The organism is Streptomyces showdoensis (genome assembly GCF_039535475.1).
Lineage (GTDB): Bacteria > Actinomycetota > Actinomycetes > Streptomycetales > Streptomycetaceae > Streptomyces > Streptomyces showdoensis.
Genome location: NZ_BAAAXG010000026.1, coordinates 3,276,395 through 3,385,081, shown reverse-complemented (window position 1 = coordinate 3,385,081; position 108,687 = coordinate 3,276,395). Strand labels below are relative to the sequence as shown.

Here is a 108,687-nt window from a genome sequence, read left to right as displayed (position 1 = left end):
GCCGTGGACGGCGGCGGGGCCGGGGCGGGGGTGCCGGCGCCGCCTCCGCCGCCGCCTCCGCAGGCGGCCAGGAAGCCGGCCAGGGCCGCGCCCGACAGGCCGAGGGCGATCCGGCCGCGGGTTCGGCGGGTGCGCGGTGCGGGCGTGGTGCCGTTCGTGGTTCCGTTCATGGTTCGGTCCTCCGCAGGGGATACGGCCGGGCCCCGCGAAGGGATTGCGCGGGGCGGAGAATGGCGGCAGGCAATCCCTTCGGGGCCGCGAGACGTATCCATGGGTATGCGGCGCATGGGCCCGTCCCTCGGGCGGGTACCCGACGAGGCACTGCTCTCCGGTCTGACCACGGGCGACCAGGAGATCGCGGTGGCCTTCGTGCGCCGTTTCCAGCGGACCGTCTTCGGGGTGGCCCTCGCCGTCGTCGGCGACCCCCAGCTGGCCGAGGACATCGCCCAGCAGACCTTCGAGCGGGCCTGGCGGCACGCCCAGGTGTACGACCCGCGGCGCGGCTCGGTGCGGACCTGGCTGACGACCATCGCGCACAACCTGGCGATCGACGCCGTACGGGCCCGGCGGGCCAGTCCCGTCGCCCCCGAGGACCTGGAGGCGCTGCTCGGCGCCGTGACGGACACGCCCGAGCGGCACGCGGAGGCCGAGGAGGGCTCGGAACGGGTCCGCAGGGCGGTTTCGACGCTGCCGCGCGAGCAGGCGCGGGCGCTGGTGATGGCCGGGATCTACGGGATGACGGCGCGGGAGGTCGCCGCGTTCGAGTCCGTACCGCTGGGCACCGCCAAGACCCGGATCAGGGCGGGGACGGCGAAGCTGCGGGCGGTCCTGGAGCGGGAGGAGGAGCGGTGAGCGGCGCGGAGTGCGAGCGGCTGCGCGAGCTCGGTGCCGAGCTCGCGCTCGGGGTGCTCCCGGCCCGGGAGCGGGCCGAGGCGGTCGCCCACCTGGACCGCTGCCCGGAGTGCCGGGAGTACGTCGAGCAGCTGACGGCGGTCGGGGACGGGCTGCTCGGACTGCTGCCGGAGGCGGAGCCGCCGGTCGGCTTCGAGAGCCGGGTGGTGGCGGCGCTGGCGCCACCCGCTCCGGCGCCCGCGCCCGCCGCCCCGGCGGCGCGGTGGCGCGGGCGGCGGCACCGGCTGCGGCTGGCCGCGGCGGCGCTGGCGGCGGCCCTGGCCTGCGGGTTCGGAGGGTGGGCGGTGGGCACCGTCGTGGAGAGCGCGCCGGCGGTGCAGCCGGCGCACCCGGGGCTCTTCGAGGCGGCCCTGGTCGCGGCCGGCGGGCACGAGGTGGGCCGGGTCTTCGCGCACCCGGGGGAGCCGGGACGACCGGGCTGGGTGTACATGTCGGTCGACCTGGAGGGCGGGGGCCGAGGCCCGGTGCGGTGCGTGCTCGACGCGGCCGGCGGCGGCTCGGCGGTGCTGGGCTCGTTCCCGCTGCGGGACGGGTACGGCTACTGGGCCGCCCCGGCCGAGGTCGGCCCCGCGGCACCGGCCGGGGTCCGGCTGCTCGCCGCGGACGGGACCGTCCTGGCGACCGCGCGGTTCGCGGCGGGCGGGGCCTAGCCCGGCCCTGTCTCCGGATCGGACCGGATCAGGCCGGATCAGGCCGGATCAGGCCGGATCGGACCGGATCAGGCGCCGGATCGGGCCTGACCGGGCCTGACCGAACCGGACCGGGCCGCGTCGCGGGCCGGCCCGATCCGGAAGGCAGGGCCCGTGGCGTCCGGAGTCGCCGGTCCCGCGGCCCCCGCGGCCGCGCCACCGCGCCCCGGTCGTCCGGTCCGCGTCTAGCGGCCCTCGCCGGAGGAGTCGCCGCTGCCCTCGGAGCCGTCGGCGCCCTCCGTCCCCGGCTTGTCGTGCCAGCGGGGGTCGGTCTCCCACTCCAGGTTGCGTTCCCGTGCCGTCTCCATGGCGTGGGCGGCCTCCTCAGGGGTGGCGTAGGGGCCGAAGCGGTTCTTGGCCGGGCACTCGGGGCCCTCCTCGACCTTCTTGTGCTCCAGGCAGTAGTACCACTCGCCCGGCTTGCCCGCCGTGCGCTTCTTGAACAGGGCCATCGTCGGCTCCTTCCTCTGTCGCCATGCTGCCCCAGACGCGGTCGTTAGACTCGCTGACATGTCTGGCCAGTCGCTTCTCGTACCGGGGGAGCTCTCCCCCCACCGTTCCGTTCCGGGGTCCATCCGCCGCCCCGAGTACGTCGGAAAGCCCGCCCCGACCCCGTACTCCGGGCCCGAGGTGCAGGACTCCGACACCATCGAGCGGATGCGGATCGCCGGCCGCATCGCCGCCCAGGCTATGGAGGAGGCCGCCAAGCACATCGCTCCGGGGGTGACCACGGACGAGCTGGACCGGGTCGCGCACGAGTTCATGTGCGACCACGGGGCCTATCCGTCGACGCTGGGCTACCGCGGCTTCCCGAAGTCGCTGTGCTCGTCGGTCAACGAGGTCATCTGCCACGGCATCCCCGACTCGACCGTCCTGAAGGACGGCGACATCGTGAACCTGGACGTGACCGCGTACATCAACGGCGTCCACGGCGACAACAACGCCACCTACCTGTGCGGCGACGTCGACGAGGAGTCGCGGCTGCTCGTCGAGCGGACCCGCGAGTCCCTGAACCGGGCCATCAAGGCGGTCAAGCCGGGCCGCCAGGTCAACATCATCGGCCGGGTCATCGAGTCGTACGCCAAGCGCTTCGGCTACGGCGTCGTCCGCGACTTCACGGGGCACGGCATCAACTCGTCGTTCCATTCCGGGCTGATCATTCCGCACTACGACTCGCCGCACCACACCACGGTCATCCAGCCCGGCATGACGTTCACGATCGAGCCGATGCTCACCCTGGGCACCCACGACTACGACATGTGGGACGACGGCTGGACCGTGGTGACCAAGGACCGGAAGCGGACCGCCCAGTTCGAGCACACGCTCGTGGTGACCGAGAACGGGGCCGAGATCCTTACGTTGCCCTGACCCGATGGAGGGGTACGTTTTTTACCGACAGGACGTCGGGAACCAGTTGACTTAGGTAAGCCTAACTTGGCAAGATCTGCACTGTTCCCGACCCCCGACGGTCCCGGAGGCACGCCTTGGACACGCCCTTCTCGACGCTCATCCGCACCGCCTCGCACGAGCAGCACACGGAAGCCGAGTCGTCGACGTTCATGAGCGACCTCCTGGGCGGACGCCTGGCCGTGGACGCCTACACGCGCTACACGGAGCAGCTCTGGTTCGTGTACCGCGCCCTGGAGGAGGGCGCGGAGGCCCTGAAGGCCGATCCGGTCGCCGGGCCCTTCATACAGCCGGAGCTGTTCCGCACGGCCGCCCTGGAACAGGACCTCGCCCACCTGCGGGGTCCCGGCTGGCGCGCCGGGCTCACCGCGCTGCCGGCCACCGAGGCGTACGCGGCGCGGGTCGCGGAGTGCGCCCGCGACTGGCCCGCCGGCTACGTGGCGCACCACTACACCCGCTACCTGGGCGACCTGTCGGGCGGCCAGATCATCCGCGACAAGGCCGAGCGGACCTGGGGCTTCGCCCGCAAGGGCGACGGCGTGCGGTTCTACGTGTTCGACGCCATCGGCAACCCCGCCGCCTTCAAGCGGGGGTACCGGGAGCTGCTCGACGCCGTGAACGCGGACGACCTGGAGAAGCAGCGGATCGTCGACGAGTGCAAGCGCGCCTTCGACTTCAACGGGGCGGTGTTCCGCGAGCTGGCGGGCGAGTTCCCGCTCAGCGCCGCCTGACCGCGCCCGCGCACGGCGAAGACCCCGGGGCCGTCGGCGACCCCGGGGTGCGCGCGTTCCCCGCGTTCCTCAGAGGGTGAGCGTCCGTTCCAGGCGGACGCGTCCGCCCAGTTCCACGATGCCGTCCGGGCCGGGGGCGGTGAGCAGCTGCGAGCCCCGCCCCTGCGTGATGTTCAGCGCCCGGCCGAGCTCCGCGGTGAGCAGCAGCGCCGCCGCGCCCGTCGCCTCGTCCTCGTCGATGCCGTCGCCGCGCCCCGGGAAGGCCCGCGCGCGGATCCGCCCGGCGGCCTCGTCCTCCCAGGCCCATGCGTAGATCCACTCCCCCGGCTCCGGGACCTCCAGGGCGTCGACCTCGGCGGCCGAGGCGTACCGCTTCAGCGTGCGCGGCGGCGCCCATTCGGCGCGGGCCTCGATCCAGGTGAACTCGCCGTCGCCGCGCACCCACACCTCCCCGGCCGGCGGGTGGACGACCTCCAGGTCGAGCAGCCAGGCCGCGCCGACGAGCGGGTGCCCGGCGAAGGGCAGCCGCAGCCCCGGGGTGTAGATGTCCACGATGCCGCGCTCGGGGTCGTCCACGAACACGGTCTCGCTGAAGCCGAGTTCCTTGGCGAGTGCCTGCCGGGACGCCTCGTCGGGGTGGCCGCGCCCGTCCCGTACGACGCCGAGGGCGTTGCCGTGCCGGCCGTCGCCCGCACAGAAGACCCGCAGGACGTCGATGTCAGTGACCGTCGTGTTCATGGCGGAATTGAAGCATCCAGACGCCGGGTCGTGCCGGGGCACCGCGAAGAGGCCGCACTCCCGGGAGGGCGTGCGGCCTCTTCGCGCGGGGAGAGGCCCGCGCGGAGGGTCAGGATCCGGCCGCCCGGCGGCGGACGGCGATCACGACGCCCGCCCCGGCCGCGGCGGCGAGGCCGGCGGCGGCCAGGAGGGGGCCGGTGGGGGCGTCCGCGCCGGTCGCCGCGAGGGCGGCCGAACCGCCCACGGTGCCGCCCGTACCCCCCGTGCCGCCGCCCGCGCTGCCGCCGCCCGTCGTCGTCGGCAGGCCGGCGCCCTTGGCCGTGGCCAGGCTCACGGTGACCGGGTCGATGGCGGTGCCCGCGGTGTAGAAGGCCTCGCCGTTCGGGCCCGCGAAGGTGGCCGCGCCGTCCTTGGTCAGCTTGGCCGGGAGCGCGGCGAGGGTGACGACGCCGTTCTTCGCCCTCCAGTCCGCCCTGCTCAGGTCGAGTTCGGCGAAGGCCACGTCGTTCCGGGTGCCCTTGGCGGTGGTGACGTCGGCGACGAGGGTGCCCTTCGTGCCGTTCGCCTTCACCTTCACGTCGCCGACGGTCCAGTCGATGCCGTGCCCCGCGCAGGCGAAGCGGAGGCTGCCGCCGAAGGCCGCGTCGGCGGTGCGGGCCGTGGAGTCGAGGGTGGCCCGGCCGAAGGCGAAGGCGTAGGCGGAGCCGTTGGACGTGGCGCCCCCGGACGGGGTGACCGTGCCGCCGCAGGTGGTCGTGACGTACTTCCGCCAGGACTCCTTCACGCCCCAGCTGAGCCGCCCGCTCCGGACTCCGGCCGGGTCCGGGGCGGTGGTGGGGGTGACGGCCGGCTTCGTCGGCGTGGAGGTGGCCGTGGGCTTCGGGTCCGGCTTCGCCGGCGGGGTGGTGCCGGTGCCGGGCGTGGGGGTGGGCTGCTGGGTCGGGGGCTTGGTCGGGGTGGTCGGGGTGGTCGGGGTGGTCGGCCCGGTGCCGCCCGGCGTCACGGTGAGGGTGGCGGGGTCGAGGACCTCGCCCTCCTTGTAGAAGCCCGCGAAGGCGGCGGCACCCTCCTTGGTGAGCTTGGCCGGTATGCCCGTGAAGACCATGGCGCCGCCGGTGCCGCCGCCCGGCCGGACGCCGGTCATGTCGAGCGCGGCGAAGGGGATGTCGTCGCGGGTGGTGAAGGTGCCGTCCTTCTCCTTGGCGACGACGTCGGCGGTGATCTCGCCGGTCGGCGCGGCGGCGCCCTTGGTCGACAGGCGCACGTCCGAGATCCGGATGTCGAGGGCGCCGTCGTGGGCCTCGAAGCGGACGCCGCCCTTGAAGGAGTTGGCGGTGGCGTGGCTGCCGGTGTCGTACGTGCCGGAGCCGTCGACGAAGGTGAAGATCCCGTGGTCCGGGGCCTGCCGGGCGCCGCCGTCGACCGTGGTGCGGCCCTTGGCGAAGGGCTTGGCCAGGTAGGAGCGGAAGGACTCCTTGATGCCCCAGTCGAGGGTGCCGTTCTTCAGCGGGACGGGGGGCGCCGCGTCGGCCGCGACGGCGGGGAGGGCGAGGGCGCCGGTGCCGAGGGCCACGACGGTGGCGAGGGCGGCGGCCCTGGTGACGGTGCGGAGGCTCAGGGGGGTGGCCATGGCTGGGTGTCTCCTGGTGAAGGTGCGGGGCCGCGCCGGTGTGACGGCGGGCCGGTGGGGTGGCGTGACGGAGTGGCGGCACGCCCGCGTGAGGGCGTGACGGGGTGACGGCGCCTGTGCGTCGGCGTGCCGGTGCGATGGGTGGTGGGGTGGTGGGGTGGTGGGGTGGTGACCTTGGGGGCGTGGGGCCCTGGGGGCATGGGGCCCTGGGAGGCATGGAACCCTGGGGGGCGTGGGGCCCTGGGAGGCATGGAGCCCTGGGGACGTGGCACCCGTGGGGGCGTCGTGCCGCCGTGGCGTGACGGCAGGTCAGCCGACGGCGGGCCGGCCGGGGGTGTGACGGTAGGTCAGTCGGTGGTGCGGGGGCGGCGCTTGCGCAGGGCCGCGCCGAGGGCGACTGCGGCGGCGAGCACCACGCCCGCGCCGAGGGCGATCCAGACCGTGGGGGCCGGGGCGCTGTCGGAGGCCCTCGCCGGGGCCGGCGCCGGCGCGGAGGTCGACGCGGGGGCCGGGGACGCGGGTTTCGCGTCCTCCCCGAGGTCCGGCAGCGGCGGCAGCTCCGCGGTGGCGTCGACGGCGACGGCGAGCGAGACCGGGTCCATGGCGGTGCCCGCCCTGTACATCCCGCCGAACGCCCTGGCGCCGCCCTCGGTGAGGGTGGCCGGGGCCTCGGCGACGGTGGCGAGGCCGTTCTCGGGCCGGAGGCCGCCGGCGGCGAAGGTGACGAGCGGGACGGCCTTCTCGGGCGGTCTCCCGGCACTGGTGACATCGGCGCTGAGGGTGCCGCGGCCGTCGGCGACCTCGACGGTGACGGCGCCGAGCGTGAGGTCGAGGTGGGCGCCGGTGAAGCGGACGCTGCCCGCGAAGACGGCGTCGAGGGTGCGCTTCTCCGGGTCGTACGTGCCCCTGCCCGCCGGGAAGCGGAAGAGCGCGCCGCCGTCCTGGGCACCGCCGGTCAGCGCCCAGCGGCCCCGGGCGACGGCCCCGGTGACGTACTCGCGGAAGGTGCGGCGCACGCCCCAGTCGACGGCGGCCTCCCGGAAGCCGCCCGCGGGCCGTTCCGCCTCGGGCGCCCGGGTGGGGGCGGACGGGGCCGGCTTCGAGGCCTGTCCGCCGGCCGCCTCGAGGACGTCGACGGAGAGGGCGACCGGGTCGAGCGGGGTGCCCGCCGGGTAGTAGCCGGCGAAGGCGGTGGCGCCCTGCGCGGTGAGGGTGGCGGGCACGCCGGTGAGGGCGAGCGGGCTGCCGCCGCCGCGCATGTCGATGCCGGAGAGGTCGAGCGTGGCGAGCGGGACGCGGCTGCGGGTGGTCAGGACGCCACTGCCCTTGGCCTTGCTCGCCATGTCCGCGTAGAGGGTGCCCCGTCCGTCGCGGACGCGGACCCGGGGGCGGCTGACGGTGAGGTCGAGGGCGTTCCCGCCGCCGGCCTCGCGGTGGCCGAGGAAGCGCACCCCGCCGCTGAAGGCGGCCTCGAAGGCGCCGGTCGAGGGGTCGTAGGAACCCTGCGCGGAGTGGAAGCGGAACTGTCCGGAGCCGACCGTGGCGGCGCCGCCGGTGAGGCTCCAACTCCCTTGGGCCACGGGCCCGGTGACGTAACCCTGGAAGGAGGATTTGATGCCCCAGTCGAGCCGGCCGCCCTGCACGGTCCGGCTGTCCGCGCGGGCGGCGGCGGCCGGGAGGAGGACGGCGAGCAGCGTCGCGACGAGCGTCACGGCGGATGCGCGGCCGGGTCTGGAGAACGGCGGCATGGAACCCCTCCGAGTCGAGGAAACTAAGGTAAGGCTAACCTAAGCTACGACCCGGTCAAGACGTCCACGCCCCCGAGAGACAGGAACGCCCCCGGTGCGCAGACCCCGCCGCACACGCCCGCCCCGCCCCCTCCGCAGGGCCGGAACGCTCGTCGCGCTGCTCGCCCTCGCCCTCACGGCGAGCGGCTGCGGCCCGGCGTCGCCCGAGGGCCGGCCCGCCGTCGGCACCGCCGGCCGGAGCGGCCCGAGCGCCGGGAGCGAGGGGCCCGACCGCGTCGAGCCGCCGGCCGCCCCGGTGCAGCCCCGACTTCCCGTCACCGTCGCCTCGGCGGACGGGCGCAGGGTGACCGTGACCTCCACCGAGCGGATCGTCCCGCTCAGCGGCTCCCTCTCCGAGCTCGTCTTCACCCTCGGCCTCGGCCCCCGGGTGGTCGCCCGCGATGTCACGACCACCTTCGAACAGGCCGCGGAACTCCCGGTGGTGACCCGCGCCCACGACGTCTCCGCCGAGAGCGTGCTCTCCCTGCGGCCCACCCTGGTGCTCGCCGAGAGCACCACCGGACCGGCCGAGGCCGTCGCCCGGATCCGCGAGGCCGGCGTCCCGCTGGTCGTCGTCGCGCCCGCCAAGCGCCTCGCGGACGTCTCCGCGCGGATCGGCGCGGTCTCCGCCGCCCTCGGCGTCCCCGACTCCGGCACCGCCCTCGAACAGCGCACCGGGGACCGGCTCGACGCCGTACGGAAGACGGTCCCCGCCCGCGCGAAGAAGCCCCGGGTCGCCTTCCTCTACGTGCGCGGCTCGGCCGCCGTCTATCTGCTCGGCGGCGCCGACTCGGGCGCGAGCTCCCTCCTGGAGGCGGCCGGCGCCGTCGACGCGGGCAAGGAGTCCGGGCTCACCAAGGACTTCACCCCGCTGACCAGCGAGGCCCTGGCCAAGGCCGCGCCCGACGCGATCCTCGTGATGAGCAAGGGACTCGACTCGGTCGGCGGCGTCGACGGCCTCGTCCGGCTCCCGGGCGTCGCCGAGACCCCGGCCGGGCAGGACCGCCGGATCGTCTCCGTCGACGACGGGGTGCTCCTCTCCTACGGGCCGCGCACCGACCGGGTGCTGAAGTCCCTGGTCGACCAGCTGTACGGGGAGCCGAAGTGACGGCCGTACGGGAGGCGGCCCCGGTCGCCGTCGCCCGGACCCGCCCCGGCCGGACCCTCACCCTGACCGCGTGCCTGCTGGGCGCGCTCCTGCTGCTCGCCCTGCTGTCCGCCGGGCTCGGGGCGTACGAGATCCCGCTCGGCGACGTCCTCGCCTCCGTGCGGCACCGGGTGGGCCTCGGCGGGCATCCGCTCGACCGGTCCGCGGAGAGCGTGCTGTGGAACATCCGCTTCCCGCGGGTCGTCCTCGCCCTCCTGGTCGGCGCCTCGCTCGGCTGCGCGGGCGCCCTGATGCAGGGCGTGTTCGGCAATCCGCTCGCCGAGCCCGGCGTGATCGGCATCTCGGCGGGCGCGGCCGTCGGCGCGGTCGGGGCCATCGCGCTCGGCCTCTCCTTCCTGGGCGGCTGGACCGTGACGGCCTGCGCGTTCGCGGCGGGCCTGCTGACGGTGGGCCTGGTGTACGCGCTGTCGCGGTCCGGCGGGCGTACGGAGGTGGTGACCCTGATCCTGACCGGCATCGCCGTCAACGCCTTCGCGGGCGCGCTCATCGGCCTCTTCGTCTTCTTCGCGGACAACGCGCAGATCACCCAGATCACCTTCTGGCAGCTGGGCTCGCTGGCCCAGGCGACCTGGCCGAAGGTGCTCGCCGTGCTGCCCTGCGCGCTGCTCGGTCTGGCCGTCGCCCCGCTGTACGCCCGCCGCCTCGACCTGCTCGCGCTCGGCGAGCGGCCGGCCCGGCACCTGGGCGTGGACGTCGAGCGGCTGCGGGCGGCGCTGGTCCTGGTGGTGGCGCTGCTCACCGCGGCGGCGGTCGCGGTGGCCGGGATCATCACCTTCGTGGGCCTGCTCGTCCCGCACCTGCTGCGCATGGCGCACGGTCCGGGCCACCGCTTCCTGGTGCCGGGCAGCGCGCTCGGCGGGGCGGTGGTGCTGATGGCCGGCGACCTCGCGGCCCGCACGGTCGCGGCCCCGGCCGAACTCCCCCTGGGCGTCCTCACCGCCCTCATCGGCAGCCCGTTCTTCTTCTGGCTGCTGCGCAGGACCCGTCGCAGGCACGGTGGTTGGGCATGATCCTGGGCATTCCGAAGTTCCCCGGGCGCCGCACCCGCGCGCTCCCCTCCCCCGTCCCGCCCGGCGGGACCGTCGCCGAGGCGGTGGGCCTGCGGGTCGCGCTCGGGCGGCGGACCGTCCTGGACGGCGTCGACCTGACCGTACGGGCCGGGGAGGTGCTGGCCCTGGTCGGGCCCAACGGGGCCGGGAAGTCGACGCTGCTCGCGGCGCTCGCCGGGGACCTGGCACCGGCCGCCGGCGAGGTGCGGATCGCGGGGCGGCCCGCGGGCGCGTGGGCCGCCGCCGAACTGGCCCTGCGACGGGCGGTGCTGCCGCAGGACGCGGCGCTCTCGTTCCCCTTCCCGGTCGCCGAGGTGGTGTCGATGGGCCGGGCGCCCTGGGCCGGGACGGTCCGGGAGGCGGAGGACGGGGCGGCGGTAGCGGAGGCGCTGGCGCTGACGGAGACGGCGGAGTTCGCCGGGCGCCCGTTCCCCGCGCTGTCGGGCGGCGAGCGGGCCCGGGTGGCGCTGGCCCGGGTGCTGGCCCAGCGCACCGGGCTGCTGCTGCTCGACGAGCCGACCGCCGCGCTCGACCTGCGCCACCAGGAACTGGTCCTGGGGGTGTGCCGGGAGCGGGCGGCGGCCGGGGCCGCGGTGGTCGTGGTCCTGCACGACCTGGGCCTGGCCGCCGCGCACGCGGACCGGGTGGCGGTGCTGCACGGGGGCCGGGTCGCGGCGGCCGGGCCACCGGCGGAGGTGCTCGGCGGGGAGCTGCTGAGCCGGGTCTACCGGCAGCCGGTGGAGGTGTTCCCGCATCCGCGGACGGGCACCCCCGTCGTCCTACCCGCACGTAACCCGAATCCGGACAATCCGCCCCACTTGACCGGCCCTTGACCAAGCCCTGAAGTCCCCATGAGCCAGCCGTGACCGGGCCGTGTCCGGGGCGTCGGTCCTGAGAGCTGAATCACTGGACGGGTGGGTATGGCTGAGGTAAGCCTCGGTTAAGTTAGGTCCGCCTCACCCCGTCCCCAGCGCCGTGTCCCCGAGTGGAGCCCTCATGCGAGCCGTCCGTCTCACCGTCGTCACCGCCGCCGCCACAGCGGCGACCCTGGCCGCCGTCACGGGCTGCACGCAGAAGAGCGACGCGAAGTCGGAGGACGGCGCGGTCCAGGTGATCGCGAAGGACGACTCCTGCGAGGTCTCGAAGAAGGACTTCCCCGCGGGTCACCTGAAGCTGAACGTGGAGAACCGCGGCTCCAAGGTCACCGAGGTCTACGTCCTGTACCCGGACGACCGGATCGTGGCCGAGCGCGAGAACATCGGCCCCGGCACCAAGGCCTCCATCACCGCCGAGATCAAGGCCGGTGACTACGAGATCGCCTGCAAGCCCGGCATGAAGGGCGACGGCATCCGGCAGAAGGTCACCGCGACCGGTGCCGGTGCCGCCGCCGTCAAGCGCTCCCCCGAGATGGACGCCGCCGTCGCCGCCTACCGCCAGTACGTGCAGGCGCAGGCCGACGCGACCCTCCCCAAGGTGAAGGTGTTCACCGACGCCGTCCGCGCCGGGAACGTCGAGGCCGCCAAGAAGGCCTACGCCGACTCCCGCATCGGCTGGGAGCGCACCGAGCCGGTCGCCGAGTCCTTCGGCGACATCGACCCCAAGGTCGACGTCCGCGAGGACGGCCTGGAGGCCGGCCAGGACCCGGCGAAGGACTGGACCGGCTGGCACCGCCTGGAGAAGGCGCTGTGGCAGGACAAGAAGATCGGCGACCGCGAGAAGCAGCTCGCCGACCTCCTCGACAAGGACCTGGCCGACTGGGTCAAGCGGGTCGGCAAGGCCGACATCACGCCCACCTCCATGGCCAACGGCGCCAAGGAGCTCCTGGACGAGGTCGCCACCGGCAAGGTCACCGGCGAGGAGGAGCGTTACTCCCACACCGACCTGGTCGACTTCAAGGCCAACGTCGAGGGCGCCCAGAAGTCCTTCGAGCTGCTCAAGCCGGTCGCCTCCAAGAACGACCCCCAGCTGGTCGCCGAGCTCGACAAGCAGTTCGCCGCCCTGAACACGCTGCTCGACAAGTACCGCACGGACAAGACCAGCTACGTCTTCACCTCGTACGAGAAGGTCGGCAAGGAGCAGCGCAAGGAGCTCTCGGACGGCGTCAACGCGCTCGCCGAGCCGCTCTCCAAGCTGGCCGCCGCGGTTGTGAAGTAAGGGGGAACGGTCCGATGAGCGAGCAGTCGAGCGAGAACTCCGCGCAGAGCACCGAGCGGACCGGTGCCGGGCAGACCGGTGCCGGGCAGGGCGCCGCGCCCTCCCGCCGCAGCGTCATCGGCTGGGGCGGGGCCGGGCTCGCGCTCGGCGCCGTCGCGGCCGGCGGCACCGTCGCCCTGACCCGGGGCGGCGACGCCACCGTCCCCGTCGCGGAGAGCGGCGCGGCCGTCCCCTTCCACGGCGCCCACCAGGCCGGCATCGCCACCGCCGTCCAGGACCGGCTGCACTTCGCGGCCTTCGACGTGAAGACGAAGGACCGCGCCGAGCTCGTCCAGCTCCTGAAGGACTGGACCCGGGCCGCCGAGCGCATGACGGCCGGCCACGAGGTCGGCGAGGGCGCCTACGGCGGCCTCCCGGAGGCCCCGCCGGACGACACCGGCGAGGCGCTCGGCCTCAAGCCCTCCCGGCTCACCCTCACCATCGGCTTCGGCCCCTCGCTCTTCGACGGGCGCTTCGGGCTGGCCGGCAAGCGGCCCGGGGCCCTGGTGGACCTGCCCAAGTTCCCGGGCGACAACCTGGACCCGGCCCGCAGCGGCGGCGACCTGTGCGTCCAGGCCTGCGCGGACGACCCGCAGGTCGCCGTGCACGCCATCCGCAACCTGGCCCGCATCGGCTTCGGCAAGGTCGCGGTGCGCTGGTCGCAGCTGGGCTTCGGCAAGACGTCCTCGACGACCCCGGACGCCCAGACCCCGCGCAACCTGTTCGGTTTCAAGGACGGCACCCGCAACATCGCCGGCACCGAGACGGACCGCCTCGCGAAGCACGTGTGGGTCGCGGGCAAGGGCGCCGAGGGCCCGGCGGCCTGGATGGACGGCGGCTCCTACCTGGTGGCCCGCCGGATCCGGATGAACGTCGAGACCTGGGACCGCACCCCGCTGGCCGAGCAGGAGGACATCTTCGGCCGCGACAAGAAGGAGGGCGCGCCCGTCGGCAAGGCCAAGGAGCACGACGAGCCGTTCCTGAAGGCCATGAAGCCGGACTCGCACGTGCGCCTGGCGCACCCCGACACCAACGGCGGGGCGACCATCCTGCGCCGCGGCTACTCCTTCACCGACGGCACGGACGGCCTCGGCCGTCTGGACGCGGGCCTGTTCTTCCTCGCGTACCAGCGGGACGTCCGTACCGGCTTCATCCCGGTGCAGACCTCGCTGTCGCGGTCCGACGCGCTCAACGAGTACACCCAGCACGTGGGTTCGGCACTGTTCGCGATCCCTCCGGGCGTCCGGGACAAGGACGACTGGTGGGGCCGGGCGCTGTTCGCCTGAGGTCGCGTACAACCCCGTCATCCAAGAAGGGACCGACGTGTTCGGCAACTATCTGATCGGCCTGCGCGAGGGGCTCGAGGCCAGCCTGGTCGTCTGCATCCTCATCGCCTACCTGGTGAAGACCGGGCGCAGGGACGCCCTGCGGCCGATCTGGATCGGCATCGGCGTCGCCGTCGCGCTCGCGCTGGCCTTCGGCGCCGGCCTCACGTTCGGCTCGCAGGAGCTGACCTTCGAGGCGCAGGAGCTGCTCGGCGGTTCGCTGTCGATCCTCGCCGTGGTCCTGGTGACCTGGATGGTCTTCTGGATGCGACGCACCGCGCGGCACCTGAAGACCGAGCTGCACGGCAAGCTGGACGCGGCGCTGGAGATGGGCACGGGCGCGCTGGTCGCGACCGCGTTCCTTGCGGTGGGCCGGGAGGGCCTGGAGACGGCGCTGTTCGTGTGGGCGTCGGTGCGGGCCTCCTCGGACGGCACGCACGCGCCGCTGGTCGGCGTGGTCCTGGGGCTGCTGACGGCCGTGTTCCTGGGCTGGCTGTTCTACCGGGGCGCGCTGAAGATCAACCTGGCGAAGTTCTTCACCTGGACCGGCGGCATGCTGGTCGTGGTCGCCGCCGGCGTCCTCGCGTACGGCGTGCACGACCTGCAGGAGGCGGACTTCCTCGGCGGCCTGGCGAACAAGGCCTTCGACGTCTCCGCGACGATCCCCCCGGACAGCTGGTACGGCACGCTCCTCAAGGGCGTGTTCAACTTCCAGCCCGACCCGACGGTGCTTCAGGTCACGGTGTGGGCCGCTTATCTGATCCCGACGCTCGCCGTGTTCCTGGCCCCGGTAGGGTCGGGTCCGTCCAAGCGGGTGGCGAAGCAGAAGGCGACCGAGACCGATGAGAAGGCTGAGGCGACCGGCGTCGAGGCGACCGGCTGACACGCTCCTCGCGGCGGCGACGGCTTCCGTCCTCGCCCTGACCGCGAGCGGCTGTGTGACGGTGCACGGCGAGCGGGAGCTGATGCCCGCCGCGACGAAGGCCGAGGCCGAACAGGCCCTCAAGGACTTCACCGAGGCCTACAACAAGGCCGACAAGGCCTACGACCCGGCCCTCGACGCGGGCCGGGTCACCGGCCCGATGGGCGAGATCAACCAGGCGGGTCTGACCTCCCGCCAGAAGTCCAGCCCCGGCGGCAACCCGGACCACCGGCCGCTGGAGCTCACGGACGCGAAGTTCTCCATACCCCGGAAGGCCGGCTGGCCGCGCTTCTTCGTCGCGGACACCGACTCCAACCGGGACACCGACCAGGGGCCCGGCGACAACCGCTGGCTCCTGGTCTTCGTGCGTGGCGGCGCCCAGCAGCTGTGGGAGGTCGCCTACCTGTCGATCCTGAGCCCCGGCGACGTCCCCGCGTTCACGAGCGAGGCGGGGTACGCGGTGCCCGTCGGCACCGGCACCCAGGGCCTCGCGGTCGCGCCGCAGGAGCTGGGCGAGCGGTACGTGTCCTTCCTCAAGGAGGGCGCCGCCGGCGGGCCGGGGCCGTTCGCGGCCGGGCCGCACACCACCGAGTGGCGGGCCGAGCGGGAGAAGGACGCCAAGCGGCCCGGGCTGGTCACGCAGTACGTCGACCGGGCCGACAGCGCCGGGTCCTTCGCGCCGCTGGGGCTCGCGACGGAGGACGGCGGGGCGCTGGTCTTCTTCGCCACCCGCTACTTCGAGCGCCAGACGGCGGCGCGGGGCTACCGGCCGAAGGTCGGCAAGGACGTGAAGGCGCTGCTGACCGGCGAGGTCAAGAACACGGTCACCAAGCGGTGGGTGTCGAGCCAGACGGTGCTGGTGAAGCCGGCGGGCACGGAACGCGACGCGGTCGCGGTCGTGGGCCGGCTCCAGGGCGTGACGGCGGCGGAGGGGTCGTAGCCCCTCGCCGGCCGGGTCCGTCGTGGTGACGGCGGGTCGGCCCGCGCCGCCGCCGCGCTGAGGGCCTCGGGGCCTCGGGCCTTGAACCTCGGGCCTCGGGCCTCGGGAAGCCTCAGCGGCTGAGCGGCCAGGCCGGCTCGTGGTCCGCGGGCTCCCCCTGCTCGGCCTGGGCGGCCGCGTGGCGGGCGCAGGCGTCGGTGAGGGCCTCCAGGAGGTTCAGCGGCTCGGGCAGGGGGTGCTCGGGTCCGCGGACCCAGGAGAGGACCGGCTGGCTGCCCTCGTCACCGGGGAGCCGGGACGGCGGTACGAGGACGTAGCTGCCGCGGCAGTGCCAGCGGAGCCCCGGGTGCTCGTCCATGGTCTCGGGGTGGCAGTCCAGCTCGCAGGGCCACCACTCGTCCTCGTCCTCGGGGGTGCCGCGGGTGGCGGTGAAGAAGAGCATCCGGCCGTCGTCCGCGCGGTCCTCGGCGGCGCCGGACACGACCACGGGGCCGACCTCGACCTCCTCGGCGAGCAGCCGGTCCAGGGCAGCCCGGCCGGCGGCGTAGGGGACGTCGAGGACGTCGTGGACCATGCCGGTGGCGGTGACGAAGTTCGCCTCGGGCTGGTTGCGGGCCCAGCGCTCGATCTGGGCGCGGTCGGTGGTCGACTGGGTCTGCCAGGCGAAGGAGACGGGGTGCCGGGCGGGGGTCGGACAGCCGATCCGCTCACAGGAACACCGGTAGCCGACGGGGTACGCGGCGGGGGCCAGCGGCATCCCCGCGGCGGCGACGGCCAGGAGCGCGTTCTCGCGGTCGTTCTCGACGTCGGCCGCGCTCCGCTTGGGGCGCCTGCGCAGCCACTGTGCGAGTTTGCTCTCCGTGCCGCGGTAGCGGCCGATGCCGTCGCCCATCTATCCCCTCACACCTCGTGCTCGCCCGTTCGGTACCACGGGCTCTCCATGGTCCCACCATCCTGCGCCCCGGGTGACCGGAGTCGGGAACCGGGGGGCGGGCCGGTTCTCACGGACGGGTGCCGAGGCCGCGCAGCGCGTAGTCGACGAGGGTGTCCGCGTAGGCGTGGGTGAGCGGCAGGGTGCGGTGCAGCCAGCGGTGGTGCAGCGGTCCGACGAGGAGTTCGAGGGCGATGCGCGGGTCCACGGCGGGGTCGACGTCACCGGCGGCCTGGGCGGCCTCGATGCGGCGCACGTACTGCTGGAGCTGGGGTTCGAGGAGCCTGGCGGTGAACTCGGCGCCGAGGGCGGGGTCGACGACGCCCTCGGCGGCGAGCGCGCGGGTGGGGCGGTCGAAGGCCGGGTCGTTGAGCTCGTCGACGGTGGCCCGCAGGACGAGCTTGAGGTCGGCGGCGAGGTCACCGGTGTCGGGGATCTCACTTCCGGCGTCGCCGCCGAGGGCCTCGTTCGCCTGCTCGGCCAGGTCGAGGAAGGCCTCCATGAGGACGGCGGGCTTGGAGTTCACCGGCCACCAGCGGTAGATGGTCTGCTTGCCGACGCCCGCGCGGGAGGCGATGCCCTCGACGGTGGTCCTGGCATAGCCGTTCTCGGAGACGAGGTCGAGGGCGGCGGCGTAGATGGCACGGCGGGAGCGCTCGCTGCGGCGGGAGGAGTCGGGGGCCTTGGGGGGGCGCCTCGGAGCCGGGGGCCTTGCCGGGGGCTTCGGAGTCGGTCATGCGTCAAACCTAGCAGTGCCGAGACGCATCGTCTCGGCACTCCCCCGGCCACCGGATCGTCATCCGAACCACCCGAACGGTCCACTGCGCGCGGCCCCCGGAAAGCGGACCATGGGCTCAACGCTCAGCGACCGTAGAGGAGCCCTCTTTGCGCCACACTCCGCGCGAGGCCTCGCCCCGCCGTTATCTGATGTGCCCACCCACGCACTTCAAGGTGACGTACTCCATCAACCCCTGGATGGACCCGACGAAACCGGTCGACCTGCCGCTGGCCCTCGCGCAGTGGGAGGATCTGCGCGACCGCTACCGCGCGCTCGGCCACACCGTGGAACTTCTCGATCCGGTTCCCGGCCTGCCGGACATGGTCTTCGCCGCGAACGGCGCCACCGTGGTGGACGGCCGCGTGCTGGGCGCGAGGTTCGCCCACCCGGAGCGCTCGGACGAGGCGGCGGCGCACCTGGACTGGTTCCGCAGGAACGGTTACCCGGACGCCGACGTGCGGGTGCCGGAGCACGTGAACGAGGGCGAGGGCGACTTCGCCGTGACCGACGCGTGGATCCTGGCCGGCCGGGGCTTCCGCTCCAGCCCGCTCTCGCACGACGAGGCCCAGGAGTTCTTCGGGCGCCCGGTGATCGGCCTGGAGCTGGTGGACCCGCGCTACTACCACCTGGACACCGCGCTGTGCGTCCTGGACGACGCCCGGGACGAGGTCATGTACTACCCGGGCGCCTTCTCCCCCGGCAGCCGCTCCGTCCTGGAACGGCTCTTCCCGGACGCCCTGATCGCCACCGCCGAGGACGCCGCCGCGCTCGGACTGAACGCGGTGAGCGACGGCCGGCACGTGCTGCTCCCGCAGGCGGCGGTGGGCCTGTTCGGCCCGCTGCGGGAGCGCGGCTTCGAACCGGTCGGCATGGACCTGGGCGAGCTGCTCAAGGGCGGCGGCAGCGTGAAGTGCTGCACCCAGGAGCTGCGGCCCTAGGAGCCCTCCTCCGGCGGCCAGGAGTCGCCCCACTCGGCGTCACGGGCCTGCTTGTACAGGGGCCCGTGCCGCTTGGTGACCGTCTCGCGGGCGAGCCCGTCCGGCCCGCAGAGCTCCAGCAGGACCTGCCCCTTGCGGATCTGCGGGCGGCGGGTGATGCGGGAGGCGGCGGGGTCCGTCGGGAACCGCGCGGCGGCGACGTACGCGTACTTCTCGTCCTCGTACGGCAGCGAACCGCCCTTCACCTTGCGGTGCAGGGAGGAGCGGCTGACCCGGGCCGAGAAGTGGCACCAGTCGGTGCCCGGCACGATCGGGCAGGCCCCGCTGTGCGGGCAGGGCGCGGCGACGGTGAAGCCGGCGTCGACGAGGGCGGACCGGGCGGCGATGATCCGCTCGTACCCGTCGGGGGTGCCCGGCTCCACGACCACGACGGCCTGCGCGACGCGGGCGGCCTCGGCGACGAGCGCGGCCCGGTCCTGCTCGGTCAGCTCCTTGAGCACGTACGACACGGTCACGAGGTCCGCCTCGTCGAGGCGCAGCGCGGTGCCGACGCGCTCGCGCCGCCAGTCGGCGTCGAGGACCCCGGAGGCCAGCTCGCGCCCGAGGACGAGCGCGGGCTCGGCCCAGTCGAGGACGCGGGTGCGGGGCGCGGACCCGTCCCACAGGTCGGCGACGGCCCAGGTGGCGGCGCCGGTCCCGCCGCCGACGTCGGTGTGGGTGGCGGGCACCCAGTCCGGCGCGGCGTCGCGCAGCGCGGCGAGGGCGCCCCGGGCTGCCTCGAAGGTGGCGGGCATCCGGTAGGCGGCGTACGCGACCACGTCGGACCGGTCGCGCAGCACGGGCGCGTCGGTCGGGGTCGTCCCCCGGTAGTGCGCGATCAGGCGCTCGACGGCCCGGGCGGCCTGCGAGGACGGCAGCCCGTCGACGACCCCGGCGAGGGCGGCGCGCAGGGACTCGGCGGAGGCGGGGGATCCATTCACCGCACGATTCTAGGCGCCGGTACGGGCTCGGGCCCGCCGCGGGCCCTGCGGCCGCGGGCCCGGCGTCAGTGGGGCTTCGGCCGTGCCGCGCCGGATCCGGTGGAGCGGTCGGAGGGCGCCTCGGCCCACCAGACGTGCGTGACCCCCGGGGGTTGCGACCCGTCCCGGAAATTCCTCGTGCGATCAGGCGGCCGGCTGCTCCGGTGCCACGCGCCAGGGGCGGCACAGCAGCAGGAAGCAGGCGATGGCGGCGACCGCGCAGCTGACCTGGACGACCGCCATGGGGACGGCGGTGGTCTCGCCCGCGATGCCGACGAGCGGGGAGGCGACGGCGCCGATGAGGAAGGAGGAGGTGCCCAGCAGGGCGGAGGCGGAGCCGGCCGCGTGCGGGGTGCGCATGAGGGCCTGGGCCTGGGTGTTGGGCAGGGCGAGGCCCATCGCCGACATCAGCACGAAGAGTCCGGCGGCGACGGCCGCGAGGCCGGGCTCGCCGAAGACACCGGTGGTCATCAGGAGCAGGGCGACGGAGGCGAGCAGGATGATGCCGAGGCCCCAGCCGAGCACCTTGTCGAGGCTGACCCGGCCGACGAGCAGCCGGCCGTTGATCTGGCCGACGGCGACGAGTCCGACGGAGTTGAGCCCGAAGAGCAGGCTGAAGGTCTGCGGGGAGGCCCCGTAGATCTCCTGGACGACGAAGGGCGAGGCGGAGATGTAGGCGAAGAGCACGGCGAAGGCGAGTCCGCCGGCCAGCATGTAGCCGGCGAAGACCCGGTCGGCGAGCAGCCCGCGCATGGTGCGCAGGGCCACGCCGACGCCGCCCGCGTGGCGGCGCTCGGGCGGCAGGCTCTCGTGGAGGAAGCGCCAGACGACCAGGGTGAGGACGATTCCGACTCCGGTGAGGACGTGGAAGACGCCCCGCCAGTCGGTGATCCGCAGGATCTGTCCGCCGATGAGCGGGGCGACGACCGGGGCGACGCCGGAGATCAGCATCAGGGTGGAGAAGAACCGGGCCATCTCGACGCCGTCGTACAGGTCGCGGACGACCGCGCGGGCGATCACGATGCCGGCCGCGCCCGCGAGGCCCTGGAGCAGCCGGAAACCGATGAGGAGTCCGGCGGAGGGGGCGAGGGCGCAGACGGCGGTGGCGAGGACGTACACGACCATGCCGACGAGCAGCGGCCGACGGCGGCCCCACTTGTCGCTCATGGGGCCGACGACGAGCTGGCCGAGCGCCATGCCGGCGAGGCAGGCGGTCAGGGTGAGCTGGACGGTGGCGGCGGGTGCGCGGAGCACCTCGGTGACCTCCGGCAGGGCCGGCAGGTACATGTCCATGGAGAGCGGCGGGAGGGCGGTGAGACCGCCGAGCACGAGGGTCACGAGCAGCCCGGCCCTGCGGGCGGTGGCGGCCGGTGCGCCGGCTATGTGGGGTTTGGTGGTGGTCCGGCCGCTCTCCGGCATCGCTGCTCCGTTTCGTTGAATCCTTCCCTATGTTAGGCGGGGGTGAGTCCGGGGTCGCCCGCCTCGGTGACGAAGGACGCGGCGGTGGCGACCGGCGCGCCGGGGGTGGTCACGGCGGAGACCGTGCGGAAGTCGGCCCGCGCGCTGTCCCGCCCGAGCGCGACCGTCACGTAGCCGCGGCGCCCGTCGTAGAACTTCAGGTGCGGGTTGGCGCGGGTGAGGTCGGCGTGGTTGGACGGCCGCTGCGTCCCGTTCTTCCCGCTGCTGATCGAGGTGGTGACGATCTCGGTGCCGAGGGTCCGGGAGCCGGGGTCGCGGAAGTCGGCCTTGATGTCGAGGCCGTACGCGACGTGGACGTCGCCGGTGAGCACCATCAGGTTCTCCACCCCGGCCGCCTGCGCCCCGGCGAGGACGCGCTGCCGGGAGGCGGGGTAGCCGTCCCAGGAGTCCATGGACAGCTTGAAGGCGGAGGTGGGGACGTTGCGGCGCTCGGAGAGGACGACCTGCTGCGGCAGGACGTTCCACAGGGCGCGCGAGTCCCGCCAGCCGTCGATCAGCCAGCGCTCCTGGGCGGCGCCGGTCAGGGTGCGCGCCGGGTCCTCCGACTCCGGGCCCGGGACCTGCCAGCCGTCGCCGTACGCCTGGTCCGAGCGGTACTGGCGGGTGTCGAGGACGTCGAACTGCGCGAGCCGCCCGAAGCGCAGCCGCCGGTACAGCCGCATGTCCGGGCCCCGGGGGCGCTGGGGGCGGCGCAGCGGCTGGTTCTCCCAGTAGGCGCGGTAGGCGGCGGCGCGGCGGATCAGGAACTCCTCCGGCGGCACGTCGTTCTCGGGGGTGTCGCCCGCGTAGTTGTTCTCGGTCTCGTGGTCGTCCCAGGTGACGACGAAGGGGTGGGCGGCGTGCGCGGCGATCAGGTCCGGGTCGGACTTGTAGAGGGCGTAGCGCAGCCGGTAGTCGTCCAGGGTCGTGGTCTCCCGGTCGAACACGCCCGGCAGGACCCGGTCCGTGTAGGCCCGCGCGCCGCCGACCGCGTTCACGGCGTACTCGTACAGGTAGTCGCCGAGGTGGAAGACGACGTCGAGGTCCTCGTCGGCGAGGTGCCGGTAGGCCGTGAAGTAGCCGTCGTGGTACGCCTGGCAGGAGACGGCGGCGAGCTTCAGACGGGTGTTGTCCGCGCCGGGCGCGGGGGCGGTGAGGGTGCGGCCGACCGGGCTGGTCCAGGCCCCGGCGCGGAAGCGGTAGAAGTAGACGCGGCCGGGGGCGAGGTGGTCGACCTCGACGTGCACGGTGTGGTCGAACTCGGGGTGGGCGAGCGCGGTGCCGCGCCGGACCCCCCGCCGGAAGCGCTCGTCGTGGGCGAGCTCCCACTGGACGGTGACCCGACCGCCGGCGGGCAGGCCGCCGCCGGTCTCGTACGGGCGCGGGGCGAGCCGCGTCCACAGCAGCACCGAACCGGGCAGCGGGTCGCCGGAGGCCACCCCGAGGGTGAACGGGTCGTCGGTGATGCGGCGGGCGTCGAGCTCGGCGGCGGCGGCCGTGCCGGCGGCGGGCAGGTTCACCGCGAAGGCGAGCGCGGCGGCGGCACCGGTGGCCGTGAGGAAGCGGCGGCGTCCTAAGTGGCGCGCGACGGCGCGGAGTTCGTCGGCGTGGGTCTGCGTGGCGGTCATGTACCCCTCCCCTGACGGATGTTGTCCTTCCGTTTTATTGCAGGGGTACGGGACGACCTCACGTTGTCGGGTACAGAACATCCACGTGTCGGACGGATGAGTTCATGGGGCACGGGTCTGCCGTACGCTGCGCGCCCATGAGCATCGCAGTGGTGACGGGAGCGGGATCGGGCATCGGCCGGAGCGTGGCGCGGGCCCTGGCGGCGGCCGGCTGGTCGGTGGCGCTGGCGGGCCGCCGCCTGGCCCCCCTGGAGGAGACGGCGGCCGCCCTCCCCTCCGCCGAGGTGCTGTGCGTCCCCACCGACGTGACCTCGCCCGAGCAGGTGGCGTCCCTCTTCGAGGCCGTGCGGGACCGGTTCGGCCGGGTCGACCTGCTCTTCAACAACGCGGGTACGTTCGCGGGCGGCGGCGTCCCCGTGGAGGAGCTGGACCCCGAGACCTGGCGCGCGGTGGTGGACGTCAACCTGACGGGCGCGTTCCTGTGCGCGCAGGCCGCGTTCCGCGCGATGAAGGACCAGTCGCCGCAGGGCGGCCGGATCATCAACAACGGCTCCATCTCGGCGCACGTGCCGCGCCCCCACTCCATCGCGTACACGGCGACGAAGCACGCGATGACGGGCCTGACGAAGTCCCTGTCGCTGGACGGGCGTCCGTACCGGATCGCCTGCGGTCAGCTCGACATCGGCAACGCGGCGACGGAGATGACCGCCCGCATGCAGACCGGCATCCTCCAGGCCAACGGCGAGCTGGCGGCGGAGCCGGTCATGGACGCGGCGGACGTGGCGGCGACGCTGGTGCACATGGCGGGACTGCCGCTGGAGGCGAACGTGCAGTTCGCGACGGTGATGGCGACGACGATGCCGTACATCGGGCGGGGCTGAGCCCCGCCCGGGACCTCGTCAGGCCTGCCCGGTCTCGAACCGCGCGATCTGCCCGCCGTCGACGGTGAACCGCCAGGCGGTCCGCATCGCCCCCCAGGTGTCATTGGTGTACGTGGCCACCAGCGCCCGACCGCCGTCCGCCTCCGCCTCGACCTCCATGCGCCCGCCCGAGGAGAAGATCTCCCGCTCGGTCCAGTCGTTCACGTCCCGGTCCGACCCGTCGTCGGACATGGTGGCGCCGGGAGCGAGGACGGCGGCGAAGGCCTGCCGGTCATGGGCGTTGAGCGCGGTGACGAAGGCCCGCACGGTGGGATCACTGAGCTGTTCCACGGGAATGGTCATGCCCCACCGGTACACCGGGCACGGGCCCGCCCCCCGGACCGACACCACGACGGCCCCCACCCGGACCAACGGGCCGAGGCCCCCGTCGGAACGGGGGCCTCGCTCGCGTGTGAGGGGCAGACGAGTCGGGCTGTACGCCGGGTTCTGTACCCCGGGACCTCGCGGTCGTCGGGGTGACGGCCATCCATCTAGGACCGGCGTTGCCGCCGGCCTCGTGCGGTCTACCCGCGGACTCGGGCGGGCAGCCCTCGAACGTCCGCGCAGGAACACCGAGGCGTTCCCTTTTGACCTTGCTCCTGGTGGGGTTTACCGAGCCGCCTGAGTCACCTCAGGCGCTGGTGGTCTCTTACACCACCGTTTCACCCTTACCGAGGACCGAGGTCCCCGGCGGTCTGTTTTCTGTGGCACTGTCCCGCGGGTCACCCCGGGTGGCCGTTAGCCACCACCTTGCCCTGTGGAGCCCGGACGTTCCTCGGGAAGACCCGAAGGTCTCCACGCGGCCGCCCGCCCGGCTCGTCTGCCGTGCCGACCATGCTACCTGCCGATTCGGACGAAGTCGGCCGTCTCCAGGTCGAAGCCGAAGGGGTCGGGGGGAGCGAGGGCCTTGCCGAACGGCACGCGGTGCCGCTCGCGGTGGCCGCCGAGGAGAGGACGGGGGACGGTGATCCGGGACGGGCCGGGGAGGGCGGCTTGACCTTGTCGCAGCGTCAAGGTTTCTACTGGGGCCATGGGCAAGGGCATGCGTATCGGCGAGATCGCCGCACTCGTCGGGGTCACCCCGCGGGCCGTGCGGCACTATCACCACCTCGGGCTGCTGCCCGAGCCCGAGCGGCGGGCGAACGGGTACCGGGAGTACGGGGTCCGGGACGCCGTGGTGCTCGCGCGGATCCGGCGGCTGACCGAGCTGGGGCTCGGGCTCGACGAGGTGCGGGACGTGCTCGCGGACCAGGCCGGGCGGGAGCTGGTGGAGATCCTGGAGGAGCTGGACGGGGACCTGGCGCGCCAGGAGGGGGTGATCCGGGAGCGGCGGGCGCGGCTCGCGGAGCTGCTCGGGCAGGCGCGGGCGGGGCGGCTGGCGGCGGACGGGCCGGTGTCGGCGGAGCTGGCGGAGCTGCTCGCCGAACTGGGTGACGCGCCCGGACTGGCCGCGTCGCCGATGGCCGTGAAGGACCGGGAGCTGCTGACCCTGCTCGACACCGTGGTCCCGGCCGAGGAGCGGGCCCGGCTGATGGAGCTGATGCGGAAGGCGTCCGGGCACGCGCCCGCGGTGTACGCGCGGCTCGACGCCCTCGCCGACGCGGCGCCCGGCGACCCCCGGGTCGCGGAGGCGGCCGCGGAGCTCGCCGCCTGCCTGCCGGACGAGGCCGGGCTCGAGCTGCCCGAGAGCGGGCTCGCCGACGTCTTCTTCGGCGACCTCTCCCCGGCCCAGGCCGCCGCCGTGCGCCAGGGGCTGCGTCTGGTGTGGGAGCGGACGCGATGAGGTACGCCGCCTACGCCCTCCTCCCCGCCGAGCTGGTCCTCGTGGTCTGTCTCGTCGCCGGGGTACGGGTCCCCACGCCCGTCCTCGCCGTCGCCGAGGCGGCCGTGGCCCTGCTGCTGACCGTCGAGGCCGTCGCCTTCCTGCGGCTGCGGCGGCGCGGCCTGTCCGCCCGGGCCGCGCTCGAACGGCTCGTGCCGGAGCCGGTGCTGCGGCTGGTCGGGCACGAGCTGCGGCTGCTCGCGAGCCTGGCCCGCTGGGTGGCCCGGCGCCCGCACGGGGCCGGGCCGGGCACCACGGCGTTCCCGCACGCGCGGGACCAGGCGGCCCTCATGTACGGCTTCGCCTTCGTGTGCGTCGTGGAGACGGTCGGCATGTCGTACCTGCTGGCCGACTGGCCCGCGGTGCACGCCGTCGTCCTGGTGCTCGACGTGTACACCGTGCTCTTCGTGCTCGGGCTGCACGCCGCCTCCGCGACCCGGCCGCACCTCCTGACCGGGGACGCGCTGCGGGTGCGGCAGGCGGCCCACGTGGACCTGCGCATCCCGCTGGAGCGGATCGCCGCCGTCCGCCACGAGTCGCTGTTCTCGCACGAGAAGGCGGAGGGCGAGCTGAACCTGGCGGTGGGTTCGCAGACCTCCCTCACGCTGGAGCTCACCGCACCCGTGCCCGCGCCCCGGCTGTTCGGCGCGCCCCGGCCCGTGCACACCGTCCGGCTCCACGCGGACGACGCCCGGGCGCTCGTACGGGCGCTGCGCGGGGCGCTCGACCCGGCTACGCGGGCGCGAACAGCACCTTCGCCCGTCCAGGATCCGCCTTCGTCAGCCTGACCCGCAGCGGGTCGCCGAGCGGCAGCGGCGCCCCGTCGGCCTCGACCCGGCCGATCACCGCCGGGTCCGGCAGGTGCACGGTGCCGACGTCGGGCTCGTGTTCCTGGACGTCGATGACGACGGAGTCGAAGGTCTCGCCGATCCGGTGGCTCATCAGGGCCGCCTCGACGATGTCGACGCTCTCCCGCTCGGCCTTGTTGGCGAGCTTCGTCCCCCTCGCCATGTCCTGGGGCAGCGTGTCGAGCGCGCTCAGCACCCACTCGGGCGGCGCCGTGCCGGCGGCCGCGGCGAGGCTCAGCTCGCCGGTGTAGCGGTCGATGAGCCGGCGCAGCGGGGCCGTGCAGTGGGTGTACTCGTCGGCGACGGCCGCGTGGACCGCCGGGGTGGGGACGTGTCCGCCGGTGAAGGGGGTGTAGTCGGAGCCGCGCAGCAGGCTGGTGGCGTCCTGGAGGAAGGCGGCGTGCCGGGGGTTGTCCGGGTCGAGGGAGCGGATGAGCTCCGCGTACGAGACGTGGTGCGGCCAGTCGATCCCGAGGGCCTTGGCGGAGAGCCGCAGCCTGGCGACGGCCCCGTCGGGGGCGGGCGGCAGGGTGCGCAGCACGCCGGTGCCCGCGGCGATCATCAGGTCGGCGGCGGCCATTCCGGTGAGCAGGGAGATCTGGGCGTTCCAGCCGTCGACGGGCAGCGGGGCGCGGTAGTGGAGCGTGTAGGTGCCGCCGGTCTCGACGACCTCCTGTTCGGGGACGTTGAGGGAGACGCCGCCGCGTTCGATCTCCAGCTGCTCGCGCAGCGGTCCGATGTGCGCGAGGAGGGCGAGCGGCTCCTCGGCGGTGCCCGCGTCGATCAGGGCCTGCGCGCCCGCGTAGTCCAGCTTGGTGCGGCTGCGGACGAGGGCGCGGCGCACGTCGACGGCGACCTGCCGGCCGTCGGCGTCGAGGTCGATGCGCCAGAGGAGGGCGGGGGCGGTGTTGCCGGGGAGGAGGCTGGCCGCGCCCTCGGAGAGCACGGCGGGGTGCAGCGGCACCTTGCCGTCGGGGAGGTAGAGGGTGGTGACCCGCTTGTGCGCCTCGGCGTCGATCGCGCCGCCCGGGGCGACGAAGGCGGCGACGTCGGCGATGGCGTAGTGGACGCGGTAGCCGCCCTCGGGGCGGCGGGCCAGGTGCATGGCCTGGTCCAGGTCCCGGGAGGTCGGCGGGTCGATGGTGAAGAAGGGGATGTCCGTGGCGTCGTAGCCGGGCAGGTGCGGCGCCGCGGCGGCGGCTTCCGCCTCGGCGAGGACCACCGGCGAGAAGGCCTCGGGCAGACCCAGATCGGTACGGAGGGCACGCAGGGCGGCCGACAGCGGAGCGTCCGCTGCGGCGGTCACGTGGAGGTGTCGGCGGGGCATGGACCGAGCGTAGGACGGGGGGGTGGGGGGCGGCACCTCGTCGCGGGCGGCGGCGCCGCGGCCCCTTCGCCACCTCGTACCCTGGGGCCCGGGGCCGCACCCCCACCCCCCGTACGTACGAAGGAGAACCGCCGTGCTCGTCCTGTTGCCGCCCTCCGAAGGCAAGGCCCCCTCGGGGAGCGGGGCGCCGCTCAAGCCGGAGTCGCTCTCGCTGCCGGGGCTCGCGGAGGCGCGGGCCGCGGTCCTCGACGAGCTGGTCGAGCTGTGCGCCGCCGACGAGGAGAAGGCGCGCGAGGTGCTGGGGCTGAGCGAGGGCCTGCGCGGCGAGATCGCGAAGAACACGGAGCTGCGGACGGCCGGCGCGCGGCCCGCGGGCGAGGTCTATACGGGGGTCCTGTACGACGCGCTGGGCCTGGCGACGCTGGACGCGGCGGCCCGGCGACGGGCGGAGCGCTCGCTGCTGGTCTTCTCGGGGCTGTGGGGCGCCGTTCGGGTGGGCGACCGGATCCCGTCGTACCGCTGCTCCATGGGCGTGAAGCTGCCGGGTCTCGGCGCCCTGGGGGCGCACTGGCGCGGGGCGATGGCCTCGGTCCTGCCGGAGGAGGCCGGGGACGGCCTGGTGCTCGACCTGCGCTCCTCGGCGTACGCGTCGGCGTGGAAGCCGAAGGGCGAGGTGGCGGGGCGTACGGCGACGGTGCGGGTGCTGCACGCGCCGACCCGGAAGGTGGTCAGCCACTTCAACAAGGCGACGAAGGGGCGGATCGTGCGGAGCCTCCTGGAGTCGGGCGCGGCGCCCGCGGGCCGGGAAGAGCTGACGGAGGCGCTGCGCGACCTGGGGTACGTGGTGGAGGAGGGCGCCAAGGCGGGCGTGCTGGACGTGCTGGTGGACGAGATCCACTAGCCGCGCGCCGTCCGGATCCTCGGGGGCGGCGGATTCTCGGGGCGCCGGGTCCTCGGACCTCGGGGCGCCGGGTTCTCGGACCTCGGGGTGCCGGGTTCTCCCGGTCTCCCGGTCTCCGGGTCTCCCGGCCTCCGAACTCCCTACCGTTGCAACATACGCAACGCTCGTTGCACAGCCCGCTCACCGTCGGCAGGATGGGGCCATGACGAGCGTGCTTGACCTTGCCCCCGCCGCCCCCGTCGTCCCGGTCGTCGTGATCGAGGACGCCGCCGACGCCGTACCGCTGGCCCGCGCCCTGGTGGCCGGCGGGCTGCCCGCGATCGAGGTGACCCTGCGCACCCCGGCCGCCCTCGACGCGATCCGGGCGATCGCGGCGGAGGTCCCGGAGGCGGTCGTCGGCGCGGGCACGGTCGTGTCGCCCGCGAACGCGGCGGACGCGGTCGGCGCGGGGGCGCGCTTCCTGGTGAGCCCCGGGTGGACGGACGCCCTCCTGGCGGCGATGCGCGGCTCGGGCGTGCCGTTCCTGCCCGGTGTCTCGACGACCTCGGAGGTCGTGGCGCTGCTCGAACGCGGAGTGACGGACATGAAGTTCTTCCCGGCGGAGGCGGCGGGCGGGGTGCCGTACCTGAAGTCCCTCGCGGGCCCCCTCCCCCAGGCCCGCTTCTGCCCGACGGGCGGCATCTCCCTCGCCTCGGCCCCGTCCTACCTCGCCCTGCCCAACGTCGGCTGCGTCGGCGGCACCTGGATGCTCCCCACGGACGCCCTCGCGGCCCGCGACTGGGGCCGAATCGAGACCCTGGCCCGCGAGGCGGCGGGCCTGCCCCGCGCGGACGCGCGTCAGGCCCAAGCGACGGCGCTGCGGTCGCCGAGCGGCCGGTAACCGAGCCGCTGGTAGAGCGCGTTGCCGGTGGGGTTCGCCAGGTCGGTGAGGGGCAGCACCTCCCCGGCACCCGCGTCGGGGGCGGCACGGCTGACGGCGACGGTGACGGCGCCTCCGGAGCCGCGGGCGCGGTATCGGGGGGGCCGGGTCCAGCGATTTCCCGGGCCCCGCCCACCGGCTCACGGCCGTCGGCTCACGGCCGCCGGCTCACAGCAGTCGGCTCACCTCAGGTGCGAGGTGTCGTTCAGGAGCCGTACCGACGCGTTGCCGTCCGCGTAGTAGGCGACCGCCGAGATCGATGCCGCCGAGAGTTCCATGCGGAACAGGGACTCCGGCGGGGCGCCGAGGGCGAGGCGGATCAGGGTCTTGATGGGGGTCACGTGGGTGACGAGCAGGACCGTGCGGCCCGCGTAGGCGGCGGTCAGGCGGTCGCGGGTGGCGGCGACCCGGCGGGCGACGGTCGCGAAGCTCTCGCCGCCGCCGGTCGGGGCGGCCTTCGGGGAGGCGAGCCAGGCGTCGAGGTCGTCCTTGTACCGCTCGCGGGCCTCGGCGAAGGTGAGGCCCTCCCAGGCGCCGAAGTCGGTCTCGCGCAGCCCGTTCTCGATCCGCACGTCCAGGCCGAGGCGGGCGGCGACGGCCTCGGCGGTCTGGCGGCAACGGGTGAGGGGCGAGCTGACGATCTCCTGGATCGTGCCGCGCGCGGCGAGCGCGGCGGCCACGGCCTCGGCCTGGCGGCGGCCGGCCGGGGACAGCTCGGGGTCGCCGCCGCCGCTGCCGGAGAAGCGCTTCTCGGGGGTGAGGGCCGTCTCGCCGTGCCGCAGCAGCACGAAGGTCGCCGGGGCGCCCATGTCGGGGGCCGCCCAGCCCGGGGCGGCCGGGGCGGCGGGGGGCCTGCGCGTGGGCCGCCTCCGCCTCGAAGTCGCCCGTCGCCGCCTCGCGGTCCGCCGCCGCGGCGGCGCTCAGGGAGGCGCGGGCCTGGGCGGCCACGGCCTCGTCGGGGGCGAAGAGGCCCTCGTCCGGGGTGACGGCCCCGAAGGCGGGGGCGGCCGAGTCGCCGGCGGGGGAGGTCGGACGACCGGACGCCGAACCACCGGACGCGGCACCGCCCGGCGCCGAACCACCGGACGCCGAACCGCCGGACGCCGAACCGCCCGCGGCACCCGCGCCCGCCAGGGCCGCCCGCGCCCTGGCCGCGCCGGCCGTCGCGTCGCCCGCCGCCTTGCGGGCGGCGGCCAGGTCGGCCGTCAGGTCCAGGGCGGCGGTCGACGCGGCGGGGCTCCACTGCTCGCCCCGGCGCCCCGCGTCCATCGCCTCGTTGGCCAGCCGGTCCGCGTGCTTGTTGCGCTCGCGGGGGATCCACTCGTAGCGGACCCGGCCCGGCGGGAAGGCGCGGGCGGCCTCGGCCGCCAGCGGCTTCATGTCGGGGTGCTTGATCTTCCAGCGGCCGGACATCTGCTCGACCACCAGCTTGGAGTCCATGCGGACGTGGACCGTGCAGTCCGGGAACAGCTCCCGGGCGGCCGTCAGACCGGCCACCAGGCCCTTGTACTCGGCGACGTTGTTCGTCGCGACGCCGATGAACTCGGCCCGCTCCGCCAGGGTCTCCCCCGTCACCGGGTCCAGGACCACCGCCCCGTAACCGGCGGGTCCCGGGTTGCCCCGGGAACCCCCGTCGGCCTCGACGATCAGCTCCCTCGACTGCGTCATGACGGACGGTCCCTACAGGCCGGACTCGGACGTACGGACCAGGATCCGGCGGCAGTTCTCGCAGCGCACCACGGTGTCGGCGGCGGCCGCGCGGACCTCGTTGAGCTCGGTGATGTTGAGCTCGATGTGGCAGCCCTCGCACTTGCGCTGGTACAGCCGGGCCGCGCCGACGCCGCCCTGCTGCTCGCGCAGCTTCTCGTAGAGCTTCATCAGGTCGGCCGGGACGGAGCCGGCCACGAGCTCGCGCTCCTTGGCGACGGAGGCGCTCTCGGCGTCCAGCTCGGTCTGCGCGGTGTCGCGGCGGGTGGTGGCGTCGTCGGCCTTGGCCTGCACGGCGGCGACCCGCTCGTTCAGCTCGGCCACGCGCTCCTGGGCGGACTCGCGGCGCTCCATGACCTCCAGGACGATCTCCTCGAGGTCGCCCTGGCGCTTGGCGAGCGAGACGATCTCGCGCTGCAGGCTCTCCAGGTCCTTCGGGGAGGAGACGGCACCGGAGTCGAGCCGCTGCTGGTCGCGCGCGGCGCGCTGGCGCACCTGGTCGACGTCCTGCTCCGCCTTGGTCTGCTCGCGGGCGCAGTCGCTCTCCTCGGTCTGCGCGGCGACGAGCAGGTCGCGCAGCTGGGTGAGGTCCTTGTTCAGCGACTCGATCTCGGCGTGCTCCGGCAGCGACCTGCGCTTGTGCGCGAGCTGCTGGAGGCGCACGTCCAGGGCCTGGACGTCGAGGAGTCGGATCTGGTCGGCGGGCGCGGCGTTCAGTTGGGGGCTCCAGGAGAGGTGGGTTCGGAAGGGGCGCTCGGAGCGCTCCCGGGGAAGGCGTCGGCCGGGCCGACGTGGGCCGACCAGGGGTCCGTGACCGTCTTGGAGACGTGCACGCGCAGGTCCCAGCCGTGGCGGTCGGAGATCGTGTCGAGCTGGGCGGCGGCCTGCTCGCACCAGGGCCATTCGGTGGCCCAGTGGGCGGCGTCGACGAGCCCCAGCGGGGAGTGCTGGGTGGCCTCGGAGACGGGGTGGTGGCGCAGGTCCGCGGTGAGGAAGGCGTCCACGCCCGCGGCTCGCACGGCGTCGAAGAGGCTGTCGCCGGAGCCGCCGCTGACGGCGACCCGGCGCAGCACCATGTCGGGGTCGCCGGCGACGCGGATGCCCTGCGCGGTGGCGGGCAGCCGCTTGGCGGCGCGGGCGGCGAACTCGGCGAGGGTCTCGGGGTGGTCCAGCTCGCAGATCCGGCCGAGGTTGTTCTCGGGGACGAGCGGTCCGGTGACCCGGAGGTCGAGCGCGCCGGCGAGGGCGTCGGAGACGCCGGGGTCGGCGGTGTCGGCGTTGGTGTGGGCCACGTGGAGGGCGATGTCGTGCTTGATCAGGGTGTGCACGACCCGGCCCTTGAAGTGGGAGGCCGCGACGGTCGTCGTACCGCGCAGATAGAGCGGGTGGTGGGTGACGACGAGGTCGGCGCCGAGGGCGATGGCCTCGGCGGCGACCTCCCGTACGGGGTCGACGGCGAAGAGCACGCGGGAGACCTCGGCGTCGGGGTCGCCGCAGACGGTGCCGACGGCGTCCCACTGCTCGGCCCGCTCGGGCGGCCAGAGGGCGTCGAGCTCGGCGATGACTTCAGACAGACGGGGCACGGAGCAAAGGCTACCTGTCCTCCGTGCCCCGCCGTCCTGACCTGTGGACAACCCTGCCCGGCCGTGGCACCCGGCGGCCCTACTTCGTGACGAGGTCCCCGCGCAGGTCGTCCAGGACGCTGTTCGCGGCGGTGACGCCGAGGCCGAGGTACCAGGTCTCGTCCGGGACGTCCTTGGCCTGACCGGCCTTGACCGCCTTCAGGTTCTTCCACAGCGGGTTGGCCTGGGCGGTGTCCCGCTTGGTGGCCTTGGGGTCGCCGTAGACGCCGGTGAAGATCCAGTCGCCGTCGGCCTGGTCGATCTTCTCGGGGCTGACCTCGACGGCGAGGTCGTTCACCTGCTGGTTGGCGGGCCGGGGCACGCCGACGTCCTCCAGGATGGTGCCGATGAAGGAGGCCTTGGCGTAGAGGCGGATCTTGCCCGGCAGGTAGCGGACCATGGAGACGGTCGGCTTGTCGGGGCCGAGGTCCGTGCCGAGCCGCTCCGCCTTGGCCTCGTAGGCCGCCAGCTTCTCCTTCGCCTCGGCGCTCTTGTCCAGGGCGGCGGCGTTGAGCAGGTAGTTCTCCTTCCAGGTGAAGCCCGGGCGGATGGAGAACACGGTGGGGGCGATCTTCGAGAGCTCGTCGTACTTGTCCGCGGCGCGCAGCCGGCTGCCGAGGATGAGGTCGGGCTGGAGGTTGGCGATCGCCTCCAGGTTGAGGTTGTTGATGGTGCCGACGGACTTGGGGCTGCCGGCGTCCTTCTTGAGGTAGCCGGGGATGCCGTCGTCGCCCTCGGAGGGGGCGTAGCCGACGGGCTTGACGCCCAGGGAGACGACGTTGTCGAGCTCGCCGACGTCGAGGACGACCACGCGCTTGGGCGCGGCGGGGATCTCGGTCTTCCCGAGGGCGTGGGTGAGGGTGCGCGGGAACTGCCCCGGCTTCGCGTCCGTCCCCATGGCGGCGGTCTTGGCGGCCGCGTCGCCGAAGTCCTTGCCGCCGACGGCGACGTCCTTCTTCTTGCCGCCCTCGTCCTTCTTGGCCCCGTCCGATGAGCCGTCACCGCCTCCGCAGGCCGCGAGGGTGAGCGCGGCGGCGAGGCTGAGGGCGGCGGCAGCGGTGCCACGACGGCGGAGGGACATGAGGGATCTCCTGTACGCATGCGGGGACGGCTCGCGACCCTCACAGCGGAGCGCCAGATTCCACTTAGGGTCGCCTTACCTTACCTACCCTGCGCCCCACCAGCACAACCCGCCCCCTCCGCTCAGCGGAACCCGAGGACCGCCACCCTTTGGGGTGAAGTGGGGTGGCTCGCGTTGTTCGGCTGGAAGTGCGAAAACTAGCTTCGTGGCCGGAGGTGACGAGTCGATGACAGTCTGTGCCATCGAGGCGGCGGCCGGGGACGGCGGCCCGACGTGGTCCACGCCCCCCGGCCACGGGGCGTTCACGATCACCGCGAACGGGGCCTACGCGGCCCGGCTCGCGGGATCCGGGGACGCGCTGTACGTCGAGCGGTGGACGCTCGACGGCCCGGAGCCGTACGCCGTGCCGCTGCCGCTCGCCCAGCCCGAGGAACGCGGCACCCCGCTGCTCCCGCTGGCCGACGGGCGGGTCCTGGTGGGCCGGCGGGCGGACGGGCGCCGCCGCACGTTCTCGCTGCTGTACCCGACCGGCCCCGGCACCGGCGAGCTGGTGCTCGGCGCCGTGGAGGCACCCGGCTCCGAGGACCTGGTGCTGCTCCCGCCGTCGCCGGACGGCATCTGCGCGTACGCCCTGTGCGTCGGCCCGGACACGAGCACGCTGTGGCTGGTGGCGGGCGGCGCCTTCGGGCCCGAGCAGGTCGCCGAGGTGAAGGGCCGCTGCTCGGGCGGCGTCTGGCTGGACCGTACGGGCCGGATGCTGGCCCTCGACCGGAGCCTGGACGGCGGCCCGGTGAAGGCGGTGGCGGTCGACCTGGAGCGCGGCGGCGAGGTGACCCCGCTGCTGCAGATCACCGAGGACAGCCACGACCGGCTGCTGCTCGCGGACCCGGACAGCGGGCTGCTGCTGATCCGCTCGGACGCGCCCTCCCCGGGCCACGACCGGCTCGGCTGGGGGGGTCCTGGGGAGCCTGCTGCCGGTGCGGTTCCCGGACTGCCTGCGCCTCGACGACGCGGCCGTGACGCCGTTCGCCGTGCAGCCGGGGCAGGCGCTCCTGCCGGAGGGCTGCGGGGTGGCGCTGCGGATCGACGCCGCCGCGGGCAGCTGGGTGGGCATGTGGCGGCCCTCCGCGCGCCGGATGCACCAGCTGGCCGTCCCCGCGGGCTGGCTGGCCGGAGCGGGCCTGTGGACGCCCGAGGGAGTGCTGCGGCTCCCGTACGCGACGCCCGGAACGCCCTGCGGGCTCGCCGCCCTGGAGGAGCCCGACGACCCTCCCGTACCGGAACCGGGGCCGGCCGGGGCGGGGACCGCGGCGGGGACCGGGGCGGGGACAGGGACCGGGGCCTTCAAGGTCTGCCGCCCTGTGCCGTTGCAGCAGGCTCCGCTGACGGACCGCAGGCCCGCTCGTTAGAATCACGGGTCGCAGAGCAAGTAGCGATATCTACGGGGTGAGTTCCACCATGAGCAACACGGACGCGCAGGAGTCGAACGGCTCGGGCAAGCACCGGGGCGACGCCGCGCCTTCGGAGGAGCAGGCGTCGTCGGCGTCCCAGCCGCACGGCCGCCACCGCCGGGACGACGGGCAGTAGCGGCCGGACCGGCACGACCGAGCACGGCAGCAGGAAAGCAGTGGCACGTACGCGGCACGCGGCAACCGCCGCGTGAGCGCGCGACGGCCCCCGGGATCCCTCCCGGGGGCCGTCCGCGTTCCCCGACCACACACCCCCGCGCGGTCAGCCCTTCTTGAGGCCCAGCACCTCCGCCGCCGCGAAGGTCTCCCCCGCCGGACGCGCCGCGTAGTGCGGGGTGAGCAGCCCGTCGAGCTCCTCGTAGGTGAAGGCGTCCTTCGCCGTGTCGAACTTCGCGGCCACCTTCGGGCGGTCCACGATGGCCACCATCCCGCCGTGGACGACGAGCAGCTGGCCGTTGACCCCGGCCGCGGCCGGGGAGGCGAGGTAGCCGACGAGCGGCGCCACGTGCTCCGGCGACAGCGGGTCGAGCTGGTCCTCGGCGGTCGGCTCGGCGAAGCCGGCGAAGACGTCCTCGGTCATGCGGGTGCGCGCCCGCGGGCAGATCGCGTTCGCCGTGACGCCGTACTTGGCGAGGGCGAGCGCGGTGGACGTGGTCAGGCCGACGATCCCGCCCTTGGCCGCCGCGTAGTTGGGCTGTCCCGCCGAACCGGCGAGGAAGGCCTCGGACGAGGTGTTGACGATCCGCCCGTAGACGCCGCTCTCACCCGCCTTCGCCCGGCCGCGCCAGTGCACGGCAGCGTGGTGCGTGGTGTTGAAGTGGCCCTTGAGGTGGACCCGGATCACCGAGTCCCACTCCGCCTCGCTCATCGAGAAGACCATCCGGTCGCGCAGGATGCCCGCGTTGTTGACCAGGACGTCCAGCTTCCCGAACTCGTTCACGGCCAGGTCGACCAGGCCGCGGGCGGTCTCGAAGTCGGCGATGTCGCCGAGGTGGGCGACGGCCCGGCCGCCCGCCGCGCGGATCTCGGCGGCGACCTCCTCCGCGGGGGCCGCCGACGCCTCGCCGGAGCCGTCCCGTCCGGGCTGGCCGAAGTCGTTGACGACGACGGCCGCGCCGAGCCGGGCCAGTTCGAGCGCCTCGGCCCGGCCGAGCCCGCGGCCGGCGCCGGTGACGATCGCGCTCAGTCCCTCAAGAGGGAGTGACATGGGGCAGGTCCTCTCAGGTGTGGGTGCCGGGTTCCGGGGTCCGCGGAACGTCTCCCCGGTCCGCGGAACGATTCCGGGGTCGGCGTGGCGTTTCCCGGGTCCGCGGATCGTTTCCGGAGTCCGCGGATCGTTTCCGGGGCGGCGTACCGTTTCCCGGGGCGGCGTACCGTTTCCCGGGGCGGCGTACCGTTTCCCGGATCGGCGTACCGTTTCCCGGGTCGGCGGATCGCTTCCCGGTCAGATCTCGATGCAGGTGCGCAGCGCGACGCCCGTCCGCATCTGCTCCAGCGCCTCGTTGATCCCGGCCAGCGGCACCCGGTGGGTGATCAGGGACTCCAGGTCGATGCGGCCGGCCCGCCAGAGCGCGATGGCCCGTTCGTACGAGCGGAGCACGTCCCCGCCCCCGTACATCGACGGCAGGATCCGCTTCTCGTCGAAGAACAGCTCGAACATGTTGAGCTGGAGGTGGTCGTCGAGGGCGCCCGCGCCGACGACGCAGAGGGTGCCGCCGCGGCGGGTGGTCTCGTAGGCGGTGCGGGCCGTGGCGGACTTGCCGACGACCTCGAAGACGTAGTCGAAGCCCTCGCCGCCGGTGATCCGCTGCTTGGCGTCGGCGAGGGCGTCGGGGGCGACGGCCTCGGTGGCGCCGAAGCGGAGGGCGGCCTCGCGCCGGGACTCGACGGGGTCGACGGCGACGATCTCGGCCGCGCCCTGGAGCTTGGCGCCCTGGATCGCGGAGATGCCGACGCCGCCGCAGCCGATCACGGCGACCGACGAACCGGCCTCCACCTTCGCCGTGTTGATGGCGGCGCCGAGCCCGGTGGTGACGCCGCAGCCGATGAGCGCGGCGATGTCGAAGGGCACGTCGTCCGGGATCGGGACGGCGCAGCCCGCGTCGACGACGACCTCCTCGGCGAAGGTTCCGGTGCCGGCGAAGCCGAAGACGTCGCCGCCGGGGCGCTTGAAGTTGGGGATCCCGGCGTTCATGAAGCCGGCCAGGCAGAGCTGGGTCTGGCCGCGCTTGCAGGCCGGACAGCTGCCGCAGGCGGGCAGCCAGCAGAGCAGCACGCGCTGCCCCTCGCTCAGCCCGGTGACCCCGTCGCCGATGTCGATGATCTCGCCCGCGCCCTCGTGCCCGGGGATGAAGGGCGCGGGCTGCGGGAGCACGCCGCTCATGGCGGAGACGTCGGAGTGGCACAGGCCGGTGGCCCGGACCCGGATCTTCACCCGGCCGGGGCCGAAGCCCACGGCCTCGACGTCGTCGAGCACTTCGAGCTTGTCCTGGCCTATCTCGTGCAGTACGGCTGCGCGCATGGTGCGGCTCCCCTCGGGGGTGGTGTCAGGAGTGGTCCACGACGGTGTCGGCGAGTACGGGCGCGTCGTCCCGCTCGGCGGCGGTGACCGTGATCTGGATCCGGCCGCCCTCCTGGCGCCACATCCGGATCCGCAGGGTCTCGCCCGGGAAGACGATCCCGGCGAAGCGGGTGCGGTAGGCGCGGACGCGGGTGACGTCGCCGTCGAGGAGGGTGTCCACCGCCGCCTTGAGGGTCATTCCGTACGAGCAGAGGCCGTGCAGGATCGGCCGGTCGAAGCCCGCCAGCTTGGCGAACTCGGGGTCGGCGTGGAGCGGGTTCCAGTCGCCGGAGAGGCGGTAGAGCAGCGCCTGCTCCTCGCGGATGGGCCGCTCGACGGTGGCGTCGGGCGCGCGGTCGGGGAGTTCGAGGCGCTCGGAGGGCCCGCGGTCGCCGCCCCAGCCGCCCTCTCCGCGGACGAAGATCTGGGCGTCGCTGGTCCACAGCGGGCCGTCCGCGTCGGCGGCCTCGGAGCGGAGCACCAGGACGGCGGCCTTGCCCTTGTCGTAGACGGCGGCGACGCGGGAGGTGGAGACGGCCCGGCCGGAGACGGGCAGCGGGCGGTGCAGGGTGATCGACTGCCCGCCGTGCAGGACGGCGGCCAGGTCGATGTCGATGCCGGGGGCGGAGAGCCCTCCGACGACCCCCATGCCGGCGCCGGCGACGGTCGCGAAGCTGGGCAGCACGTGCAGCCGGGATTCCAGGGTGTAGCGCAGCTCGTCGGGGTCGGTCGCGGGGACGCCCGCGCCCAGGCCGAGGTGGTAGAGCTGGACGTCCTTGTGGTCCCAGCCGATCTCCGCGCTGCGGGGCTCGGCGGCGACGGCCTTGGCGGCGTCAATGGGCATCGGCTTGCTGCTCCTTGGGATCCATGGTGAACCGTGGAGTGGAAGACCTCGGTGCGGTCGTCCGCACCGTCGACCGCACCGAGGCCGTGCGGGGACCGATTCCGGAACGGAAGCCCCAGAAGCTAGAACCTGTTCCAGTTCGGTGACCCCCATGTATAGCGGGTGGGTGTGCCGTTGGGAACCCTCCTGACGGCATGTCAGATCCAGTCGCCTCCAGGGATCGTCCCCCACCCGGGACATTTGTCACGGCCAGGTCCGTACATGCGCTCCTGCCGGGACCCGCCCCCCGCTCCGTAGCGTCGTGGTCATGACGAAAGAGCCGACGAAAGAGCCGACGGACGAGCCGATCGACGAGCCGATCGACGAGCCGATCGACGAGGCGGTGAACGAGCCCGCGGTCGTCTTCGAGGCGGCCGCCAAGAGCTACGGCCCGGTCCGCGCCGTGGACGGGATCGACCTCACCATCCACCGCGGCGAGACGGTCGCCCTGCTCGGCCGCAACGGCGCCGGGAAGTCCACCACCATCAACCTCCTCCTCGGCCTCGACGCCCCCGACAGCGGCCGGGTCCGCCTCTTCGGCGGCACGCCGGCGAGCGCGGTCGAGGCGGGCCGGGTCGGCGCCATGCTGCAGGACTCCCGCCCGGTCGCCCGGGTCACCGTCCGCGAGCTGGTCTCCTTCGTCGCCCGCACCTACCCCTCGCCCATGCCGGTCGCGGAGGCCTTGGAGCTGGCGGGCCTGACCGAGTTCGCGGACCGCCGGGCCGACCGGCTCTCCGGCGGCCAGGCGCAGCGGGTCCGCTTCGCCGTGGCCCTGGCCGGCAACCCCGAGCTGATCGTCCTGGACGAGCCGACCGCCGCCCTGGACGTCGAGGCCCGGCAGGTCTTCTGGGACGCGATGCGCGCCTACGCGGGGCGGGGCAACACGGTGCTGTTCTCCACCCACTACCTGGAGGAGGCCGACACCAGCGCCGACCGGATCGTGGTCGTCGACTCGGGCCGGGTGCTCGCCGACGGCACGGCCGAGCAGCTGAAGCGGCGGGTCGGCGGGACGCTGGTCTCCTTCGACCTGGCCGGCGGCCCGACGGACGGGCTGAGCCTGCTGCCCGGCGTGACCTCGGTCGAGGTCCGCGGCGACCGCGCGCACCTGCGCAGCGACGACTCCGACGAGACCGTCCTCGCGCTGGCGGCGCTGCACGCGGTCCGGGGCCTGGAGGTCGCACCGGTCTCCCTGAACGACGCGTTCCTGGCCCTGACCTCAGGAAACGCCCCCTTCGCAACCGCTCCCCCCGGAGTCACCCCCCTCGACGTCCACCAGACGATGGAGACGGCCCGATGATCACCGCCTATGTCCGCCTCGAAGTCCGCCGCACCCTGCGGGACGTCGGCTTCGCGATCTCCTCGGTCGCCGTGCCGGTGATGATGTACCTGCTCTTCACCAACCTCGGCGGGCGGGACGGCTCCGACTTCAGGGCCTCCGCCATGGTCGGCATGGCCGCGTACGGAGCGCTGGGCGCCGCCCTGTCGCTGGGCACCGGCGTCGCCGAGGACAAGTCCTCCGGCTGGCTGCGCCAGCTGCGGATCACCCCGATGACCCCGCGCCAGGTGGTCACGGGCCGCGCCCTGACCGGCACGGTCGTGGTGCTGCCGGCGATCGCCGCGGTGCTGCTCGCGGGGGCGCTCGTCAACGGCGTACGGCTGGACGCCTGGCAGTGGGCGGCGGTCGCCCTCGCCCTGTGGGCCGGCTCGCTCCCCTTCACCCTGCTCGGCCTGGGCAACGGCTACCGGCTGTCCGCGCAGACGACCGGCGTGGTCAACGTGGCCTGCAACCTGGGGCTCGCGGTGGTCGGCGGCCTGTGGTTCCCGGTGAGCCTGTTCCCGCACTGGCTGGCGACGATCTCCTCGTACACGCCGACCAACCGCTTCGCCGAGCTGGGCCGGGCGCTGACGGAGGGCACGATGCCGGGGGCGGCGACGCTGATGATCCTCGTGGCGTGGGCGGTGCTGTTCGGAGCGTACGCGGCGGTCTCGTACCGTCGTTCGGCACGGACGGTCTGAGGGATCCGAAGGAAGGGCTGGAGGAGGAGTCGACATGCGCAAGCGACGCGGGGACCGTTCCCCGGAGGAGATGGGCCCGCCGAACGGCTTCGCCCTGCTGCCCTGGCTGCTGATGGGCATGGGAGCGCTGTCCAACCTGATCCGGGGCGAGACCCCCAACCCGTGGATCGGCGCCCTCGGCCTGCTGGCCTTCAACTCCCTCTACGTCACGATCGTCTTCCGCGCCTTCGACCGCACCAGGCGGGAGGCCCCGGCGACCTGGTGGCTGCTGGCCGCGATCACCGCGGTCACCCTGGCCCTGGCCATCGCCTACGGCGGCCCGTACCTGCTCTTCTTCCCCCTCCTGGGCCTCGCCGTGGGCTCGGTCGTGCGCGGCCGGATGCTGGGCCGGGTCGTGCTCCCGCTGTGCGTGGTCGCGGGCACGGTGTCCGGGCTGCGGGACGGGTGGGCCGCGATCAACGTGGCGTACGGGACGTTCATCTCGGCCATGGTGACGGCGGCGGTGCTCACGCTCTCGGAGACGGTGAAGGAGCTGCGGGCCACCCGCGAGCAGCTGGCCCGCACGGCCGTGGAGAAGGAGCGGCTGCGCTTCTCCCGGGACCTGCACGACCTGCTCGGCCACACCCTGTCGGTGATCGTGGTGAAGTCGGAGGCGGCCCGCCGCCTGGCGCCGCGCGACCTGGACGCGGCGCTCTCCCAGATCACGGACATCGAGTCGGTCGGCCGCCAGGCCCTGACCGAGATCCGCGAGGCGGTCACCGGCTACCGCGAGGTCCCGCTCGCCGCGGAGCTGGACCGGGCGCGGGACGCCCTCTCCTCCGCCGGCATCGAACCGGTGGTCCGCCGCTCGGGCCCGCCGCTGGAGCCGCAGACGGAGGCCCTGCTGGGCTGGGTGGTCCGGGAGTGCGCGACCAACGCGGTGCGCCACAGCCGCGCGACCCGCTGCGAGATCGAGCTCGGGGGCACCCCGGAGCGCGTCCGCCTGACCGTCACGGACAACGGCCGCGGCGCGGGCGAGGGCACCCCCGGCAGCGGCCTGAAGGGCCTGCGCGAGCGCGTGGAGGCGGCGGGCGGCACCCTGGAGTCCGGCCCGGGCCCGCGCGGCGGGTACCGGGTGACGGCGGAACTGCCGGTGGAGGCGACCACCACCGAGCTGGCGGGGGGCGCCGCCGGGGCTCTGGGCCTGTAGAACTCCGGACTCCGGGACTCCGGACTCCGGACTCCGGGACTCCAGGGCTCCGCAACTCCCGGACTCCGGGACTCCCGGACTCCAGGACGGGCACCTCAGATGATGTGCCCGGTGTTCACGCCCTCCACGGCCACGAGCGGCTGGCGGAGGACCAGCTCGCCGACCCCCTTGTTGACGTCGCCGCCGACACCTTCCGAAGTGACGTCGGCATGGTCGCCACGGCTCACCAGACCGCTGCCGCCCGGTCCGTCCGCGTACGAGGTGCCGGCTGTCGAGAGAGCGGCCCCCGCGAGGGCCACGACGGCGAGAGTGCGCTGTGCGATCTTCATGCACGGCACAACGAGTGCGGCCGCACACGGATGCGCGGCCCGCTCGCATCGGCCGTCCCGTCGACGGTGCGGCTTCTCGTGGACCTCCGGGGCGTCCACCCGTAGGCGCGGTCGACTGCCGTCGGAGGTGGTGGCGTACTCGCCGACGACGCCGTCGCCGCGGCTGGAGACGCCGGTGGAGCTGCCGTGGCCAGCGGCCGTAGGCCGGCCCCTCGCCGCCCCTCCCCGGGGTCGGCTCCCGGGACTAGCTCCCGATGCTCTGCTCGGAGGCGTTCCCCCCGACGACGGCGTTCTGGGCGTCGCCGCTGACGGGGGTCGCCTTGTCGTGCTGCGCCTTGTCGTGCTGCGGCGCCCCCAGCACGTCGGTGAGGCCGCCGACGGGAGCCGGGAGGGGAAGGGGGGGCGGCGTGCGCGGAACCGGACAGCCCGAGGGCCGTACCGGCGGCGAGGAGGAAGGAGGCGGCGAGGGCCCGCTGGGGGCCGCGGAGGTTGCTCATGCGCTGCCAACGAGGACGGCCGGGCCGGGGATGCGGCGCTTCCCCAGCTCGCGGACCGCGGCATGAGGTGACGGGCGGGCACGTCCAGCGCCTCCGCCACCTCCGTCAGGCGCTGCGGGTCGTCGGAGCCGGGCGCTGCGGCGAGGGACGCGCCCCAACAGGCCACCCGCCCTACCCTGTTCCTCGTGAACGAGATGCCGCAGGACCATCGGCCGCTGTCCCGTACGAGAGTCCTCCTCGCCGAGGACCAGGGCATGATGCGCGGCGCGCTCGCGCTGCTGCTGGGCATGGAGCCCGACATCGAGGTCGTCGCGCAGGTCGGGCGCGGGGACGAGATCGTGGACGCGGCGCTGCTGTCGCGGCCCGAGGTGGCGCTGCTGGACATCGAGCTGCCGGGGCGGTCCGGGCTCGACGCGGCCGGGGACCTGCGGGACCAGGTGCCGGACTGCCGGGTGCTGATCCTGACGACGTTCGGGCGGCCCGGGTACCTGCGGCGGGCGATGGAGGCGGGGGCGGCCGGCTTCCTGGTCAAGGACGGGCCCGTCGAGGACCTGGCGGAGGCGATCCGCAAGGTGCTGCGCGGCGAGACCGTCATCGACCCGGCCCTCGCCGCCGCCGCGCTCAGCGCGGGCCCGAACCCGCTGACCGCCCGCGAACGGGACGCCCTCGGCGCCTCGGTGGACGGCGCCACGATCTCCGACATCGCGGAGGCCCTGCACCTCTCCGAGTCGACGGTGCGGAACTACCTGTCGTCCGCGATCGGGAAGACGGGCACCCGGAACCGGATGGAGGCGGTACGGGCGGCGCGTCAGCAGGGGTGGCTGTGACCCCGGGGGGAGTAGAAGGCGAGTTCGCCGACGGCAGCCCGCCGTACACCGATCGGCGGGCTGCCGTGCGAGCGGTCGGGTGCGGGGGTGTCAGCCCAGCGGGAGTTCCAGTCGGGCCTCGCTGCCGGTCGCGGAGCCGACCGTGGTGGTGGTGAGGGCGGGGAGGTCCGAGCCCGCGTAGGAGTAGAGCGGGTCTCGGCCGTTGACGACCAGGGCGAGGCGGTGCCCGGCCGGCAGGTCGTAGGAGGCGGCCTGGAGGCGCCAGGCGAGGGTGGTGTCGGTGTTCGGGGTGAGGCCGGTGGCCGTGTACGGCTCGTGGGTGATGATGCGGGCCGTGCCGTCCGGGGCGACGTCGTACAGGTAGGCGATCACGGTGGCGGCGTCGACGCTGCTGCGCACGGTGAGCCGCACGCCGGCGGCGCCCCGGATCCGGCGGGCCACCTCACCGGGGCCGGTCAGCGGGTCGGTCGACCAGACGAGCAGGTGGTCGCGCTCGAACTCCGCGAGCTTGTACGGATCGGGGTTGCCGAACCACTCCCGCTGCCCGGCCTTGAGCAATTCGCCGGCCAGGGAGGAGGTCAGGGCGCCGGCCTGGAACTCCCGCGACCATCCGGCGGCCGGCTTGTCGGTCAGCGAGCCGTCGGCGGTGGCACCGGCGCCGGTGAGGTACCAGGTCTCGCGGCCCGTGGTGGCCTCGTCCCAGGACGCGTACGTCTCGCGGCGCGCCGGGACGGTGATCCGCCTGGTGCCGCCCGGGACGGCTGCCGTCTCGTAGGTGAACATGCTCTGGCTCTTCACCGGCTGCCAGTCCGGCACGTCGTTGGCGACGCCGAGCAGGTGGTGGTCCAGCCACTCGTAGGCCTCCCGCGTCGGCTCCGCCAGTCCGGGGAACGGCACCCCGAGCACCAGCCCGGCCAGGCCGGGGCCCTCGGGGGCGCCGTGGTCGCCGATCCACAGGTTCAGCCGCTTCGGGACGGTGAGCCGCTCGAAGAGGTCGAGCACCGGGTTGACCGGGAACAGCGTCTCGTGCCAGGTGTTCGAGAAGAACGTCGGGATGCCCCGCGCGTTCGTCTGGTCGACGTAGGTCTCCGGGGAGCGCTCGGTGCCCCACGCGACGACCTCGTCGAGGTTCCGGCCGCTCAGGAAGTCCTTGAGGAGCTGCTGGGCCCCGTCGTCGAACTTCTCCTCCAGCGGGCCGCCGGTGAAGGCGATCAGCGCCTGGACGGCCTCCAGGTGCCGGGTGCCGTTGTCGTACAGGCTGGTGGCGAGGTTGCCCCAGGTGCTCAGCGCGACCACGGCGTCGACCCGGGCGGCCGGGTCGTGCGCGGCGACCAGCTGGCTGATCCCGGAGCCGTAGGACTCGCCGAGGAAGCCGACCCGGCTGGGCTCGAAGGACTCCTGCGCGTAGTCGATCACGGACGAGCCGTCGGCCCAGTCGTTGGGCCCGGCCACGTCGACGAAGCCCTCGGAGGTCGACGGCCAGCCCTTGATGCCGATGCCGCGCGGCGAGTAGGCGAGCACGTGGTAGCCGCGCTGCGCCAGCTTGAGGTACGCGTGGAGGAAGGGCAGCCAGCCGTACGGGTTCCAGCCGGCGGGCACGATCACCACGGGGCGCGGGGCGTCGCCCTTCAGCTTGATGCTGAAGGCGGACAGGCGGATGCCGTCGGACGCGGTGATGCGCGGGAGGCCGGTCGTTCCGATCCGCCGCACCTCCGCCACCAGCTCCGAGAGCTCCGGCGGGAGTTCGACGCCCTCCTCGCCCTGAAGGGAGGCGAGCAGCGCCCGGGACACGTCGACGACGGCCGGGCTGATGCTGTGGCCCGGGCCCCAGATGCCGTGGGTGGCGATGTCGGTGAGCGTCGCTTCGGTGACCGACGGAGTCTGGTCACTGGTCATTCGGAACCACCTTCTCTGTGAACGGATGCCCCGAGCGGCATCATGATCAGAGGAGGAGGAACCAAACTGAGACGTCGTCACGTTCGCCGGATCCGGTGACGTCGCTGCGACATGCACGCAAGTGCACCCCGTCTGCGCTACGGAACGTGCGCGTGCCGCACCGGCGCTTTCAGGCCGCCTTCCGCTCCCGCCCCGGCAGCCAGAGCGCCATCAGCACCGCCGTGCCCAGCAGCACGCACGCGCCCACCCGGAACGCCGCCGCGTAGCCCTCCGTCAGCGAGGCGGGGGTCGGGGTGCCGGTGGTCGTGAAGGCCGCCGCGACGGTGGAGAGGATCGCGAGGCCCAGGGCTCCGCCCATCGTGCGGGAGGTGTTGATGAGTCCCGAGGCCAGGCCCGCCTCCGAGGGCGGGGCGCCGGTGGTGGCGAGGATGGCCAGGGGGGTCGAGCCGATGCCTATGCCGAACATGATCAGGACGCCGGGGATCAGGATCGACGGCACGTACGAGCCGTCCGGGGTCATCGTCGACTGCCAGGCGAAGCCCGCCGCGCCCAGCAGGATTCCGGCCACCGCGACCGCGCGGGCGCCGAAGCGGGGCAGCAGGCGGGGCGCGAGTTTGGAGCCGGCGATGACGCTGACCGAGCTGGGGACCAGGGCGAGGCCGGCCTGGAGCGGGGTGTAGCCGAGGACGTTCTGGGCGTAGACCGTCATGAAGAACCACGAGCCGAAGGTGGTCGACGCGCAGAGCGCCATCGTCGCGTTGGCCGCCGACACCGCGCGGGTGCGGAAGATGCGGAGGGGCATCAGGGGGGCCGGGGCCTTGGTCTCCCAGGCCACGAAGGCGGCCAGCAGGAGCAGGCCCGCCGTCAGGGGCACGAGGGTCTCCGGGGCTCCCCAGCCCGACTCCTCCGTCTGCACGATGCCGTACGCGAGGGTCGCCAGGCCGCCCGTCACCAGGACCGCGCCGGGCAGGTCCAGGCGGTGGCGGCCGTCCGTGACCCGGCTCTCGGTCAGCCACAGGCAGGCGCAGGCCAGGACGAGGGCGCCGATCGGGACGTTGATGAGGAGGACCCAGCGCCAGGAGAGGAGGTCGACCAGCGCGCCGCCCACGAAGCCGCCGGCCGCGCCGCCCGCCGCGCCCACCGCCGTCCAGGTGCCGACCGCCCGGGTGCGGGCCGGGCCCACCGGGGCGGCGGCGGTGAGCAGGGTGAGCGTGGACGGGGACAGGATCGCCGCGCCCAGGCCCTGCACGGCGCGGGCCGCCAAGAGCTGCCAGCCCTCCTGGGCCAGCCCGCCCGCGACCGAGGCCAGCGTGAACAGGCCGAGCCCCAGGACGAACATGCGCTTGCGGCCGAACAGGTCCGCCGCCCGGCCGCCCAGCAGCATGAAGCCCGCGAACGCGATCGAGTACGCGTTGACCACCCACTGGAGACCCGAGGCCGTCAGCCCCAGGTCCGTCCGCATCGACGGCAGCGCCACGTTCACCACCGACACGTCCAGCACCACCAGGAACTGGCCCGCGCAGGCGATCAGGACCACCAGCCAGAGCCGGGAGGGCGGGGGTGACGAGGGTATGGACGGGTCTGCGGTGGGGGTGGCTTTACCCGTGTCGGTTCGCGGCATGGGCGTCATGGTCGCAGACCCGGCCCGACCCGTACATCGACTAGGCGCGGCGCAGCAGCGTCACCACCGCCGCCCCGCCGAGGCCGATGTTGTGCGCCAGGCCCACGTCCGCCCCCGGCACCTGCCGGGGGCCCGCCTCTCCGCGCAGCTGCCAGACCAGTTCCGTCGCCTGCGCCAGGCCCGTCGCGCCCAGCGGGTGGCCCTTGGAGATGAGGCCGCCGGACGGGTTGACCACCCACCTGCCGCCGTAGGTCGTCGCGCCCGACTCGACGAGCTTGCCGGAGGCGCCCTCCTCGCACATGCCCAGGGCCTCGTAGGTCAGCAGCTCGTTGACCGAGAAGCAGTCGTGGAGTTCGATCACGTCGACGTCCTCGATGCCCAGGCCGGAGGCCTCGTAGACCTGCCGCGCCGCCGCCCGGGACATCGGGCGCCCGACCACGTCGATGCAGCTGCCCGAGGCGAAGGACTCCTCGGTGTCGGTGGTCATGGCCTGGGCGGCGATCTCCACCGCCCGGTCCCGCAGGCCGTGCTCCGTCACGAAGCGCTCGGAGACGACCACGGCCGCCGCCGCGCCGTCCGAGGTCGGCGAGCACTGGAGCTTGGTCAGCGGGCGGTGGATGGTCTTGGCCGCGAGGATCTCCTCGACCGTGTACACGTCCTGGAACTGGGCGTTGGGGTTCTGGGACGAGTGCCGGTGGTTCTTGGCGGCCACCGCGGCGAGCTGGGCCTCGGTCGTGCCGTAGCGGTCCATGTGCTCGCGGGCCGCGTTGCCGAAGATCTGGGCGGTGGGCGGGGACATCTCGAAGCCGTGCCCGGCCGCCATGATCCCGTAGTGCCGGGCGACCGGCGAGGTCTTGAAGTCGCCGCCGTCCGAGCCGCCGCCGAGCGCGCCGCGCGCCATCTTCTCGAAGCCCAGCGCGAGGACGCAGTCGGCGATGCCGCCCTCCACCAGCTGCCGCGCCATCATCAGGGCGGACGAGCCGGTCGCGCAGTTGTTGTTGACGTTGTAGACGGGGACCCCGGTCAGGCCCAGTTCGTAGACCGCGCGCTGGCCGGCCGTGGAGGCCTGGAAGCAGTAGCCGACCGGGACCTGTTCGACGAGCCCGTACGGGATGCCGGCGTCGGTCAGGGCGGCGGTGCCGGCCTCCTTCGCCATGTCCCAGTACTGCCAGTCCCGGGTCTCCGGCTTCTCGAACTTCGTCATGCCCACACCGACGATGTACGACTTCATCGAAGCCTCTCCCTCAGTCTCTCGGCAGGCCGAGCAGGCGCTCGGCCACGACGTTCAGCTGCACTTGGGTGGTGCCGCCCGCGATGGTCAGGCAGCGCGACATCAGCAGTCCGTGCACCGCCCGCTCCCCCGCCCCCTCCCGCAGCGCGCCCTGCGCGCCCAGGAGTTCGACGGTGAGCTCGGCGAGCTTCTGCTGGTGGACGGTCTGGACGAGCTTGCGGACGCTCGCCCCCGGTCCGGGTTCGAGGCCGGACACCTGGAGCAGGGTGGTGCGCAGCCCGATGCAGGCGAGGGCGTGGGCCTCGGCGACGAGGGCGCCGATCCGGGCCCGTACGGCCCCGTCCTCGCCGACCGAGGCCTCGATGAGCGCTTCGAGGCCGGTGTCGAAGGCGACCTGGTCGGCCATGTGGACGCGCTCGTTGCCGAGGGTGTTGCGGGCGACCCGCCAGCCGCCGCCGACCTCGCCGACGACCGCGTCGGCGGGCAGCAGGGCGTCGTCGAACCAGACCTCGTTGAAGAGCGACTCCCCGGTGATCTCCTTCAGCGGCCGGATGTCGATGCCGGGGGTGTTCTTCATGTCGACGACGAAGTAGGTGAGCCCCTTGTGCTTGGGCGCGTCGGGGTCGGTGCGGGCGAGGAGGATGCCGTAGTCGGCCCACTGGGCCGCGCTCGTCCACACCTTCTGTCCGGTGATCCGCCAGCCCGTGCCGTCGTCCGTCCGCTCGGCCCGGGTGCGGAGGGAGGCCAGGTCCGAGCCGGCCTCGGGCTCGGAGAAGAGCTGGCACCACTGCTGTTCGCCGCGCAGGGTGGGCGCGAGGTGCCGTTCCTGCTGTTCCGGCGTCCCGTACGCGAGGAGCGAGGGGACCACCCAGGTGGCGATGGAGAGCGGGCTCAGCACGACCCCCGCCGCCTCCATCTCGCGCTGTACGGCGAGCTGTCGCACCGGCCCCGCGCCGAGCCCGTACGGTGCCGGGAGGTGCGGCGCCGCGTAGCCGGTGCCGGCGAGGACGCGGCGGGCGGCGCGCGGGTCGAGCCCGACGGCGGGCGCCAGCGCCTCCCGGGCCTCGGCGCGGAACGCCTGGGCCTCCTCGGGGAGTTCGAGGCGCAGCTCGCGCCGGATCCCGGTGGCGGCGTGCCGCACGGCGGCGAGCCGGTGGGTGTCGCCGGAGCCGAGGAGCTGGCGGGCGACGAGCGCGCGGCGCAGGTACAGGTGCGCGTCGTGCTCCCAGGTGAAGCCGATGCCGCCGAGGATCTGGATGCAGTCCTTGGCCAGGCCGTACGCGGTGTCGAGCGCGGCCCCCGCCGCGAGGGAGGCGGTCAGCGAGCGCACCTCGGCGGCGTCCTCCCGGGCCGCGCGGGCGGCGTCCCAGGTCAGCGCCCTGGCCTGTTCCAGCCGGACCAGCATGTCGGCGCAGAGGTGCTTGACCCCCTGGAACTGTCCGATGGGCCTCCCGAACTGCACCCGCGTGCGGGCGTGTTCGGCGGCGATGTCGAGGACCCGGGCGGCGGTCCCGCAGGCGTCGGCGGCGAAGAGCACGGCGGCCAGGTCGGCGACGAGCGCCGCGTCCACCGCCCCGACCACCCGGCTCGCGGGCACGAGCACCCCGTCGGCGGCGACCTCGGCGGTCGGCCGGGTGGGGTCGGCGCTCTCGTGCGGGCGCACGGAGAGGGTGTCGGCGTCGACGGCGAGCCACACGGTGCCGTGCAGGGCGCGCGCGGGGAGGATCAGCAGCTCGGCCTGCGCCCCGCCGAGCACCGGCGGGGCGACCCCGTCGAGCACGAATCCGTCGGAGGCGAGGGCGGGCGCGGCGGTCAGCGTGCCCGGCCCGAGGGCGACGGCCCCGATGCGCTCCCCCGTGGCGAGCGCGCCGGCGTCCTCCCCCCGCCCGGCGCGGTGCAGCAGCTCGGCGGCGAGGACCGTGGGGAGGTACGGGCCCGGCAGCAGCGCCCGCCCCGCCTCCTCCAGGACCACGGCCAGGTCGACGAGACTGCCGCCGCCCCCGCCCTCGCACCCCTCGGGGAGGTGGATGCCGAGCAGCCCCTGCGCGGCGGCCCCGTCCCAGTACGCGGGCCGTCCGGCCGCGCCGCCGGGCGCGTCGAGGTGTTTGCGTACGTCCTCGGGGGGCGCGGCGCGCGCCAGCCACCCGTGGACGGACCTGGCCAACTCCCGCTGTTCGTGCGTGATGGCGATGCCCATGGCACGGCAGACTAGAACACGTTCCAATCTGACGGAAGGTCAGAAACGGTGTCGGTTGCCGCGGGGTGCGGCCGGGCGCGCGGCCGGGCGGACTCGGAGGACCGGACGGATCCCGAGCCGGGAGGCAGGGGCATCCACCGAAGGCGCAGGCCGCCGATGGCCGGCGGGAGGCGCGGCGCGAGAGGATGCCCGCCATGGCCGCTGACCAGACCTTCACCCCACCGCGCTCGACGCGCTCGATACCCCTGACGTTCTGCGCGGGGGCGGCGATCGGCGTCCTGGGCGGGATGATCGGCCTGGGCGGTGCGGAGTTCCGCCTGCCCCTGCTGATCGGACTGTTCGGGTTCGCCGCGCTCTCCGCCGTCATCCTCAACAAGGCCATGAGCCTGGTGGTGGTCCTGACCGCGCTGCCCGCCCGCATGGCGGCCGTGTCCGCCGCCGACCTCGCCGCCCATTGGCCCGTCGCGGTCAACCTGCTGGCCGGGAGCCTGCTGGGCGCCTGGGCCGGAGCGTCGTGGGTGGTGCGGATGCGCTCGGACACCCTGTACAGGGTGCTGGCCGGCCTGATGGTGCTGATGGCGGCGGCCCTGCTGTTCACGCACTTCGCGACGCTGGACGCCCTCGGCCTGGTTCCGTGGGCCCAGGTGGCGCTCGGGGCCGCCGCGGGGTTCGGGATCGGGGTGGTCGCGGCCGTCATGGGCGTGGCCGGCGGCGAGCTGCTGATTCCGACGATCGTGTTGCTCTTCGGGCAGGACATCAAGACGGCGGGAAGTCTGTCCCTGCTGGTGTCGCTGCCGACGATGCTGGTGGCCTTCGCCCGCTACAGCCGCGACGGCAGCTTCGCGGTGCTGGGCGCCAACCGCCGCTTCGCCCTGGTCATGGTCGCGGGCTCGGTCGCCGGAGCGGTGCTCGGCGGGCTTCTGCTCGGCGTGTTCCCGGACGTGGTCCTCATCCCCGCGCTGAGCGTGGTCCTGCTCGTCTCCGCCGTCAAGCTCGCCCGTCACGAGTGATCCCGCGCGCGGGGGCCGCACCGCGAACCGACCGCTCCGGCCGAAGCCGCGGCGTTGTCAGTGGCGGGTGCCAGCATGAGGAACAGCAGTCGGGCACCACCGGCCCGGCACCGAGCGAGTGAGCGAGTGAGCGAGCTGACCATGGGCACCTGGGACATCGGCCCCTTCGACAACGACTCCGCCGCCGACTTCTCCTACCAGATCGACCAGGCCGCCGGCGCCGACGACAAGGCGGCGGTGTTCCTCGCCGCCTTCCGCGACGTCGCCGAGACCGGCGAGGACGCGTTCCTGGATTCGTACTACTCCGTCAAGGCCGTGGCCTCCGCTGCCCTCCTCGCCGCGCAGTGCCCCGGCGGCGAGCCCGTCACCACCTCGTACGCCCCGAAGGACGCCATACCGGTCCTCCCTGCCACCCTCCGCCCGCTCGCCGTCGCCGCCCTCGACCGCGTGCTCGGCCCCGACTCCGAACTCCTGGAGCTCTGGGAGGAGTCGTCCGAGAGCGAGGAGTGGAAGGCGGGCGTCCTGCGGCTACGCGCCGTGCTCGCGGGCGCGGACGCGTAGCACCACGGCGGCGCCCGCCGCCACGACCGCCGTCACCGCGAGGGCGAGCAGCGTCGGGTTCAGCCAGCCCGGGACGACCTCCTCGCCCGCGCACACCAGGCTCACCGGCAGCATCCCCGAGGAGTCCGGCGAGACCTTGATCCCGGCGTTGAACCAACACGCGTCCTCGGGGAAGAGATACGGCAGGTACGACAGCCCGTACGCGTGCACGGCCGCGCCCGCGACCAGCGCGAGTACGGCGACCCAGGCGGCCGGCTTGGCGGGCGAGGGCGCGGTACGGACCCTCCGGCCCCGCCCACCCCGCCGGGCCCACCCCACGACGGCGATCCCCGCCCAGGTCAGCAGCGCCAGGGCGAGGATCACCATGCCCAAGCGGTCCATGACCGGTCAGCGCCCGAAGCGACCCTCGGCGGCGGCCGTCACGAAGGCCGCGAACGCGGCCGGGGCGGCCAGGAAGACGGGGCCGGCGGGGTTCTTGGAGTCCCGGACGGCGACGTGGGCGGTGAGGTCGGCGACCTCGATGCATTCGCCGCCGGTGTCGGAGCTGTAGGAGGCCTTGCGCCAGGCGGCGGGGCCGAGGGGGGGCGCACTCGACGCACTCTCCCCCGGTGTCACCGCTGTAGGAGGACTTACGCCATTCAGCGCCCGTCAGGTTCAGGTTGGTCCCCATACTGTTCCTCCATCACACGGGCGATCAGTGCGGCCGATTCCTCCACCGAGAGGGCAGCAGCCCTCAAGTGATCGTAACGGAGGGACCCTTCCCTGAAGGCGGCCGCATCGGCGGTCATGTGCCCGCGAACGAAGTCCTCGGTGTAGACCAGATCGGGGTCGTCATCGAAGCGCAAGAGGGTGAACGAGCCCGGCAGTCCCGCATGCGCACCCGCCTTGAACGGCAGGATCTGGATCTTCACCCACTCCCGCTCCTGCATGGCCAGCAGGTGAGCGAGTTGCTCCCGCATGACCTCGCGCCCGCCGATCTCCTGCCGCAGCACCGCCTCGGACAGCACCACCCACAGCAGGGGAGGCGTCTCGCGGTCCAGGATGCGCTGGCGTTCCATTCGGGCCGCGACCTTGCCCTCGACGTCCGCTTCCGTCCTCGCGCCCAGAACCGCCCGGGCGTAGGCCGGGGTCTGAAGCAACCCGTAGACCAGTTGGGACTGGTACGTCGAGATGTACGTCGCCTTCGCTTCCATCTCCGCGTACGGCTGGAACCAGTTCGGCAGCTGGCTCTTCAGGACCAGGCCGATCAGGCGCGTGAACAGACCGCCCGTCATCAGCGCCGCGTCCAGCCGCTCCGAGAACTGTCTCGTCGGCAGCTTCTTCGCGGTCTCGATCTGACCGACGAGCGAGCCCGTGCAGAAGAGGATGTCGCCCAGCTGGTCCTGGCTGAGCTTCGCCTCCTCCCTCAACCGGCGTAATTCCGAGCCGTAGTAGTCCAGCGGCGAGGCGCTGGGATCGAGGTTACGGATGTTGGCCACGGCGAGGTCACCCCCAAACTCACGCTCTCAGGCGTTGAATCCAGTCCGTAGCCGAGCGTAGCGATGCCGCTCCAACCTGGAGGCATGAATCAGGCAACAGACCTCTACCCTGCGGAACTTGAAGCGAGCTACCGGATGGGCTTCACCGTGGGTGAGCACTCCGCCGGTCACATGCGCCGCATCCTCCGCATGTTCCTCGCGCGGTGGGGGCTCGACCGGCTGGCCGACGCCGCCGGGCTCGCGCTCACCGAGCTCGTCGCGAACGTGGTCCGGCACGTGCCGGGGCGCCGGTGCACGGTGCTGATCCTGCGCGAGCCGTACGGGCTGAGGGTGGAGGTGTCCGACCGGGTGCCGGGGCCGCTCGTGGCGAAGGCGGCGGGCCCGCTGGACGAGGGCGGGCGCGGGCTGGCACTGGTGGAGGCCGTGACGGACCGGTGGGGGGTGCGGGAAGGAGGCGACGGGAAGACGGTGTGGTTCGAGTGCGACGGGTAGGGCAGCATGGGCGCCCGTAAGCGCGTACCCGCCAGTAGGAGGAGCCGACCATGGTCGCCACCGAGCCCACCCCCGAGATCCTCGCCGCCTTCGAGGCCGCGAAGGGCTTCATGCCGGTCAAGGAAGGGCTCGCGCTGTACGCGGCGGCTGCCGAGGCGGCGGAGCTGGGGCTGCCGCTGCTGGAGGTCGGCACGTACTGCGGGCGCTCGACGATCCTGCTCGCGGACGTCGCGCGGGCGGCCGGGACGGTCGCGGTGACCGTGGACCACCACCGGGGCAGCGAGGAGCAGCAGCCGGGCTGGGAGTACCACGACCCGAGCGTGGTGGACCCCGAGGTCGGCGCGATGGACACGCTGCCGACCTTCCGCCGGACGCTGCACAAGGCGGGTCTGGAGGAGTACGTGATCGCGGTGGTCGGGCGCTCGCCGCAGGTGGCGAAGGTGTGGGCGGGGCAGCTCGGCTTCGTCTTCGTGGACGGCGGGCACACGGACGAGCACGCGACCAACGACTACGAGGGCTGGGCCCCGAAGGTCGCGCCCGGCGGCATCCTCGTCATCCACGACGTGTTCCCGAACCCGGAGGACGGCGGCCAGGCGCCGTACCGGATCTATCTGCGGGCGATCGAGTCGGGCGAGTTCGAGGAGATCTCGGTCACCGACTCGCTGCGGGTGCTGCGCCGGCGGGGCTGACGCGGCGGGGCCGGAGGGGGCCGGAAACCGCCCCCGATTCCCGTACGGGCGAATGCGCCGAAAACGCCTTCGCGCGGCCTCTTCCGCTGCGAGGATGGCGGCCCTCGGTCGACCGGCCATCACAGTGGCCCCGTGCGCGTAAGAGGTCCCCAGGTGCAGTTACTCGACGACCCGGTCATTCACTCGGCACTGTGGGCGGGCGGCGTCACGTACGTGGTGGCGTGCCTCGTGGCGGCCGCGGGCGGGACCCGGGCGGAGGCCCGGGAGATGTCCGGTCAGCTGCCCGTCGACGGTCCACGCAGGATCCGTGACCACTTCTCCGAGCAGTCGAGAAGGCTCAGCACCAGCTTCGGCCAGGGAGCCACCAACCTGGCGCTGGCGGTCGCCTGCTGCGTGATGGCGCTCAGCGGTCCGGCCGGCACCATCGGGCACTGGCTGCCCATGATCTTCACCGATCGCCAGGCCACGCTGAACAGCCTCGCCGAACGCCTGTCGAACGGATCGCTGATCCTCCAGCTCACCACCATGGCCGTCGGCGTGACCGTGCTGATGCGGCACATCAGCTTCCTGCGCACGCTCTTCGGACACGACGGCAGCACGGCGGAGCTCTGGAAGAAGCTGCGCCAGCTCCTCATCACCAACGCCCAGGGCGGCGTCTTCCTCGCCGCCCTCACCATCATGTGGCTGCTCAGGGGGCACGGGCTCGACGGCCTCTGGATGACGACGCTTGCCTACGTGTTCGCGTTCTTCATCGACGACTGGATCATCATCAGCGAATACAGCATCCGCTTGGACGTCCCGTCTCTGACCTTCCATCGATGGCGGCTCCGGCTCGCCTACCTGTGCCTGCTGGTGCCCAGCGTCGGCCTCGCCTGGGACGCCTTCGGAGGGTGGGGCGTCGGGGTCATGGTCTGGTACGCCGCGTCACTGTTCACCGTGGCCCGGTCGCACCGCCGCGGCCCCGAGCGTCGGCGCCCGAAGGTGCCCCTCCCCGGCCAGCGCCGGCAGGAGGACCCGGAGGCTACCCGCCCACGTTCCCGGCCATCCTCATGACCCAGCGGCGCGAGGCGTCGTTGTCGCAGCTGAACTGGACGAGCCCCACGTTGTTGTCGGTCGACCGGCCGCCCGCGACCGTCGCGCACAGGCCCGTCCGGACGTTGACGAGCTGGTAGGAGTTGCCGTTCCAGTTGGCCACCCGCCAGCGGCGCGAGGGGTGGTCGTCGCAGTCGAACTGGACGAGCGGCTTGTTGTTGCCGCCGCTGCCGCCCGCGACCGTGGCGCACTTGCCGGTCTGCCGGTTGACGAGCTGGTAGGACTCGCCGTTCCAGTTGGTGACCCGCCAGCGGCGCGAGGGGTGGGTGTCGCAGTCGAACTGGACGAGTTCGACGTTGTTGTCGGTGGACTCGCCGCCGGCGAGCGTCATGCACTTGCCGGTCTGGAGGTTCCGGACCTGGAACGAGGCGCCCGAGATCCGCGCCTCGGCGGAGGTCGAGGAGCCGGTGTCCGCCGCGGGGTGGGCGACCGCGGGGACGGGGAGGAGCATGACGCCCCCCGCCATCAGAATCGTCGACGTCGTCACGAGGCGACGCGACCGCGTGTCCTTGCGCATACGCATGGGAACGCTCCTCTCTAGCGCAGGAGCGGTGCAGGAGGAGGAAGAGGAGGGGGCCACGACACCCCTCGGTCCTCACTATCCGCGCGTGGGCCGGGCCCCGCAAACGCAGGGCCCGGCCGTGGACACGCTCGGTGACCTTTCCGGGAGTTTCAGAACCCTGAGGTCACATAGAGGCAGTTGGTGTAGCTGTAGCCCGACTCGATCTTGGCGTTGCTCGGCTTCTTCATGCCGGCCGAGGTGCCGGTGCCCTCCCGCTTCTGGAGCATCTGGTAGCTGCCCGGGGGCAGTGTCAGGGTCCGCTTCGGGTACTTGGAGGAGGGGCCGGAGCAGGGCTTGACCTTCTCCCCGACGGGCAGCAGGAGGGTCGGGTAGCTCTTGCAGCTCGCGCAGGACGGGATGGTGAGGCGGCCGGTGACCGGGCCGGTGTAGAGGAGTTCGACCTCGCCAGGGCCGTCGTTGCTGATGACCATGACCTGGCCCGAGCCGTCGACCGTGGCACCCGAGGGCACCTTGTTGCCGGCCGCCGGGGTCTCCTCGGCGATCTCGGCGGCGATGGCGATGTTGCGCGCCTGGGCGGCCTGCGGGCTGTCCGGGTAGGTCTTGGCGTAGTCGGTCATCGCCGTGGCCGCCTCGCTGAACTCCTTCTTCTTGAAGCGGTCGAGGCCGCAGCCGAACTCGCCGCGCTGGATGACCCGCTTGGTGTCCGTGCCGAGGCTCGCGTAGGTCTCGCTCGGCAGCATGCCGACCGTGGTCCGGAAGCGGCCGATCTCCGCGAGGCCGTCGCAGGGGGCGACGCCCAGGGCCTTCTCGCGGGTGCGCAGGCCCTCGCGGAGGGTGGGCTCGATCTTCGGCGTGAAGGGGGACTGCGGGAAGGTCTTGGTGAGGTCGTTGAGGTAGTCGCCCGAGGTCTTCTCCTGGCCGGCCGAACCGATCGTGGTGGTGCCGCACTGGAACCAGGACTCGGCCAGCGGCTCGTCGGCCTTGCCGACCAGGCTGCCGAGCAGTCCGCGGTCGACCTTGCCGGGCAGCGCGCGCAGGTGCTTGAGGCCCGGGACGGCCGCGCAGTAGTCCTTCTTCGTGTACGGGAGGGAGACCGAGGTGTAGTAGGCGGCGAGCCGGGCGGGGACCAGCTTCCCGGCGCGCGAGCCGGCGTGCTCGGTGCCGATCCTCTGGTAGGTCGCGAGGACCGAGTTGTAGGTCACCTCGACGCTGGTGAAGGACTGGCCCTCGGCCTGCTTCACCAGCCCGTCGGCGGCGGTCAGGGTGTCCATGAGCTGCTGCTCGATCGCCTCGTCGCGGGCCGCGCCGTAGGCGAACGTGCCGCCCGCCGGGACGACGAGCAGGAGCGCGAGGGCGACGGGCAGGACCAGCTTGCGGCGGCCGGGGGGCTCCAGGGCGGCGGGGGTGGCGCGCAGTCCGCGCCGGTAGCCGTCGGCGGCGACGGCCAGGAGGAAGACGCCGTACGCGACGAGGACGCCGAGGGGGATGCCGTCCGGGTCGGCCGGCAGGGCGACGACGAGCAGGGCGACGGTGGCGGCCCAGCAGAGGGCCGCGGACTTCCAGTGCCTGAGCAGGACGTAGCCGAGGCCGAGGCAGGAGAGGTTCAGGAGGGCGACGGCGGCGGCCTGTGCCGGGTTGGGCGGGCCGGGCGGCGGTCCGGGCGGCGGCGGTGGCGTCGCGACCATCACCGGCGGCTGGTCGGGGGGCACGGGCGGCTGCCCGTACGGTCCCGGCTGCGGCTGCGGCGGTAAGCCGGAGTCCGCGTACGGGTTCGGGCCGGGCTGGACGCGGGGGTCCGGCGGTCCGGCCGCCGCTCCCGGCCGCTGCGGCGGGCCGGGCGGCTGCTGCGCCCCGGGTCCCGTCCATTCCCAGGGCGACGGCTGCCGGCCCCGGTCGTCGTCTGCGCTGTTGCGGTCTTCCCCCGCCACAGGTTCCCCCTCTGTGGTCGCTGCTGCAGTGCCCCCCACATACCCTTCACCCTCTCCCCACACACGTCCAGCGATACGGGCAATCCGGCGCCGGAACGCCTACAGTCGCGGGGTGCCGTACGACCGGAAACTCCTCGCCCTCCCCCTGGCCCTGACCGCCTGCGCCGCCCTCGCGGGCTGCGGGGGCTCCGCCGAGTCGGCGACGCAGGCCCCCCGTACCGCCGGAGCCGAGCGGACCGGCGCCCCGTCGGGCGCCCAGGCGAACGCCCAGGCCACCGGCCCCGGCAGCGGGGCGATCCCGGCCGGGCCGCCGCGGAAGGTGCTGCCGCTCGCCGGGCGGACCCTCGTGATCGACCCCGGGCATAATCCCGGCAATTTCCGCCATACCGCGGAAATCAACAAGAAGGTGAACATCGGGACGAACCGCAAGGAGTGCGACACCACCGGCACGTCCACGAACGCGGGGTACACCGAGGCCGCGTTCACCCTCGACGTCTCGCACCGCCTGCGCGACCTCCTCGCGGCGCAGGGCGCCAAGGTCGTCCTGGTGCACGACGCCGACCGCGCCTTCGGCCCCTGCATCGACGAGCGGGCCCGGATCGGGAACGCCGCGAAGGCCGACGCCGTCGTCTCCGTCCACGCGGACGGCTCCGCGGTCGGGAACCGGGGGTTCCACGTGATCCTGCCCGCGCGGGTGCAGGAGGGCGGCGCCGACACCACGAAGATCGTCGGGCCCTCCCGGAGCCTGGGCGAGAAGCTGGTCGCGCGGTTCGGGCGCGCGACCGGCACCCACCCCGCCAACTACATCGGTTCCGGTACCGGGTTGGATGTGCGGAAGGATCTGGGGGGCCTCAACCTCTCGACCGTCCCCAAAGTCTTCATCGAATGCGGCAACATGCGTGATCCGAAGGATGCCAAGCTGCTGACCGAGGCCGCGTGGCGACAGAAGGCCGCGCAGGGCATCGCCGACGGCATCGGGGCCTACCTCAAGGGGTAGGGCCCGGCGTCCCGGGGAACGGACGATAGATTCGCTCCGTACGATGCTCCGTACGATGGGGCCGCCCCCGTGATCCGCGCCACCCCGACGAGACGACCCGACGAAGGATTCTTACGTGAATATCCGCTCCCTCACCCGAGGCGATGGCGTGCTGATCGGCGCAGCGGTGGTGCTGTTCATCGCCTCGTTCCTCAGCATCTCCGGGTGTGACGCCAGCGCCGCGATCTGCGACAAGGTCGACCTGCCGAACTCGTGGGAGGTGTCCCCGCTCGGCTGGGGCTCCTTCTTCCTCGGCATCGCCGGCGCCGCGCTCGTGGTCCTCTCGCGCGCGCTGCCGCAGGCGCAGCCGCGCAAGGTGGCCGGTCTGGAGTTCGGCCAGGTCGGTGCCGCGTTCGGCATCGCGTCCGCCTGGACCCTGCTGATGTGGGTCTTCGAGTCGGAGAACGCCGGCGCGGGCCTCATCCTCGGCCTGATCGCCTCGCTCGTGCTGGCCGGCGCGGCCGTCGCGGCCCCGCTGGTCCCGGCCCTCGGCGGCCCGCTCCTCGGCGCCCCGAAGCCGCAGACCCCGCAGCCGTACGGCATGCAGCCGGGCCAGCAGGGCGTCCCCGGCGGCTACGGCTACCCGGGCGCCCAGCAGCAGCCGCAGCCGTACGGCGGCCAGCCGGACCCGTCGCACGGTGCCGGCCAGCCCTTCGGCGCGCAGCCGCAGGCCCAGCAGCACCAGGCCCCGCAGCCGCAGGCCCCGCAGCCCCAGCCGCAGCAGTCCGCCGCTCCGGCGCCCGCCGCGGACTTCGCCCCGTTCTGGTTCGCCGTCCCGGTGGCCCGTCCGCTGTACGCGGAGGACGGCTCCCAGGCGCCCATCGCCGAGCTGGCGCCGGGCACCTGGTACCTCGCGGTCGAGCAGCGCGGCCAGGCCCTGGTCGCGCAGACACAGGACGGCCGCCGCGGCGTCCTCCAGGACACCACCGGCATCCAGCGCGGCTGACCCGCCCCGCCGGCAGGCCCTCAGCGGCCCCTCGCCCTTCCGGGCGGGGGGCCGTTGTCGTACAGTCCAGGCCGACCCACAGATCTGACGCTTCGTCAGGAAGGCTGGCCGTCATGCGCCTTGGACTCGCCCTCGGCTACTGGGGCCGCGGCCCCTCCGCCACCCACCTCGAACTCGCCCGCGAGGCCGAGCGGCTCGGCTACGACTCGGTGTGGACCGCCGAGGCGTGGGGCTCCGACGCCTTCACCGCGCTCACCTGGATCGCCGCGCACACCAGCCGCATCCGGCTGGGCACCGCCGTCGCGCAGATGGCCGCCCGCACCCCCACCGCCACCGCCATGCACGCGCTCACCCTCGACCACCTCTCCGGCGGCCGGATGATGCTCGGGCTCGGGCTCTCCGGGCCGCAGGTCGTCGAGGGCTGGTACGGGCGCCCCTTCCCGCGCTCGCCGCTCACCGCGACCCGCGAGTACGTGGACGTGATCCGACAGGTGCTGCGGCGCGAGGGGCCGGTGACGCTCGACGGGCGCCACCACTCCCACCCGTACACCGGCGCCGACGGCACCGGGCTCGGCAAGCCGCTGAAGCCGATCACCCACCCGCTCCGGGCCGACCTGCCGGTCCTGCTGGGCGCCGAGGGCCCGAAGAACATCGCCCAGACCGTCGAGATCGCCGACGGCTGGCTGCCGCTCTACTGGTCGCCCGGGCGCTGGGCCGAGGTCTACGCCCTGCCCGAGCGGCTCCGCGAGGGCTTCCTGGTCGCCCCGATGGTCCGCGCCCAGCTCTGCGACGACGTCGCCGAGGGCCTGCTGCCGGTCAAGGCCATGCTCGGCTTCTACATCGGCGGCATGGGGCACGCGGCCCGCAACTTCCACGCCGACCTCATGGGGCGCATGGGGTACGAGGCGGAGGCGCGGCACATCCAGGAGCTGTTCGCGGCCGGGCGGCGCCAGGAGGCCGTGCTCGCCGTGCCGGACGCCTTCGCCGACGAGATCTCGCTGGTCGGCCCGCGCGAGCGGATCGCCGAACGGCTCGCCGCATGGCGCAAGGGCCCGGTCACCGACCTGCTGGTCACGGCGCCGGACCCCGCCACGCTCCGGGTCCTCGCGGAGCTCAACTCCTGACCCGGCCGGTCAGCCGCCGCTCAGCTGGGACGTGCTGGGCACCTTGTCGACGACCTCGGCGCCCGCGCTCTTCCCGGCCTCCTTCACCTGGTTGATGATGCTGTCGAAGGAGCCGATGTCGGCGTCGGACGCCTCGCCCTTGCGCAGTTTCGTCCCGAGCTCCTTCAGCGACTCGATGCCGGCGGTGAGCGGTACCACCGCCTTGGAGAGCAACGGGTCGCCCTTGGCGTTGTTCACGGCCGCCTTGAGCCGGTTGTAGGTGAAGGCGCCCGCCAGGCCCGCCTTCACGAGAGCGAAGGTGCGCCCGTCCGCGCCCTTCTTGAACTTGCCCTCGCGGTAGGGCTTCACGATCCACTGGTACGTGGCACCCGCCGCGAGACCCGCGTTGGCGACGAACCGGGTCTTGGCCAGCCGCTGCTGCTCGAAGCTCGCCGAGCCGCTCGGGGTCGCGTCGGAGCTCGTGGTCATCGACTGCGAGCCGTCGCCGCCGCAGGCCGCGGTCGTGGTGAGCAGCGCGCCGGACAGGAGGAGAGCGACGACGGCGCGCCGCGCGCGGACGAGGCTGGGCACGAGGGACCTCCGTGGGGGCTGTGGCGCCGGGCCTTGATCCGCCGGGCAGGCCCCAGCCTCACCCGGGGCACCGGGGTGCGCCACCGGGGTGACTCCGTACGGGTTCCGCCGGTGCTCAAATCCGCGCTCCTCCATCCCTTCCTCCGGTCATCCCCGCAGGTCAGAGCCGTGGGACGTCCCACCGTGTCCCTGGGACGCCGTCGCCCCTGGCCCGCCCCGCGGGCCGGTCGGAGAGTGGATCACCGGCCCGGGACGGTTCCGGGCAGGGGAGGTACGGGACTTCGATGGTGAGACGCCGCGTGTGTACGGGGGGCGGACGGTGTCAGTGGTTCTACGGGGCGCCGGACGCCCGGCTGGGACGGGGGATCGGCACGTACCGGGGGTTCCGGTCGGCGGCGGGGGTGCCGCAGGAACGGCTGGTGGTGCCGAGCGGGCGGGTGTCGCTGCTCATCGGCTTCGGCGGCGAGCTGCGGATCCGGGACGCGGGACGGCACACGTCCCTGGTCTCGGGGCTGCACACCCGGGCGCGGGTGCTGGGGCACGGCGGGGACGTCCAGGGCGTGGAGCTGGCGCTGGCCCCGTGGGCGGCGCGCCGCTTCTTCGGCGGCACCGCGCTCACGGAGCTGACGGACACGCTGGCCGACCCGGCGGACGTCATGGGCGCCCGGACCCGCGACCTGGCCGAGGCGCTGGCGGAGGCCCCGGGCTGGCCGGAGCGGTTCGCGCTGCTCGACGAGACGCTGCTGCGCTGGTCGGCGGAGGCGGAGGCGGCCGGGGACACGGGGCCCGCGCCGGCCGTCCTGGAGGCCTGGCGGCTCCTGGAGCGGTCCGCGGGGGCGCTGCAGATCCGCGAGGTGGCGGCGGCCACGGGGTGGAGCCAGCGGCACCTGGAGACCCGGTTCCGCGAGCAGATCGGGCTCGGTCCGAAGCGGCTGGCCCGGATCCTGCGGCTGAACCGGGCGATCCGGCTGCTGACCGAGGGCGACCGGCCCGCCGAGACGGCCGCCCGCTGCGGCTACTACGACCAGGCGCACCTCAGCCGCGACTTCACGGCCCTGACCGGCCTGCCGCCGGGCCGCTTCCTCGCGGACCGGGGGACGTCCAGCGCCTGGATCGCGGGCTGAGCGGCAACGTTCCGACCCGGCGGTTTTTTCCAATACGGCACCGGGCGCCGGGTGCGAGCCTGACGTCCGCGTGCGGTTGCGTACGCAATGCCGAACAGAAGGATCGACTTTCATGCGCATGACCACGGGGCTCCGCAGGAAGGCCGCGGCCGTCGCGGCGACCACCGCCCTCCTCGTCGGCGGCGGCATCGCCACCGCGAGCCAGGCGTCCGCCGGCTACATGTGCGGCGCCGGCTACCACTGCGTCTACTGGGGCAACCTGGGCGACAGCGCCGCGCACGACTTCTACAACAGCGACCGGAACTTCACGGACGACTGGTTCAACAAGAACCCGGGCACGGGCGGCTACGGCACCAACGTGAACGACGCCCTCTGGTCGGCGAGCAACTCCAGCACGGGCGGCTACGAGAGCCACTACTACCGGGACATCGACTACAAGGGCGGCCTGCTCTTCTGCGTGAACCCGGGCAGCGAGGTCTTCGGTTCGCAGCTCAACGACTCGCAGCGCAACGCGGCCAGCTCGCTGGAGCTGCGCCCGTCGACGACGATCCGCTGCTTCTGACCCTCACGCCCCGCGCGTGAGCGGGGGCCCGGTGCTACAGGGGTGCACCGGGCCCCACCCACGCCGACCGCGTACCGACGAAAGGCACCCGCCACCATGCACCGGCCGAGCCGCCGCGTCCTGCTCGCCCTCACCGCCGTCCTCGCGGGCGGAGCCGCCGTCGCCGGGGGGACGATGCTGACCTCGGCCTCCGAGGCGGCGCCGGCCCCGTCCGACGGGACCCTCGCCTCGGCGGAGGCCCTGGAGCGTCTGCACCGGCTGCCGCCCGTCACCGACCGCGTCTTCGCCTGGACCGACGCGCACTACCGCGGCGCCGAGGCGCAGCGCCGGTACGCCATCGACTGCATGGCCCGGCAGGGCTTCCGTTACGCCCCGCCCGCCACTCCGGCGGCCTCGGACGAGGACGAGGACCAGCGGCCCCGCCCCTTCGGCCTGGAGACCGCCCCGTCCGCGGCACCGCCCGCCCAGGCGCCGCCCGGCGAGAAGCCGCCGAAGCCCGGCAGCCCGGAGGCCTCCCCCGCGTTCGCCAAGGCGCTCTTCGGCGACCAGGGCAAGCGGGTCACCGCCGTCGGCGCGAAGGGGATGAAGGTGTCCAGGCCCGGCAACGGCTGCCTCGCCGACGCGGAGAAGCGGGTCCTGGGCGACGGCCGGATGCGCTGGCTCCAGGTGCGGATCATGCTCTTCGAGGCGCAGGAGCAGGCGCGCACGGACGTGGAGAAGGACCCGGCGTTCCGGAACGCCACCGGGCGCTGGCAGCAGTGCATGGAGCGGGCCGGATTCCCGGGGCTGCGCGATCCGCTGGCGCTGCCCAAGGCCCCGTCCGGGGCCGTGCTGAAGGCCGATCTGCGCTGCAAGAGCGAGACCGGCTATCTGACCACCGCGTACACCCGGCTCGCCGCCGTCCAGCAGCGCTGGCTGGACGCCAATCCGGCCGTGGTGAAGGACTGGACGGCGCTGCTGGCCCGGCAGGACACGAGCTCGCGCGAGGTGCTCGCGGGCACGGCGTGAGCGAGTGGAGCGCCCTCAGGGCTGGTGCGACTCCGCGCTCGGGATGAAGCGGCCGGTGCAGGTCGGCACGCTGTCCTTGCCGTTCTTCTTCGGCAGGGCGGCGCAGACCCAGACCGAGCCGTCGTCGGGGGCGGCGATCAGCGGGGTGTAGACGTCGCGGTCGTAGTGGACGACGTCGGCCTGGGCGGCGCCGTCGGAGTTGTTGACGACGACGGTGGCGCCGACCTCGGCGAAGGAGATGCGGCCCCAGGCGGCCTTGCAGGCGCGGCTGTAACGGAGCTCGATGACGAGGTCCTTGGGGATCGAGCCGGTGCGGACGGTGACCGCGTCGGCGCCGCAGTTCATCTTCTTCGGGTCCTTGCCCTCGCACTTCGTGAGGGTGCAGCCGGTGGCCGGGCCGGCGACCTTCACCGGGGGCTTGGGCTTGGCCTGCGGTTCGCCGGAGCCGGAGAGGGCGACGGCGGCGTAGGTGGCCGCGCCCGCGACCAGGAGGACGGCGAGGACGAGCGAGACCCAGAGGGTGCGGCGGCCGCGGGCCGGGGCGGCGTCCTCGGCCGCGGCCTCCGTCCCGTCCGGGTCGGCCTCGGGCGCGGCGCGCCGGGCCTCCTCCTCGTCCCAGAGGGCCAGCAGCGGCGCCGGGTCGGTCCCGCAGAGCTTCGCGAGGCTCTCGACCGCGTCGCGCGGCGGGAACTGCTTGCCGTTGACCCACCGTTCCCACGACGACTTGGCGTAGTGGGTCTTCTCGCTGAGCTGGGCGAAGCTCGACCCCGACGCCTTCTTCAGCGCGAGCAGTTCGCCAGCAAGGTCTGTGACCGACCCCGCACGGTCCATTGTGTCCGATTCTCCCTGATATGCATGTCCATGCCAGTCATGGACGTGGACATACTAGAGCCGCTCGAACGACCGCTTTTACGTGCATCGCGCACGGATCAAGGGGCGTTCAGGCGCAGCAGTCGGGGTCGAGTCCGCGCGGCAGCCGCTCGCCGCCGAAGACCGCGACCGTCGCCTCGTCGCCGCCGAGCGCCGCCACCGCGAGCAGCAGCGAACCGGAGGTCCAGGTGGTCTGCTCCTCGGGCCAGAACGCCTGCTCGCCCTCGAAGACGTACCCCGTCCAGTAGGTCCCGTCGGCGGCCCGCAGGTGCCGGATGGACTGGAGGATCTCCAGGGCCCGGTCCGACTCCCCCATCGCCCACAGGGTGAGCGCCAGTTCGCAGCTCTCGCCGCCGGTGACCCAGGGGTTGGGCACCACGCAGCGCACGCCGAGGCCGGGGACGACGAACTCGTCCCAGCGCCCGTCGATCCGAGCCGTGGCCTGCGCCCCGGTCACCGCGCCGCCGAGGACCGGGTAGTACCAGTCCATCGAGTAGCGGGACTTGTCGAGGAAGCGCTCGGGGTGGCTGCGGATCGCGTGACCGAGCGCCCCGGCCGCCAGCTCCCAGTCGGGCTGCGGCTCCTCGCGCTCCTCGGCGATCGCCAGGGCGCAGCGCAGCGCCTGGTGGATCGAGGAACTCCCGGTCAGCAGCGCCTCGTCCACCGGGGTGCCGTCGGCCTCGCGCTTCCAGCCGATCTCGCCGCCGGGCTGCTGCAGCCGCAGGACGAACTCGACGGCCGCGTAGACCACCGGCCACATGCGGTCGAGGAAGGCGTCGTCGCCGGTCGACAGGTAGTGGTGCCAGACGCCGACCGCGATGTACGCGACGAAGTTGGACTCCAGGCCGCGGTCGGTGACGTCCTCGGGGTCGCCGTCCCGGTAGGCCGCGTACCAGGAGCCGTCGGCGTTCTGGTGCCGGGCCAGCCACGCGTACGCGCGGGCCGCGGCCTCGTGCTCGCCGGCGGTGTCGAGGGCCATGGCGGCCTCGGTGTGGTCCCACGGGTCCAGGTGGTGCCCGCGGAACCACGGTATGGCGCCGTCCTCGCGCTGCACGGCGAGGATGCCGGCCACGGTCTCGGCGGCCTGTTCGGCGGTCAGCACGCCCGGCAGGACGAGGTGCTCGGCCATCCGCTCGGGAGAGGTCACTGGGCGGCGTCCACGGGCTGGGGGTGTCCCCCGCGGAGCGAGGGGGAGTGGGGCTTGGTCGCGTAGGCCACGAAGCTCTTGCCGACGACCGGGTTGAGCAGCTGCTCGGCGATCCGGGTCACGGCGGGCTTCTTCATGATGTCCCAGACCAGGAGCTTGTGGTACGCCTTCACCGGCAGCGCCTTGTCGTTGTCGACGCCGAAGGCGCACTTCAGCCACCAGTACGGGGCGTGCAGCGCGTGCGCGTGGTGGGTGCCGTACGGCTTGAGGCCGGCCTGGCGCATCTTGGCGAGCAGCTCGTCGGCCTTGTAGATGCGGATGTGGCCGCCCTCGACCTCGTGGTACTCGTCGGAGAGCGCCCAGCAGACCTTCTCGGGGCCGTAGCGCGGGACGGTGACGGCGATCCGGCCGCCCGGCTTGAGCACCCGGACCATCTCGGCGAGCACGCCCTTGTCGTCCGGGATGTGCTCCATGACCTCGGAGATGATGACGACGTCGAAGGACTCGTCGGGGAAGGGCAGGTTGAGCGCGTCGCCCTCCATGGCGGTGGCGGTGGCGCCGGCCGGGGCCTCGCCCGCCTCCTTCATCGCCGCGAACCACTTGGCGACCTCGCGGATCTCCTCGGCGTTCTGGTCGAGGGCCACCACCTGTGCGCCGCGCTTGTAGCACTCGAAGGCGTGCCGACCCCCGCCGCAGCCCAGGTCGAGCACGCGGTCGCCGGGGGCGAGCGGGAAGCGGGTGAAGTCGACGGTCAGCACGGGTTCCTGCTTTCGCGGTGGAGGGAGGCCTGCGCGCCCTGCGCGGCGATCGCGGCACGGTACAGCTCGGCGGTGCCCTGGGCGGCCCGCGCCCAGGTGAAGCGCTCCAGGACCCGCTCGCGTCCGGCCGCGCCGAGCCGCGCGCCGAGCGCGGGATCGCCGAGCACCCGCCCGAGGGCCGCGGCCAGCGCGCCGGCGTCGCCCGGGGGGACGGCCAGACAGGTCTCGCCGTCGGCGCCCGCGACCTCGGGGATCGCGCCGCCGGTGGTGGCGACCAGGGGGGTGCCGGTGGCCATGGCCTCGGCGGCGGGCAGCGAGAAGCCCTCGTACAGGGAGGGGACGCAGGCGACCCGGGCGGACCGGTAGAGGTCGACGAGCTCGGCGTCGGTGACGCCCTTCACGAACTCGACGGCGCGCTCCAGCCCGTACCGCTCGATGGCCTGGGCGACCGGCCCGTCCTCGGCGCGCTTGCCGACGACGACGAGGTGGGCGTCCGGGTGCTCGGTGCGCAGCTTGGCGAGCGCCTCGATCAGGTGGACCAGGCCCTTGAGCGGGACGTCGGCGCTGGAGGTGGTGACGATCCGGCCGGGGACCTCGGCGACGGAGGGGTCGGGCGACCACAGGTCGGTGTCGGCGCCGATGTGGACCACGCCGATGCGGTCCGCGCGGACGCCGAGGTGCTCGACGATCTCCTGACGGGAGGTGCCGGAGACGGTGAGGACGGAGGGCAGCCGGCGGGCGACCCGCTTCTGCATGCGGGTGAAGGCGTACCAGCGGCGGACGGAGGCGCGGCGCTTCCAGTCGGCGGCGGCGTCCAGCTCCAGCTGCCGGTCGACGGTGATCGGGTGGTGGATCGTGGTGACGAGCGGGGCGCCGAGGGCGCGCGGGCCGCCGAGGAGTCCGTAGCCGAGGGTCTGGTTGTCGTGGATGACGTCGAAGTCGCCGCGGCGGGCGGCGAGGGCGCGGCGGGCGCGCAGCGAGAAGGTCAGCGGCTCGGGGAAGCCGCCGGTCCACATGGTGGCGACCTCCAGACCGTCGATCCAGTCCCGGTACTCCTCGCGCTTCGGGGTGCGGAACGGGTCGGGCTGGCGGTAGAGGTCGAGGCTGGCGATCTCGGTGAGCGGGACGCCCTCGTCGAGGGTCGGGTACGGCTGGGAGCCGAGGACCTCGACGCTGTGCCCGAGGCGGGCGAGCTCGCGGGAGAGGTGGCGGACATAGACGCCCTGACCGCCGCAGAACGGGTTCCCCTTGTACGTGAGGAGAGCGATCCGCAACGGACGGTCACCGCCCGGCCCGACACCCTGCCGGGGGCTTGCCTCTATGGCCTCCGCGGTCATGTGCGACCCCCTTCGAGCGTGTATTTCGCGGGAGCGTAACCGCCCGCGCTAATCTAGAACAAGTTACAGACTTGATCGTTCATGATCTTCTGGCTTGATCTTCTTGATCCTTCAAGGAGCACAGAATCTACCGGCAGGTAGCTCCGGCGCGAGAAGCCGGATCGGGTGATTCGCGCCACGGCCGGAGCCCCGCGATACTGTCGCTCCTCCACCGCACGGAACGGGGCCTCATGACCGTGGAAGACAGACCGGCGTCGCCGCCTCTGACGGAGCGCCAGGAGGCGCGCCGACGGCGCATCCTGACGGCGAGCGCGCAGCTCGCCGGGCGGGGCGGGTTCGAGGCCGTGCAGATGCGGGAGGTGGCGGAGGCGGCCGGGGTCGCGCTCGGCACCCTCTACCGCTACTTCCCCTCCAAGATCCATCTGCTGGTGGCCACCATGCAGGACCAGCTGCAGCACCTGCACACCACGCTCCGCAAGCGTCCGCCGGCCGGCACGGACCCGGCCGGGCGGGTGGCCGAGACGCTCATGCGGGCCTTCCGGGCGCTCCAGCGCGAACCGCAGCTCGCGGACGCGATGGTCCGCGCGCTGACCTTCGCGGACCGCAGCGTGAGCCCCGAGGTGGACACGGTGTCGCGGCTGACCACGGCGATCATCCTGGACGCGATGGGCACCGAGCACCCGACGCCGGCGCAGCTTTCGGTGGTGCGGGTGATCGAGCACACCTGGCACTCGGCGCTGATCACCTGGCTGTCGGGACGGGCCTCGATCGCACAGGTGAAGATCGACATCGAGACGGTCTGCCGGCTGATCGACCTGACCGCGCCGGGGGCCGGCGAGACCCCCGGACGCGGCTGAAGCCCTCGGGATCAGGACTTCTTGTTCTTGGCCTTCTCCTTCTCCAGGTCGGCCTTGAACAGCTCCTCGCACGCGGGCGTGGTGTCGCTGGCGATGAAGAGCACCATCTTGAACTCGCCCATGGTGTGCTCGCTGGCCTTCAGCTTCCACTGGCTCTTGGTGAGGGGCACGAACCTCGACTCGCCCTGGTCGACACCCTGCCCCTCCTTCCAGCCGCCCTTGCCGAGCGCGTCGAGCGTGTCCGTGTAGGACTTCTTGGGGTTGACGGCCTTCTCGGTGTCGGGCGTCCAGGAGACCATGCAGTTCTCCAGCCCGGCCGGCACCGCGTCGCCGGTGGCGTCCTGGGTGAACCCCGCGGCGGTGGCGGCGGTCTCGATCTCCTTCTTCACGGCGGCGGCCGAAAGCCCGCCGCCCCCGGCCGCGCCGCCGCCCTTCCCGGGAGCCGCCTCGTGCGGCGCCCCGCCCTCCGAACCAGCACTGCACCCCGCGACCAACAGCACCGCACCGGCGGCCACGGCCACCCAACTCGCCTTGCGCACAACACTCCTGCTTCCCCGTGCACGAGGGCACGTCGCCCTCGCGATCAAGGGAGTAGTTTTGCACGCGGGAACGGGTGCGCGAGCCAGGGCCGCCGCCTACTCCTCGGGAGGGAATACCGTCTCCCCGCCGTCCACCAGGGTGATCGAGATGGCCTCCACCGGACACCCCTCCGCCGCCGCCAGGACCCGTTCGTTGGCGTCGAGTTCGGCCTCGTGCGGGTGGGACTGGCGGGCGGTGTCGAGGCGGAAGCCCTGGGGGGCGTGGTTGACGCACATGCCGGAGCCGATGCAGACGGTGCGGTCGACCTCGACGTGCCAGCGGTCGCCCATCACGCGCCACCCGGCCCCTCGTACCCCGCCGGCAGGTGGATCATCTTGTGCTCCAGGTACTCGCCCAGGCCCTCGGGGCCGAACTCGCGGCCGACGCCGGAGTTCTTGTAGCCGCCGAAGGGGCCGAGCATGTCGAGGCTGAAGGTGTTGACGTTGAAGGTGCCGGTGCGGACCCGGCGGGCGAAGTCGACGCCGTGCTCGGCGTCACCGGTCCACACGCTGCCGGACAGACCGTAGTCGGAGTCGTTCGCCACCCGCAGGGCCTCGTCCTCGTCCCCGTACGGCAGGAGGCAGATGACCGGGCCGAAGATCTCCTCGCGGGCGATCCGCATGGAGTTGTCGACGCCTCCGAAGAGGGTCGGCTCGACGTACCAGCCGCGCTCCAGGCCGGCCGGACGCCCGCCGCCGGTGAGGACCTTGGCGCCCTCGGCCTGGCCGATGGAGATGTAGTCGAGCGAGCGCTGCTGCTGGCGGCGGGCGACGAGCGGGCCGACCTGCGTCGCCGGGTCCAGCGGGTCGCCGACCACGAGCGCGCCGGCCGCCGCGGCGAAGGCCTCGGCGATCTCCTCGTAGCGGGAGCGCGGGGCGAGGATGCGGGTCTGGGCCACGCAGGCCTGCCCGTTGTTCATCCAGGCGGCGGGGACGATCCCGGCGACGGCCGCGTCGAGGTCGGCGTCGGGCAGGATCACGGCGGCGGACTTGCCGCCCAGTTCGAGGGTGACCCGGGTGAGGTTGCGGGCGGCGACCTCCATCACGCGCTTGCCGGCCGCGACCGAACCGGTGAAGGAGACCTTGTCGACGCCGGGGTGCCCCACCAGGTACTCGCTGACCTCGCGGTCGGCCGGCAGGATCGAGAGCACGCCCTCCGGCAGCCCGGCCTCGGCCGCGATCTCGCCCAGGATGTACGAGTCGAGGGGCGACTCCGGCGAGGGCTTGAGGATCACCGTGCAGCCGGCCAGCAGCGCGGGGCCGAGCTTGGCCGCGGCGGTGAACTGCGGCACGTTCCAGGGCACCACCGCCGCGACGACCCCGACCGGCTCGCGCCGCACCAGCAGCGGTCCGAGGACCCCGGCGCGCCGCTCCTCGTACGCGTAGCCGCGGGCCACGGTGATCGCCGAGTCCCAGACCATCATCGCGCCGAGCGCCTGGGCGAGGACGGACCAGGAGTACGGGGAGCCGTTCTGCGCGCTGATCGAGCGGGCGATCTCCTCGTGCCGGACCGCGATCGCGTCCTTGATCCGCCCGACGACCTCGATCCGCTCCTCCAGCGTCATCCGCGGCCAGGGACCCTCGTCGAAGGCCCGGCGGGCGGCGGCGACGGCCCGGTCGACATCGGCTTCGGCGGCGTGCGGGACGCGGCCGATGACCTCCTCCGTGTGGGGGGAGATCACCTCGATGACCTCGCTGCCGAGCGGGTCGGTCAACTCGCCGCCGATGAACAGTTTTCCGTGCTCCACAAGCTCGGTCATGACCGACTGCCTCCCGGAACCACGCGCCGATGCCGATATCTGGACGTCGATATCTGACTGTGTTTCAGAACTGATACCAGTTCTAGTTCTGCTTGGCCAGACTCGGGACCGGCAGGCGTGACGGAGCCCGCTGTTCTAGACTTCGAGGAGGAGCGGGAAGAACCCGCGGCCCGCGCGCGCACCCCGGCCGCCGATGTCACCGCTCCCCCACGCCCTGAGGAGCAGCCATGCGTACCCTCGCGCGCTCTCATCCGCACCGGGCCCGCCGCGCGACCGCCGTCGCGCTGGCGTCCGTCGCCTCGGTCGCCCTGATCGTGCCGGCCGCCGCGGCGGCCCCCGCGCCGGCCACGCCGGTCGCACCCGAGACCCTCTCCGTCGTCACGAAGGCGCCCGACCCCTTCCTGTTCCAGTACACCTTCAACCACCATCTGAAGATCGGCGGCGGCAACTTCACCGTCGGCGGCCGGGTCACCCTCCTGGTGAAGCTCAACAACGGCACCGTCGTGTTCCGCCAGACGGTCATCGCGCAGACGCACTCGATCACCCCCGGCGGCGCGATCTACGTGGAGACCACGGTCAGTTCGCCCTGCGCCCCCGGCAACAACGGCTACGCCCGCGCGTACGACCACACGACGGAGACGTGGTCGCCGCGGCTGCCCGTGCCGGTCTGCCAGCGGATCGACTGATCGGATCGACTGATCGGATCTCCCGAAGTCGATCCCGTCAAGCCGTTCTGACGCTACGTCAGTTCTCGTTATAGTGCTGCGACGGCCGTACCCGTACGCAGAGACGAGGGCGCTCATGACGCAGCCGACCGACCAGGTGACCGAGCACGGCGGCGGCGTCTGGTCGCTGCGGGTGCCCATCCCCGACAACCCCCTGGGCCACACCCTCGTCCACGTCCTGGACACCGACCGCGGCCCCGTCCTGATCGACACCGGCTGGGACGACCCCGCCTCCTGGAACGAACTCACCTCCGGGCTCGCGGTGCTGGGCCTCGACGTCCGAGAGGTCCACGGCGTCGTCGTCACCCACCACCACCCCGACCACCACGGCCTGTCCGGACGGGTCCGGGAGGAGTCCGGGGCGTGGATCGCCATGCACGCCGCCGACATCGCCGTCGTCCGGCGCACCGGCAGCGCCGAACCCGGCCGCTGGCTGGACTACCTGGCCCGCAAGCTGGCCGCCGTCGGGGCCCCCGAGGAACACACCGCCCCGCTGCTCGCCGCCCGCGCCGCCGGCCGGATGCGGACCCTGCCCGGCCTGTCCTCCGCGCTCCCCGACCGGGAGATCGTCCCCGGCGAGCTGCTCGACCTGGCCGGCCGCCGGCTGCGCGCCGTCTGGACCCCCGGCCACACCCCCGGCCACGTCTGCCTCCACCTGGAGGAGGCCCACCCGGCCGGGCTGCCCGGCCACGGCCGGCTCTTCTCCGGCGACCACCTGCTCCCCGAGATCAGCCCGCACATCGGCCTGTACGAGGACCCCGACGAGACCACCACCGCCGCCGACCCCCTCGGCGACTACCTCGACTCGCTCGAACGCATCGGCCGGCTCGGCGTCGCCGAGGTGCTCCCCGCCCACCAGTACGCCTTCCCCGACGCCGCCCGCCGGGTCCGCGAGCTCCTCGACCACCACGAGGAACGCCTCGCCGGACTGCTCGCCCTCCTCGCCGTCCCGCTCACCCCCTGGCAGCTCGCCGAGCGCATGGAGTGGAACCGCCCCTGGGAACTGATCCCGCACGGCTCCCGCAACATCGCCGTCAGCGAGGCCGAGGCCCACCTCCGCCGCCTGGTGAAACAGGGCCGCGCCGAGCCGCTCGCCGGCACCGACCCGGTCGCCTATCAGGCGGTCTGAGGGCCCCCGGCCCCGCCCCGGTGTGACGCACGGCGCCCCGGCCGGGCCGGTCGCGGCCGGTAGAGTGGGCGGTCGTCGTCATGCCCGTACAGGGGGAAGCCGGTGGGAATCCGGCACTGACCCGCAGCCGTGAGCCACCCGCGGGTGGCAAGTCGGAATGCCCGGTACGGGACGTGAGCGCCGGCACCGTCGAGGAATACGGCGCCGGAGGCTGGCTCCCCGGGTGCCGGTGTCCGGTGCCCGCAGGAGAGGGACCCATGATCAGCGTTCGCCGTGTCGCCGCCGCACTCGCGGCCGGTGCCGTGCTCAGCACCACCGCCGCCGGAGTGGCCGCCGCCGCACCGTCGCCGACCCCCTCCCCCGCGAAGATCCCGGCCGGTCTCTACGGCACGAAGGACCCGACCTACGACGGCGTCTGGCGCCAGTCGCTCGCCTTCCTCGCCCAGCGCACCTCCGGCATCCAGCCCGCCGACCAGGCCGTGGACTGGCTGCTCGGCCAGCAGTGCGACTCCGGCGCCTTCGCCTCGTACCGCCCCGACCCGGCGAAGCCCTGCGCCGCCACGACCATGCTCGACAGCAACGCCACCGCCGCCGCCGTGCAGGCGCTCGCCGCGGTCCAGCGCCAGTCCGCCGCCCCCGAGAAGGCCGCGAAGGCCGCCAAGGCGGGCGCCGCCTGGCTCAAGAGCGTGCAGAACAAGGACGGCGGCTGGAGCTACGTCCCCGGCGGCCCCAGCGACGCCAACTCCACCTCGATCGTCGTCAGCGCCTTCGTCGCCGCCGGCGAGCGCCCCGGCGACGTGAAGTCCGCCGACGGCAAGAGCCCGTACGACGCCCTGCTCACCTTCGCCCTGCCCTGCACGGACAAGGACGGCGCGGGCGCCTTCGCCTACCAGCCCGACAAGACCGGCAAGCTCTTCGCCAACGCCGACGCCACCGCCGCCGCCACCCTCGGCGCGCTCGGCAAGGGCATCACCGCCCGCGGCGCCCAGCCCGAGCAGCCCCCGGTCTGCAAGGACCTGCCGAAGCAGACCGCCGACCGGGCCGCCCTCAACGGCGCCGCCTACCTCGCCGCCCAGCTCGCGAAGACCGGCCACCTCACCGCCCCGCCGATGCCCGGCGCCGCCGAGACCGCCGAGCTCCCCGACTACGGCAACACCGCCGACGCCGTCGTCGCGCTCGCCGCGGCCGGCGCGAAGAAGGAGGCCGCCGGCGCCCTGGCCTGGCTGGAGAAGAACTCCGCCAAGTGGGCCGAGGAGAGCGGCCCCGCCGCCTACGCCCAGCTGGTCTTCGCCGCGCACGCCATGGACACCGACCCGCGCAGCTTCGGCAGCGCCGACCTCCTGGAGCAGCTGAACGCCACCGGCCCCGCCCCCAAGGCGCCGGACAACTCCCAGGCCTCCACCACCGCCGAGGACGACGAGTCCGGCTTCGACATCTGGTGGGTCATCGGCATCGGCACCGTCGTCGGCGTCGGCATCGGCTTCCTCCTGAGCGGCCGCAAGAAGTGAAGGCCCGCACCGGCCTGGCCGGCGCCGCCGCCGGCCTGCTGATGCTGCTCGCCGCCGCGCCCGCCCAGGCCGCCGGCTACCGCTACTGGTCCTTCTGGGAGGGCGAGGGCAAGGGCGGCGGCTGGGCCTACGCCACCCAGGGCCCGGCCACCGCCCGGCCCGCCGACGGCGGCGTCATCGGCTTCCGCTTCGCGGTCAGCAAGGACTCCGCCGACGCCTCCAAGCCCTCCGCCACGCCCGACTTCGGGCAGATCTGCGCGGGCGTGGAGAAGCAGGACGGCACCAAGCGGATCGCGGTCGTCGTCGACTTCGGCGGCCCCGAAGACGCCCCGCCCGGCGAGACCCCGCCGGCGAAGGGGCTCAGGACCGGCTGCCCGCAGGTCCGCGAGGACGCCACCGCCGCCGAGGCGCTGGCGGCGGTCGCCAAGCCGCTGCGGTACGACGCGAGCGCCATGCTGTGCGGGATCGCCGGCTACCCGGCGAAGGGCTGCGGCGAGCAGGTGGAGGTGCCGGCCGACCCGTCGGCCTCCGCCCAGCCGTCCGCCGGGACCGCCGCTCCCGCCGCGAAGCCGTCCGGGCAGCCCGCCGGGACCGCCGCCGAGGAGTCGTCCGGCGGGCCGTCGTTCGGGCTCGTCACCGGCGGTGCCGCCGTGCTGTTCCTCGGCATCGCCGGCGTCTGGCAGGCCCGCCGCCGCCGCGGATGACCCTCCCGAACCGGCTGCGCGCCCCCGAGGCGAACCGCTCGAACGCCCTGCACCCCGGAGCCTGGTGGCTCTGGGCGCTGGGCCTCGCCGTGGCCGCCTCCCGCACCACCAACCCGCTGCTGCTCGGCCTGATCGTCGGCGTCGCGGGCTATGTCGTCGCGGCCCGCCGCACCGACGCGCCCTGGGCCCGCTCGTACGGCGCGTTCGTGAAGCTGGGCCTCTTCGTCGTCGCCCTGCGGGTGGTGTTCTCGCTGGTCCTGGGCTCGCCGATCCCCGGCGAGCGGCTGCTGTTCACGCTGCCCGAGGTGCCGCTGCCCGACTGGGCCCAAGGAGTGCGGATCGGCGGCCGGGTCACCGCCGAGCAGCTGGTCTTCGCCGTGTACGACGGGCTGAAGCTGGCGTCCCTGCTGATCTGCGTCGGCGCGGCGAACGCGCTGGCCAACCCGGCGCGGCTGCTCAAGTCGCTGCCGGGCGCGCTGTACGAGGTGGGCGTCGCCGTCGTCGTCGCGATGACCTTCGCGCCGAACATGGTCGCCGACGTCGTCCGGCTGCGCACCGCCCGCCGGCTGCGCGGCCGCCCCACGGGCGGGGTGAAGGCCCTGCTCCAGATCGGGCTGCCCGTCCTCGAAGGCGCCCTCGAGCGCTCGGTGGCCGTGGCCGCCTCCATGGACGCGCGCGGCTACGGCCGGACGGCCCAGGTGCCGCGCGCCGTCCGGCGCACCACCGCCGTGCTCACCCTCGGCGGGCTGCTCGGCGTGTGCGCCGGCTCGTACGGGCTGCTCGCCGCGCAGGGCGCCGGGTACGGCCTGCCGCTCCTCGCCGCCGGGCTCCTCGCTGCCGTCGCGGGGCTGCGGCTCGGCGGCCGGCGGACGACCAGGACCCGCTACCGGCCCGACCGCTGGGGCCTCCGGGCCTGGCTGGTCGCCGGCTCGGGCATCGCGGTGGCCGTCGCGATGATCTGGGCCGCGTCGGCGGCACCGGAGGCGCTGCGCCCCGGCGTCGTGCCCCTGCGGGCGCCCGAGCTGCCGCTGTGGCCGGCGGCCGCGGTCCTGATCGGCCTGCTCCCCGCCTTCGTGGCCCCCGTTCCGAAGGAGACCTCCCGATGATCCGCTTCGAGAACGTGACGGTGACGTACGAGGACGGGGCCGCCCCCACCCTGAGCGGCCTGGACCTCACCGTGCCCGAGGGCGAGCTCGTGCTGCTCGTCGGCCCCTCGGGCGTCGGCAAGTCGACCCTGCTGGGCGCGGTGTCCGGGCTCGTCCCCCACTTCACCGGCGGCACCCTGCGCGGCCGGGTCACCGTGGACGGCCGCGACACCCGCCACCACCCGCCCCGCGAGCTCGCCGACCTGGTCGGCACGGTCGGCCAGGACCCGTCGGCCCACTTCGTCACCGACACGGTCGAGGACGAGCTCGCGTACGGCATGGAGTCGCTGGGCCTGGCCCCCGCGGTCATGCGGCGGCGGGTCGAGGAGACCCTGGACCTGCTGGGCCTGGCCGAACTCCGCGACCGGCCGATCGCCACGCTCTCCGGCGGGCAGCAGCAGCGCGTCGCGATCGGCTCCGTGCTGACCCCGCACCCCAAGGTCCTCGTCCTCGACGAGCCGACCTCCGCGCTCGACCCCTCCGCCGCGGAGGACGTCCTGGCGGTGCTGCAGCGCCTCGTCCACGACCTCGGCACGACGGTCCTGATGGCGGAGCACCGCCTGGAGCGGGTCGTGCAGTACGCGGACCGGGTCCTGCTGCTGCCGGACGGGGTGCTGGGCGCGCCCGCCGACGTCATGGCCGTCTCGCCGGTGCACCCGCCGGTGGTGGCGCTGGGCCGCCTCGCCGGGTGGGACCCGCTGCCGCTGTCGGTGCGGGACGCGCGGCGGGCGGCGGGGGCGCTGCGGGAGCGGCTGGAGGGCCGGGAGCGGCCGGAGCCCGCGAACCCGGCCCCGCCGGCGTTCGGGGCGCGGGGGTCCGGGGGCGGGGCCACCGGTTCCGTGAAGGGGCGGGGTGGGGGAATCTCCCTCTTCCGGCGCCGCGCCCGCACCACCGCCCCCGTTCCGTCCCCCGACGCCCCCCTCGTCCACATCGACCGCCTCGCCGTCCGCCGCGGCCGGGTCGAGGCGCTGCGCCAGGTGACCCTCCGGGTCGCCGCCGGCGAGACCGTCGCGCTCATGGGGCGGAACGGGGCCGGGAAGTCGACCCTGCTCGGCACCCTCGTCGGCATGATCGCCCCCACCTCCGGCACCGTCCGCGTCGCCGGGCTCACCCCGCACGCCACGGACCCGCGCGCCCTGATCCGCCGGGTCGGGCTCGTACCGCAGGAACCGCGGGACCTGCTGTACGCGGACACGGTCGCCGCCGAGTGCGCCGCCGCCGACGCGGACGCGGGGGCCGAGCCGGGGAGCTGCCGGGCGCTGGTGTCGGAGCTGCTGCCGGGGGTCGCGGACGAGACGCACCCGCGGGACCTGTCGGAGGGGCAGCGGCTGGCGCTCGCGCTCTCCGTGGTGCTGACGGCCCGCCCGCCGCTGCTGCTGCTCGACGAGCCGACCCGCGGTCTGGACTACGCGGCCAAGGCCCGCCTGGTGGCGCGGCTGCGCGGGCTCGCGGCCGAGGGGCACGCGATCGTGCTGGCCACGCACGACGTGGAGCTGGCGGCGGAGCTCGCGCACCGGGTGGTGATCGTCGCGGGCGGTGAGGTGGTGGCGGACGGGCCGACGGCGGAGGTCGTCGTGTCCTCGCCCGCCTTCTCGCCGCAGGTCGCGAAGGTCCTCGCGCCGCAGCCGTGGCTCACCGTCGAACAGGTGGAGGGGGCGCTGTGAGCGCGCGCGCCGCCCGGCCGATCCGCCTGGGGGCCCGCTCGGTCGCGGCCCTGGTCCTGGTCTCCGTCGTCGGGCTGATCGCGATCGGCTGGCCGCTCTTCGCCGACGCGGGCTCGGCGCTGACCGACCACGCCGCGGACGCCCCCTGGTTCTTCGCCCTGCTGCTCCCCCTCCTCATCGCGGTCGTCGTGGCGACGATCGCCGACTGCGGGATGGACGCGAAGGCGGTGGCGATGCTGGGGGTGCTGGCCGCCGTGGGGGCGGCGCTGCGGCCGCTGGGGGCGGGGACGGCCGGCCTGGAGCCGATGTTCTTCCTGATGGTGCTGAGCGGCCGGGTCCTGGGGCCGGGCTTCGGCTTCGTCCTGGGCGCGGTGACGATGTTCGCGTCCGCCCTGCTCACGGGCGGGGTGGGGCCGTGGATGCCGACCCAGATGCTCGCCATGGGCTGGTTCACGATGGGCGCGGGGCTCCTGCCGGGGCCGATGGGGGTCCCCCCCGCCGGAGCGAGGCCGGGAGCGTGGGGGAGGCTGCGGGGGCGGGCCGAGCTGCTGATGCTCTCCGCGTACGGCTTCCTGGCGGCCTTCGCGTACGGCACGGTCACCAATCTCTACGGCTGGGTGACGGTCGGCGGCATGGGTCAGGCGATCTCCTTCCGGCCCGGGGAGCCGGTGCGGGAGAACCTGGTGCGCTTCCTGGCGTACGTGGCCGCCACCTCCCTCGGCTGGGACCTCGGCCGGGCGCTGCTCACCGTGGTCCTCATCCTCACCGTCGGCGGTGCCCTCCTGAAGGCGCTGCGGCGGGCCACGCGGCGGGCGAACTTCGAGGCCCAGGTCACATTCGAGGCCCCCGAGAAGGCCCTCGCGGGTGAGGCGCCTCATAGGACCCACGTCACGTACGACCGGAAATAGTAGGCGGTCACGGGTCGACCAAATCCCCCCATACGCGGGCGTGACCTGCGCAAACGGGGCAGAGCTCGCTCCGGGACCTGTGGCCGGGGTCCGAACCTCCCTCGTACTGGGGGTGATTGCGCCGCCGCTCCCCGGCTGCTTCTCTGGTGGACGTCGCCAGGCAGCCGGTGCTCACCGCAACGGCACGGCCGGCCGGTTCCCCCCAGTTCCCGGGTCTCCCGGGCTCTGGTTCCGGCTTGCCGAAAACCCTGGCGCGGCCCCAGTCCCCGACGTTAGGTATGACGTTTTGTTCCGCTCGATCGCCACTCGCGCCACCTCCCGCAAGAAGTCCTTCGCCGTGACCGCGGCGGTTCTGCTCGGCGCCTCCGGTGCGGTGCTCGGCACGACGGGTACGGCCTCCGCCGCGACCCCCCAGGAGATCGCCCGACAGATCGTTCCGCCGGCGCAGTTCGCCTCCTTCAGCAAGATCGTCGAGCACGAGTCCGGCTGGAACCACACCGCCACCAACTCCTCCAGCGGCGCCTACGGCCTGGTCCAGGCCCTGCCCGGTTCGAAGATGTCCTCGGCCGGCTCCGACTGGAAGACCAACCCCGCCACGCAGATCAAGTGGGGTCTGGACTACATGAACGAGCGCTACGGCTCCCCGAACGGCGCCTGGACCTTCTGGCAGTCGCACGGCTGGTACTAAGAGTCACCACGCCGCACCGCGCACACCCGCAAGGCCCCGCCCTCCGCATGGAGGGGCGGGGCCTGCGGCGTTGGTGGGCAACCTGGTGTCGAACGCGGTGCGGCACACCCCGGCGGGCGGGTCGGTGACCCTGGCGTACGGCCCCGGGGACGCCGGGGGGACCGTGATCGAGGTGGCCGACACGGGCTCCGGGATCGCCCCGGAGGGCCTGCCGCAGGTCTTCGACCGCCTCTGGCGGGCGGACAAGTCGCGTTCGCGGCGGACCGGCGGGAGCGGTCTCGGGCTCGCGATCGTCCGGAAGCTGGTGGAGGCGCGCGGCGGCGCGGTGGCGGTGCGGAGCACGCCGGGCCGCGGCACGGTCTTCACCGTGCGCCTCCCCGGGGGTCCGGCGGCTACAGCCGCTGGATGATCGTGCCGGTCGCCAGAGCGCCGCCCGCGCACATGGTGATCAGCGCGAACTCCTTGTCGGTGCGCTCCAGTTCGTGCAGGGCGGTGGTGATGAGCCGGGCCCCGGTGGCGCCGACGGGGTGGCCGAGGGCGATGGCGCCGCCGTTGACGTTGACCTTCGCGAGTCCGTCCAGGTCCCGGTCGAAGACCTGGGCCCAGGAGAGCACCACGGAGGCGAAGGCCTCGTTGATCTCGATCAGGTCGATGTCCTTGAGGGACATCCCGGCCTTGCCGAGCACCGCGCGGGTCGCGTCGACGGGTCCGTCGAGGTGGTAGTGCGGGTCGGCGCCGACCAGGGCCTGGGCGACGATCCGGGCGCGCGGGCGGAGCTTGAGGGCGCGGGCCATCCGCTTGGAGGCCCACATGATCGCGGAGGCGCCGTCGGAGATCTGGGAGGAGTTCCCGGCGGTGTGGATCGCGGTGGGCATGACGGGCTTGAGCCGCCCGAGCCCCTCCAGGCTGGTGTCGCGCAGGCCCTCGTCGCGGTCGACGAGCCGCCACATGCCCTGGCCGCCCGCCTGCTCCTCCTCGGTGGTGGGGACCTGGACGGCGAAGGTCTCGCGCTTGAAACGCTCCTCGGACCAGGCGGTCGCGGCCCGTTCCTGGGAGAGCAGGCCGAGGGAGTCGACGCGCTCGCGGGTGAGGCCGCGGCGGCGGGCGATGCGCTCGGCGGCCTCGAACTGGTTGGGCAGGTCGACGTTCCACTCGTCCGGCCAGGGCTTTCCGGGACCGTGCTTGGACCCGGAGCCGAGCGGGACCCGGGACATCGCCTCGACGCCGCAGCTGATGCCGATGTCGATGACGCCGGCGGCGACCATGTTGGCGACCATGTGGCTGGCCTGCTGCGAGGAGCCGCACTGGCAGTCGACGGTGGTGGCGGCGGTCTCGTACGGCAGGCCCATGGTGAGCCAGGCGGTGCGGGCGGGGTTCATGGACTGTTCGCCGGCGTGGGTGACCGTGCCGCCGACGATCTGCTCGACGCAGTCGGCGTGGATGCCGGTGCGGCCGAGGAGTTCGCGGTAGGTCTCGCCGAGGAGATAGGCGGGGTGGAGGTTGGCGAGCGCGCCTCCGCGCTTGCCGATGGGGGTGCGTACGGCTTCGACGATGACGGGTTCCGCGGCCATGAGCTCGTCCTCTCCTCGCCCGCCCGGGGTGTCCCGGCACTCCGGTGCGGACTCACATCCGGAACTGGTACGCGTTCTAGTTCTGAGTGCAGTCTTATGACTGCTACCGCGGGTACGCAAGGGTCCGGAACGCAACAGTTCCCGTGCCATGCCTTGCCTCTTGTAGAACTCGTTACTACCTTTCCCGGCAACTTCTGATGGGTCGTCAGACATCGGATCCGGCCACGGATCCGACAGGATCAGACAAGGACGTGTTGCCGATGCCCTGCCCGCATCTCTCCGAAGGCTTCGACGCCACCGACCCCGATCTGCTCCAGGACCGGATACCCCACCCGGAGTTCGCGCAACTGCGGCAGACCGCACCCGTCTGGTGGTGCGCCCAGCCCCCCGGCGTCACGGGCTTCGCCGACGAGGGCTACTGGGCCGTGACCCGGCACGCCGACGTCAGGTACGTCTCGACCCACCCCGAGCTGTTCTCCTCCAACGAGAACACCGCCGTCATCCGCTTCAACGAGCACATCAGCCGGGACCAGATCGAGGTCCAGAAGCTGATCATGCTCAACATGGACCCGCCGGAGCACAGCCGGGTCCGCCAGATCGTCCAGCGCGGCTTCACCCCGCGCGCCATCCGGAGCCTGGAGACCGCGCTGCGCGACCGCGCCCGGGCCATCGTCGAGGAGGCCAAGGCCGCGGCGGACGAGGGCGGCGGCTTCGACTTCGTCACCAAGGTCGCCGTGGAGCTGCCGCTCCAGGCCATCGCCGAACTCATCGGCGTACCGCAGGAGGACCGGGCCCGGATCTTCGACTGGTCGAACAAGATGGTCGCGTACGACGACCCCGAGTACGCCATCACCGAGGAGATCGGCGCCGAGGCCGCCATGGAGCTCATCGGCTACTCGATGAACCTCGCCGCCGCCCGCAAGGAGTGCCCCGCCAAGGACATCGTGAGCCAGCTCGTCGCCGCCGAGGGACAGGGCAACCTCTCCTCCGACGAGTTCGGCTTCTTCGTGCTGCTCCTCGCGGTGGCCGGCAACGAGACCACCCGCAACGCCATCAGCCACGGCATGCACGCCTTCCTCACCCACCCCGACCAGTGGGAGCTCTACAAGCGCGAGCGGCCCGCGACCGCCGCCGAGGAGATCGTGCGCTGGGCGACCCCCGTCGTCTCCTTCCAGCGGACCGCCACCCAGGACACCGAACTCGGCGGGCAGCAGATCCGCAAGGGCGACCGGATCGGCCTCTTCTACTCCTCCGCCAACAACGACCCGGAGGTCTTCGAGAACCCCGAGACCTTCGACATCACCCGCGACCCCAACCCGCACCTCGGATTCGGCGGCGGCGGACCCCACTTCTGCCTCGGCAAGTCCCTCGCCATCAAGGAGATCGAGCTGATCTTCGAGGCGCTCGCCGACGAACTGCCCGGCCTGACGCTCGCGGGCGACCCGCGCCGGCTCCGGGCGGCGTGGCTGAACGGCATCAAGGAGCTCCGGGTCAGAGTGGCCTGAAGCCCGGGGAGGCGGGGTCCCACCCCCATGCCGACGGCCCCGCCTCCCGAACGGACTCACCCCGCGCGAGGACCGGTGTACGTTCGGTGGCATGAGCAACGACCAGGATCAATGGACCTCCGTCGACCGCTACTTCACCGAGCTCCTCGCCCCGGACGACGAGGCGCTCGCCGCCGCGCTCGCCGACTCCACGGCGGCCGGCCTGCCCGAGATCGCCGTCGCCCCCAACCAGGGCAAGCTGCTGAACCTGCTCGTCCGCACCCAGGGCGCGAAGAGCGTCCTGGAGATCGGCACCCTCGGCGGCTACAGCACCATCTGGCTCGCCCGCGCGCTGCCCGCGGACGGCCGGCTGATCAGCCTGGAGTACTCACCCGTCCACGCGGACGTGGCCCGCGCCAACATCGCCCGGGCGGGCCTCGACAAGCTCGTCGAGGTGCGCACCGGCGCGGCCCTGGACACCCTGCCGACACTGGCGGAGGAGGGCGCGGGCCCCTTCGACTTCGTCTTCATCGACGCCGACAAGGTCAACAACCCGCACTACGTCTCCTGGGCCCTGAAGCTCTCCCGGCCCGGCACGGTGATCGTCGTCGACAACGTGGTGCGCGGCGGCAAGGTCGCCACGGCCCACCCGGACGACCCGGCGATCACCGGCACCCGCGCGATGTTCGACCTGGTCTCCGCCGAGCCCCGACTCGACGCCACCGCCTTCCAGACGGTGGGGACGAAGGGACACGACGGGCTGCTGATCGCCCGCGTGCTCGATTAGGTCGTGTCCGGAAAGTAGCGCCGTCTGCCCGCAGGGCAGGGCGGGACTTTCCGGACACGACCTCGGTCGTGTCCTTCGGATCAGGTCGGACCGGGGCGGGCGGGGAGCCTCACGCGACGCCGGAGCGCCAGCCGACGAACAGCGGCAGTTCTCCGGCGCCCGCACCCGCCAGCACGACCACCCCGAACGGGCGGTCGAAGGCGATCCGTTCCACCGTGAGGCGGGCCGGCGGGGCGGCCGAGCGGGTCATCGCCACGGCGGTGACCGCGGCCGCCTCCACGCCCTCCTCGGCGATCTCGACCAGCGCCTCCTGGACCGCGGCCGACACGTACAGCGGCTGCGGCGAAAGGCCCGAGAAGTCGGCGCCCGGCCGGAGCGCCCTCCGGACGCCGAGCCCGGGCAGCCGCGCGTGCACGTCGGTGACGGTCCGGAGGGTGAAGCGCGGCAGGGCGAGGTCGACGGCCTCGGCCCGGACCGCCTCCCGCCCGGCGGGCCCGGCCCAGGCCGCCGGCAGCACGGCGGCCGGCCCGTCCCCGGGCGCACCCAGCACGAACCGCACCCGGACGGCCCCGTCACCGCCCTCGCAGGGCAGTTCGACGACGGTCGCCCCGGCCGTCCGCCAGGCCCACGTCGCCGGAATCCGCTGGTGCATGGTCGGTACGGGCACGACGGCGCCGTCGCCGCGGGTGAACGGCTCGTCCCGGGTCAGGTGCCCCGGGAACCGGGCCAGCCAGGCGGCCTTCAGGGCCAGCGCGCCGACCAGGACCAGGTCCTCCCGGCCGTCGAGGGTGAGCGGGAGAGCCTCGATCCGGCCGCCGGTGGCCTTCCGCACCCAGGCGTCGATCCCGTCGCGCGCCCCCTCGTCGAGCACGCCGAACCCGACCTCGGGCAGCCGCTCCCGGAACCCGGCCAGGAGCGGCACCCGGCTCCACACCCCGGCCGCCACGTCCGTCCCGCCGCCGGCGGCCAGGCTCCGCGCCACGGCGGTCACGGCGTCGGCGGCCTCCGGCCCGGCGGCCCCGAGCAGCGCCCGCAGTTCCTCGGCCGTCCTCCCGCCCGCACCGGAGGCGACGGCCGTCAGCGCCAGCCACAGCCCGGCCGGGGACACCACGAAGTCCCGCCCCTCCTCGCCCGGCAGGGCGAGCCAGTCGCCGGCCAGTTCCCGGATCGCGTCGGTACCGGTCATATCCTGCCCTTCATGAGCATCGTGAAGATCAACGTACTGACCGTTCCGGCCGAGCAGCGCGAGGTCCTGGAGCAGCGCTTCGCGTCGCGCGCCGGGGCCGTCGAGGGTTCGGACGGCTTCGAGTGGTTCGAGCTGCTGCGCCCGCTGGAGGGCACGGACTCCTACCTCGTGTACACCCGCTGGCGCAGCGAGGAGGACTTCCAGAACTGGATGAACGGTTCCATGAAGGCCGCCCACCAGGGCACGGCGGGCGGCGAGGGCGGGGCCGAGCGGCCGAAGCCCGCGGCGACCGGTTCGACCCTGTGGTCCTTCGAGGTCGTGCAGACCTCGTCGCCCAAGGCCTGACCCGCCCGCTCCCGGGAAACCCGGCTGCGTCCCGGGTCGTGCGCGCCGCACAATGGCGCGCATGACCTGGATCTTCGCCCCCGAGCACGTCGGCACCCCGGACGCCACCGCCCTGCGCCGCGCCTACTACGGCGACGTCGCCGGACGGTACTGGAAGCGCCCGGCGACCGAGGCGGAGATCGACGAGGGGCTGGCCGGCGACGGCGTCGAGCTGCTCGCCCCGCCGACCGGGCAGTTCCTCGTGGGCCGCTACGACGGCCGACCGGCGGCCTGCGGCGGGGTGCTCCTGCTGGACGCCGAACGGGCCGAGCTGACCCGGGTGTTCCTGCGCCACGCCTTCCGGGGCAAGGGCGGCGCGGGCGCCCTGCTGCACGGCCTGGAGGACGCGGCCCGCGCCCTCGGCGCCCGCCGGACGGTCCTCAACACGCGCCTCGACCTGGTGGAGGCGCGGGCGCTGTACGCGCGGCACGGCTACGCCGAGATCCCCGCGTACTGTTCGGGGCCGTACATGGAGGTCTGGTACGGCAAGGAGCTCTGAGCGCGCGGCCCCGGCCGGTCCCTCGGGGATGCGTTCCGCCCCGGCCGGTCTCAGGGACGCGCGCCCCGGCCGGTCTCAGGGATGGTGGTGGTCGCCCGGGGGCTCCGGCGAGCGGGGGCGCTCGCCGTCCGAGCCGCCGAGCTCGGCCGTCAGCTCCTCCACCAGCTGCACCAGGTCGGTCGGGCGGTCCGGCCCCCACCAGTCGCCGAGCAGCTCGGACAGCGAGTCCTCGCGCGCCTTGGCGAGCCGTACGGCCGTCAGCGCGCCGTCCTCGGTGAGCACGAGCTGGACGCCCTCCCTGGCCACCAGCTCCCGCTCCTCCAGCTGCCGCGCGGCCTCGGTGATCGCCCGCAGCGGTACGGGGGTGGTGTCGGCGAGCAGCGAGGGTTCCACGGTGCCGTGCCGGCGCACCCGCAGCAGCAGCCAGCTCGCGGCAGGGAGCAGGTCGAGCCCGGCGCGCGCGGTGATCTTCTCGTAGATCTGCTTGCGTCCCGCCCGGGAGCCGAGCAGGGACAGCGCGCGGGCGCACTCGTCGTGGGAGGAGCGCTCGACGGGGTTGGAGGCGACGGTCTGGCTGGCGTCGGGCGCGGTGACCGAGCCGCGCAGCCGGTCCTCCTTGAGGAAGCAGGCGACGACGAAGCCGACGAGGACGACCGGGGCCGCGTACAGGAACACGTCGGTGATGGCCGTGGCGTACGCGTGCAGCACCGAGGGGCGCAGCTCCGGCGGGAGGGCCTCGATGGCCCGGGGGTCGGCGGCGATCTGCCCGGCCCCGGCGCCGGGCGGCAGCTGCTGCCCGGCGAGGGCGGCCGCCAGCTTGTCGGTGAGTCGGTTGGTGAAGATCGTGCCGAAGATGGCGACGCCGAAGGAGGCGCCGATGGAGCGGAAGAAGGTGGCTCCGGAGGTGGCGACGCCGAGGTCCTGGTAGGAGACGGCGTTCTGCACGACGAGTACCAGGACCTGCATGACGAGGCCGAGTCCGGCGCCGAAGACGAAGAAGTAGACGCTCATCTCCCAGGTGGAGCTGGTCTCGGTGAGCCGGTGCAGGAGGAGCAGGCCGAGCGCGGTGACGGCGGTGCCGGCGAGCGGGAAGACCTTCCAGCGGCCGGTGCGGGAGACGATCTGGCCGGAGCCGGTCGAGGTGAGGAGCATGCCGAAGACCATGGGCAGCATGTGGACGCCGGACATGGTGGGGCTGACGCCCTGCACGACCTGGAGGAAGGTCGGCAGATAGGTCATCGCGCCGAACATCGCGAAGCCGACGATGAAGCTGATCACCGAGACCAGGCTGAAGGTCCTGATCCGGAACAGCTTGAGCGGCAGGACGGGTTCGGCGGCCCGCCCCTCCACGTACACGAACCACACCAGCAGGACGGCGCCGAGGACGGCGAGCCCGATGATCTGGGGCGAGCCCCAGGCCCAGGTGGTGCCGCCGAGGGAGGCGACCAGGACGAGGCAGGTCGCGACCGAGGCGATGAGGAAGGTGCCGAGGTAGTCGATGGTGTGGCGGGTGCCGCCGACCGGGATGTGCAGCACGGCGGCGATGACGAAGAGGGCGACGATGCCGATGGGCAGGTTGATGTAGAACACCCAGCGCCAGGAGAGGTGTTCGGTGAACAGCCCGCCGAGCAGCGGCCCGAGCACGCTGGTGGCGCCGAAGACGGCGCCGAACAGGCCCTGGTAGCGCCCGCGTTCCCGGGGCGAGACGAGGTCGCCGACGATCGCCATCGACAGCACCATGAGCCCGCCGCCGCCGAGTCCCTGGACGGCGCGGAAGGCGATCAGCTGGGGCATGTTCTGGGCGAGGCCGCAGAGCGCGGAGCCGATGAGGAAGAGGACGATCGCGCTCTGGAAGAGCTTCTTGCGCCCGTACTGGTCGCCCAGCTTGCCCCACAGGGGCGTCGCGGCGGTCGAGGCCAGCATGTAGGCGGTGACGACCCAGGAGAGGTGCTCCATGCCGCCGAGTTCGCTGACGATGGTCGGCAGCGCGGTGGAGACGATGGTCTGGTCGAGTGCGGCGAGCAGCATGCCGAGCAGCAGCGCGCCGATCGCCACCATGACGGTCCGGTGGCTCTGGCCCTCCCCGGGCGCGGGGCCGTCGCCGGCGCGCGGCGCGCGTACTTCCTGGGCCATGGGCGTCTCCTCCGGCCGTGCCGCTGGGGTTCGTCCCCCTCCGTACCTCTCCATCCTGGTTGCTTTGCCCTGGTATGGCCTGCGGAAGGGCACAGCTGTTCACCCTGTCGGCGCGGGCTGGCTGCATAATCGCTCGCAGTTGAACCGGGGAGGGGCCCAACGATGTCCGGACAGATCTGTCCTGAATGCGGTGTACACAGACCTGGCTGCGCCTGCGCCCGGGCGGAGGCGCAGGCCGCGGAGCTCGCGGCGGCGGAGGACTTCGACCCGCTGCGCATCCGGCCGTACGTGACGCTGGACTCGCCGGAGCCGGAGCACCCGACGACGGTGCTGCCGGGCCCGCTCCCGGCGGAGGTCCCGGCACCGCGCCCGGCCGGGGATCCGTCCGAGACGATGCCGTTGCTCCTGCCGGGGGTCGCGGGGCGGGCGTACGGACAGCCGGAGGGTCAGGCGTACGGGCCGGGGCGGGCGTACGGACAGCCTGAGGGACGGGCATACGAACCGGGGCAGGCGTACGGACAGCCGGAGGGAGGGGCGTACGGGCCGGAGCAGGCGTACGGAGGTGCGCACGGGAACGACGGCGCGTACGGGAACGACGGCACGCACGGCCCCGACGGCACGCCGGAGATCGCGCACACCCTCGCGTACGCCCCCGAGGAGCGCCGGCGCTCCGGGCGGGGGCGGGCCCTGGTCGTCGCGGGCGTCGTGGCGGCCGCCGTCGTGGGCACGGCGGTCATGGCGACCGCCATGATCGGCGGGAGCGACACGGACGACCGGGCGGCCGTCCCCGAGGTCACCACCAGCGCGTCCGAGAACGTCGCCGTCTCCGAGGAGCCGAGCACCGCGCCCACCCCGACGGAGACCGCCTCCCCGTCCGCCCGGACCACCTCGGCGAGCCCGTCCGGCTCCGCGTCCGCCACCGCCTCGGCGACGGCGACCGCGCCGCCCTCCGCGTCCGCCACCACGACGGCGTCGGCGACGGCCGCGCCCGCGAAGACCACCGGGGCACCCTCCGGCGCGCCCTCGGCGGCCCCGACGGCCACCGAGGACCCGGGCGGGCCGACGCTGAGCCTGGGCTCCACGGGGGACGAGGTGGCGGAGCTCCAGCGGCGCCTGAGGGAGCTGTGGCTGTACACCGGGCCGGAGGACGGCAGGTACACGAGGAAGGTCCAGCGCGCGGTCGAGGTCTACCAGTCGTACAAGTACCTCGACGACGACCCGGAGGGCGTCTACGGGCCGAGCACCCGCCGCGCGCTGGAGGCCGAGACGACGGGCTGAGGACCGGCACCGGGTCCCGCGATGCGGACGGAGTGGCGCGAACGCGGCCCCTTTTTGTATCGTGGAGAAACAAAGTGGCCCCGCCCGCACTCCCTGACCGGTGGGCGGGACCGCTCTGTACCTCTCCTCCCTCATCTCGTCTCCGACCACCCCTCCTGGAGATCCCTGATGACTGCCACCACCCCGGCGTCGTTCACCGCACGTGCCCTCCTGCTCGACATGGACGGCACGCTCGTCAACTCCGACGCCGTCGTGGAGCGCTGCTGGCGGCGCTGGGCGGAGCGCCACGGGCTCGACCCGGTCGAGGCGCTGAAGGTGGTGCACGGCCGCCAGGGGTACGCCACGATGGCGGTCCTGCTGCCGGACCGCCCGATGGAGGAGAACCTCGCCGACAACCGCGTGATGCTCGCGGAGGAGACCGCCGACCTCGACGGGGTCGTTCCGGTGCCGGGCGCGCCCGCGTTCATGGCCGCCCTCGCGACGCTGCCGCACGCCCTGGTGACCTCCGCCGACGAGGCGCTGGCCCAGGCGCGGATGGGCGCGGCGGAGCTGCCGATGCCGGCGACCCGGGTGACCGCCGAGGGCGTGAGCGCGAGCAAGCCGGACCCGGAGGGCTTCCTGAAGGGCGCGGCGGAGCTGGGCTTCGCCCCCGAGGACTGCGTCGTGTTCGAGGACTCCGAGGCGGGCATCCAGGCCGGCCGCGCGGCCGGCATGCGCGTGGTGGGCGTCGGCCCCCGCGCCGCCGCCTTCGCCCCGGACGCGCACGTCGAGGACCTGACCCGGCTGAGCGTCGCGCCGGGCCCCGACGGCACGCTCACGCTGACCTTCGCATAGAGCGGCACCGGGCCCCGACGGCACGATCACGCTGACCTTCGCGTAGAGCGACACCGGGCCCGGTCCCCGGATCCCGGGATCCGGGCCCTCTGGGTCGCGTCCGGAAGGCAGCGCCGTCCGCCCGCAGGGCCGCGGGCCGATCCGGCCTGATCCGAAAGACCCGACCTACGGCCTGACCAGCCTCCCCCGCGCCACCAGCTCCAGCGTCACCGCGACCGCGACCGCCTGGACCAGCAGCAGCGCGACCAGGACGAAGAGCTGCACCGCGCCCGCGTGCAGCGGTGACGCGCCGCCCAGGAGCATGCCGACGAAGGCACCCGGAAGGGTGACGAGGCCGACCGTCCGCGTCTGGTCCATGCCCGGGAGCAGCGCGTCCGAGGCCGCCTCGCGGGCCACCTCCAGCCGGGCCTCCCGCTCCTGCAGGCCGATCGCGAGGCCCGCCTCGACCTCCCCCCACCTCCCCCGGATCTCGTCGAGGGCGCGCCGCCCGCCGAGGACGGTGGCCGTCAGCGCGCCGCCGATGAGGATCCCGGCCACGGGGACGAGCGTGATGCCGCGCGGCGGCACGAGACCGGTCAGGACGAGCGCCGACACCACCGGGACCACGCCCGCCGCGATCGGGACCGCGGCCCACCGCCAGGCGCGGCCGGGCGCCGGGACGATCCGCCGGCCCGCGGTGCGCACCGCCACCGCGTACATCAGCAGCAGGAAGCAGACCAGCAGCGGCACCGAGCGGACGACCCACCCGATCACCAGGGAGACGGCCACGAGCTGGACGGCCGCGCGGGCTCCTGCGACGAGCGTGTCGCGGGCGCGGCCGAGCCGGGCCAGCGCGACGACCCCGGCGGCGAGGGCGAGCAGAACGGCGAGAACCGCCCCGAAGGTCACATTCACGTCCACGAGCACGCGCCAACCCTAGGGCCCGGCAAGGGAACTGCCGCTCCGTCAACCCCTTGATGTGACGTGCCCATGTCGCCACCCTGTTACCTGGCGCTCCCCTCACGGAAACCCGGCGAGGTCACGATGACCGGGCCGGCCGGCGCCCACCCACACCCACGCGGGGGCCTGGCGCGGCCACGGTCCCCCCACCTCAAGGGAGTTCGCATGTCCGCCGCCAGTGTCTACGCGCGTCGAATAGCCGTCCTCGCCACCTCCGCCGCGCTGACCCTCACCGGCCTGCTCGCCACCGCCCCGGCCGCCCAGGCCGCCCCGCCCACCCCGGTCAGCGCCGCCACCGCCCGCACCTACCTCGCCGCCCTGACGGTCACGGCGGCCGGCTCCACCACCGGCTACAGCCGCGACCTGTTCCCGCACTGGATCACCCAGTCCGGCACCTGCAACACCCGCGAGGTGGTCCTCAAGCGCGACGGCGTGAACGTGGTGACGGACGCCGCCTGCGCGTCGGTGAGCGGCAGCTGGTTCTCGGAGTACGACGGCGCCACCTGGACCGTCGCCTCCGACCTGGACATCGACCACGTCGTCCCGCTCGCCGAGGCCTGGCGCTCGGGCGCCAACTCCTGGACGACCGCCCAGCGGCAGTCCTTCGCCAACGACCTGACCCGCCCCCAGCTGATCGCGGTCACGGACAACGTCAACCAGGCGAAGGGCGACAAGGACCCGGCGCAGTGGATGCCCCCGCTCAGCTCGTACCGCTGTACGTACGCCCGGATGTGGGTGCACGTGAAGTACTACTGGAACCTCAGCGTCGACCCGGCGGAGAAGAGCGCGCTCCAGACCACCCTCAACGGCTGCTGACCCGCGACGAACGCCCCGGCGACCGCCCCCGACGACCCTCCGGCCGTCTCACGCGGTCTCACGGAGTGGAATGTTGAAGTTGCAAGTACTAGTGAGGGGTGCCTAACCTGAGGGCTCCGGTCCGCCGTCCCCACAGGAGCGCCCCCCACATGAACACCCTTGCCAGCCGCCTGAATCAGGCGCAGCCCTACGCCCTCGGCCTGTTCCGGATCGTCATCGGTCTGCTCTTCGCCTGCCACGGCGCCGCCTCGCTCTTCGGAGTGCTCGGCGGCACCGTGGGCGAGACCGGTGCCTGGCCGGGCTGGTACGCGGCCGTCATCCAGCTCGTCGCCGGAGCCCTGGTCCTGCTGGGCGTGGGCACGCGCAGCGCCGCGTTCATAGCCTCGGGCTCGATGGCGTACGCGTACTTCGACGTCCACCAGCCCGAGGGCCTGTTCCCGCTGCAGAACTCCGGCGAGAGCGCGGCCCTGTTCTGCTGGGCCTTCCTGCTGCTCGTCTTCACCGGGCCGGGCGCGCTGGCGCTCGACCGCCTCTTCGGCGCGCGCGGCGCGGAGGCCGGGCGGCCGGCGGAGGAGAAGCGCCCGACGGTCGCGGCGTAACGCGCCGCGACGCGCCGGAGCATCACGCCGGCGCGTGCACGGGAATCCCCGGGGCCGGGAGCCGCAGCAGCGGTTCCCGGCCCCGGTCGGTCCGGCCCCCGGCGCCCCCGCGTAGGCTCTGGCGCTGTGAACGTGCTCGACGGCACGGGGTGGTCACTGCAGGCGCTGACCTCGGGCCCGTGGATCTACGCGGCGGTGATGACGTCGATCCTGCTCGACGTCCTGCTGCCCGTGCTGCCGAGCGGCATCCTGGTGGTCACGGCCGCCACCGCCTCCTCCGCCGCCTCGGTGGCCGCCGCCCCGGGCGCCGCGACCGGCGGGTACGCCCCCTCCCTGCTCCCCCTGCTGCTCTGCGCGGCCACCGCCTCGGTGCTCGGCGACCTCCTCGCGTACCGCCTGGCCAGGAGCGGCGGGTCCCGGCTGGCCCGGGCCGTCGCCCGCTCCCGCCGCCTGACCGCCGCGCAGGAACGTCTCGGCGAGACGCTCGCCCGCGGCGGCGGCCTGCTCGTCGTCCTCGCGCGTTTCGCCCCGGCCGGCCGCTCGGTGGTCTCCCTCGGCGCGGGCGCGACCGGCCGCCGCCTCCAGGACTTCCTGCCCTGGTCGGCGCTGGCGGCCGCGTCCTGGGCCACGTACAGCGTCGGACTCGGCTGGCTGGGCGGCCGCTGGCTGGGCGCGACCTGGCTGGGCGCCTGCGTCCCGGTGCTGGCCCTGTTCCTGGCGGGCGGGGTGGCGGCCTACGTCATACGCCGCCCGGCCGCGGCCCCCGCGACGGCGGCCTGAGCGGAGCGGCCCCGCGGAGGTCAGGCGCCCACCGCGCGAGCCGGTCGCGGACGCCCGTCCGGATGCGGGTGGGGGTGCGCGTGGGAGTGCGCGTGGCTGCCCCGCACCTCCAGGCCGTCCAGGAGGCGGGCGGTGGCCTCCGCGATCTCGTCCACGGCCCGGTCGAACACCTCGCGGTTGTGCGCGGCGGGCGCCCGGAAGCCGGAGACCTTGCGGACGTACTGCAGGGCGGCGGCGCGGATGTCGTCCTCGGTGGCCTCCTCGGGGAGGGCCGGCGGTCGGAGGGTCTTGATGCTGCGGCACATGCCTCCAGTGTGACGCGCCCCACCGACAACGTCGGCCCACCGCTCAGCCGCCGAGGCTGCGCCTGCTCCGCGCGTTGATCTCGGCGGCGCGGGCGCGCAGCTCCCGCATGGGCGTGGCGAGCTGCACGTCCACGGGTTCGGCCTCCCACGCGCAGCCGCCGTTGACGGGCCGGATGAGGAAGCGGCCGGAGACGGTGTCGACGTAGAAGCCGACCCGCCCGGTGGCGGTATCACGGACGAGGTCACCGACCTCGGGCACGGGCTGCACGCATGGCCTCCGTCCCGGTTCGCAGAGAGCTGGCAGAGATCTGGCAGAGATCAGATAGATACACCCAGAGAAGCCCTGTGACCCCTCTCTGTCAACGCATCTCTAGAGATGTCCCCCGAAGGATGGATCGGCGGGGCGGGACGGCGCACAGGTGTACACCACCTCGGAGAACCGGGCCGTAGGGTGTCCCGCAGACGGAAGGGAGTGGTCCACCCATGACTGACCAGGACAGCGGTCGTCGGCCCAAGTACCAGCGCATCGCCGATGAGTTGAGAACCGCGATCCAGTCGGGTGACTTCGCGCCGGGCGACCGCCTCCCCGGCGAGAACGATCTGATGTCCACCTACGACGTGGCCCGGATGACCGCCCGCCAGGCCCTGTCCGTCCTGCGGAACGAGGGCCTCGCCGAGGCCCGCAAGGGAGCCGGGGTCTTCGTCCGCACGTTCCGGCCGCTGCGCCGCCGCGGCATCCCGCGGCTCGCCCACGCCCACTGGGGAGCGGGCCGCTCGGTCTGGTCGGCGGACATCGAGGACCGGTCCCTCCTCGTGGACCAGATCGAGGTCCGGGCCGCGGCACCGGCCGGGGCGCGGGTGGCCCGGGTGCTCGACCTGGCCTCGCCCGACGCGGCGGTCTGCGTGCGCAGCAGGCGCTTCGTGCTGGACGAGAAGCCGGTGCTGTTCTCCGTCTCGTACCTCCCGGCGGCCCTCGCCGAGGGCACCGCGATCGCGGAACCGGACACCGGCCCCGGCGGCACCTACGCCCGGCTGACCGAACTGGGCCACCGGCCGGTGCACTTCCGCGAGGAGATCCGCTGCCGGATGCCGACGGCCGAGGAATCGGCGCGCCTGTCGCTGGAGTTCGGCACCCCGGTGATCCTGATCAGCCGGACCGCCCTCACCGAGGCGGGAGTTCCGGTCGAGCTCAACGAGATGACGCTGGACTCGGCGTCGTACGTCCTGGAGTACGACTTCGACGCGTGACGTCGAGGCCCAGCCCGGGCTCCGCGTACGAGACCGGGCCGGGGAACACGGCGGCCGCCCGCGCGGTCGCCGCCCCGGGAGTGATCGCGGGCCCGACATGCGTCACGAGCAGCCGCGCGGCACCCGCCTCGGCGGCGGCCCGGCCGGCCTGCTCCGGGGAGAGGTGGCCGGGCCCCTCGCCGTCCGCCTCGCAGAGGAACAGGTCGCTTTCGCGGGCGAGTTCGGTGAGCGCGGCACAGGGCCCGCTGTCCCCGGAGTACGCGAGGACGGCGCCGCCCGCGCCGTCGACTCCACCCGCACCGTCGGCTCCGCCCCCGCCGTCGACTCCACCCGCGCCGTCGGTGCCCTCCGCCCGCAGGCCGAAGGCCGGCAGCCCGCCGTGCTCGACGGCGCGGGACAGGAGCCGGATCCCGCCGATCCGTACGGCGTGCCCGTCGTACAGCTCCTCGACGGCGAAGGCGCTCTCGACGGGGCTGCGGGCGGGTCCGTTGGTGAGGAACCCGGCCAGCCGGTCGGCGATGCCGGGCGGCCCGAAGAGCGGCAGCGGCGCGGGCCGTTCGACGTCGGCGTGGCGGAGCCCGTAGAAGGCGGTGAGCAGATCGGCGCAGTGGTCGGCGTGCAGGTGCGAGATCCAGACGGCGTCGAGTCCGCCCAGCCCCACGTACCGCTGGAGCTCCCCCAGCGTCCCGCTGCCCGCGTCGACCCAGACGCGGACGGGACGGCCTCCGTGCTCGTCGCCGCCGCCCGACTCCAGCAGGTACCCGGAGCAGGCGTTGCCGGGCCGCGGGTAGGGAGTGGCGGAGCCGAGCACGGTGATGCGGAGGGAGCTGCCCATGGGGCCAGCCTAGGGACCACTTCCGGCCGACCGGCAGTCATTTCCGGAACACGGTGCGGAAGTTGTGAAGACCGTGCGTATTCTGTGTCGGCGCCGGGCGCCCGTAGGGGCGGGCCCGGCCCGTCACCACCGCAACCGCCCCACCACGCCAAGGGACACCCATGCTCCGTACGCGCACCGTCGTGGCCGCCGCCGCGGCCGCCGCAGCCGGCCTGCTCCTGCTGCCCTCCCCCGCCCAGGCGGCCGGTTCCGTCCACCTGTACAAGATCTACTACGACAGCCCGGGCTCGGACACCCGCAGCACCGCCAGCCTCAACGCCGAGTGGGTGCAGATACGCAACACCACCGGCGCGGCGGTCAACCTGCGCGGCTGGACGCTGACGGACGCGTCGAACCACAAGTACACCTTCGGCAACTTCACCCTCGGCAAGGGCAAGACGGTCACCGTCCGCACCGGCCGGGGCACCAACACGGCCGCGAACCTCTACCAGGGCCGCGGCGCGTACGTCTGGAACAACGACCGCGACACGGCCACGCTGCGCAAGGCGAACGGCGCGAGGATCGACACCTGCTCGTACAACTCGACCCGGGTCGACTCCGTCATGTGCTGACGGCGGGACCCTTCGGCCCGGCCTGGCCGTCCGACCGGTCCGGGACCGACGGGCCCGACGGGCTCTCCTCGCGCTGCGGGGGGAGCCCGTACTGCTGCAACTCGCTGCTGACCTGCCCGCCGAGCGTCATGACGTTCAGCGTCGCCGAGTTCTCGCTGGCGATCGCCTTCTCCACCCGGGCGACCAGCGTCGTGAACGAGTCCCGGTCCGAGAGCCGGTCGTACGGCCCGACGCGCGCGGCGAAGTAGACCCGCTCGTGCCCGAGGAGCTGCTCGGTCGACCGGTAGTTCTTCCACTGCTCCCGGTAGCGGTAGACGCTCTCCAGTGACACGGACGCCACCACGACCAGGCTGAGCACGGTCGCGGCGATCCGCGCGAACCCCAGGTCGAGGTTGACGAGGACGGGCACGAGCGCGCCCCCGACCACCGAGACGGTACGCATCCGCAGATGCATCGCCTTCATCTTCGTGGCCTTGAGGTCGTACCACTCCTGGTACTGCGCGAGCCGGGTCTCCACGTACGTCCGCGGCGTCATCTCACCGCTCTGCGCCCCGACTTCGGGCGCGTCCCCCACCTGTTCCATGCGTGGGAGTACACCGGCGCACCCGACCGCGCGTCAACCCGGCTCACTCCCCCGTCCAGGGGCGTAGCTTCTCCGGGTTGCGGACCACCCAGATGCGGCCGACCCGGCCGTCGTCGGTGAGGTCGAACGCGGCGACGGTGACCGTGACCCCGCCGGCCTGGGCGACCAGGCCCGGCCGGCCGTTGACCGACCGTTCCAGGAGCCGCAGCCCGGGCGCCTTGCCCGCGATGAAGAGCAGGTAGTCGGCGATGCGCCCGCCACCCTCGACCGGCCGCAGCACGGTGCCGACGAGGCCGCCGCCGTCGGCGGTCATGACGGCCTCGGGATCGAGCAGCCCGACCAGGGCCTCGATGTCCTTGGCCTCCCACGCCGCCTTGAAGTCCCGAACGACACCGGCCTGCCCGGCCGCCGCGGGCCCGGCGGGAGCCTTGGCGGCGCCCACCCGCCGACGGGCCGAGGAGGCCAGCTGGCGGCAGGCCGCCGGCGTCCGCCCGACGATCTCGGCCACCTCGCCGAAGGGGTACGCGAAGACGTCGTGCAGGACGAAGGCGACCCGCTCGGCCGGCGTCATCGACTCCAGGACGACGAGGAAGGCCATGTGCACCGACTCGTCCAGGGTGACCCGGTCCGCGGGGTCGGCGAGCTCGGAGGGACGGCCGTCCCCCTCCGTGCGGTCGGGCAGCGGCTCCGGCAGCCAGGCGCCGACGTACCGCTCGCGCCGGGCGCGCGCCGAGCCGAGCAGGTCGAGGCAGACCCGCCCGGCGACGGTGGTCAGCCAGGCCCCCGGCGCCCGCACCGCCTCCCGCCGCTCCTGCGGCATCGCGTACCAGCGGGCGTACGTCTCCTGGACGGCGTCCTCGGCCTCGGCGAGCGACCCGAGCAGCCGGTAGGCGAGATCGGTGAGCCGCCGCCGCTCCCCGAGCAGCAGCCGCACCTCACCCCCGGCCCCAGCCCCGGCCCCGCCCCCGACCCCGCCTCCGAACAGCCCGTTTCCCCCCGTCACGTCCCCCGCCTCACATTCCGCACCGCTGCGTCGTCGAACTACCGAGAAGGTACCGAGCCGGGTACCGACCTCCATCGCCACCACCGCCACGAGGCAGAACAGAGGACCGACCGATGACCGCACCCACCACCGCAGCGACCCCCCAGGCCCACCCGGCCCGCCCGAGCGCCCGGACCCTCACCTTCCTCCGCGTCTCCGTCGCCCTGCAGACCGTCACGCTCTTCCTCCAGGCGACCACGGCGGGCCTGCTGCTGGCCACCTCGTACGGCGAACTGCTGCACGGCATCGGGGCGCGCGTGATGTACGGCGCGTCGATGCTGTACCTGCTCGCCGCGGTCCTCGCCTGGCGGCCGGGCGGCGGCGGCCCGCGCCCAATCCTGTACGCGAGCGGTTTCCTGCTGCTGGCCTCGGCGCAGGTCGTGCTCGGCATCGCGCACGTACCGGAGGTGCACGTGCCGCTGGGCGTGCTGATGTTCGGCCTCAGCGTGCTGGCACTGGCCGCTCACGCGGCCACGTCGAGAAGAGCCCGCTGAACCGGGCTCACCTCACTGCCCCACCCGCCCGTCGACGCACTCGCGCAGCAGGTCGGCGTGGCCGCAGTGCCGGGCGTACTCCTCGATCCGGTGCACCATCAGCTCCCGGACCGAGGAGCCGTCCTCGCCCACGCGCTCGCCGAGATCCGGACGGGCGGCGAGCGCGGCATCGGTCGCGGCCTGCTCGCGGGCGAGATCGGCGTAGGCGGCGTCGACCACCGCCTGATCGGCGACGGCCCCGTCGAAGTCCCCGTTCCGCCGGCCGTACAGCTTCGGCAGCGGCTCGCCGTCGACGATCCAGTTCCGCCAGTCGCGCTCGACCTCGGCGAGGTGCCGGACCAGCCCGAGCAGCGACATCGTCGACGGGGGCACGGAACGCCGGGCGAGCTGCCCGGCGTCCAGGTCCTGACACTTCATCAACAGGGTGAGCCGGTAGTCCGCGAGGAACTCGAGCAGCGTGGCGCGCTCGCCCTCGGGGCCGGCCTTCTCGGTGTTGCGGGGGTCGTCATCGGGGTCGACCCACATGTCGGGGTAGACGTCGGCACGGGTCCAGCGATCGGGTCGGTCACTCATGGCGGGAATGATCACCCGCGGTCCCGCTCGCCCACCAGTGCTTTCCCCGCCCCGGCACGGAGACCGAAGTGAGTACACGTACTCAGGTGCCGGTGATCGGGCGTCTCCATGCTGGGGACCGAACGCCGGAGCCACCTGGGGGAGACGCTCATGGACCACACCCACGCCGTACAGCTGCGCACCGCCACGCCCGGTGACTTCGACTGGATCCACGAGCTGCGGCACCGGGTGTACGCGGAGGAGCTGGGCCAGCATCCGGCGCATCCGTCCGGGCGGCTGAGCGACGGGCTCGACGGGGACAACGTGTACCTCGTGGCCGCGCGGGGGGAGACGCGGATCGGCTTCGTCAGCCTCACCCCGCCGTGGGTCGGCCGCTACGCGCTGGACAAGTACCTGACGCGCGAGGAGCTGCCGGTCCTGTCGGAGAAGGAGCCGTTCGAGATCCGCGTCCTGACCGTGGAGGAGCGCTGGCGCTCCACCACGGCGGCGCCGCTCCTCATGTACGCGGCGCTGCGCTGGGTCGCGGCGCGGGGCGGCCGCGACGTCGTGGCGATGGGACGCACGGAGCTGCTGGACATGTACCTCGCCGCCGGTTTGCGGCCGGTGGGGCGGACGGTCCGCTCGGGGGCGGTCTCGTTCGAGGTGCTGAGCGGTTCCGTGGCCGAGCTGGCCAGGACGGTCCGGGAGCGCCACGGCCGGACCCTGGAGCGGCTGCGCGCGGGCCTCGACTGGCGCGTGGACACGGAGTTCGCGCCGCGCGCGGACGGCTGCGAGCACGGCGGCGCCTTCTTCTCCGCGATCGGTACGGACTTCCGGACGCTGGAACGCCGTCACGAGGTGGTCGCGGCGGACGTGCTGGACGCCTGGTTCCCGCCGTCCCCGCGGGTCCGCGCGGTACTCGCGGAGGACCCGGGGTGGTCGGCGCGGACCTCGCCGCCGACGGGTGCGGAAGGGCTCGTCGCGGAGATCGCCGCGGCCCGCGGGCTGCCGGTGGACTCGCTGGTCGTCGGGGCGGGTTCGTCCGACCTGATCTTCCGCGCGTTCGGCCGGTGGCTGACCCCGGGAAGCCGGGTCCTGCTCCTGGACCCGGGCTACGGCGAGTACGCCCATGTCACCGAGCGGGTCATCGGCTGCCGGGTGGACCGGCTGCGGCTGCGCCCGGAGGACGGCTGGCGGCTCGATCCGGCCCGGCTCGCCGCCGCGACCGCCGACGGGCGGTACGACCTCGTGGTGGTGGTCAACCCGAACAACCCGACCGGCCGCCACACCCCCGCCGACGCGCTGCGCTCGGTGATCGAGGCCTCTCCCGCGCGGACCCGGTGGTGGATCGACGAGGCGTACCTGGGCTATGTCGACCCCACGGAGTCGCTGGCCGGCCTCGCCTCGGCCGATCCCCGGGTCGTGGTGTGCACGTCGCTCTCGAAGATGTACGCGCTGTCGGGCATGCGGGCCGCGTATCTGGTGGCCGACCCGGCCACCGCCGGGGAGCTGCGCCGCTGGACGCCACCGTGGCCGGTGAGCCTGCCGGCCCAGCTGGCCGCGGTGACGGCGCTGCGCGACCCCGGGTACTACGCGGAGCGCTGGGCGCGGACCGCGGAGCTGCGGCGGGGGCTCGCCACCGGCCTCGCCGAGCTGGACGGATTCGAGGCGGTCGACGAGGGGGTGGCGAACTACCTCGGCGTGGTCCTGCCGCGGGGCGGCCCGAGCGCGGCCGAGCTGGTGCGCGCGTGCCGGGGCCACGGCGTCTACTTGCGGGACCTGTCGCCGATGTCCCCGTCGTACGAGGGGCGGACCGTCCGCGTCGCCGTCCGCGACACGGCCGAGAACGCACGGATCGTGGCGGCGTGCCGGAGCGCCCTGGAGGCGCTGCGGGCGCGGGACACGGCCCCGGCGAGTGCGGCGGCCGACCGGTCCTCCCGATGACGACGGTCCCCGGCCTCGTGCCGTACCTCGGCGGGGCCCTAGCGCTCGGCGGACTCGCGGTGGCGGCGACCCGGCGGCGTGAGCTGATGGTCCGCTGGTGCGCGTGGGCGCTCGGCGTACCGGTGGTGACGGGCGCGTTCTGGCTCGGGCCGCCGGGGATCGCGGTGCTCGCGGCCGTGGTCGGGGTGATCGCGGTGGCGGAGTTCGGCGGGCTGCTGCGGCTGGGCCCGCTGGACCGGGCGGTGCTCGGCGCGGCGGTCGTCGGGCTCGTCCTGACCGCTTGGCTGGCCCCCGGGGAGGTGCCGCGGGTCGCCGCGATCGGGGCGCTCGCGATCGCCGGGGTACCCCTGCTGTCGGGCGACGCCGAGCACGGGCTGCGCCGCCTGGGGGCGGGCCTCCTCGGTCTGGTGTGGCTGGGCGCCCTGGCCGGTCTGGTCACGGCGGGGGCGGTGGGGCTCGTCCTGTTCGTGGCCGTGTCGGTCGCCGACGTCGTCGCGTACGCGGCCGGCCGCCGCTTCGGCGGCCCGCGGCTCTCCCCGCTGTCACCCGCCAAACGCTGGAGCGGCACGCTGGCCGGCGCCGCGGCCGGCGTCCTGTCGCTCGCCGTGCTGTCGTCCCTGTCCTGGCAGACGGCGGTGGCCGTGGCGATCGGCGGCCCGCTCGGGGACCTGCTGGAGTCGATGGTCAAGCGGGGCGCCCGGGCGAAGGACGCGGGCCACTGGCTCCCCGGCTCGGGCGGCCTGCTGGACCGCATCGACTCGCTCGTGGTGGCGCTGGCCCTCTTCCTGCTCCTGTCCTGACCGACAAGCCCCTCTACCCGGCTTGCCCTCCCTTCCCTCCCTTCCCTCCCTTCCCTCCCCTCTCCTCCCCTCCCCTCCCTCAGCCGAAGTCGGGGACCGGGTGGCCGGGGGCGAGGGCGGCGGCGATGCGCTGGGCAATCGTGTGGGCGGTGTGGCCGCCGGGGGTCCTGGGCCCTTGGTGGTGGAGACGGCGATGGCCAGGCGCTGGGAGGGGAGGTAGGCCTGGGCGGCGGTGTAGCCGAAGAAGAGGGGTGCTGGGAGACCCAGTCCCCGAGGAGGAGCAGCCCCATCCCGTAGTGGGTGGCACGGGTCTGGGCGAGGCAGACGGTCTCGGGGCACGTCTTCGTCGGCCGCCCCAGGCCGACGGTCCCGGGGTCGAGCAGTTCCTCGTACGCGTCCCGGGAGAGCAGCTCGCCGCTGCCGATGCCGCCGGCACTCGTGCCGGCCCCCGCGAGAACCCCGAGCGCCACGACCCCGGCGACCACACCGACCCGCACCCGCGCAACCGACCGCCCACGTCCCGTGCGCGCAGTATCGACAGCGCCCCCAGGCCCCACCGCAATCCCGACGCGCCCGAGGATCACCCGGTGAGCTGGCCCGTCCGGCGAAGACGTGCCACGTTCACCCCACCAGACCGTCATGAGGTGCGGGGCGGCGTCGCCCGTGAGCCACTGTCCTGAGAAGCGAGGTGACAGCCATGCACATCTTCACATCAGAGGACTGGAAGAATCTCAGTGAAGACCTGAACAGTGCAGGTGGGCGCATCGATGAGCGCTTCTCCGGAATCGCGCTGTCCGACATCGAATTTCACCTCTGGATCCCCAGTGGCAACAGTGGGCGCATCGGACGGATTCTCAGCTACCTGGACTTGAGCTTTCGGTGGTCTCTCAGTATCGCCAACGAGATTTCCTCGGGGAGGGAATGGCATAGCGAACCTTCGGGCACCCTGCATCCGTTCCCCTTGTTCTCGGCTGGTGGCGGCCTGCGCCTGGAAACCTCTGAGGCCGGGTCGTTCCGAGCCAAGCTGAAGGCCGCCAACGACGTGGCAGTCCAGTGCCTGGCTGTTCCTTCGTTGGTGGTGACACTGTTCGTGGGGCTCACGGGGATCGAACTGCTCGCCCCCGACAGCACGACCCCTCCGGCGCCACCGGCATGCGAGCGCGTGGTTTCCCAGCTCGGCGGATCCGAAAGATGGCTCCGGCCCTTCAGGGAGGCCAGCCCGGGCGGGTACACGATGCGGGCGATCTGCGTGCAGGAAAACGGGGAGGGCTTCTATTTCGAGTGGGGCATGGAGCGAAGGATGACCGCAGGTGATTCGTCCCATGTTCACGACGTGCAGGTTCTGATGTTTCGCGATCTGAGCCAGCGACCCGATCAGTGAACTCCCGCGATTGAGATTGGCCGCAGGGCTCGTCGAGGAGTCAAAAGCCGCTCAGCGAGAGGGCGCGGGGGCCTTCGTCCTGATGGGCACGGATGCTTTCGAACCGCCGACATCTGCTTTGCGAGTCGCCCGATCGTGACTGAGCCCCTGGCAGCCTGGTCCTGCCTGCCTTCCGGCGCCCCGATACACGGCATCGTGCGCCGTATGCCCTCTTGCGCAGCTCTCACCCAGCCTGCACGGTTTCGTTGAATGCTGCTCGACACTCAGGTGCCACAAGGGGGAAGGGCGGTAGACCATGGCAACCGTGACAGGGTGGGCCGAGAAGACCTTCGGTGACGCCGCAGGGCCCTTGGCCGACATCATCCCAGCCAGCTTGATTCGAGCCCATGCCCGAGCCCGTAACGGCCACGAGGGAGTGCAGACCCAGACCCTGGAGGCATACGGGCACGGTCTGTACGCCGCCCAGTACGAGGAACTGGAAGTCGGCCTCGCCCCACTCCCCGCGGCCCAGCCTGTGCGCTTACAGGGACGAACGCTCATTGTCCTTGGCGACCATGTGATCTATCCGCTGCGCTACGCGAAGAAGGACGTCCCCGTCACGGCGGCGCGATTGCGACGCGCCACAGGCTTCCGCGCCGACCTGATACGCCGGCACGGCCCCGAGCCCAGGCAACAAGCCTTCGACTTGGGCCTCGACGAGCTGGACGAGCAAGCACCTCATCCCGACCTCGCCCAGCTGTCAGGGGACGCCAAGCTCGTGCTCGTCGCCTACGCCTGCTCCATGGCTCAGGGCGTCATGCGGATCGAGTGGGGCTCCGCCGAACTGCGCCGCGAAGACCGTTACCTCATCTGGCACCACCACGAGCCGCTTCATCTGCCGCCGCGGTGACGCTCCCCTACCCGATCTGCGTGCCAGAAGGAGATGTCAAAGGCCCCCAGCCATGATCGGCTGGGGGCCTTCGTCCTGGTGGGCGCGGACGGTTTCGAACCGCCGACATCTGCTTTGTAAGAGCCGGTTTGATCTGGCTCTGACCTGCTCCAACGCGCCTCGCGCTGTTTTTTTAGGGGCGATTTAGGGGCCGGGAGGTTCGTCCGGCCAGATCGCCTCCCAGCCGAGCGCCTCCATCGCACGCTCGTAGATCCGCTGCAGGCCGTCCAGCCTCTCCCGCCGCATCTCCGGCGTCGGATGCTGATACCGACCCTTGATTCCAGGGTACTTATGCCCAGCCTGTTCGTGTTCAAGAATCGGCTTCACGCCGATCTGCGCCTGGTACGTGTCGTGCGTGTGCCGCATGGCCCGCATCGTGAGGCCCGGCATGATCGGCTCCCACTGCTCCCGCTCGGCGTGACCGCGGACCTTCCCCAGCGCCTCCCTGCCGCCGCTCACTGGTTTCATCACCTGTCGGCCGAAGTTGCCCCGCCGCCAGAAAGCGCCGGACCGCGTCGTGAAGATGTACGGATGTTTCGTCCGGCCGAGGTGCTGGCGCAGCAGCTCCTCCAGGAACGGAGGAACGTCGACCCGCCGCTTCGACTCCCGCGTCTTCACCGGCTCCAGGTCAACCACCAAGGGGCCCTTGCTGCCGTCAGGGAGTCGTTTCTGGTATTCCGCGACCTCCTCGATGACCCGCAGCACCGGGCACTCGAAGAGCGCGCCGTCGTAGTGCTCGCTGCGCTTCAGCAGGACGTTGTCCCTGTGGAGGCCGATGCTCTCGCCCCAGCGCAGACCGGTGAAGGCGACGGTGAGGATGTGCATGCCGTCGAAGGGGCCGGCGCGCCGCGCGAGCTGAAGCACGATCTCGGGCGGCGCATAGGCGTTCTCTTTGGCCTCGTCCTTCGCCTGCAGCGCTTCCTTGGCGGCCGCGGTACGCCGGCGTCGGCGGCCGGCGAGCGGGTTCACCAGGAGGTGCTTGGCGTCGACGGCGCCGTTGAGGATGGTCGACATCAGCGAGAGCGCGTGGGTGACGGAGACGTCGTCGATCGTCAGGCTGTTCGCCCAGGTCTCGGCGTCGTACCACGTGATCTGCATCAGGGACGTGTTTTCCCAGCGGGGGAAGATCACTGCTTCGAGGCGGGCCCACCTGCGAGTGGACGTAGTCCCGCGGGGCGACTGGGTCGCCATCCATTCGCGGGCCCATTCCCCGAACGTCCGGCGCATAAGGGCCGGATCGACCCAGCGGCCTGCACGGATGGAGGCCTCTTGCGCGTTGCCCCAGTCCTCGGCCGTCTTCTTAGTGGGAAACCCCGGCTCGGTCCCCTTGGAGCCGTCTGGCTTCCTGTAGCAGGCCCGCCAGGTGAACTGCTTCGTCTTCACTCCGTTGCGGACCTTGTACACCTTCTCGGCGTAGGCCACGTGCCACTCCCTTCTCCTCGCTACCGCAATCTTGCGCTGCCTAACGACCGGAAGCAGGCTTCACCGGCAGGCAGTTGCAGCTTCGAGCGAGGGGGCTCCAGGCAGCGCGGCGAGGGCGCGGTTGACTGCGGCGGCGCCGGCATCGGTCAGGCGACCGGTGTCAACGAGGGAGCTGGACGCGTATACGCGGATGTGGGAATCACGGGATTCCGCCCAGACCAAAGCCTCGTTGGGCAGACCGTCGGCGCAGTAGACATGGACACACATCGGCACCCCACTTGTCCGATTGGTGGCCCCATGGTCAGCGTTCGGCCATGCAACCACACTTTTGGGCCACTTGTGGAGTGATTGGAGCAACTAGACGTGACGGCTGCTATGCATCGCGTCGCTCGTCACGCTCCGCCGCCTTGCGGTAGTCGAGCTCCAGCAGCTGCCCGTGGGCTTCGCGCCAGGCTTCCAGGTTGCGGGCAATCTCCTCCGGAGAGGCGCCGGGCTTGCCCTTGACCACGACGACCATGCTGCCGCCGTCGCCAAGCGGGATGACGGCCGTGTCCAGCAGCTCGCCGCGCCCCTTCAGCTCGTGCACGATGCGAACAGGCAGGCCCGCATCCACGGCGGGGTCCGCCACCTCGGGCCGAGGCGCACGCCTGGAGCCTTCCTCACCCACGAGGGAGGGCTGCCCGCCGGCCAGGACAGTCTCGATGGAGCCCTCTGCCCAACCTACGCGTGCCGCATAGGCCCGGATCGACGGAGTGGGCTTCTTGTACTCGTTGCCGCCCTCGATGAGCTGGATGACGGACCGCCCCAGGCCAAGATCTTCCGCCATCTCCTCTTGCGTGAGGTCGACACCGGGCGCCATACGTGCGGCCTTGAGTGCCTTTCCAAGCCGCTTCCAGTCAAGCTCCATGGGCTCATCATGCCTCAACTTCATGCAACCGCGAAGCCTACTTGCTGGGCCTTGACCTGGGCTTAAGTCTCATTTTCAAGCTTCCCTGGTTGCACAAACGCTTTCGGCATATGCCAGCCACCGGCCAGTCACGCAGTGCCACGCACAGAATCTAAGCTTCCAAGGTAGGCAGAACGCTTGCCCTCGTAGCCAGACTGTGCGTAGATTCTGGGTGTGACGCCAGACGGACCCGCCATTCGGCAGGTACGCAGAGCTCAGAACATGAGCCTGCGCACCCTCCAGAACTTGACCGGATACGACCGCGGCTACCTCTCGCGCATGGAGCGAGGGCTCATCCGCAAGTCGGCGGACCACCGGGTCCGAACCATCGCAAGCGCGCTTCAGGTGAAGCCCGCCGCCATAACCCAGGAGGAATAGAACGTGACCGCCCAGACGCCCATCAAGGCACGGAAGGCCACGCGACCCCGAACGCTGACGCTCGCCGAGGCCAAGCAGGCCGAAGAGGCCGACCTCATCCGCTGGAGTCCCGAGGAGGTCGTCAAGCTGAAGCTCCTCCCCTACCGGAGCGCACGGACCCTCAGGGAGGCCTGCTACAAGCGCCGGGTCTTCCACCACAACGACGGCGGCCGAATCACCTTCAGCCCCATGTCGATCCGCCGCGAACACGAGCGGACGCTCGTCGCCCCCCTCGCCGCCTAGAGCGGTATGCGGGCCGCCGCCGGGCTCTGACCTCCGGCGACTGGCCCTCCCAGATCCACCCACTCCATCGCAACCCAACTGCGAAAGAGAAGTGAACCCAGTGAAGACAGTATCCCCTGGCCTGCCGGACATCGTCCGCCAAACCACGGTCGTATCCGAGTCGAAGAACCTGCTGGTCTCGACGGTCCGCATCGGCGGTGGCTACTACGACACCGTCATCTTCGACGAGAGCCCCAGCAAGCAGCACACCGGAATGCTCCTGGCCGGCTTCGTCATCGACCACTCCTCCCAGAAGGACGGCAACCGCGAGGCCGCAATCGAGCGGCACGAGCAGGCCGCGAAGGCCGCCCACAGCGAGGAGCCCAAGGCGGTGGCGGCGTGATCTCCATCGAGCCGACGGGTGTCCCCGTCCCCGACCGTGTCGCTGCGCTGATCGGCGCCCAGGTCCCGGAGCACGTTCTGCAGGCCGAGGTCGAGGCCACGAACCAGGCCTACTGCATCTCCCTCTGCCGGAAGCCCGAGTACGCCGAGGCCCGCGAGCACGCGCTGAGCGAACTCCACCGCGCCAACAAGGTCCTCGCCAAGCACCACCCGAAGCTCCCGGTCCGACCGAACGGGGTAGCGGCATGAAGCGCAACGACCTGTTCGCCACCCTCGCCGGCGCGATGGCCCGCCCGTTCATCCCCGAGCTGCACAAGGACGACTGCGTCGACGTCGAGTGCCTCCGCTGCGTGCCGAGGCTGACCAACCCGATCGAGCGCCTGGACGTGCCGACCGCCGAGCTGGAACGGCAGATCGCCGAAACCCGCGCCCGGTTCCTCGCGGCCCACCCCGACCCGGACGGCGCCCACTGGGCCGCCATCCACGACTGGTTCGACATCGACCCCGACCTCGCCGGCCGCGACTACACCCGAGGAACCGCCCGATGAACTACGACGACAAGCTCGCGCGGGACAAGGCCGAGGGGCAGAGGCAGGCCGACGCCTGGAACGCCGCCCATCCGATCGGCACCCGCGTCGTCGCCTACCCGAGCTGCCGGCCGGAGTACAACGCGGCCGATGCCGAGAAGACCCGCCTCGTCACCACGACGCGCACCCCCGCCTGGACCCTCGGCCACGGCACGCCCGTTGTGTCCGTCCACGGGTACGCCGGCGGCATCGTCCTCGACCACGTCGACATCGACCACGACAGCCCGCTCGGTGACGGCGCGATCCTCGCGCACGTGCTGACCGTCGAGAACGAGGGCCGGTTCGACCGCTGGCTCGACGACCTCGGCGTGTTCACCAAGGGCTACTGGGAGGCCGTCGACGGCAAGATCGTCGTCACCGGCCTGCGCATCGGCACCGGACCGGACCGGGTCGTCGCCAAGTACGGCGACACGATCATCCGCCACGCCGACGGCAGCTTCTCTGTCCGAGCGGCGGTGGCGTCGTGACCGAGATCCCCACCACGCCGTGCGAGAACCCGGCGGACACGATCATGGCGGCCGTCGCCCACGGCATGGCGGGCAACCCGCTGCTCGGCCTCACCATGCTCGGCCCGTTCGTGAAGGGCGGTCCCACGTCCACGGTCTCGATGTGCGCCGCGCTCGCCAGCATCGCCGTCTTGGCCGTCGAGAAG

114 protein-coding genes, 1 other RNA gene, 4 pseudogenes and 1 riboswitch (2 of these 120 only partly in view) are annotated in these 108,687 nt (G+C 73.4%); of the genes and pseudogenes, 67 read left to right on the top strand and 52 right to left on the bottom strand.

Features of this window, described 5'->3' with window-relative positions; genetic code table 11:
- Positions 1–170 carry the 5' portion of a plastocyanin/azurin family copper-binding protein gene (locus ABD981_RS28545; RefSeq protein WP_345530400.1) on the bottom strand. Its footprint begins 382 nt before the window's first position, so the window shows 170 of its 552 coding nt (coding positions 1–170); its start codon is at positions 168–170; the stop codon falls past the left edge of the window.
- A 106-nt stretch (positions 171–276) separates the two neighbouring features.
- Here ABD981_RS28545 and ABD981_RS28540 point away from each other — a divergent pair, with 106 nt between their 5' ends.
- Positions 277–852: an RNA polymerase sigma factor gene (locus tag ABD981_RS28540; protein WP_345530473.1), complete on the top strand. Its 576-nt coding sequence runs from the start codon at positions 277–279 to the stop codon at positions 850–852.
- A complete protein-coding gene (locus ABD981_RS28535) occupies positions 849–1,562 on the top strand; it encodes a hypothetical protein (RefSeq protein WP_345530399.1) in 714 nt (237 codons plus the stop codon). Before ABD981_RS28540 ends, ABD981_RS28535 begins: the two co-directional genes overlap by 4 nt.
- A gap of 224 nt (positions 1,563–1,786) precedes the next feature.
- On the opposite strand, the gene ABD981_RS28530 is transcribed toward ABD981_RS28535, so the two are convergent.
- A complete protein-coding gene (locus ABD981_RS28530) occupies positions 1,787–2,053 on the bottom strand; it encodes a hypothetical protein (RefSeq protein WP_046911739.1) in 267 nt (88 codons plus the stop codon).
- Positions 2,054–2,111: 58 nt separating this feature from the next.
- Here ABD981_RS28530 and map point away from each other — a divergent pair, with 58 nt between their 5' ends.
- Positions 2,112–2,969 (top strand): type I methionyl aminopeptidase, encoded by an 858-nt coding sequence (gene map, locus ABD981_RS28525; protein ID WP_046911740.1) that lies wholly within the window; start codon positions 2,112–2,114, stop codon positions 2,967–2,969.
- 116 nt (positions 2,970–3,085) lie between these two features.
- Entirely contained in the window at positions 3,086–3,739 is a 654-nt protein-coding gene (locus ABD981_RS28520; RefSeq protein WP_046911741.1) for a biliverdin-producing heme oxygenase, read from the top strand.
- Between the two features lie 69 nt (positions 3,740–3,808).
- Here the strand turns inward: ABD981_RS28520 and ABD981_RS28515 are convergent, their stop codons facing one another.
- The 3 genes from ABD981_RS28515 to ABD981_RS28505 form a co-directional block, all read right to left on the bottom strand.
- Positions 3,809–4,477, bottom strand: coding sequence for a PhzF family phenazine biosynthesis protein (locus tag ABD981_RS28515; protein ID WP_046911742.1), 669 nt, complete (start codon positions 4,475–4,477; stop codon positions 3,809–3,811).
- 109 nt (positions 4,478–4,586) lie between these two features.
- Positions 4,587–6,107, bottom strand: coding sequence for an HtaA domain-containing protein (locus ABD981_RS28510; RefSeq protein WP_046911743.1), 1,521 nt, complete (start codon positions 6,105–6,107; stop codon positions 4,587–4,589).
- A gap of 347 nt (positions 6,108–6,454) precedes the next feature.
- Positions 6,455–7,855 (bottom strand): HtaA domain-containing protein, encoded by a 1,401-nt coding sequence (locus tag ABD981_RS28505; RefSeq protein WP_046911744.1) that lies wholly within the window; start codon positions 7,853–7,855, stop codon positions 6,455–6,457.
- 94 nt (positions 7,856–7,949) lie between these two features.
- Here ABD981_RS28505 and ABD981_RS28500 point away from each other — a divergent pair, with 94 nt between their 5' ends.
- The 7 genes from ABD981_RS28500 (at position 7,950) to ABD981_RS28470 (ending at position 15,491) form a co-directional block, all read left to right on the top strand.
- Positions 7,950–9,002: a heme/hemin ABC transporter substrate-binding protein gene (locus ABD981_RS28500; RefSeq protein WP_046911745.1), complete on the top strand. Its 1,053-nt coding sequence runs from the start codon at positions 7,950–7,952 to the stop codon at positions 9,000–9,002.
- Complete coding sequence (locus ABD981_RS28495) at positions 8,999–10,072, top strand: FecCD family ABC transporter permease (RefSeq protein ID WP_046911746.1); 1,074 nt, start codon at positions 8,999–9,001, stop codon at positions 10,070–10,072. The genes ABD981_RS28500 and ABD981_RS28495 overlap by 4 nt, the downstream gene beginning before the upstream one ends.
- The gene (locus tag ABD981_RS28490) at positions 10,069–10,944 is read left to right on the top strand and encodes a heme ABC transporter ATP-binding protein (protein WP_046911747.1); all 876 of its coding nucleotides are present in this window, start codon (positions 10,069–10,071) and stop codon (positions 10,942–10,944) included. Before ABD981_RS28495 ends, ABD981_RS28490 begins: the two co-directional genes overlap by 4 nt.
- 163 nt (positions 10,945–11,107) lie before the next feature.
- Positions 11,108–12,265, top strand: coding sequence for an iron uptake system protein EfeO (gene efeO / locus ABD981_RS28485; protein ID WP_046911748.1), 1,158 nt, complete (start codon positions 11,108–11,110; stop codon positions 12,263–12,265).
- Between the two features lie 14 nt (positions 12,266–12,279).
- Positions 12,280–13,590: an iron uptake transporter deferrochelatase/peroxidase subunit gene (efeB, locus tag ABD981_RS28480; RefSeq protein ID WP_123955177.1), complete on the top strand. Its 1,311-nt coding sequence runs from the start codon at positions 12,280–12,282 to the stop codon at positions 13,588–13,590.
- A gap of 37 nt (positions 13,591–13,627) precedes the next feature.
- Positions 13,628–14,512, top strand: a complete 885-nt coding sequence (gene efeU, locus ABD981_RS28475; protein ID WP_046911749.1) for an iron uptake transporter permease EfeU — start codon at positions 13,628–13,630, stop codon at positions 14,510–14,512.
- On the top strand, positions 14,472–15,491 hold the full coding sequence (locus ABD981_RS28470) for an SCO2278 family lipoprotein (RefSeq protein WP_046911750.1): 1,020 nt from the start codon (positions 14,472–14,474) through the stop codon (positions 15,489–15,491). Before efeU ends, ABD981_RS28470 begins: the two co-directional genes overlap by 41 nt.
- Before the next feature lie 112 nt (positions 15,492–15,603).
- Here ABD981_RS28470 and ABD981_RS28465 read toward each other — a convergent pair whose 3' ends face one another.
- Together ABD981_RS28465 and ABD981_RS28460 are read right to left on the bottom strand one after the other, a co-directional pair.
- Entirely contained in the window at positions 15,604–16,383 is a 780-nt protein-coding gene (locus ABD981_RS28465; RefSeq protein ID WP_046911751.1) for a bifunctional DNA primase/polymerase, read from the bottom strand.
- A gap of 109 nt (positions 16,384–16,492) precedes the next feature.
- Complete coding sequence (locus ABD981_RS28460) at positions 16,493–17,062, bottom strand: TetR/AcrR family transcriptional regulator (RefSeq protein ID WP_345530472.1); 570 nt, start codon at positions 17,060–17,062, stop codon at positions 16,493–16,495.
- A gap of 245 nt (positions 17,063–17,307) precedes the next feature.
- Here ABD981_RS28460 and ddaH point away from each other — a divergent pair, with 245 nt between their 5' ends.
- Positions 17,308–18,138, top strand: coding sequence for a dimethylargininase (ddaH, locus tag ABD981_RS28455; RefSeq protein WP_338058661.1), 831 nt, complete (start codon positions 17,308–17,310; stop codon positions 18,136–18,138).
- Here ddaH and ABD981_RS28450 read toward each other — a convergent pair.
- The 3 genes from ABD981_RS28450 to ABD981_RS28440 all read right to left on the bottom strand — a co-directional run bounded on the left by ABD981_RS28450 (position 18,135) and on the right by ABD981_RS28440 (position 22,243).
- Positions 18,135–19,118 (bottom strand): small ribosomal subunit Rsm22 family protein, encoded by a 984-nt coding sequence (locus tag ABD981_RS28450; protein ID WP_046911754.1) that lies wholly within the window; start codon positions 19,116–19,118, stop codon positions 18,135–18,137. The genes ddaH and ABD981_RS28450 overlap by 4 nt on opposite strands.
- Before the next feature lie 183 nt (positions 19,119–19,301).
- The gene (locus tag ABD981_RS28445) at positions 19,302–20,576 is read right to left on the bottom strand and encodes a multidrug effflux MFS transporter (protein WP_046911755.1); all 1,275 of its coding nucleotides are present in this window, start codon (positions 20,574–20,576) and stop codon (positions 19,302–19,304) included.
- A gap of 32 nt (positions 20,577–20,608) precedes the next feature.
- A complete protein-coding gene (locus ABD981_RS28440) occupies positions 20,609–22,243 on the bottom strand; it encodes an alkaline phosphatase D family protein (RefSeq protein WP_046911756.1) in 1,635 nt (544 codons plus the stop codon).
- A 104-nt stretch (positions 22,244–22,347) separates the two neighbouring features.
- On the opposite strand from ABD981_RS28440, the gene ABD981_RS28435 reads away from it, so the two are divergent.
- Positions 22,348–23,124 carry an SDR family oxidoreductase gene (locus tag ABD981_RS28435; RefSeq protein WP_046911757.1) on the top strand — a complete coding sequence of 259 codons (777 nt, stop codon included), beginning with the start codon at positions 22,348–22,350 and terminating at the stop codon, positions 23,122–23,124.
- A gap of 18 nt (positions 23,125–23,142) precedes the next feature.
- On the opposite strand, the gene ABD981_RS28430 is transcribed toward ABD981_RS28435, so the two are convergent.
- From ABD981_RS28430 to ABD981_RS28420, 3 genes are all read right to left on the bottom strand, one after another.
- Positions 23,143–23,466 (bottom strand): nuclear transport factor 2-like protein, encoded by a 324-nt coding sequence (locus tag ABD981_RS28430; RefSeq protein WP_046911758.1) that lies wholly within the window; start codon positions 23,464–23,466, stop codon positions 23,143–23,145.
- Positions 23,467–23,583: 117 nt separating this feature from the next.
- An RNA gene (gene rnpB / locus ABD981_RS28425) (RNase P RNA component class A) lies at positions 23,584–23,982 on the bottom strand.
- Between the two features lie 18 nt (positions 23,983–24,000).
- Positions 24,001–24,177, bottom strand: coding sequence for a hypothetical protein (locus ABD981_RS28420; RefSeq protein WP_165591037.1), 177 nt, complete (start codon positions 24,175–24,177; stop codon positions 24,001–24,003).
- Between the two features lie 28 nt (positions 24,178–24,205).
- Between ABD981_RS28420 and ABD981_RS28415 the strand changes: the two genes are divergently transcribed.
- Entirely contained in the window at positions 24,206–24,946 is a 741-nt protein-coding gene (locus tag ABD981_RS28415; protein WP_046911763.1) for a MerR family transcriptional regulator, read from the top strand.
- Positions 24,943–25,773, top strand: a complete 831-nt coding sequence (locus tag ABD981_RS28410) for a hypothetical protein (RefSeq protein ID WP_046911764.1) — start codon at positions 24,943–24,945, stop codon at positions 25,771–25,773. Before ABD981_RS28415 ends, ABD981_RS28410 begins: the two co-directional genes overlap by 4 nt.
- On the opposite strand, the gene ABD981_RS28405 is transcribed toward ABD981_RS28410, so the two are convergent.
- Complete coding sequence (locus ABD981_RS28405) at positions 25,718–27,160, bottom strand: RNB domain-containing ribonuclease (RefSeq protein ID WP_046911759.1); 1,443 nt, start codon at positions 27,158–27,160, stop codon at positions 25,718–25,720. The two genes, ABD981_RS28410 and ABD981_RS28405, sit on opposite strands and share 56 nt — an antisense overlap.
- Positions 27,161–27,293: 133 nt before the next feature.
- Between ABD981_RS28405 and yaaA the strand changes: the two genes are divergently transcribed.
- The gene (gene yaaA, locus ABD981_RS28400) at positions 27,294–28,061 is read left to right on the top strand and encodes a peroxide stress protein YaaA (protein ID WP_046911760.1); all 768 of its coding nucleotides are present in this window, start codon (positions 27,294–27,296) and stop codon (positions 28,059–28,061) included.
- Between the two features lie 202 nt (positions 28,062–28,263).
- The gene (gene eda, locus ABD981_RS28395) at positions 28,264–28,941 is read left to right on the top strand and encodes a bifunctional 4-hydroxy-2-oxoglutarate aldolase/2-dehydro-3-deoxy-phosphogluconate aldolase (RefSeq protein WP_046911761.1); all 678 of its coding nucleotides are present in this window, start codon (positions 28,264–28,266) and stop codon (positions 28,939–28,941) included.
- On the opposite strand, the pseudogene ABD981_RS28390 reads toward eda, so the two are convergent.
- From ABD981_RS28390 to ABD981_RS28370, 5 genes and pseudogenes are all read right to left on the bottom strand, one after another.
- Positions 28,899–29,084, bottom strand: a pseudogene (locus tag ABD981_RS28390) (GNAT family N-acetyltransferase); the annotation flags it as partial. The gene eda and the pseudogene ABD981_RS28390 sit on opposite strands and share 43 nt — an antisense overlap.
- A 78-nt stretch (positions 29,085–29,162) precedes the next feature.
- Positions 29,163–30,648: pseudogene (locus tag ABD981_RS28385) on the bottom strand (bifunctional RNase H/acid phosphatase).
- 12 nt (positions 30,649–30,660) lie between these two features.
- On the bottom strand, positions 30,661–31,404 hold the full coding sequence (locus ABD981_RS28380) for a zinc ribbon domain-containing protein (protein WP_046906490.1): 744 nt from the start codon (positions 31,402–31,404) through the stop codon (positions 30,661–30,663).
- Positions 31,401–32,270, bottom strand: a complete 870-nt coding sequence (locus ABD981_RS28375; RefSeq protein ID WP_046906457.1) for a Nif3-like dinuclear metal center hexameric protein — start codon at positions 32,268–32,270, stop codon at positions 31,401–31,403. The genes ABD981_RS28380 and ABD981_RS28375 overlap by 4 nt, the downstream gene beginning before the upstream one ends.
- A 79-nt stretch (positions 32,271–32,349) precedes the next feature.
- Positions 32,350–33,390, bottom strand: a complete 1,041-nt coding sequence (locus ABD981_RS28370) for an ABC transporter substrate-binding protein (RefSeq protein ID WP_046906456.1) — start codon at positions 33,388–33,390, stop codon at positions 32,350–32,352.
- A 226-nt stretch (positions 33,391–33,616) separates the two neighbouring features.
- Between ABD981_RS28370 and ABD981_RS28365 the strand changes: the two are divergent.
- Positions 33,617–34,799 (top strand): annotated as a pseudogene (locus ABD981_RS28365) (hypothetical protein).
- 49 nt (positions 34,800–34,848) lie between these two features.
- Entirely contained in the window at positions 34,849–34,977 is a 129-nt protein-coding gene (locus tag ABD981_RS28360; protein ID WP_276205558.1) for a hypothetical protein, read from the top strand.
- Between the two features lie 144 nt (positions 34,978–35,121).
- Here the strand turns inward: ABD981_RS28360 and ABD981_RS28355 are convergent, their stop codons facing one another.
- From ABD981_RS28355 to ABD981_RS28345, 3 genes are all read right to left on the bottom strand, one after another.
- Entirely contained in the window at positions 35,122–36,066 is a 945-nt protein-coding gene (locus tag ABD981_RS28355; RefSeq protein WP_046906454.1) for a 3-oxoacyl-ACP reductase, read from the bottom strand.
- A 237-nt stretch (positions 36,067–36,303) separates the two neighbouring features.
- Positions 36,304–37,380: a Zn-dependent alcohol dehydrogenase gene (locus ABD981_RS28350; RefSeq protein WP_046906453.1), complete on the bottom strand. Its 1,077-nt coding sequence runs from the start codon at positions 37,378–37,380 to the stop codon at positions 36,304–36,306.
- A gap of 25 nt (positions 37,381–37,405) precedes the next feature.
- A complete protein-coding gene (locus tag ABD981_RS28345; protein ID WP_046906452.1) occupies positions 37,406–38,263 on the bottom strand; it encodes a MaoC/PaaZ C-terminal domain-containing protein in 858 nt (285 codons plus the stop codon).
- Between the two features lie 307 nt (positions 38,264–38,570).
- Here ABD981_RS28345 and ABD981_RS28340 point away from each other — a divergent pair, with 307 nt between their 5' ends.
- From ABD981_RS28340 to ABD981_RS28330, 3 genes are read left to right on the top strand one after another with little or no spacing between them, the layout of a single operon-like run.
- The gene (locus tag ABD981_RS28340) at positions 38,571–39,599 is read left to right on the top strand and encodes an ATP-binding cassette domain-containing protein (RefSeq protein ID WP_123954272.1); all 1,029 of its coding nucleotides are present in this window, start codon (positions 38,571–38,573) and stop codon (positions 39,597–39,599) included.
- Positions 39,596–40,318 carry an ABC transporter permease gene (locus tag ABD981_RS28335; RefSeq protein ID WP_046906451.1) on the top strand — a complete coding sequence of 241 codons (723 nt, stop codon included), beginning with the start codon at positions 39,596–39,598 and terminating at the stop codon, positions 40,316–40,318. The genes ABD981_RS28340 and ABD981_RS28335 overlap by 4 nt, the downstream gene beginning before the upstream one ends.
- Before the next feature lie 34 nt (positions 40,319–40,352).
- Positions 40,353–41,507, top strand: a complete 1,155-nt coding sequence (locus ABD981_RS28330; RefSeq protein WP_046906450.1) for a sensor histidine kinase — start codon at positions 40,353–40,355, stop codon at positions 41,505–41,507.
- A 95-nt stretch (positions 41,508–41,602) separates the two neighbouring features.
- Here ABD981_RS28330 and ABD981_RS28325 read toward each other — a convergent pair whose 3' ends face one another.
- Positions 41,603–41,836, bottom strand: a complete 234-nt coding sequence (locus ABD981_RS28325; protein ID WP_046906449.1) for a hypothetical protein — start codon at positions 41,834–41,836, stop codon at positions 41,603–41,605.
- A gap of 691 nt (positions 41,837–42,527) precedes the next feature.
- On the opposite strand from ABD981_RS28325, the gene ABD981_RS28320 reads away from it, so the two are divergent.
- A complete protein-coding gene (locus ABD981_RS28320; RefSeq protein WP_046906447.1) occupies positions 42,528–43,160 on the top strand; it encodes a response regulator transcription factor in 633 nt (210 codons plus the stop codon).
- A 90-nt stretch (positions 43,161–43,250) separates the two neighbouring features.
- Here the strand turns inward: ABD981_RS28320 and ABD981_RS28315 are convergent, their stop codons facing one another.
- The 4 genes from ABD981_RS28315 to ABD981_RS28300 form a co-directional block, all read right to left on the bottom strand.
- Positions 43,251–45,056 carry an alpha/beta fold hydrolase gene (locus ABD981_RS28315; protein WP_046906446.1) on the bottom strand — a complete coding sequence of 602 codons (1,806 nt, stop codon included), beginning with the start codon at positions 45,054–45,056 and terminating at the stop codon, positions 43,251–43,253.
- Positions 45,057–45,225: 169 nt separating this feature from the next.
- The gene (locus ABD981_RS28310; RefSeq protein ID WP_123954271.1) at positions 45,226–46,686 is read right to left on the bottom strand and encodes an MFS transporter; all 1,461 of its coding nucleotides are present in this window, start codon (positions 46,684–46,686) and stop codon (positions 45,226–45,228) included.
- 31 nt (positions 46,687–46,717) lie between these two features.
- Positions 46,718–47,908, bottom strand: coding sequence for a lipid-transfer protein (locus ABD981_RS28305; protein WP_046906444.1), 1,191 nt, complete (start codon positions 47,906–47,908; stop codon positions 46,718–46,720).
- Positions 47,909–47,921: 13 nt separating this feature from the next.
- Positions 47,922–50,105 carry an acyl-CoA dehydrogenase family protein gene (locus tag ABD981_RS28300; RefSeq protein WP_046906443.1) on the bottom strand — a complete coding sequence of 728 codons (2,184 nt, stop codon included), beginning with the start codon at positions 50,103–50,105 and terminating at the stop codon, positions 47,922–47,924.
- A 194-nt stretch (positions 50,106–50,299) separates the two neighbouring features.
- Here ABD981_RS28300 and ABD981_RS28295 point away from each other — a divergent pair, with 194 nt between their 5' ends.
- Both ABD981_RS28295 and ABD981_RS28290 read left to right on the top strand, forming a co-directional pair.
- Positions 50,300–51,115, top strand: a complete 816-nt coding sequence (locus ABD981_RS28295) for a sulfite exporter TauE/SafE family protein (protein WP_046906442.1) — start codon at positions 50,300–50,302, stop codon at positions 51,113–51,115.
- 141 nt (positions 51,116–51,256) lie between these two features.
- Complete coding sequence (locus tag ABD981_RS28290; protein WP_046906488.1) at positions 51,257–51,676, top strand: DUF4259 domain-containing protein; 420 nt, start codon at positions 51,257–51,259, stop codon at positions 51,674–51,676.
- Here ABD981_RS28290 and ABD981_RS28285 read toward each other — a convergent pair.
- From ABD981_RS28285 to ABD981_RS28275, 3 genes are read right to left on the bottom strand one after another with little or no spacing between them, the layout of a single operon-like run.
- The gene (locus ABD981_RS28285; protein ID WP_046906441.1) at positions 51,644–52,042 is read right to left on the bottom strand and encodes a hypothetical protein; all 399 of its coding nucleotides are present in this window, start codon (positions 52,040–52,042) and stop codon (positions 51,644–51,646) included. The genes ABD981_RS28290 and ABD981_RS28285 overlap by 33 nt on opposite strands.
- 21 nt (positions 52,043–52,063) lie before the next feature.
- Positions 52,064–52,291 carry a DUF397 domain-containing protein gene (locus tag ABD981_RS28280; RefSeq protein WP_425586470.1) on the bottom strand — a complete coding sequence of 76 codons (228 nt, stop codon included), beginning with the start codon at positions 52,289–52,291 and terminating at the stop codon, positions 52,064–52,066.
- Between the two features lie 23 nt (positions 52,292–52,314).
- On the bottom strand, positions 52,315–53,154 hold the full coding sequence (locus ABD981_RS28275; RefSeq protein ID WP_046906439.1) for a helix-turn-helix domain-containing protein: 840 nt from the start codon (positions 53,152–53,154) through the stop codon (positions 52,315–52,317).
- Between the two features lie 84 nt (positions 53,155–53,238).
- On the opposite strand from ABD981_RS28275, the gene ABD981_RS28270 reads away from it, so the two are divergent.
- The 3 genes from ABD981_RS28270 (at position 53,239) to ABD981_RS28260 (ending at position 55,388) form a co-directional block, all read left to right on the top strand.
- Positions 53,239–53,646 (top strand): ATP-binding protein, encoded by a 408-nt coding sequence (locus tag ABD981_RS28270; protein WP_046906438.1) that lies wholly within the window; start codon positions 53,239–53,241, stop codon positions 53,644–53,646.
- A gap of 50 nt (positions 53,647–53,696) precedes the next feature.
- The gene (locus ABD981_RS28265; protein ID WP_046906437.1) at positions 53,697–54,335 is read left to right on the top strand and encodes a class I SAM-dependent methyltransferase; all 639 of its coding nucleotides are present in this window, start codon (positions 53,697–53,699) and stop codon (positions 54,333–54,335) included.
- Between the two features lie 153 nt (positions 54,336–54,488).
- Positions 54,489–55,388 (top strand): hypothetical protein, encoded by a 900-nt coding sequence (locus ABD981_RS28260; RefSeq protein ID WP_046906436.1) that lies wholly within the window; start codon positions 54,489–54,491, stop codon positions 55,386–55,388.
- Here ABD981_RS28260 and ABD981_RS28255 read toward each other — a convergent pair.
- Both ABD981_RS28255 and ABD981_RS28250 read right to left on the bottom strand, forming a co-directional pair.
- On the bottom strand, positions 55,357–55,950 hold the full coding sequence (locus ABD981_RS28255) for an RICIN domain-containing protein (RefSeq protein ID WP_240495124.1): 594 nt from the start codon (positions 55,948–55,950) through the stop codon (positions 55,357–55,359). The two genes, ABD981_RS28260 and ABD981_RS28255, sit on opposite strands and share 32 nt — an antisense overlap.
- Before the next feature lie 149 nt (positions 55,951–56,099).
- Complete coding sequence (locus ABD981_RS28250) at positions 56,100–57,878, bottom strand: tol-pal system YbgF family protein (RefSeq protein ID WP_345530398.1); 1,779 nt, start codon at positions 57,876–57,878, stop codon at positions 56,100–56,102.
- A gap of 112 nt (positions 57,879–57,990) precedes the next feature.
- Here ABD981_RS28250 and ABD981_RS28245 point away from each other — a divergent pair, with 112 nt between their 5' ends.
- The 3 genes from ABD981_RS28245 to ABD981_RS28235 all read left to right on the top strand — a co-directional run bounded on the left by ABD981_RS28245 (position 57,991) and on the right by ABD981_RS28235 (position 60,984).
- Positions 57,991–58,875, top strand: a complete 885-nt coding sequence (locus tag ABD981_RS28245; RefSeq protein ID WP_046906434.1) for an N-acetylmuramoyl-L-alanine amidase — start codon at positions 57,991–57,993, stop codon at positions 58,873–58,875.
- 115 nt (positions 58,876–58,990) lie between these two features.
- Positions 58,991–59,860: a DUF5336 domain-containing protein gene (locus ABD981_RS28240; protein ID WP_123954269.1), complete on the top strand. Its 870-nt coding sequence runs from the start codon at positions 58,991–58,993 to the stop codon at positions 59,858–59,860.
- A 113-nt stretch (positions 59,861–59,973) separates the two neighbouring features.
- Positions 59,974–60,984 (top strand): LLM class F420-dependent oxidoreductase, encoded by a 1,011-nt coding sequence (locus ABD981_RS28235; RefSeq protein ID WP_046906432.1) that lies wholly within the window; start codon positions 59,974–59,976, stop codon positions 60,982–60,984.
- Between the two features lie 9 nt (positions 60,985–60,993).
- Here ABD981_RS28235 and ABD981_RS28230 read toward each other — a convergent pair whose 3' ends face one another.
- Positions 60,994–61,554 (bottom strand): hypothetical protein, encoded by a 561-nt coding sequence (locus ABD981_RS28230; RefSeq protein WP_046906431.1) that lies wholly within the window; start codon positions 61,552–61,554, stop codon positions 60,994–60,996.
- Between the two features lie 299 nt (positions 61,555–61,853).
- Here ABD981_RS28230 and ABD981_RS28225 point away from each other — a divergent pair, with 299 nt between their 5' ends.
- From ABD981_RS28225 to ABD981_RS28215, 3 genes are all read left to right on the top strand, one after another.
- Positions 61,854–62,678 (top strand): helix-turn-helix domain-containing protein, encoded by an 825-nt coding sequence (locus ABD981_RS28225; RefSeq protein ID WP_046906430.1) that lies wholly within the window; start codon positions 61,854–61,856, stop codon positions 62,676–62,678.
- A gap of 112 nt (positions 62,679–62,790) precedes the next feature.
- Positions 62,791–63,240 (top strand): hypothetical protein, encoded by a 450-nt coding sequence (locus tag ABD981_RS28220; protein WP_046906429.1) that lies wholly within the window; start codon positions 62,791–62,793, stop codon positions 63,238–63,240.
- Between the two features lie 96 nt (positions 63,241–63,336).
- Complete coding sequence (locus ABD981_RS28215) at positions 63,337–64,248, top strand: hypothetical protein (RefSeq protein ID WP_046906428.1); 912 nt, start codon at positions 63,337–63,339, stop codon at positions 64,246–64,248.
- A 15-nt stretch (positions 64,249–64,263) separates the two neighbouring features.
- Here the strand turns inward: ABD981_RS28215 and ABD981_RS28210 are convergent, their stop codons facing one another.
- The 4 genes from ABD981_RS28210 to ABD981_RS28195 all read right to left on the bottom strand — a co-directional run bounded on the left by ABD981_RS28210 (position 64,264) and on the right by ABD981_RS28195 (position 68,360).
- On the bottom strand, positions 64,264–65,079 hold the full coding sequence (locus ABD981_RS28210; protein ID WP_123954267.1) for a DUF2690 domain-containing protein: 816 nt from the start codon (positions 65,077–65,079) through the stop codon (positions 64,264–64,266).
- A gap of 109 nt (positions 65,080–65,188) precedes the next feature.
- Positions 65,189–66,247: a prenyltransferase gene (locus ABD981_RS28205; protein ID WP_382748339.1), complete on the bottom strand. Its 1,059-nt coding sequence runs from the start codon at positions 66,245–66,247 to the stop codon at positions 65,189–65,191.
- A 14-nt stretch (positions 66,248–66,261) separates the two neighbouring features.
- Positions 66,262–67,023: a class I SAM-dependent methyltransferase gene (locus tag ABD981_RS28200; RefSeq protein WP_046906426.1), complete on the bottom strand. Its 762-nt coding sequence runs from the start codon at positions 67,021–67,023 to the stop codon at positions 66,262–66,264.
- A complete protein-coding gene (locus tag ABD981_RS28195; protein WP_046906425.1) occupies positions 67,017–68,360 on the bottom strand; it encodes a glycosyltransferase family 4 protein in 1,344 nt (447 codons plus the stop codon). The genes ABD981_RS28200 and ABD981_RS28195 overlap by 7 nt, the downstream gene beginning before the upstream one ends.
- Before the next feature lie 230 nt (positions 68,361–68,590).
- Between ABD981_RS28195 and ABD981_RS28190 the strand changes: the two genes are divergently transcribed.
- Positions 68,591–69,217 (top strand): TetR family transcriptional regulator, encoded by a 627-nt coding sequence (locus tag ABD981_RS28190; RefSeq protein ID WP_046906424.1) that lies wholly within the window; start codon positions 68,591–68,593, stop codon positions 69,215–69,217.
- A gap of 11 nt (positions 69,218–69,228) precedes the next feature.
- Here the strand turns inward: ABD981_RS28190 and ABD981_RS28185 are convergent, their stop codons facing one another.
- The 3 genes from ABD981_RS28185 to ABD981_RS28175 form a co-directional block, all read right to left on the bottom strand.
- A complete protein-coding gene (locus ABD981_RS28185) occupies positions 69,229–69,756 on the bottom strand; it encodes a hypothetical protein (protein WP_046906423.1) in 528 nt (175 codons plus the stop codon).
- Positions 69,757–69,852: 96 nt separating this feature from the next.
- The gene (locus ABD981_RS28180; protein WP_046906422.1) at positions 69,853–70,086 is read right to left on the bottom strand and encodes a ferredoxin; all 234 of its coding nucleotides are present in this window, start codon (positions 70,084–70,086) and stop codon (positions 69,853–69,855) included.
- Positions 70,086–71,555, bottom strand: coding sequence for an aldehyde dehydrogenase (locus ABD981_RS28175; protein ID WP_046906421.1), 1,470 nt, complete (start codon positions 71,553–71,555; stop codon positions 70,086–70,088). The genes ABD981_RS28180 and ABD981_RS28175 overlap by 1 nt, the downstream gene beginning before the upstream one ends.
- 227 nt (positions 71,556–71,782) lie before the next feature.
- Here ABD981_RS28175 and ABD981_RS28170 point away from each other — a divergent pair, with 227 nt between their 5' ends.
- The 9 genes and pseudogenes from ABD981_RS28170 to ABD981_RS28130 all read left to right on the top strand — a co-directional run.
- On the top strand, positions 71,783–72,241 hold the full coding sequence (locus tag ABD981_RS28170) for a hypothetical protein (protein WP_046906420.1): 459 nt from the start codon (positions 71,783–71,785) through the stop codon (positions 72,239–72,241).
- A 115-nt stretch (positions 72,242–72,356) separates the two neighbouring features.
- Positions 72,357–73,409 carry a Strvi_7410 family MBL fold metallo-hydrolase gene (locus ABD981_RS28165; RefSeq protein ID WP_046906419.1) on the top strand — a complete coding sequence of 351 codons (1,053 nt, stop codon included), beginning with the start codon at positions 72,357–72,359 and terminating at the stop codon, positions 73,407–73,409.
- A 92-nt stretch (positions 73,410–73,501) separates the two neighbouring features.
- Positions 73,502–73,572: riboswitch (cobalamin riboswitch) on the top strand.
- Between the two features lie 94 nt (positions 73,573–73,666).
- Positions 73,667–74,917 carry an SCO2321 family membrane protein gene (locus tag ABD981_RS28160; protein WP_205628120.1) on the top strand — a complete coding sequence of 417 codons (1,251 nt, stop codon included), beginning with the start codon at positions 73,667–73,669 and terminating at the stop codon, positions 74,915–74,917.
- 41 nt (positions 74,918–74,958) lie between these two features.
- Positions 74,959–75,621 (top strand): SCO2322 family protein, encoded by a 663-nt coding sequence (locus tag ABD981_RS28155; RefSeq protein WP_046906484.1) that lies wholly within the window; start codon positions 74,959–74,961, stop codon positions 75,619–75,621.
- Positions 75,618–76,727 carry an energy-coupling factor transporter transmembrane component T gene (locus ABD981_RS28150; protein ID WP_046906418.1) on the top strand — a complete coding sequence of 370 codons (1,110 nt, stop codon included), beginning with the start codon at positions 75,618–75,620 and terminating at the stop codon, positions 76,725–76,727. The genes ABD981_RS28155 and ABD981_RS28150 overlap by 4 nt, the downstream gene beginning before the upstream one ends.
- Positions 76,724–78,430 carry an ABC transporter ATP-binding protein gene (locus ABD981_RS28145; RefSeq protein ID WP_046906417.1) on the top strand — a complete coding sequence of 569 codons (1,707 nt, stop codon included), beginning with the start codon at positions 76,724–76,726 and terminating at the stop codon, positions 78,428–78,430. Before ABD981_RS28150 ends, ABD981_RS28145 begins: the two co-directional genes overlap by 4 nt.
- Positions 78,427–79,338, top strand: a complete 912-nt coding sequence (locus ABD981_RS28140) for an ECF transporter S component (RefSeq protein WP_046906416.1) — start codon at positions 78,427–78,429, stop codon at positions 79,336–79,338. The genes ABD981_RS28145 and ABD981_RS28140 overlap by 4 nt, the downstream gene beginning before the upstream one ends.
- A 286-nt stretch (positions 79,339–79,624) precedes the next feature.
- Complete coding sequence (locus ABD981_RS28135; RefSeq protein ID WP_046906415.1) at positions 79,625–80,026, top strand: aggregation-promoting factor C-terminal-like domain-containing protein; 402 nt, start codon at positions 79,625–79,627, stop codon at positions 80,024–80,026.
- A gap of 73 nt (positions 80,027–80,099) precedes the next feature.
- Positions 80,100–80,417: pseudogene (locus ABD981_RS28130) on the top strand (sensor histidine kinase); the annotation flags it as partial.
- A gap of 1 nt (position 80,418) precedes the next feature.
- On the opposite strand, the gene ABD981_RS28125 reads toward ABD981_RS28130, so the two are convergent.
- On the bottom strand, positions 80,419–81,597 hold the full coding sequence (locus ABD981_RS28125; protein WP_046906413.1) for a steroid 3-ketoacyl-CoA thiolase: 1,179 nt from the start codon (positions 81,595–81,597) through the stop codon (positions 80,419–80,421).
- 260 nt (positions 81,598–81,857) lie between these two features.
- Here ABD981_RS28125 and ABD981_RS28120 point away from each other — a divergent pair, with 260 nt between their 5' ends.
- Together ABD981_RS28120 and ABD981_RS28115 are read left to right on the top strand one after the other, a co-directional pair.
- Positions 81,858–83,102, top strand: a complete 1,245-nt coding sequence (locus tag ABD981_RS28120; RefSeq protein WP_046906412.1) for a cytochrome P450 — start codon at positions 81,858–81,860, stop codon at positions 83,100–83,102.
- Positions 83,103–83,193: 91 nt separating this feature from the next.
- Positions 83,194–83,868 carry an O-methyltransferase gene (locus ABD981_RS28115; protein WP_046906411.1) on the top strand — a complete coding sequence of 225 codons (675 nt, stop codon included), beginning with the start codon at positions 83,194–83,196 and terminating at the stop codon, positions 83,866–83,868.
- A gap of 109 nt (positions 83,869–83,977) precedes the next feature.
- Here the strand turns inward: ABD981_RS28115 and ABD981_RS28110 are convergent, their stop codons facing one another.
- Positions 83,978–85,054, bottom strand: a complete 1,077-nt coding sequence (locus ABD981_RS28110) for a serpin family protein (RefSeq protein WP_046906410.1) — start codon at positions 85,052–85,054, stop codon at positions 83,978–83,980.
- 12 nt (positions 85,055–85,066) lie between these two features.
- On the opposite strand from ABD981_RS28110, the gene ABD981_RS28105 reads away from it, so the two are divergent.
- Positions 85,067–85,399, top strand: coding sequence for an antibiotic biosynthesis monooxygenase family protein (locus ABD981_RS28105; RefSeq protein ID WP_046906409.1), 333 nt, complete (start codon positions 85,067–85,069; stop codon positions 85,397–85,399).
- A gap of 61 nt (positions 85,400–85,460) precedes the next feature.
- Complete coding sequence (locus ABD981_RS28100; protein WP_046906483.1) at positions 85,461–85,937, top strand: GNAT family N-acetyltransferase; 477 nt, start codon at positions 85,461–85,463, stop codon at positions 85,935–85,937.
- Between the two features lie 75 nt (positions 85,938–86,012).
- Here the strand turns inward: ABD981_RS28100 and ABD981_RS28095 are convergent, their stop codons facing one another.
- Entirely contained in the window at positions 86,013–88,070 is a 2,058-nt protein-coding gene (locus ABD981_RS28095) for an MDR family MFS transporter (protein WP_046906408.1), read from the bottom strand.
- 162 nt (positions 88,071–88,232) lie between these two features.
- Between ABD981_RS28095 and ABD981_RS28090 the strand changes: the two genes are divergently transcribed.
- Both ABD981_RS28090 and ABD981_RS28085 read left to right on the top strand, forming a co-directional pair.
- Positions 88,233–89,348: a peptidoglycan-binding domain-containing protein gene (locus ABD981_RS28090; protein ID WP_046906407.1), complete on the top strand. Its 1,116-nt coding sequence runs from the start codon at positions 88,233–88,235 to the stop codon at positions 89,346–89,348.
- 168 nt (positions 89,349–89,516) lie between these two features.
- Positions 89,517–90,182 carry an HAD-IA family hydrolase gene (locus ABD981_RS28085; RefSeq protein WP_046906406.1) on the top strand — a complete coding sequence of 222 codons (666 nt, stop codon included), beginning with the start codon at positions 89,517–89,519 and terminating at the stop codon, positions 90,180–90,182.
- A gap of 165 nt (positions 90,183–90,347) precedes the next feature.
- Here the strand turns inward: ABD981_RS28085 and ABD981_RS28080 are convergent, their stop codons facing one another.
- Complete coding sequence (locus ABD981_RS28080) at positions 90,348–91,088, bottom strand: ABC transporter permease (RefSeq protein WP_046906405.1); 741 nt, start codon at positions 91,086–91,088, stop codon at positions 90,348–90,350.
- Between the two features lie 198 nt (positions 91,089–91,286).
- On the opposite strand from ABD981_RS28080, the gene ABD981_RS28075 reads away from it, so the two are divergent.
- From ABD981_RS28075 to ABD981_RS28065, 3 genes are all read left to right on the top strand, one after another.
- Positions 91,287–91,937, top strand: coding sequence for an HNH endonuclease family protein (locus ABD981_RS28075; RefSeq protein WP_046906404.1), 651 nt, complete (start codon positions 91,287–91,289; stop codon positions 91,935–91,937).
- Between the two features lie 149 nt (positions 91,938–92,086).
- On the top strand, positions 92,087–92,536 hold the full coding sequence (locus tag ABD981_RS28070; protein ID WP_046906403.1) for a DoxX family protein: 450 nt from the start codon (positions 92,087–92,089) through the stop codon (positions 92,534–92,536).
- A gap of 198 nt (positions 92,537–92,734) precedes the next feature.
- Entirely contained in the window at positions 92,735–93,316 is a 582-nt protein-coding gene (locus ABD981_RS28065) for a DedA family protein (protein WP_123954278.1), read from the top strand.
- Positions 93,317–93,336: 20 nt separating this feature from the next.
- On the opposite strand, the gene ABD981_RS28060 is transcribed toward ABD981_RS28065, so the two are convergent.
- Complete coding sequence (locus tag ABD981_RS28060) at positions 93,337–93,621, bottom strand: DUF2277 domain-containing protein (RefSeq protein WP_046906402.1); 285 nt, start codon at positions 93,619–93,621, stop codon at positions 93,337–93,339.
- A 43-nt stretch (positions 93,622–93,664) separates the two neighbouring features.
- Positions 93,665–93,889, bottom strand: a complete 225-nt coding sequence (locus ABD981_RS28055; RefSeq protein ID WP_046906401.1) for a hypothetical protein — start codon at positions 93,887–93,889, stop codon at positions 93,665–93,667.
- 215 nt (positions 93,890–94,104) lie between these two features.
- On the opposite strand from ABD981_RS28055, the gene ABD981_RS28050 reads away from it, so the two are divergent.
- Positions 94,105–94,869 carry a GntR family transcriptional regulator gene (locus ABD981_RS28050; protein WP_046906400.1) on the top strand — a complete coding sequence of 255 codons (765 nt, stop codon included), beginning with the start codon at positions 94,105–94,107 and terminating at the stop codon, positions 94,867–94,869.
- Here ABD981_RS28050 and ABD981_RS28045 read toward each other — a convergent pair.
- The gene (locus ABD981_RS28045) at positions 94,811–95,704 is read right to left on the bottom strand and encodes an MBL fold metallo-hydrolase (protein ID WP_046906399.1); all 894 of its coding nucleotides are present in this window, start codon (positions 95,702–95,704) and stop codon (positions 94,811–94,813) included. The genes ABD981_RS28050 and ABD981_RS28045 overlap by 59 nt on opposite strands.
- Before the next feature lie 161 nt (positions 95,705–95,865).
- Between ABD981_RS28045 and ABD981_RS28040 the strand changes: the two genes are divergently transcribed.
- Positions 95,866–96,315, top strand: a complete 450-nt coding sequence (locus ABD981_RS28040) for a lamin tail domain-containing protein (RefSeq protein ID WP_046906398.1) — start codon at positions 95,866–95,868, stop codon at positions 96,313–96,315.
- Here the strand turns inward: ABD981_RS28040 and ABD981_RS28035 are convergent.
- Both ABD981_RS28035 and sigJ read right to left on the bottom strand, forming a co-directional pair.
- Complete coding sequence (locus tag ABD981_RS28035; RefSeq protein WP_240495123.1) at positions 96,305–96,898, bottom strand: DUF4231 domain-containing protein; 594 nt, start codon at positions 96,896–96,898, stop codon at positions 96,305–96,307. The genes ABD981_RS28040 and ABD981_RS28035 overlap by 11 nt on opposite strands.
- Before the next feature lie 43 nt (positions 96,899–96,941).
- Entirely contained in the window at positions 96,942–97,826 is an 885-nt protein-coding gene (sigJ, locus tag ABD981_RS28030; protein ID WP_240495127.1) for an RNA polymerase sigma factor SigJ, read from the bottom strand.
- Between the two features lie 188 nt (positions 97,827–98,014).
- On the opposite strand from sigJ, the gene ABD981_RS28025 reads away from it, so the two are divergent.
- The gene (locus ABD981_RS28025; protein ID WP_046906397.1) at positions 98,015–98,434 is read left to right on the top strand and encodes a hypothetical protein; all 420 of its coding nucleotides are present in this window, start codon (positions 98,015–98,017) and stop codon (positions 98,432–98,434) included.
- 12 nt (positions 98,435–98,446) lie between these two features.
- On the opposite strand, the gene ABD981_RS28020 is transcribed toward ABD981_RS28025, so the two are convergent.
- Positions 98,447–99,007, bottom strand: a complete 561-nt coding sequence (locus tag ABD981_RS28020; RefSeq protein WP_123954276.1) for a mycothiol transferase — start codon at positions 99,005–99,007, stop codon at positions 98,447–98,449.
- Positions 99,008–99,157: 150 nt separating this feature from the next.
- Between ABD981_RS28020 and ABD981_RS28015 the strand changes: the two genes are divergently transcribed.
- The 4 genes from ABD981_RS28015 (at position 99,158) to ABD981_RS28000 (ending at position 104,000) form a co-directional block, all read left to right on the top strand.
- A complete protein-coding gene (locus ABD981_RS28015; RefSeq protein ID WP_046906479.1) occupies positions 99,158–100,930 on the top strand; it encodes a histidinol-phosphate aminotransferase family protein in 1,773 nt (590 codons plus the stop codon).
- Positions 100,927–101,730 carry a phosphatidate cytidylyltransferase gene (locus ABD981_RS28010; RefSeq protein WP_205628119.1) on the top strand — a complete coding sequence of 268 codons (804 nt, stop codon included), beginning with the start codon at positions 100,927–100,929 and terminating at the stop codon, positions 101,728–101,730. Before ABD981_RS28015 ends, ABD981_RS28010 begins: the two co-directional genes overlap by 4 nt.
- A 697-nt stretch (positions 101,731–102,427) precedes the next feature.
- Positions 102,428–103,111 carry a hypothetical protein gene (locus ABD981_RS28005; RefSeq protein WP_046906395.1) on the top strand — a complete coding sequence of 228 codons (684 nt, stop codon included), beginning with the start codon at positions 102,428–102,430 and terminating at the stop codon, positions 103,109–103,111.
- A 295-nt stretch (positions 103,112–103,406) separates the two neighbouring features.
- A complete protein-coding gene (locus ABD981_RS28000; RefSeq protein ID WP_046906394.1) occupies positions 103,407–104,000 on the top strand; it encodes a hypothetical protein in 594 nt (197 codons plus the stop codon).
- 183 nt (positions 104,001–104,183) lie between these two features.
- Here ABD981_RS28000 and ABD981_RS27995 read toward each other — a convergent pair whose 3' ends face one another.
- Both ABD981_RS27995 and ABD981_RS27990 read right to left on the bottom strand, forming a co-directional pair.
- The gene (locus tag ABD981_RS27995) at positions 104,184–105,461 is read right to left on the bottom strand and encodes a site-specific integrase (RefSeq protein ID WP_046906393.1); all 1,278 of its coding nucleotides are present in this window, start codon (positions 105,459–105,461) and stop codon (positions 104,184–104,186) included.
- A 373-nt stretch (positions 105,462–105,834) separates the two neighbouring features.
- Positions 105,835–106,368 (bottom strand): helix-turn-helix domain-containing protein, encoded by a 534-nt coding sequence (locus tag ABD981_RS27990; RefSeq protein ID WP_046906392.1) that lies wholly within the window; start codon positions 106,366–106,368, stop codon positions 105,835–105,837.
- Between the two features lie 213 nt (positions 106,369–106,581).
- Between ABD981_RS27990 and ABD981_RS27985 the strand changes: the two genes are divergently transcribed.
- The 7 genes from ABD981_RS27985 to ABD981_RS27955 all read left to right on the top strand — a co-directional run.
- Entirely contained in the window at positions 106,582–106,785 is a 204-nt protein-coding gene (locus ABD981_RS27985; protein WP_276205556.1) for a helix-turn-helix domain-containing protein, read from the top strand.
- Positions 106,786–106,788: 3 nt separating this feature from the next.
- Positions 106,789–107,067 carry a hypothetical protein gene (locus ABD981_RS27980; RefSeq protein WP_046906391.1) on the top strand — a complete coding sequence of 93 codons (279 nt, stop codon included), beginning with the start codon at positions 106,789–106,791 and terminating at the stop codon, positions 107,065–107,067.
- 100 nt (positions 107,068–107,167) lie between these two features.
- Positions 107,168–107,449: a hypothetical protein gene (locus ABD981_RS27975; protein ID WP_046906390.1), complete on the top strand. Its 282-nt coding sequence runs from the start codon at positions 107,168–107,170 to the stop codon at positions 107,447–107,449.
- On the top strand, positions 107,446–107,697 hold the full coding sequence (locus ABD981_RS27970) for a hypothetical protein (protein ID WP_046906389.1): 252 nt from the start codon (positions 107,446–107,448) through the stop codon (positions 107,695–107,697). The genes ABD981_RS27975 and ABD981_RS27970 overlap by 4 nt, the downstream gene beginning before the upstream one ends.
- Positions 107,694–107,996: a hypothetical protein gene (locus tag ABD981_RS27965; RefSeq protein ID WP_046906388.1), complete on the top strand. Its 303-nt coding sequence runs from the start codon at positions 107,694–107,696 to the stop codon at positions 107,994–107,996. Before ABD981_RS27970 ends, ABD981_RS27965 begins: the two co-directional genes overlap by 4 nt.
- Positions 107,993–108,502: a hypothetical protein gene (locus ABD981_RS27960; RefSeq protein ID WP_046906387.1), complete on the top strand. Its 510-nt coding sequence runs from the start codon at positions 107,993–107,995 to the stop codon at positions 108,500–108,502. Before ABD981_RS27965 ends, ABD981_RS27960 begins: the two co-directional genes overlap by 4 nt.
- On the top strand, positions 108,499–108,687 hold the 5' end (the start) of the coding sequence (locus ABD981_RS27955) for a hypothetical protein (protein WP_046906386.1). Its footprint extends 270 nt past the window's final position; 189 of the gene's 459 nt are visible here — the first part of the coding sequence; the start codon lies at positions 108,499–108,501; the stop codon falls past the right edge of the window. Before ABD981_RS27960 ends, ABD981_RS27955 begins: the two co-directional genes overlap by 4 nt.

Coding starts and splice junctions, on each gene's coding strand:
- ABD981_RS28150 (WP_046906418.1), top strand. CDS start 75,618: ATGACCCTCCCGAACCGGCTGCGCGCCCCCGAGGCGAACCGCTCGAAC.
- ABD981_RS28285 (WP_046906441.1), bottom strand. CDS start 52,042: ATGGTGATCCTCGCCCTGGCGCTGCTGACCTGGGCGGGGATCGCCGTC.
- ABD981_RS28255 (WP_240495124.1), bottom strand. CDS start 55,950: ATGCGTATGCGCAAGGACACGCGGTCGCGTCGCCTCGTGACGACGTCG.
- ABD981_RS28100 (WP_046906483.1), top strand. CDS start 85,461: ATGACCTGGATCTTCGCCCCCGAGCACGTCGGCACCCCGGACGCCACC.
- ABD981_RS28430 (WP_046911758.1), bottom strand. CDS start 23,466: ATGACCATTCCCGTGGAACAGCTCAGTGATCCCACCGTGCGGGCCTTC.
- ABD981_RS28075 (WP_046906404.1), top strand. CDS start 91,287: ATGTCCGCCGCCAGTGTCTACGCGCGTCGAATAGCCGTCCTCGCCACC.
- ABD981_RS28350 (WP_046906453.1), bottom strand. CDS start 37,380: ATGCGCGCAGCCGTACTGCACGAGATAGGCCAGGACAAGCTCGAAGTG.
- ABD981_RS28025 (WP_046906397.1), top strand. CDS start 98,015: ATGACCGCACCCACCACCGCAGCGACCCCCCAGGCCCACCCGGCCCGC.
- efeO (WP_046911748.1), top strand. CDS start 11,108: ATGCGAGCCGTCCGTCTCACCGTCGTCACCGCCGCCGCCACAGCGGCG.
- ABD981_RS28290 (WP_046906488.1), top strand. CDS start 51,257: ATGGGCACCTGGGACATCGGCCCCTTCGACAACGACTCCGCCGCCGAC.
- ABD981_RS28295 (WP_046906442.1), top strand. CDS start 50,300: ATGGCCGCTGACCAGACCTTCACCCCACCGCGCTCGACGCGCTCGATA.
- ABD981_RS28310 (WP_123954271.1), bottom strand. CDS start 46,686: ATGACGCCCATGCCGCGAACCGACACGGGTAAAGCCACCCCCACCGCA.
- ABD981_RS28000 (WP_046906394.1), top strand. CDS start 103,407: ATGGCAACCGTGACAGGGTGGGCCGAGAAGACCTTCGGTGACGCCGCA.
- ABD981_RS28410 (WP_046911764.1), top strand. CDS start 24,943: ATGAGGTACGCCGCCTACGCCCTCCTCCCCGCCGAGCTGGTCCTCGTG.
- ABD981_RS28160 (WP_205628120.1), top strand. CDS start 73,667: ATGATCAGCGTTCGCCGTGTCGCCGCCGCACTCGCGGCCGGTGCCGTG.
- ABD981_RS28110 (WP_046906410.1), bottom strand. CDS start 85,054: ATGACCGGTACCGACGCGATCCGGGAACTGGCCGGCGACTGGCTCGCC.
- ABD981_RS28035 (WP_240495123.1), bottom strand. CDS start 96,898: ATGGAACAGGTGGGGGACGCGCCCGAAGTCGGGGCGCAGAGCGGTGAG.
- ABD981_RS28120 (WP_046906412.1), top strand. CDS start 81,858: ATGCCCTGCCCGCATCTCTCCGAAGGCTTCGACGCCACCGACCCCGAT.
- ABD981_RS28175 (WP_046906421.1), bottom strand. CDS start 71,555: ATGACCGAGCTTGTGGAGCACGGAAAACTGTTCATCGGCGGCGAGTTG.
- ABD981_RS28490 (WP_046911747.1), top strand. CDS start 10,069: ATGATCCTGGGCATTCCGAAGTTCCCCGGGCGCCGCACCCGCGCGCTC.
- ABD981_RS28190 (WP_046906424.1), top strand. CDS start 68,591: ATGACCGTGGAAGACAGACCGGCGTCGCCGCCTCTGACGGAGCGCCAG.
- ABD981_RS28115 (WP_046906411.1), top strand. CDS start 83,194: ATGAGCAACGACCAGGATCAATGGACCTCCGTCGACCGCTACTTCACC.
- ABD981_RS28005 (WP_046906395.1), top strand. CDS start 102,428: ATGCACATCTTCACATCAGAGGACTGGAAGAATCTCAGTGAAGACCTG.
- ABD981_RS28145 (WP_046906417.1), top strand. CDS start 76,724: ATGATCCGCTTCGAGAACGTGACGGTGACGTACGAGGACGGGGCCGCC.
- ABD981_RS28360 (WP_276205558.1), top strand. CDS start 34,849: ATGAGCAACACGGACGCGCAGGAGTCGAACGGCTCGGGCAAGCACCGG.
- ABD981_RS28220 (WP_046906429.1), top strand. CDS start 62,791: ATGCGCATGACCACGGGGCTCCGCAGGAAGGCCGCGGCCGTCGCGGCG.
- ABD981_RS28465 (WP_046911751.1), bottom strand. CDS start 16,383: ATGGGCGACGGCATCGGCCGCTACCGCGGCACGGAGAGCAAACTCGCA.
- ABD981_RS28195 (WP_046906425.1), bottom strand. CDS start 68,360: ATGACCGCGGAGGCCATAGAGGCAAGCCCCCGGCAGGGTGTCGGGCCG.
- ABD981_RS28090 (WP_046906407.1), top strand. CDS start 88,233: ATGTCCGGACAGATCTGTCCTGAATGCGGTGTACACAGACCTGGCTGC.
- ABD981_RS28020 (WP_123954276.1), bottom strand. CDS start 99,007: ATGAGTGACCGACCCGATCGCTGGACCCGTGCCGACGTCTACCCCGAC.
- ABD981_RS28405 (WP_046911759.1), bottom strand. CDS start 27,160: ATGCCCCGCCGACACCTCCACGTGACCGCCGCAGCGGACGCTCCGCTG.
- ABD981_RS28355 (WP_046906454.1), bottom strand. CDS start 36,066: ATGTCACTCCCTCTTGAGGGACTGAGCGCGATCGTCACCGGCGCCGGC.
- ABD981_RS28300 (WP_046906443.1), bottom strand. CDS start 50,105: ATGGGCATCGCCATCACGCACGAACAGCGGGAGTTGGCCAGGTCCGTC.
- ABD981_RS28085 (WP_046906406.1), top strand. CDS start 89,517: ATGACTGCCACCACCCCGGCGTCGTTCACCGCACGTGCCCTCCTGCTC.
- ABD981_RS28470 (WP_046911750.1), top strand. CDS start 14,472: ATGAGAAGGCTGAGGCGACCGGCGTCGAGGCGACCGGCTGACACGCTC.
- ABD981_RS27990 (WP_046906392.1), bottom strand. CDS start 106,368: ATGGAGCTTGACTGGAAGCGGCTTGGAAAGGCACTCAAGGCCGCACGT.
- ABD981_RS28125 (WP_046906413.1), bottom strand. CDS start 81,597: ATGGCCGCGGAACCCGTCATCGTCGAAGCCGTACGCACCCCCATCGGC.
- ABD981_RS27965 (WP_046906388.1), top strand. CDS start 107,694: ATGAAGCGCAACGACCTGTTCGCCACCCTCGCCGGCGCGATGGCCCGC.
- ABD981_RS28210 (WP_123954267.1), bottom strand. CDS start 65,079: ATGGACCGTGCGGGGTCGGTCACAGACCTTGCTGGCGAACTGCTCGCG.
- ABD981_RS28015 (WP_046906479.1), top strand. CDS start 99,158: ATGGACCACACCCACGCCGTACAGCTGCGCACCGCCACGCCCGGTGAC.
- ABD981_RS28530 (WP_046911739.1), bottom strand. CDS start 2,053: ATGGCCCTGTTCAAGAAGCGCACGGCGGGCAAGCCGGGCGAGTGGTAC.
- ABD981_RS28415 (WP_046911763.1), top strand. CDS start 24,206: ATGCGTATCGGCGAGATCGCCGCACTCGTCGGGGTCACCCCGCGGGCC.
- eda (WP_046911761.1), top strand. CDS start 28,264: ATGACGAGCGTGCTTGACCTTGCCCCCGCCGCCCCCGTCGTCCCGGTC.
- ABD981_RS28215 (WP_046906428.1), top strand. CDS start 63,337: ATGCACCGGCCGAGCCGCCGCGTCCTGCTCGCCCTCACCGCCGTCCTC.
- ABD981_RS28235 (WP_046906432.1), top strand. CDS start 59,974: ATGCGCCTTGGACTCGCCCTCGGCTACTGGGGCCGCGGCCCCTCCGCC.
- ABD981_RS28265 (WP_046906437.1), top strand. CDS start 53,697: ATGGTCGCCACCGAGCCCACCCCCGAGATCCTCGCCGCCTTCGAGGCC.
- ABD981_RS28065 (WP_123954278.1), top strand. CDS start 92,735: ATGACGTCGATCCTGCTCGACGTCCTGCTGCCCGTGCTGCCGAGCGGC.
- ABD981_RS28105 (WP_046906409.1), top strand. CDS start 85,067: ATGAGCATCGTGAAGATCAACGTACTGACCGTTCCGGCCGAGCAGCGC.
- ABD981_RS28205 (WP_382748339.1), bottom strand. CDS start 66,247: ATGGCCGAGCACCTCGTCCTGCCGGGCGTGCTGACCGCCGAACAGGCC.
- ABD981_RS28070 (WP_046906403.1), top strand. CDS start 92,087: ATGAACACCCTTGCCAGCCGCCTGAATCAGGCGCAGCCCTACGCCCTC.
- ABD981_RS28505 (WP_046911744.1), bottom strand. CDS start 7,855: ATGCCGCCGTTCTCCAGACCCGGCCGCGCATCCGCCGTGACGCTCGTC.
- ABD981_RS28435 (WP_046911757.1), top strand. CDS start 22,348: ATGGGGCACGGGTCTGCCGTACGCTGCGCGCCCATGAGCATCGCAGTG.
- ABD981_RS28045 (WP_046906399.1), bottom strand. CDS start 95,704: ATGGGCAGCTCCCTCCGCATCACCGTGCTCGGCTCCGCCACTCCCTAC.
- ABD981_RS28325 (WP_046906449.1), bottom strand. CDS start 41,836: ATGAAGATCGCACAGCGCACTCTCGCCGTCGTGGCCCTCGCGGGGGCC.
- ABD981_RS28320 (WP_046906447.1), top strand. CDS start 42,528: ATGCCGCAGGACCATCGGCCGCTGTCCCGTACGAGAGTCCTCCTCGCC.
- ABD981_RS28010 (WP_205628119.1), top strand. CDS start 100,927: ATGACGACGGTCCCCGGCCTCGTGCCGTACCTCGGCGGGGCCCTAGCG.
- ABD981_RS28180 (WP_046906422.1), bottom strand. CDS start 70,086: ATGGGCGACCGCTGGCACGTCGAGGTCGACCGCACCGTCTGCATCGGC.
- ABD981_RS28335 (WP_046906451.1), top strand. CDS start 39,596: ATGATCACCGCCTATGTCCGCCTCGAAGTCCGCCGCACCCTGCGGGAC.
- ABD981_RS28040 (WP_046906398.1), top strand. CDS start 95,866: ATGCTCCGTACGCGCACCGTCGTGGCCGCCGCCGCGGCCGCCGCAGCC.
- ABD981_RS28060 (WP_046906402.1), bottom strand. CDS start 93,621: ATGTGCCGCAGCATCAAGACCCTCCGACCGCCGGCCCTCCCCGAGGAG.
- ABD981_RS28155 (WP_046906484.1), top strand. CDS start 74,959: ATGCTGCTCGCCGCCGCGCCCGCCCAGGCCGCCGGCTACCGCTACTGG.
- ABD981_RS28330 (WP_046906450.1), top strand. CDS start 40,353: ATGCGCAAGCGACGCGGGGACCGTTCCCCGGAGGAGATGGGCCCGCCG.
- ABD981_RS28540 (WP_345530473.1), top strand. CDS start 277: ATGCGGCGCATGGGCCCGTCCCTCGGGCGGGTACCCGACGAGGCACTG.
- ABD981_RS28515 (WP_046911742.1), bottom strand. CDS start 4,477: ATGAACACGACGGTCACTGACATCGACGTCCTGCGGGTCTTCTGTGCG.
- ABD981_RS28510 (WP_046911743.1), bottom strand. CDS start 6,107: ATGGCCACCCCCCTGAGCCTCCGCACCGTCACCAGGGCCGCCGCCCTC.
- ABD981_RS28165 (WP_046906419.1), top strand. CDS start 72,357: ATGACGCAGCCGACCGACCAGGTGACCGAGCACGGCGGCGGCGTCTGG.
- ABD981_RS28440 (WP_046911756.1), bottom strand. CDS start 22,243: ATGACCGCCACGCAGACCCACGCCGACGAACTCCGCGCCGTCGCGCGC.
- ABD981_RS27960 (WP_046906387.1), top strand. CDS start 107,993: ATGAACTACGACGACAAGCTCGCGCGGGACAAGGCCGAGGGGCAGAGG.
- efeB (WP_123955177.1), top strand. CDS start 12,280: ATGAGCGAGCAGTCGAGCGAGAACTCCGCGCAGAGCACCGAGCGGACC.
- ABD981_RS28370 (WP_046906456.1), bottom strand. CDS start 33,390: ATGTCCCTCCGCCGTCGTGGCACCGCTGCCGCCGCCCTCAGCCTCGCC.
- ABD981_RS28445 (WP_046911755.1), bottom strand. CDS start 20,576: ATGCCGGAGAGCGGCCGGACCACCACCAAACCCCACATAGCCGGCGCA.
- ABD981_RS28345 (WP_046906452.1), bottom strand. CDS start 38,263: ATGCCCATTGACGCCGCCAAGGCCGTCGCCGCCGAGCCCCGCAGCGCG.
- map (WP_046911740.1), top strand. CDS start 2,112: ATGTCTGGCCAGTCGCTTCTCGTACCGGGGGAGCTCTCCCCCCACCGT.
- ABD981_RS28095 (WP_046906408.1), bottom strand. CDS start 88,070: ATGGCCCAGGAAGTACGCGCGCCGCGCGCCGGCGACGGCCCCGCGCCC.
- ABD981_RS28315 (WP_046906446.1), bottom strand. CDS start 45,056: ATGACCAGTGACCAGACTCCGTCGGTCACCGAAGCGACGCTCACCGAC.
- ABD981_RS28340 (WP_123954272.1), top strand. CDS start 38,571: ATGACGAAAGAGCCGACGAAAGAGCCGACGGACGAGCCGATCGACGAG.
- ABD981_RS28270 (WP_046906438.1), top strand. CDS start 53,239: ATGAATCAGGCAACAGACCTCTACCCTGCGGAACTTGAAGCGAGCTAC.
- ABD981_RS28170 (WP_046906420.1), top strand. CDS start 71,783: ATGCGTACCCTCGCGCGCTCTCATCCGCACCGGGCCCGCCGCGCGACC.
- ABD981_RS28050 (WP_046906400.1), top strand. CDS start 94,105: ATGACTGACCAGGACAGCGGTCGTCGGCCCAAGTACCAGCGCATCGCC.
- ABD981_RS28305 (WP_046906444.1), bottom strand. CDS start 47,908: ATGAAGTCGTACATCGTCGGTGTGGGCATGACGAAGTTCGAGAAGCCG.